The 115,343-nt window shown below is 60.4% G+C and carries 97 protein-coding genes and 4 tRNA genes (1 of these 101 running past the window's edge); 28 read left to right on the top strand and 73 right to left on the bottom strand.

The window, feature by feature from the left end; all coding sequences use genetic code 11:
- On the top strand, window positions 1–1,008 hold the 3' portion of the coding sequence (locus ACHHTY_RS00505) for a PepSY domain-containing protein (protein ID WP_395492076.1). 615 nt of this gene lie to the left of the window's left edge; 1,008 of the gene's 1,623 nt are visible here — the last part of the coding sequence; its start codon lies beyond the left edge, outside the window; its stop codon occupies window positions 1,006–1,008.
- Between the two features lie 55 nt (window positions 1,009–1,063).
- Here ACHHTY_RS00505 and selB read toward each other — a convergent pair whose 3' ends face one another.
- The 5 genes from selB to ACHHTY_RS00480 form a co-directional block, all read right to left on the bottom strand.
- Window positions 1,064–2,971, bottom strand: coding sequence for a selenocysteine-specific translation elongation factor (gene selB / locus ACHHTY_RS00500; RefSeq protein WP_395492075.1), 1,908 nt, complete (start codon window positions 2,969–2,971; stop codon window positions 1,064–1,066).
- 18 nt (window positions 2,972–2,989) lie between these two features.
- Window positions 2,990–3,631, bottom strand: a complete 642-nt coding sequence (locus tag ACHHTY_RS00495; RefSeq protein ID WP_395492074.1) for an MBL fold metallo-hydrolase — start codon at window positions 3,629–3,631, stop codon at window positions 2,990–2,992.
- 141 nt (window positions 3,632–3,772) lie between these two features.
- A complete protein-coding gene (locus ACHHTY_RS00490; protein ID WP_395492073.1) occupies window positions 3,773–4,732 on the bottom strand; it encodes a P-loop NTPase in 960 nt (319 codons plus the stop codon).
- A 106-nt stretch (window positions 4,733–4,838) separates the two neighbouring features.
- Window positions 4,839–5,039 (bottom strand): hypothetical protein, encoded by a 201-nt coding sequence (locus ACHHTY_RS00485; RefSeq protein WP_395492072.1) that lies wholly within the window; start codon window positions 5,037–5,039, stop codon window positions 4,839–4,841.
- A 37-nt stretch (window positions 5,040–5,076) separates the two neighbouring features.
- The gene (locus tag ACHHTY_RS00480) at window positions 5,077–5,589 is read right to left on the bottom strand and encodes a gamma-glutamylcyclotransferase family protein (RefSeq protein WP_395492071.1); all 513 of its coding nucleotides are present in this window, start codon (window positions 5,587–5,589) and stop codon (window positions 5,077–5,079) included.
- Between the two features lie 173 nt (window positions 5,590–5,762).
- Between ACHHTY_RS00480 and ACHHTY_RS00475 the strand changes: the two genes are divergently transcribed.
- From ACHHTY_RS00475 to ACHHTY_RS00445, 7 genes are all read left to right on the top strand, one after another.
- On the top strand, window positions 5,763–8,036 hold the full coding sequence (locus ACHHTY_RS00475) for a vitamin B12-dependent ribonucleotide reductase (RefSeq protein WP_395492070.1): 2,274 nt from the start codon (window positions 5,763–5,765) through the stop codon (window positions 8,034–8,036).
- Window positions 8,037–8,304: 268 nt separating this feature from the next.
- Complete coding sequence (locus ACHHTY_RS00470) at window positions 8,305–8,856, top strand: hypothetical protein (RefSeq protein ID WP_395492069.1); 552 nt, start codon at window positions 8,305–8,307, stop codon at window positions 8,854–8,856.
- A 201-nt stretch (window positions 8,857–9,057) separates the two neighbouring features.
- Window positions 9,058–10,407 (top strand): dicarboxylate/amino acid:cation symporter, encoded by a 1,350-nt coding sequence (locus ACHHTY_RS00465; protein ID WP_395492068.1) that lies wholly within the window; start codon window positions 9,058–9,060, stop codon window positions 10,405–10,407.
- 170 nt (window positions 10,408–10,577) lie between these two features.
- Window positions 10,578–11,723, top strand: coding sequence for a THUMP domain-containing class I SAM-dependent RNA methyltransferase (locus ACHHTY_RS00460; protein WP_395492067.1), 1,146 nt, complete (start codon window positions 10,578–10,580; stop codon window positions 11,721–11,723).
- A gap of 145 nt (window positions 11,724–11,868) precedes the next feature.
- The gene (locus tag ACHHTY_RS00455) at window positions 11,869–12,429 is read left to right on the top strand and encodes a YcbK family protein (protein ID WP_395492066.1); all 561 of its coding nucleotides are present in this window, start codon (window positions 11,869–11,871) and stop codon (window positions 12,427–12,429) included.
- Between the two features lie 75 nt (window positions 12,430–12,504).
- Entirely contained in the window at window positions 12,505–14,154 is a 1,650-nt protein-coding gene (locus tag ACHHTY_RS00450; RefSeq protein ID WP_395492065.1) for a L,D-transpeptidase family protein, read from the top strand.
- A 305-nt stretch (window positions 14,155–14,459) separates the two neighbouring features.
- Window positions 14,460–14,732 carry a hypothetical protein gene (locus tag ACHHTY_RS00445; RefSeq protein WP_395492064.1) on the top strand — a complete coding sequence of 91 codons (273 nt, stop codon included), beginning with the start codon at window positions 14,460–14,462 and terminating at the stop codon, window positions 14,730–14,732.
- Window positions 14,733–14,820: 88 nt separating this feature from the next.
- On the opposite strand, the gene ACHHTY_RS00440 is transcribed toward ACHHTY_RS00445, so the two are convergent.
- From ACHHTY_RS00440 to ACHHTY_RS00415, 6 genes are all read right to left on the bottom strand, one after another.
- Entirely contained in the window at window positions 14,821–15,027 is a 207-nt protein-coding gene (locus tag ACHHTY_RS00440) for a hypothetical protein (RefSeq protein ID WP_395492063.1), read from the bottom strand.
- Window positions 15,024–16,652 carry a hypothetical protein gene (locus ACHHTY_RS00435; protein ID WP_395492062.1) on the bottom strand — a complete coding sequence of 543 codons (1,629 nt, stop codon included), beginning with the start codon at window positions 16,650–16,652 and terminating at the stop codon, window positions 15,024–15,026. Before ACHHTY_RS00435 ends, ACHHTY_RS00440 begins: the two co-directional genes overlap by 4 nt.
- Window positions 16,653–16,655: 3 nt before the next feature.
- Entirely contained in the window at window positions 16,656–17,261 is a 606-nt protein-coding gene (locus ACHHTY_RS00430; RefSeq protein ID WP_395492251.1) for a GTP-binding protein, read from the bottom strand.
- 67 nt (window positions 17,262–17,328) lie between these two features.
- Window positions 17,329–17,748: a roadblock/LC7 domain-containing protein gene (locus tag ACHHTY_RS00425; protein WP_395492061.1), complete on the bottom strand. Its 420-nt coding sequence runs from the start codon at window positions 17,746–17,748 to the stop codon at window positions 17,329–17,331.
- A gap of 99 nt (window positions 17,749–17,847) precedes the next feature.
- Window positions 17,848–18,921: a cyclic nucleotide-binding domain-containing protein gene (locus ACHHTY_RS00420; protein ID WP_395492060.1), complete on the bottom strand. Its 1,074-nt coding sequence runs from the start codon at window positions 18,919–18,921 to the stop codon at window positions 17,848–17,850.
- A gap of 325 nt (window positions 18,922–19,246) precedes the next feature.
- On the bottom strand, window positions 19,247–20,200 hold the full coding sequence (locus ACHHTY_RS00415; RefSeq protein ID WP_395492059.1) for an amidohydrolase family protein: 954 nt from the start codon (window positions 20,198–20,200) through the stop codon (window positions 19,247–19,249).
- 126 nt (window positions 20,201–20,326) lie between these two features.
- On the opposite strand from ACHHTY_RS00415, the gene ACHHTY_RS00410 reads away from it, so the two are divergent.
- Window positions 20,327–20,731 carry a hypothetical protein gene (locus ACHHTY_RS00410; RefSeq protein ID WP_395492058.1) on the top strand — a complete coding sequence of 135 codons (405 nt, stop codon included), beginning with the start codon at window positions 20,327–20,329 and terminating at the stop codon, window positions 20,729–20,731.
- On the opposite strand, the gene ACHHTY_RS00405 is transcribed toward ACHHTY_RS00410, so the two are convergent.
- The 4 genes from ACHHTY_RS00405 to ACHHTY_RS00390 all read right to left on the bottom strand — a co-directional run bounded on the left by ACHHTY_RS00405 (window position 20,700) and on the right by ACHHTY_RS00390 (window position 23,658).
- Window positions 20,700–20,787, bottom strand: a tRNA-Leu gene (locus ACHHTY_RS00405). The genes ACHHTY_RS00410 and ACHHTY_RS00405 overlap by 32 nt on opposite strands.
- A gap of 257 nt (window positions 20,788–21,044) precedes the next feature.
- Entirely contained in the window at window positions 21,045–22,238 is a 1,194-nt protein-coding gene (locus tag ACHHTY_RS00400; protein ID WP_395492250.1) for a c-type heme family protein, read from the bottom strand.
- A 386-nt stretch (window positions 22,239–22,624) separates the two neighbouring features.
- Complete coding sequence (amrA, locus tag ACHHTY_RS00395) at window positions 22,625–23,227, bottom strand: AmmeMemoRadiSam system protein A (protein WP_395492057.1); 603 nt, start codon at window positions 23,225–23,227, stop codon at window positions 22,625–22,627.
- A 92-nt stretch (window positions 23,228–23,319) separates the two neighbouring features.
- Window positions 23,320–23,658, bottom strand: coding sequence for an IscA/HesB family protein (locus tag ACHHTY_RS00390; RefSeq protein WP_395492056.1), 339 nt, complete (start codon window positions 23,656–23,658; stop codon window positions 23,320–23,322).
- 267 nt (window positions 23,659–23,925) lie between these two features.
- Here ACHHTY_RS00390 and ACHHTY_RS00385 point away from each other — a divergent pair, with 267 nt between their 5' ends.
- A complete protein-coding gene (locus ACHHTY_RS00385) occupies window positions 23,926–25,023 on the top strand; it encodes a 6-phosphofructokinase (RefSeq protein WP_395492055.1) in 1,098 nt (365 codons plus the stop codon).
- A gap of 41 nt (window positions 25,024–25,064) precedes the next feature.
- Here the strand turns inward: ACHHTY_RS00385 and ACHHTY_RS00380 are convergent, their stop codons facing one another.
- The 3 genes from ACHHTY_RS00380 to ACHHTY_RS00370 all read right to left on the bottom strand — a co-directional run bounded on the left by ACHHTY_RS00380 (window position 25,065) and on the right by ACHHTY_RS00370 (window position 29,329).
- Entirely contained in the window at window positions 25,065–25,358 is a 294-nt protein-coding gene (locus ACHHTY_RS00380; RefSeq protein ID WP_395492054.1) for an HNH endonuclease, read from the bottom strand.
- Window positions 25,359–25,487: 129 nt separating this feature from the next.
- The gene (locus ACHHTY_RS00375; RefSeq protein ID WP_395492053.1) at window positions 25,488–26,855 is read right to left on the bottom strand and encodes a bifunctional folylpolyglutamate synthase/dihydrofolate synthase; all 1,368 of its coding nucleotides are present in this window, start codon (window positions 26,853–26,855) and stop codon (window positions 25,488–25,490) included.
- A 167-nt stretch (window positions 26,856–27,022) separates the two neighbouring features.
- The gene (locus tag ACHHTY_RS00370) at window positions 27,023–29,329 is read right to left on the bottom strand and encodes an ATP-dependent helicase (RefSeq protein WP_395492052.1); all 2,307 of its coding nucleotides are present in this window, start codon (window positions 29,327–29,329) and stop codon (window positions 27,023–27,025) included.
- 163 nt (window positions 29,330–29,492) lie between these two features.
- Here ACHHTY_RS00370 and ACHHTY_RS00365 point away from each other — a divergent pair, with 163 nt between their 5' ends.
- Window positions 29,493–29,891 carry a pancreas/duodenum homeobox protein 1 gene (locus tag ACHHTY_RS00365; RefSeq protein ID WP_395492051.1) on the top strand — a complete coding sequence of 133 codons (399 nt, stop codon included), beginning with the start codon at window positions 29,493–29,495 and terminating at the stop codon, window positions 29,889–29,891.
- A gap of 130 nt (window positions 29,892–30,021) precedes the next feature.
- On the opposite strand, the gene ACHHTY_RS00360 is transcribed toward ACHHTY_RS00365, so the two are convergent.
- The 3 genes from ACHHTY_RS00360 to ACHHTY_RS00350 all read right to left on the bottom strand — a co-directional run bounded on the left by ACHHTY_RS00360 (window position 30,022) and on the right by ACHHTY_RS00350 (window position 32,619).
- Complete coding sequence (locus ACHHTY_RS00360; RefSeq protein ID WP_395492050.1) at window positions 30,022–30,852, bottom strand: histidinol-phosphatase; 831 nt, start codon at window positions 30,850–30,852, stop codon at window positions 30,022–30,024.
- Complete coding sequence (locus tag ACHHTY_RS00355) at window positions 30,849–31,040, bottom strand: hypothetical protein (protein WP_395492048.1); 192 nt, start codon at window positions 31,038–31,040, stop codon at window positions 30,849–30,851. The genes ACHHTY_RS00360 and ACHHTY_RS00355 overlap by 4 nt, the downstream gene beginning before the upstream one ends.
- Before the next feature lie 310 nt (window positions 31,041–31,350).
- Window positions 31,351–32,619 (bottom strand): OmpP1/FadL family transporter, encoded by a 1,269-nt coding sequence (locus ACHHTY_RS00350; RefSeq protein ID WP_395492047.1) that lies wholly within the window; start codon window positions 32,617–32,619, stop codon window positions 31,351–31,353.
- A 467-nt stretch (window positions 32,620–33,086) separates the two neighbouring features.
- On the opposite strand from ACHHTY_RS00350, the gene ACHHTY_RS00345 reads away from it, so the two are divergent.
- Window positions 33,087–33,896, top strand: coding sequence for a class I SAM-dependent methyltransferase (locus ACHHTY_RS00345; RefSeq protein ID WP_395492046.1), 810 nt, complete (start codon window positions 33,087–33,089; stop codon window positions 33,894–33,896).
- A gap of 126 nt (window positions 33,897–34,022) precedes the next feature.
- Here the strand turns inward: ACHHTY_RS00345 and ACHHTY_RS00340 are convergent, their stop codons facing one another.
- The 38 genes from ACHHTY_RS00340 to ACHHTY_RS00155 form a co-directional block, all read right to left on the bottom strand.
- Window positions 34,023–36,227 carry an HD domain-containing phosphohydrolase gene (locus tag ACHHTY_RS00340; RefSeq protein WP_395492045.1) on the bottom strand — a complete coding sequence of 735 codons (2,205 nt, stop codon included), beginning with the start codon at window positions 36,225–36,227 and terminating at the stop codon, window positions 34,023–34,025.
- Window positions 36,224–38,251: a PilZ domain-containing protein gene (locus ACHHTY_RS00335; protein ID WP_395492044.1), complete on the bottom strand. Its 2,028-nt coding sequence runs from the start codon at window positions 38,249–38,251 to the stop codon at window positions 36,224–36,226. The genes ACHHTY_RS00340 and ACHHTY_RS00335 overlap by 4 nt, the downstream gene beginning before the upstream one ends.
- Window positions 38,252–38,509: 258 nt before the next feature.
- Complete coding sequence (locus ACHHTY_RS00330; RefSeq protein WP_395492043.1) at window positions 38,510–40,801, bottom strand: FtsK/SpoIIIE family DNA translocase; 2,292 nt, start codon at window positions 40,799–40,801, stop codon at window positions 38,510–38,512.
- 175 nt (window positions 40,802–40,976) lie between these two features.
- The gene (gene nusB / locus ACHHTY_RS00325; protein ID WP_395492042.1) at window positions 40,977–41,381 is read right to left on the bottom strand and encodes a transcription antitermination factor NusB; all 405 of its coding nucleotides are present in this window, start codon (window positions 41,379–41,381) and stop codon (window positions 40,977–40,979) included.
- A gap of 6 nt (window positions 41,382–41,387) precedes the next feature.
- On the bottom strand, window positions 41,388–41,855 hold the full coding sequence (gene ribH, locus ACHHTY_RS00320) for a 6,7-dimethyl-8-ribityllumazine synthase (RefSeq protein WP_395492041.1): 468 nt from the start codon (window positions 41,853–41,855) through the stop codon (window positions 41,388–41,390).
- Window positions 41,856–41,943: 88 nt separating this feature from the next.
- The gene (locus ACHHTY_RS00315; RefSeq protein WP_395492040.1) at window positions 41,944–43,185 is read right to left on the bottom strand and encodes a bifunctional 3,4-dihydroxy-2-butanone-4-phosphate synthase/GTP cyclohydrolase II; all 1,242 of its coding nucleotides are present in this window, start codon (window positions 43,183–43,185) and stop codon (window positions 41,944–41,946) included.
- 158 nt (window positions 43,186–43,343) lie between these two features.
- Entirely contained in the window at window positions 43,344–44,012 is a 669-nt protein-coding gene (locus ACHHTY_RS00310; RefSeq protein ID WP_395492039.1) for a riboflavin synthase, read from the bottom strand.
- 76 nt (window positions 44,013–44,088) lie between these two features.
- On the bottom strand, window positions 44,089–45,210 hold the full coding sequence (gene ribD / locus ACHHTY_RS00305) for a bifunctional diaminohydroxyphosphoribosylaminopyrimidine deaminase/5-amino-6-(5-phosphoribosylamino)uracil reductase RibD (RefSeq protein ID WP_395492038.1): 1,122 nt from the start codon (window positions 45,208–45,210) through the stop codon (window positions 44,089–44,091).
- A gap of 151 nt (window positions 45,211–45,361) precedes the next feature.
- Window positions 45,362–45,829 carry a transcriptional regulator NrdR gene (gene nrdR / locus ACHHTY_RS00300; protein ID WP_395492037.1) on the bottom strand — a complete coding sequence of 156 codons (468 nt, stop codon included), beginning with the start codon at window positions 45,827–45,829 and terminating at the stop codon, window positions 45,362–45,364.
- 109 nt (window positions 45,830–45,938) lie between these two features.
- Window positions 45,939–46,421 carry a deoxycytidylate deaminase gene (locus ACHHTY_RS00295; protein WP_395492036.1) on the bottom strand — a complete coding sequence of 161 codons (483 nt, stop codon included), beginning with the start codon at window positions 46,419–46,421 and terminating at the stop codon, window positions 45,939–45,941.
- 6 nt (window positions 46,422–46,427) lie between these two features.
- Window positions 46,428–47,732 (bottom strand): serine hydroxymethyltransferase, encoded by a 1,305-nt coding sequence (locus ACHHTY_RS00290; RefSeq protein WP_395492035.1) that lies wholly within the window; start codon window positions 47,730–47,732, stop codon window positions 46,428–46,430.
- 148 nt (window positions 47,733–47,880) lie between these two features.
- Window positions 47,881–48,303 carry a ribose 5-phosphate isomerase B gene (gene rpiB / locus ACHHTY_RS00285; RefSeq protein WP_395492249.1) on the bottom strand — a complete coding sequence of 141 codons (423 nt, stop codon included), beginning with the start codon at window positions 48,301–48,303 and terminating at the stop codon, window positions 47,881–47,883.
- A gap of 2 nt (window positions 48,304–48,305) precedes the next feature.
- Window positions 48,306–49,550: a beta-ketoacyl-ACP synthase II gene (gene fabF, locus ACHHTY_RS00280; protein ID WP_395492034.1), complete on the bottom strand. Its 1,245-nt coding sequence runs from the start codon at window positions 49,548–49,550 to the stop codon at window positions 48,306–48,308.
- Between the two features lie 18 nt (window positions 49,551–49,568).
- The gene (acpP, locus tag ACHHTY_RS00275; RefSeq protein ID WP_395492033.1) at window positions 49,569–49,799 is read right to left on the bottom strand and encodes an acyl carrier protein; all 231 of its coding nucleotides are present in this window, start codon (window positions 49,797–49,799) and stop codon (window positions 49,569–49,571) included.
- Window positions 49,800–49,976: 177 nt separating this feature from the next.
- Window positions 49,977–50,723 (bottom strand): 3-oxoacyl-[acyl-carrier-protein] reductase, encoded by a 747-nt coding sequence (gene fabG, locus ACHHTY_RS00270; protein WP_395492032.1) that lies wholly within the window; start codon window positions 50,721–50,723, stop codon window positions 49,977–49,979.
- 52 nt (window positions 50,724–50,775) lie between these two features.
- On the bottom strand, window positions 50,776–51,978 hold the full coding sequence (locus tag ACHHTY_RS00265; protein WP_395492031.1) for an FAD-binding protein: 1,203 nt from the start codon (window positions 51,976–51,978) through the stop codon (window positions 50,776–50,778).
- Window positions 51,979–52,078: 100 nt separating this feature from the next.
- Window positions 52,079–52,858, bottom strand: coding sequence for an electron transfer flavoprotein subunit beta/FixA family protein (locus ACHHTY_RS00260; protein WP_395492248.1), 780 nt, complete (start codon window positions 52,856–52,858; stop codon window positions 52,079–52,081).
- A complete protein-coding gene (locus tag ACHHTY_RS00255) occupies window positions 52,858–54,009 on the bottom strand; it encodes an acyl-CoA dehydrogenase family protein (protein ID WP_395492030.1) in 1,152 nt (383 codons plus the stop codon). The genes ACHHTY_RS00260 and ACHHTY_RS00255 overlap by 1 nt, the downstream gene beginning before the upstream one ends.
- 243 nt (window positions 54,010–54,252) lie before the next feature.
- Entirely contained in the window at window positions 54,253–55,245 is a 993-nt protein-coding gene (locus ACHHTY_RS00250) for a beta-ketoacyl-ACP synthase III (RefSeq protein ID WP_395492029.1), read from the bottom strand.
- Window positions 55,242–56,312, bottom strand: a complete 1,071-nt coding sequence (gene plsX, locus ACHHTY_RS00245) for a phosphate acyltransferase PlsX (protein ID WP_395492028.1) — start codon at window positions 56,310–56,312, stop codon at window positions 55,242–55,244. The genes ACHHTY_RS00250 and plsX overlap by 4 nt, the downstream gene beginning before the upstream one ends.
- 10 nt (window positions 56,313–56,322) lie before the next feature.
- On the bottom strand, window positions 56,323–56,505 hold the full coding sequence (gene rpmF / locus ACHHTY_RS00240; RefSeq protein WP_395492027.1) for a 50S ribosomal protein L32: 183 nt from the start codon (window positions 56,503–56,505) through the stop codon (window positions 56,323–56,325).
- A gap of 160 nt (window positions 56,506–56,665) precedes the next feature.
- A complete protein-coding gene (locus tag ACHHTY_RS00235; RefSeq protein ID WP_395492026.1) occupies window positions 56,666–57,190 on the bottom strand; it encodes a YceD family protein in 525 nt (174 codons plus the stop codon).
- Window positions 57,191–57,256: 66 nt separating this feature from the next.
- On the bottom strand, window positions 57,257–57,769 hold the full coding sequence (locus tag ACHHTY_RS00230; RefSeq protein ID WP_395492025.1) for a hypothetical protein: 513 nt from the start codon (window positions 57,767–57,769) through the stop codon (window positions 57,257–57,259).
- Between the two features lie 56 nt (window positions 57,770–57,825).
- A complete protein-coding gene (locus ACHHTY_RS00225) occupies window positions 57,826–58,311 on the bottom strand; it encodes a Crp/Fnr family transcriptional regulator (protein WP_395492024.1) in 486 nt (161 codons plus the stop codon).
- 2 nt (window positions 58,312–58,313) lie between these two features.
- Complete coding sequence (locus tag ACHHTY_RS00220) at window positions 58,314–58,979, bottom strand: MlaC/ttg2D family ABC transporter substrate-binding protein (RefSeq protein WP_395492023.1); 666 nt, start codon at window positions 58,977–58,979, stop codon at window positions 58,314–58,316.
- A 29-nt stretch (window positions 58,980–59,008) separates the two neighbouring features.
- A complete protein-coding gene (locus tag ACHHTY_RS00215) occupies window positions 59,009–60,340 on the bottom strand; it encodes an MlaA family lipoprotein (RefSeq protein WP_395492022.1) in 1,332 nt (443 codons plus the stop codon).
- A gap of 45 nt (window positions 60,341–60,385) precedes the next feature.
- A complete protein-coding gene (gene mlaD, locus ACHHTY_RS00210) occupies window positions 60,386–60,832 on the bottom strand; it encodes an outer membrane lipid asymmetry maintenance protein MlaD (RefSeq protein WP_395492021.1) in 447 nt (148 codons plus the stop codon).
- Window positions 60,813–61,604, bottom strand: a complete 792-nt coding sequence (locus tag ACHHTY_RS00205) for an ABC transporter ATP-binding protein (protein ID WP_395492020.1) — start codon at window positions 61,602–61,604, stop codon at window positions 60,813–60,815. The genes mlaD and ACHHTY_RS00205 overlap by 20 nt, the downstream gene beginning before the upstream one ends.
- A complete protein-coding gene (locus ACHHTY_RS00200; protein WP_395492019.1) occupies window positions 61,601–62,389 on the bottom strand; it encodes an MlaE family lipid ABC transporter permease subunit in 789 nt (262 codons plus the stop codon). The genes ACHHTY_RS00205 and ACHHTY_RS00200 overlap by 4 nt, the downstream gene beginning before the upstream one ends.
- Before the next feature lie 170 nt (window positions 62,390–62,559).
- Complete coding sequence (locus tag ACHHTY_RS00195; protein ID WP_395492018.1) at window positions 62,560–63,156, bottom strand: peptidylprolyl isomerase; 597 nt, start codon at window positions 63,154–63,156, stop codon at window positions 62,560–62,562.
- Window positions 63,157–63,571: 415 nt separating this feature from the next.
- On the bottom strand, window positions 63,572–64,135 hold the full coding sequence (locus ACHHTY_RS00190; RefSeq protein ID WP_395492017.1) for an OsmC family protein: 564 nt from the start codon (window positions 64,133–64,135) through the stop codon (window positions 63,572–63,574).
- Between the two features lie 282 nt (window positions 64,136–64,417).
- Window positions 64,418–64,494: transfer RNA gene (locus ACHHTY_RS00185), tRNA-Asp, on the bottom strand.
- A gap of 10 nt (window positions 64,495–64,504) precedes the next feature.
- Window positions 64,505–64,580, bottom strand: a tRNA-Val gene (locus ACHHTY_RS00180).
- 113 nt (window positions 64,581–64,693) lie between these two features.
- Window positions 64,694–67,126, bottom strand: coding sequence for an endopeptidase La (gene lon, locus ACHHTY_RS00175; protein ID WP_395492016.1), 2,433 nt, complete (start codon window positions 67,124–67,126; stop codon window positions 64,694–64,696).
- Between the two features lie 6 nt (window positions 67,127–67,132).
- A complete protein-coding gene (gene clpX / locus ACHHTY_RS00170; protein WP_395492015.1) occupies window positions 67,133–68,392 on the bottom strand; it encodes an ATP-dependent Clp protease ATP-binding subunit ClpX in 1,260 nt (419 codons plus the stop codon).
- 2 nt (window positions 68,393–68,394) lie between these two features.
- Entirely contained in the window at window positions 68,395–68,997 is a 603-nt protein-coding gene (gene clpP, locus ACHHTY_RS00165; RefSeq protein WP_395492014.1) for an ATP-dependent Clp endopeptidase proteolytic subunit ClpP, read from the bottom strand.
- Window positions 68,994–70,334 carry a trigger factor gene (tig, locus tag ACHHTY_RS00160; RefSeq protein WP_395492013.1) on the bottom strand — a complete coding sequence of 447 codons (1,341 nt, stop codon included), beginning with the start codon at window positions 70,332–70,334 and terminating at the stop codon, window positions 68,994–68,996. Before tig ends, clpP begins: the two co-directional genes overlap by 4 nt.
- Window positions 70,335–70,414: 80 nt before the next feature.
- Window positions 70,415–70,497, bottom strand: a tRNA-Leu gene (locus tag ACHHTY_RS00155).
- A gap of 226 nt (window positions 70,498–70,723) precedes the next feature.
- On the opposite strand from ACHHTY_RS00155, the gene ACHHTY_RS00150 reads away from it, so the two are divergent.
- The 10 genes from ACHHTY_RS00150 to recO all read left to right on the top strand — a co-directional run bounded on the left by ACHHTY_RS00150 (window position 70,724) and on the right by recO (window position 86,220).
- Window positions 70,724–71,545, top strand: a complete 822-nt coding sequence (locus tag ACHHTY_RS00150; RefSeq protein ID WP_395492012.1) for a hypothetical protein — start codon at window positions 70,724–70,726, stop codon at window positions 71,543–71,545.
- A 335-nt stretch (window positions 71,546–71,880) separates the two neighbouring features.
- Window positions 71,881–72,960: a uroporphyrinogen decarboxylase/cobalamine-independent methonine synthase family protein gene (locus ACHHTY_RS00145; RefSeq protein WP_395492011.1), complete on the top strand. Its 1,080-nt coding sequence runs from the start codon at window positions 71,881–71,883 to the stop codon at window positions 72,958–72,960.
- Window positions 72,961–73,170: 210 nt separating this feature from the next.
- A complete protein-coding gene (lysS, locus tag ACHHTY_RS00140) occupies window positions 73,171–74,649 on the top strand; it encodes a lysine--tRNA ligase (protein ID WP_395492010.1) in 1,479 nt (492 codons plus the stop codon).
- The gene (locus ACHHTY_RS00135) at window positions 74,646–75,878 is read left to right on the top strand and encodes a lipoprotein-releasing ABC transporter permease subunit (protein ID WP_395492009.1); all 1,233 of its coding nucleotides are present in this window, start codon (window positions 74,646–74,648) and stop codon (window positions 75,876–75,878) included. Before lysS ends, ACHHTY_RS00135 begins: the two co-directional genes overlap by 4 nt.
- A 96-nt stretch (window positions 75,879–75,974) precedes the next feature.
- A complete protein-coding gene (locus tag ACHHTY_RS00130; protein WP_395492008.1) occupies window positions 75,975–76,679 on the top strand; it encodes an ABC transporter ATP-binding protein in 705 nt (234 codons plus the stop codon).
- Between the two features lie 215 nt (window positions 76,680–76,894).
- Window positions 76,895–79,711 carry an outer membrane protein assembly factor BamA gene (bamA, locus tag ACHHTY_RS00125; protein WP_395492007.1) on the top strand — a complete coding sequence of 939 codons (2,817 nt, stop codon included), beginning with the start codon at window positions 76,895–76,897 and terminating at the stop codon, window positions 79,709–79,711.
- 111 nt (window positions 79,712–79,822) lie between these two features.
- A complete protein-coding gene (mfd, locus tag ACHHTY_RS00120) occupies window positions 79,823–83,380 on the top strand; it encodes a transcription-repair coupling factor (protein WP_395492006.1) in 3,558 nt (1,185 codons plus the stop codon).
- Window positions 83,377–84,393, top strand: a complete 1,017-nt coding sequence (locus ACHHTY_RS00115; protein ID WP_395492005.1) for a peptidylprolyl isomerase — start codon at window positions 83,377–83,379, stop codon at window positions 84,391–84,393. The genes mfd and ACHHTY_RS00115 overlap by 4 nt, the downstream gene beginning before the upstream one ends.
- Before the next feature lie 42 nt (window positions 84,394–84,435).
- Window positions 84,436–85,401, top strand: coding sequence for a helix-turn-helix domain-containing protein (locus ACHHTY_RS00110; protein WP_395492004.1), 966 nt, complete (start codon window positions 84,436–84,438; stop codon window positions 85,399–85,401).
- A 39-nt stretch (window positions 85,402–85,440) separates the two neighbouring features.
- Window positions 85,441–86,220: a DNA repair protein RecO gene (recO, locus tag ACHHTY_RS00105; RefSeq protein WP_395492003.1), complete on the top strand. Its 780-nt coding sequence runs from the start codon at window positions 85,441–85,443 to the stop codon at window positions 86,218–86,220.
- Here the strand turns inward: recO and ACHHTY_RS00100 are convergent.
- From ACHHTY_RS00100 to ACHHTY_RS00080, 5 genes are all read right to left on the bottom strand, one after another.
- On the bottom strand, window positions 86,217–86,789 hold the full coding sequence (locus ACHHTY_RS00100; RefSeq protein ID WP_395492002.1) for a flavodoxin family protein: 573 nt from the start codon (window positions 86,787–86,789) through the stop codon (window positions 86,217–86,219). The two genes, recO and ACHHTY_RS00100, sit on opposite strands and share 4 nt — an antisense overlap.
- Window positions 86,790–86,921: 132 nt before the next feature.
- Complete coding sequence (locus ACHHTY_RS00095) at window positions 86,922–89,426, bottom strand: glycogen/starch/alpha-glucan phosphorylase (protein ID WP_395492001.1); 2,505 nt, start codon at window positions 89,424–89,426, stop codon at window positions 86,922–86,924.
- Window positions 89,427–89,549: 123 nt separating this feature from the next.
- Window positions 89,550–91,073, bottom strand: a complete 1,524-nt coding sequence (locus ACHHTY_RS00090; protein ID WP_395492000.1) for an HDIG domain-containing metalloprotein — start codon at window positions 91,071–91,073, stop codon at window positions 89,550–89,552.
- Window positions 91,057–92,073, bottom strand: coding sequence for a GTP cyclohydrolase, FolE2/MptA family (locus ACHHTY_RS00085; RefSeq protein WP_395491999.1), 1,017 nt, complete (start codon window positions 92,071–92,073; stop codon window positions 91,057–91,059). The genes ACHHTY_RS00090 and ACHHTY_RS00085 overlap by 17 nt, the downstream gene beginning before the upstream one ends.
- Window positions 92,074–92,082: 9 nt before the next feature.
- Window positions 92,083–92,664 carry a hypothetical protein gene (locus ACHHTY_RS00080; RefSeq protein ID WP_395491998.1) on the bottom strand — a complete coding sequence of 194 codons (582 nt, stop codon included), beginning with the start codon at window positions 92,662–92,664 and terminating at the stop codon, window positions 92,083–92,085.
- Between the two features lie 331 nt (window positions 92,665–92,995).
- On the opposite strand from ACHHTY_RS00080, the gene ACHHTY_RS00075 reads away from it, so the two are divergent.
- The 4 genes from ACHHTY_RS00075 to ACHHTY_RS00060 all read left to right on the top strand — a co-directional run bounded on the left by ACHHTY_RS00075 (window position 92,996) and on the right by ACHHTY_RS00060 (window position 101,097).
- Window positions 92,996–93,829 carry a hypothetical protein gene (locus tag ACHHTY_RS00075; protein ID WP_395491997.1) on the top strand — a complete coding sequence of 278 codons (834 nt, stop codon included), beginning with the start codon at window positions 92,996–92,998 and terminating at the stop codon, window positions 93,827–93,829.
- Between the two features lie 496 nt (window positions 93,830–94,325).
- Window positions 94,326–98,216 carry a DEAD/DEAH box helicase gene (locus ACHHTY_RS00070; protein WP_395491996.1) on the top strand — a complete coding sequence of 1,297 codons (3,891 nt, stop codon included), beginning with the start codon at window positions 94,326–94,328 and terminating at the stop codon, window positions 98,214–98,216.
- Window positions 98,217–98,340: 124 nt separating this feature from the next.
- Window positions 98,341–99,981, top strand: a complete 1,641-nt coding sequence (locus tag ACHHTY_RS00065) for a sensor histidine kinase (protein ID WP_395491995.1) — start codon at window positions 98,341–98,343, stop codon at window positions 99,979–99,981.
- 411 nt (window positions 99,982–100,392) lie between these two features.
- On the top strand, window positions 100,393–101,097 hold the full coding sequence (locus ACHHTY_RS00060) for a response regulator transcription factor (RefSeq protein WP_395491994.1): 705 nt from the start codon (window positions 100,393–100,395) through the stop codon (window positions 101,095–101,097).
- Window positions 101,098–101,242: 145 nt separating this feature from the next.
- Here the strand turns inward: ACHHTY_RS00060 and lptC are convergent, their stop codons facing one another.
- The 4 genes from lptC to ACHHTY_RS00040 form a co-directional block, all read right to left on the bottom strand.
- Window positions 101,243–101,809, bottom strand: coding sequence for an LPS export ABC transporter periplasmic protein LptC (gene lptC / locus ACHHTY_RS00055; protein WP_395491993.1), 567 nt, complete (start codon window positions 101,807–101,809; stop codon window positions 101,243–101,245).
- Window positions 101,806–102,447, bottom strand: coding sequence for a KdsC family phosphatase (locus tag ACHHTY_RS00050; protein WP_395491992.1), 642 nt, complete (start codon window positions 102,445–102,447; stop codon window positions 101,806–101,808). The genes lptC and ACHHTY_RS00050 overlap by 4 nt, the downstream gene beginning before the upstream one ends.
- 41 nt (window positions 102,448–102,488) lie before the next feature.
- Window positions 102,489–103,316, bottom strand: coding sequence for a 3-deoxy-8-phosphooctulonate synthase (kdsA, locus tag ACHHTY_RS00045; protein ID WP_395491991.1), 828 nt, complete (start codon window positions 103,314–103,316; stop codon window positions 102,489–102,491).
- Window positions 103,317–103,465: 149 nt separating this feature from the next.
- Window positions 103,466–105,136, bottom strand: coding sequence for a CTP synthase (locus ACHHTY_RS00040; RefSeq protein WP_395491990.1), 1,671 nt, complete (start codon window positions 105,134–105,136; stop codon window positions 103,466–103,468).
- Between the two features lie 282 nt (window positions 105,137–105,418).
- Between ACHHTY_RS00040 and ACHHTY_RS00035 the strand changes: the two genes are divergently transcribed.
- Together ACHHTY_RS00035 and ACHHTY_RS00030 are read left to right on the top strand one after the other, a co-directional pair.
- Window positions 105,419–106,234: a septal ring lytic transglycosylase RlpA family protein gene (locus ACHHTY_RS00035; RefSeq protein WP_395491989.1), complete on the top strand. Its 816-nt coding sequence runs from the start codon at window positions 105,419–105,421 to the stop codon at window positions 106,232–106,234.
- A gap of 143 nt (window positions 106,235–106,377) precedes the next feature.
- The gene (locus ACHHTY_RS00030) at window positions 106,378–107,337 is read left to right on the top strand and encodes a DnaJ C-terminal domain-containing protein (RefSeq protein WP_395491988.1); all 960 of its coding nucleotides are present in this window, start codon (window positions 106,378–106,380) and stop codon (window positions 107,335–107,337) included.
- A 47-nt stretch (window positions 107,338–107,384) separates the two neighbouring features.
- Here ACHHTY_RS00030 and ACHHTY_RS00025 read toward each other — a convergent pair whose 3' ends face one another.
- The 5 genes from ACHHTY_RS00025 to ACHHTY_RS00005 all read right to left on the bottom strand — a co-directional run bounded on the left by ACHHTY_RS00025 (window position 107,385) and on the right by ACHHTY_RS00005 (window position 115,066).
- Window positions 107,385–108,275 (bottom strand): phosphoribosylaminoimidazolesuccinocarboxamide synthase, encoded by an 891-nt coding sequence (locus tag ACHHTY_RS00025; protein WP_395491987.1) that lies wholly within the window; start codon window positions 108,273–108,275, stop codon window positions 107,385–107,387.
- Window positions 108,276–108,522: 247 nt separating this feature from the next.
- The gene (locus tag ACHHTY_RS00020; protein ID WP_395491986.1) at window positions 108,523–109,416 is read right to left on the bottom strand and encodes a carbohydrate kinase family protein; all 894 of its coding nucleotides are present in this window, start codon (window positions 109,414–109,416) and stop codon (window positions 108,523–108,525) included.
- A gap of 120 nt (window positions 109,417–109,536) precedes the next feature.
- Window positions 109,537–111,930, bottom strand: a complete 2,394-nt coding sequence (locus ACHHTY_RS00015; protein ID WP_395491985.1) for a sucrose synthase — start codon at window positions 111,928–111,930, stop codon at window positions 109,537–109,539.
- Between the two features lie 114 nt (window positions 111,931–112,044).
- Window positions 112,045–114,228 (bottom strand): HAD-IIB family hydrolase, encoded by a 2,184-nt coding sequence (locus tag ACHHTY_RS00010; protein ID WP_395491984.1) that lies wholly within the window; start codon window positions 114,226–114,228, stop codon window positions 112,045–112,047.
- 292 nt (window positions 114,229–114,520) lie between these two features.
- Window positions 114,521–115,066: a DNA mismatch repair MutL family protein gene (locus ACHHTY_RS00005; RefSeq protein WP_395492247.1), complete on the bottom strand. Its 546-nt coding sequence runs from the start codon at window positions 115,064–115,066 to the stop codon at window positions 114,521–114,523.
- Window positions 115,067–115,343: the final 277 nt, after the last annotated feature.

Below are 115,343 nucleotides of genomic sequence, written 5' to 3'. Positions count from 1 at the left end.
ATCGAACCGGCAGTAAGCGGCGATTACCCCGACCCGGTGCCCTGGTTCCGGATTCTCCATGACATCCACAAAGGCCGGATCATCGGCAGTGCCGGTAAATGGCTGCTGGACTTGCTGGCTCTGGGCCTGATTTTTCTCGCCCTCAGTTCCCTGGTGATCTGGTACGTACCCTGGCGCAACCGCCGCATCAAGCGCTGGCGGCGCAGGCCCGGCCGGCTGTTCAATTTCTGCTGGCCCTACCATTTGAAGATCGGCATTTACACCGTGGCCTTTCTGGCCCTCCTGGCCGTCACCGGCGCCCTGCTGCGCCCGCCCCTGCTGATCGCGGTGGCCCCCTACTCCCTGGAGCGGGATCACCCCCTCCTGGCCCTTTCGCCCCGCAGCAACGACTGGGGCGGCAAACCGCAACAAGCGCTCTATTCCTCGGCCAGCGACACTATCCTGGTAGCCACCGAAGGCGGCTTCTTTCAGGGACCGGCGGACTTCAGCGCCCCGTTCCAGCCCCGGCGGATCCCGGTACCGATCCACGGCATGGGCGTGACCGTGCTGGAGGAGGTCGAACCGGGCCTGCTGCTGATCGGTTCCTTCATGGGCCTCTATCTGTGGGAGGAATTCGGAGGCCGGGTGGAGCGCCTGCCCCGTCCCGGCCTGCGGGGCGGCAATCCATACATGGGCAACGATCTGGTCACCGGCGCGGTGATGGCCGACGGCCGGCCCCGCTTCCGGGTCGACTACCACGACGGGTTGCTGCCCATAGTGCCGCAAATGGCCGGCTACGGCCCGCCGATGCCCGCCGGGATCGTCGCCAACACGCCGATGTCGCTCTGGCACTATCTCTTCGAGTTCCACAACGGCCGGATTTTTGAGCAATGGCTGGGAATGGGCTATCTGCTGATCATCCCCATCGGCGGGGCCGGCCTGCTGCTGCTGGCCATTACCGGGCTCTACGACTGGCTCTACCGGCGCCTCGGGCAAACGCGGCAGAGCCGCAGGCAGGAGCAACCGTAGCGAAATACCAAGCATAAGCGCCGCGACCGGCGGCGGGAGGCGGGGCGGTGGCCGTTCAGCGCAGGCGCCGGGTATCGCCGATGCGCAAGGTCAGCTTGACCCGATCGAAATATTCCAGCAGGGGGATGGAGAACTTGCGGGTCAGGCCGGTGAGATTCTTGAAGCGGGGGGCGTCGATTTCCCCTTCGGCCTTGATAAAGGCGACCAGTTTTTCCTTGAGTTGCTCCAGGGCCTGGGCATCATAATGGAGATCCTCGCTGACCTTGACCAGGTCCCCGTCCCGGACCATTACCTCCAGCAATTCGCGCACCAGGGTGGCGGGATATTTGCCGTGGCGCTCCAGGGTTTCCTTGCTGGTGGGGGCCTGCAGGCCGGCTTGGCGGTAGAATTCGCCCAATTCCCGGCGCAGGGTCCGGGCATCCCCGCCCAGGGAGACCTGGTGGGAGGCCAGCCGAATCAGTGATTCCTCCTGGCGGACCAGGTTGTTTTTCAGCATTTCCTGCAGCAAAATCTGAAACAGCCGGGGCGAGAGATCGCGTTGCAGGCGGCCGCGGAGCTCCTCCACCGAGAGGCCGCTTTTCAAGGGGTTTTCCCGGTGAAACCCGGTGAGCAGCTTTTCCGCCTTGGCGCTCAGGGCGGCCAGGGTTTCGCCGGTGATCATCCGCTGTTTTTCCGGCTCGATCACCAGGATCCGGCGGGCCGAAATATTTTTTTCCAGGGTCTTTTGCAGCCGTTTGCCGAAGAGCCCCAGGCGTACCGCCAACTCCTGCTGGGTCAGGCCCCGGGCCCCGCTCTCCCCGAGATGGAACAGGGCCAGGTCTTCCGGGCTGCCTTCGCGGTAAAGGGCGAAAATTTCCTGGTTGGCCTGCTTGAAGCGGCGGCGCTTGGGTGCGGCGCAATTCCAGATTACCCCGCCGCCGATGGTGTGGACCGGGGAATAACTGCGGACCACGTAATGGTCACCGGGCCAGACACTGACCGGCTCTTCCAGCAGCAACTGGACGGCGGCCTCGGCGCCCGGGGTCAGTTCCTCGTCCTCCAGCAGGGCCACCCGGCCCATGACCTCGGCGGTACCGATATGGACCCTTACCCGGCGGCGATTTTTCAGCTTTTTGGCATTGGTGGAAAGATAGAGAAAATCGGCATCGAAAACATAGGAGGGCTCCAGGCAGCCCGGGGTGGCCAGGACCTCGCCCCGGTGAATTTCATCCTTATCCACCCCCTGGACGTTGATGGCGGTGCGGTAGCCGGCTTCAACCTCGTTTCTTTCCTGGCCGTGTACCTGGATGCCGCGGATCTTGCCATTGATTCGCCGGGGATAAAAAACAACTTCATCCCCCAGGCCAATCCGCCCGGAAATCGAGGTGCCGGTAACCACCGCCCCAAAGCCCTTCATGGTAAAGACCCGATCCACCGGGAGGCGGAAAGGACCGTAGGCTTCGCTGAAGTCGCTGGCCGCCACCAGTTGATCGAGGGTGGCTTTTACTGCTTCGATCCCCGCGCCGGTGATGGAAGAAACCGGCAGCATCGGGGCATCCTCCAGGAAGCTGCCCTGCAGGAAGTCCCGGACCTCGTCCTGGACCAGTTCCAGCCAGTCCGGCTCCACCATGTCCATCTTGGTGATAATCACCAGGCCCCGCTTGACCCCCAGCAGGCGGCAAATTTCAAAGTGCTCCCGGGTCTGGGGCATGATCCCCTCATCCGCCGCCACCACCAGGGCCACCAGGTCGATCCCCGCCGCCCCCGCCACCATGTTGCGGACAAAACGCTCATGACCGGGCACATCGACGATCCCCAGGCGATGGCCGCAGGGCAGGTCGATGAAGGCAAAGCCCAGTTCAATGGTGATCCCCCGGGCCTTCTCTTCCTTGAGGCGATCGGTCTCGATGCCAGTCAGGGCTCGAACCAGGCTGGTTTTACCATGGTCAACATGGCCGGCGGTGCCAAGCACTATTTCACGCATGGGAATGGAGCCTCACAATCAATACCATTTTTCTTGCAAAAATGGATTTTGGACCGCTTCTTCTCCAATGGTGGAGCGGGAACCGCCGTAGCCGTGGCCGGGCCAGACCACGGTTTCCGGGGGGAGAACGAGCAGGCGCCGGCGGATCGAGTCGATCAGGGTGGCGGTATCGCCGCCGGGGAAGTCGGTGCGGCCCACCGCGCCGACAAAAAGGGTGTCACCGGTGAAAATATGGGGCGGCGCATAGAGGCAGATGCCTCCGGGGGTATGACCGGGGGTATGGATAACCTCGAGCCTGATGCTGGCGAGTTCGATGCTGTCGCCGTCGACCACCAGGCGGTCGGGGAGCGGTGAGGGAGGCAGGCCCAGCATGGCAAAATACTCTCCGACCTCGGGCTGGGCGAAAAAGGCGGCGTCCTCGCGGTGCATGACGATCTCGGCGCCGGTAGCCTCCTTGAGAGCGGCGTTGGCGGCGACATGGTCGGGGTGGCCGTGGGTGCAGAGCAGCAGCTCCGGCCGCCAGTCGTTCTGCCGGCAATGGTCGAGAATCAGATCTTCATCACCGCCGGGATCGATGACCAGGGCCCGGCCGGACTCCTCACAGGCCAGGATATAGCAGCAAACTCCCATGCTGCCGACGGTAAGTTGGGTAATCCGCATGTTTCCCCCGTTGGCTCGATTTAAGCAGGATGCTTTGCAACCACCATAAAAAATCAAACAAAAAACTGTTCAGCAACAGCCCGAACCTTCGCTAAACCAGCAGCAGTGCCGCAGATTGGCGCGGTGTCGCAGTACGTTCAGCTAGCAATCGCAGCGGTTGGGGTCACAGGCTCCCTGGCAGCCGCAACCGCTGGCGGGCGGGGCCATGGCCAGAGGCGGTGGAGCGGGCCCCACCGGCAGGGCCTTGGCCACCGCCGCCACCATGGTTTTGAGGGCGGCTATGGCCGGGCCCTCTTCCTGGCCGGTCAGGTAGGGACTGCCTTCGTCACCGGCCAGCATGATCCGGGGGTCCAGGGGAATCCGGCCCAGAAAAGGCAACCCGGCGCTGCGGGCCAGTTCTTCCCCGCCGCCGGTCTTGAAAAGCTCGGACGTCTTGCCGCAATGGGGGCAGACAAAGCCGCTCATGTTTTCCACCAGGCCCAGGATCTCCAGCTTGACATGCTTGCAGAAATTGATCGACTTGCGCACATCGGCCAGGGCCACCCGCTGGGGCGTGGTGACCACCAGGGCCTTGGCGTCCTTGATCATCTGGGCCACGGTCATCGGTTCATCGCCGGTGCCCGGGGGGGCGTCGATCACCAGGTAATCGAGCTCACCCCAGGCCACGTCGGCGATAAAGCGCCGAATAGCCTGATTTTTCAGGGGACCACGCCAGATAATGGGATCATCCCGGTCCGCCAGCATATTTTCCAGGGACATTACCAGCAGGTTGTCCGCGGTTCGCCAGGGGGGAATTTTTCCTTTTTCCAGGTTGCCGCTGAATGGTTCCTTGAGGTCGAGCATCCGGCAGACATCCGGGCCGTGGAGGTCGACATCCATCAGGCCGACCCGGAAGCCGGCCCGGACCAGGCCCACGGCCAGGTTGACGGCAACCGTGCTCTTGCCGACTCCTCCCTTGCCGCTCATCACCATGATCTTATGGCGAATTTTTGCCAAAGCCACGTCGATATCAAGATTGCGCCGGGCATCCACCGCCGGCTTGCTGCCGCAGGTGCTCTTGGGTTGATCGCCGCATTTGCCGGCGCTGCAGTTGGTACTCATCGGTATGGTTACTCCGTCTTAACTTCATGGGAATCGATCTGGGCTGCTTCCCGGGGCAGCTCCCCGTAGACAGGTGGAATAGCAAAAATAACCCGGCATGACAAGGCTATTCTGCAGCCCCACCCTGTTCCGCTGCTCCCGGCCGGCCCGCCGCCCGGCCCTTGATGATCCGGGCCAAAAGGCCGTGGCCGCTCATGGCCGGGATGGCGCTCGGCGGCTGGGCTTTGCCCTTGGTTCGGATCCGGCCGGCAGACTCGGCCCTTTCCCTGGCCGAGGTGAACAGGAAGCTTGACTCGATTCTTTTCATAAAGAGGGAGCATTGAGGGATTCTAGGGCTGGCTGCGTTACAGTCTTTGATAGACCCAGGCTTCGGTGCCGTCGGCCAGGGTTACCCGCCGGCGCTGGTAGCGCACCCCGATCCTTTCATAACGATCCAGGGCGGCCAACTCGGCGGGGTCGACGCGCAGCAGCAAACCCCGGACCTCGGCCCCTTCTTCCTCGGTGATATTCAGGCCGCGGCGCCGGAAGCCGGGCAGGGTCGCAGGCTCCGGATCTCCCGAGCTGCCCATGACCAGGCGGCGGACCAGGGAAAAACGCAGGGTCCCGTAGACAAAAACCCGATGTTCCCCCACTTCCGCGCTGATCCGAACTTCTGGCCCGGCCCCCGGGGTGATCCTAGTCTGGTTCTCAAAATCATCTGCCAGGACCTGGTTGCGAACCGCAACCTGATCTTCCGCCAACAGGTGCGGCGGGCCGTCAAACAGGCCGGAGGTCAAAAACCACGATAAGGCAAAGACCAACAAAGCAACGGGGGGAAAAGCAAAAAATCTGCGCTTTTTAACCTTTACTTTTGCCATATCTTGTGCTTTCCTGGCGTCAGGTATACCATATTTTGTGGTCACCAAAAGACCAAGGGCAGGGGAGATAAACCGGCCAGCAATCGGCAATCCCCTCGTTTGGCCCCCCGTTTCATTCCGGATTGTACTTCGTCCCCATGCAATTGCCAACCAGACCGCCAGGAGAACCGACCATGCTCCAGAAAGCATCCGCGCCCGAAATCAAGTTGCCGGCCAAGCTCGCCAAGCCGAAATTTTCCGCCAACGCCATGACCGTGCTCAAGCGGCGTTATCTGAAAAAGGACGAGCAGGGCAAGGTGCTGGAAACCCCGCAGCGGATGCTCTGGCGGGTGGCCTCGACGGTGGCCGCCGCCGATCACTTTTACGAGCCGATGGCCGACATCCGGGCCCTGGCCCTGAAGTTTTACAATTTAATGGCCGAACTGGATTTCATGCCCAACTCGCCCACCCTGATGAACGCCGGCCGCAAACTGGGCCAGCTTTCGGCCTGCTTCGTGCTGCCCATCGAAGACTCGATGCCCAGCATCTTCGAGGCGGTCAAACAGACCGCCCTGATCCACCAGAGCGGAGGCGGCACCGGTTTTTCCTTTTCCCGGATCCGGCCCAAGAACGACGTGGTTCATTCCACCAAGGGGATTTCCAGCGGCCCCCTCTCCTTCATGTCGGTCTTCGACTGCGCCACCGAGACCATCAAGCAGGGCGGGACCCGACGCGGGGCCAACATGGCCATTCTGCGGGTCGATCATCCCGATATCATGGATTTCATCAAGATCAAGTCGGACCTCAAGGTCCTCCACAACTTCAACCTTTCGGTGGCGATCACCGACGACTTCATGCGGGCCCTGGCCGAAAACGGCGACTATCCCCTGATCAATCCGCGCAACAACGAGGTGGTCCGCCACCAGAACGCCCCCAAGCTCTTCCGCCAGATCGTCAAGCAGGCCTGGCTTTCCGGCGAACCGGGGATTGTTTTCATCGACCGGATCAACGCGGAAAACCCCACCCCGGCGGCCGGGGAAATCGAGTCCACCAATCCCTGCGGCGAACAGCCGCTGCTGCCCTACGAGTCCTGCAATCTCGGCTCGATCAACCTGGCCAACATGGTGCTCGACGGCAAGATCGATTACCAGCGCCTGGGTGATTGCGTCGATACCGCCGTCCACTTTCTCGACAACGTGGTCGATATCAACAAGTACCCCCTGGCTGAAATCGAACGGGTTACCAAACTCAACCGCAAGATCGGCCTGGGGGTGATGGGCTTTGCCGATCTCCTGGTCCAGCTGGAAATCCCCTATTCTTCTTCCGAGGCGGTGGCCCTGGCGGAAGAGGTGATGCAGTTCATCGACGAACGGGCGCTCAACGCCAGCATCGGCCTGGGCCGGGCCCGGGGGTCCTTTCCCAACTTTCCCGAGAGCGTTTACGGCCGCCGGGATCCGGCCTCCCCGGTCCGCAACGCCACCCGCACCACCATCGCCCCCACCGGCACCATCAGCATCCTGGCCGGCTGCTCCAGCGGGGTGGAGCCGCTTTTCGCGGTGGCCTTTCTCCGCCGGGTCATGGACAATGACGAACTCTTCGAAGTCAACCCCCGTTTCGAACAGACCGCCAAGCAGGAAGGTTTTTATTCCCATGAGCTGGTCAAGCAGATCGCCCACCACGGCACCCTGGCCGGCATCGAGGAGATTCCCTTGAAATACCGGCGGATCTTTGAAACCGCCCACGATATCACCCCCGAAAATCATATCGAAATCCAGGCCGCCTTCCAGCGCCACACCAACAACGCGGTGAGCAAGACCATCAACTTCCCCCATGACGCCAATGAAGAAGACGTGCGCCGAGCCTACCTGCTGGCCTATGAACTGGGCTGCAAGGGGGTTACCATCTACCGGGACGGCTGCCGCGAAAACCAGGTGCTCAATATCGGCAAGACCGACAAAAAGGGGGCGGCCGCGGCGGTGACTCCGGTTCCGCCCCAGAAGCCGGTCAAACGCGACCGCCCGGCCATGCTTACCGGCTGCACTTACCAGATGACCACCGGCTGCGGGCCGATGTACGTCACCATCAACCAGGACGAAGAAAAGCGCCTTTTTGAACTATTCAACACCGTGGGCAAGGCCGGCGGCTGTGCCGCCAGCCAGTGCGAGGCCATCGGCCGCCTGGTATCCCTGGCCTGGCGCAGCGGCATGGCCCCGGAGCCGATGATCAAACAGATGATCGGCATAAGTTGCCACAAACCGGCGGGTTTTGGCGAAAACAAGGTGACCTCCTGCGCCGACGCCATCGCCCAGGCCATCCGCCGGCACCTGGAAATGACCAACGGTCACCGGGATCAGTCCCTGGCCGAGGCCAACAACATTTTCGGGGCCTGCCCCGAGTGCGGCGGGGTGATCGAACATGAAGGCGGCTGTTGCGTATGCCATGCCTGCGGCTACTCCGAATGCGGTTAAACGGGCGGCAGCACCGCTCCTGGCGGCGATCGACCCGGCTTGAGTAGACGGGCTACGCAGCGCCGGATCGCTTGCCGCCAGGAGCGCCACTGCCCCCCGTTTAACCCGGGGGCGAGAGCAACAACAGAAACCGGGTTGGGGCCAGGCCCTCGGTTCACTGCGGTTTGGTCAGCAGATCATGCTTGCAGGGCGGCAGCACCGCTCATGGCGGCGATCGACCCGGCTTGGGTAGACGGGCTACGCGGCGCCAACTAATGAGGTCAAAACTATGGCTGAGGTTGAGGTTTTCCAGGAAGTGGCAGGATTTTACCGACTCATTCCCCTGCAGCCCATGCGGAGAACGCCGGGAGTTTGGTTCGATAACATCCCCCTTGCTTTTCTGCCCCGGATCGACGCCATCGACCGGGTGATTCATCGCACCGGCGCCGTTTCCCCGGGACCGGTGGGAGAGGTCAGCCGCCCCTGGTATATGCATCCCCACCAGGACGACAACCTGATCGTCCTCTCCGGCCGACGGGACGTGGATATTTACCACCTGGAACACGGCCGCCGCAGCTTCACCGTCACTCCCGAACAGATCAGGGACGGTGACGGAGCCCTGGTTTACGATGGGCCGGCCATGCTGGTCTGGCCCCGCGAGGTCTTTCACCGCATCGTCAGTGGCCTGGAAGGTTCTGCTTCCCTCAATTTCGCCGTCCATTATCCGGGGATGAATCCGCGCACCAACTTCAACATCTACGAACTAGACGAAGCCGCCGGCAAATACAGGCTGATCCGGGAAGGCTTCCGCGACCAGGATCTGCCCCCGCCGGCGGCCTGAACCCAGGCCCGAGACCAGGCCCGAGACCAGGCCCCAAAAAATTACAGAAGGACGTGACGCAGCAAGGGATAGGGCGGTCAGGGCCTCGGGGTTGCAAAAAATGGCCGCCAATGTTTTAATCGCTGATATATACGACCTCCCGGGCCGCGGGAAAACGCCTCCGCCTCGGCCCCCCTTCAGGCAAATGATGCAAATCACCCCATGATCCTCCGTGCTATCCGCGGCTTGCAGCCGCATTCCCTCAAGCAACTCAACTTCCAACTCATCGTTTTCATTCGCGCCCGCCTCTGGCTGCAGGTTCTGGTGGCCATGTTCCTGGGGGTCGCCACCGGCGTGCTCCTGGGGCCCTCCGCCGAGCTGGTTTCACCCCGGGCGGCCGGGGTCATTACCAACTGGCTCGCCCTGCCCGGCCACCTGTTCCTGGCCCTGGTTCAGATGATCGTTATCCCCCTGGTGTTCGCCTCCATCGTGCTGGGGATGGCCGCCGGCGACAACCTGGAATTCCTGCGCAAGACCGGGACCCGGGTGGTGGGGTTTTTCCTGCTGACCACCATCGTGGCCGTTATTATCGGCCTGACCGTGGCCCTGGTGCTCAAGCCCGGAGACTGGGTGGATTCAACCGCCCTTACGGCCCAGGTCGAAATGGCGTCGACCGTGGAATCGCCGGGCGCACCGCGCCTGGGGGATCTGCCGGACCAGCTGGTGGAACTGATCCCGACCAATCCCTTGAAGGCCGGGGTCGAGCAGAACATGATGCAGGTGGTACTCATGGCCCTCCTGGTGGGAGTGGCCCTGGTGACCATGGCCCGCAGCCGGGCTCAGCCCTTGCTGGACCTGCTGGCCAGCGTCCAGGAAGTAACCATGGTGGTGGTCCGCTGGGCCATGTTCCTGGTCCCCTTCGCCGTTTTTGGGCTGCTGACCCAGATCACCACCCGACTGGGGCTGGACGCCCTTTTGGGGATGGGCTTCTATGTGTTCACCGTCCTGCTGGGGCTGGCCCTGATGATGATCGTTTATCTCTTCATTTACCGGGTGGTGACGGGCGGGGGGCCCCTGCAATTTTTGCGGGCCGCCCGCGATGCCCAGCTGCTGGCCTTCTCGACCTCATCATCGGCGGCGGTGATGCCGCTCACCATCAAAACCGCCGAGGACAAGCTGGGAATCGCCCCATCGCTGTCCCAATTCGTGATTCCGCTGGGCACCACCATCAACATGGCGGGAACCGCCCTTTACCAGGTGGTAGCCACCCTCTTCCTGGCCCAGGTTTTTCAGGTGGACGTCGGACTGGCCCAGTTGCTGCTGGTGGCGGTGCTGGCCATCGGCGCCTCCATCGGCTCCCCCGGCACCCCAGGCGTCGGGATTGTTATCCTGGCCATGCTGCTGGGCACCATCGGCATCCCCGCCGCCGGCATCGCCCTGATCATCGGGGTGGACCGAATTCTGGACATGTCGCGGACCATGATCAACGTAACCGGCGACCTGGTCGCCTGCGCGGTGGTGCAGCAAGGCATGGCCAAGGGGTTAACGGAAAAGGAAGCCGGGACCGTTTGAACCGGCAACCCCGGATTCCGACCGCATCCGGGATGTCACCGGGAAGGTGCCGTCCGGGGGCGAGTTGAAGTCAACCGTCTCGGCCCGGCCCACCGGCGGCGCCCTGCTTGCTCCCTTTTTAACATGGTCCCGGCCGGCGCCAGGGGCACCAACCCGGATTTAACACCGACATGAATTCATTTCTTTACCAGCAGAACAACGGCTACTTTGCCCAGGTGGCGGAGAACGTCGAGGCAGCGGCGGCCCAGGAGCTGGCCGGCCTGGGAGCCCAGCGGCCCAACCCGGTCCACCGGGGGGTTTACTTCAATGCCGAGCCGGAGGCGCTCTATCGGATCGTTTATCAAACCCGACTTTGCACCCGGGTGCTGGCCCCACTGCTCCATTTTAACTGCCATAGCACCAAATACCTCTACAAAACCGCCCTGACCCTGCCCTGGGACCAACTATTGACCCTGGGCCAGAGCTTTATGATCAACGCCAGGGTCAGCGACAGCCTGATCAGCCATTCCCGCTACGCGGCTCTCTGCCTGAAAGACGCCATCGCGGATTGGTTCCAACAGCGCCTGGGGGCCCGCCCCAACGTGGACAAGAACAGCCCCGACCTGGTCTTTGACCTCCATATCCGCCGCAACCAGGCGGTGATCAGCCTGGACTTGGCCGGCGCATCTCTCCACCGCCGGGCCTATCGCCGGGAAAGCGTCGAGGCCCCCATCCAGGAGACCCTGGCCGCGGCGATCATTGAATTTTCCGGTTGGGACGGCGAAAAACCGCTGGTCGATCCCCTCTGCGGTTCCGGCACCCTGCTGGCCGAAGCCCTGATGCGACGAACCGGGCTCCCGGCCGCTTATCTACGGGATAAGTTCGGCTTTGAGCACCTGCCGGATTTCAACCCAAGCGCTTGGGTCAAGGTCAAGGCCGCGGCGGCCGCCGCCTTGCGACCTCTCCCCCCGGGCTTGCTGGCGGGCAGTGATCAGAATCATCATGCCATCCAGGCTGCACGGCGCAATCTGGCCCTCCTGCCGGGGGGTGAGCAGGTGAGTTTGCAGGTCAGCCCTTTCCAGGAACTGGAGCCGCTCCCCAAGGCGGTGATTGTCAGCAATCCCCCCTACGGGGTCCGTCTGGGCGATCAGGCTGCCGCCGCCGCTCTGGTCCGGGAATTCGGCACCTTTCTGAAACACAAATGCACCGGCTCCACCGCCTGCCTCTATTTCGGTGACCGGCAATTGCTCAAGGAAATAGGCCTTAAGCCGAACGAGAAAATATATCTGAACAACGGCGGCCTGGCCGGTGTTCTGGCCCGTTACGAGATGTATTGAGCGACGCAAGCCGCCATTTCGACATAACAACAGTTTTGAGCGGAAAAGGGAACCAGATATCATAAAACCGGCCGACCCGGCTTGACAACCTCTTGTCATTTGGGGTAATTGCAATGTTAAACATTTTCCCGCCAGGGAGTACACTATGCCTTGCCACTTTTTGAACCGCAGATCATTTCTCAAACACTCATTTCTGGCCACCATTGCCCTGAGCGCCGGCGGCCTGGGCTGGGCCGACCAACTGCAAGCCGCCAAAAAACCGGCCAACCGGTTGAGTCTGCTGCACCTCCATACCGGCGAGCGTCTTGCGGTCAATTTCCGGGACAGCCGCGGCAGCTACGTCCAGCAAGCCCTCGAGGCCATTGACCGGCTGTTGCGCTGCCATCATACCGAGGAAATTCATCCCATCGACATCCGCACCCTTGAGTATCTCAGCCAGGTGGACCGCAAATTGGGCGGCAACCATGAGATCCATATCGTTTCGGGTTACCGTTCTCCCCACTACAATAAAATGCTGCTCGCCCAGGGCCGACAGGTGGCCAAGCGCAGCCTCCACCTTGAAGGCCGGGCTCTGGATATTCGCATTCCCGGGGTCCGGACGGCCTCTTTGCGCAAGGCCGCCCTGGATCTCCAACTCGGCGGGGTGGGTTACTATCCCCGCAGCGATTTTGTCCACCTTGATTCCGGCGCTTTCCGCTCCTGGTAACTCCCGGCCCGGCTTCCGGCCGTCCTCCGCCCCTGCTGATCGGTGAACTCCATGCGCTCTCCCCGGCTCCTGCCAATGCTCTGTTGTTGCCTGCTTTTGCTGGTGCCCTGGGCGGCGGCCGGCCAGGCTGAGTCGAGCGCGGCGGCGATCCGGGAGGAACTCCGGCAACGGCTGGAGGCGGCAAGCCTGCCCGAAGCCCTGACCATCCGCCGTATCCCGCTCAGTTCCGCCGACCTGATTCCCCCCTACTACCAGCAGCGCCTTTACCAAGCGGCCTGGATAGATCAAACCGGACGCCCCGGGGCCAGTGCAGTTGAACTGCTGGCCGCAATCGAGGCCGTGGCCGGCGAGGGCCTGGTGCCGGAAGACTACCACCTGAAAGCGCTTCGGGCCCTGGCCAGCATCCTGGCAGCCAGGCCTTCCCCAACCCTGGCCGCCGACCTCGATCTGTTGCTCAGCGATGCCTTCCTGCTCCTGGGCTCTCACCTCCTCAACGGCCGGGTCAACCCGCAAACCGGCGAACCCGTGGAGCGGGTGACCGGAAACCAGGAGGAACTGCTGGCCGCCCTAAACCAGATAGTGACCGGGACTGCGGAAGTGCAGACGGTCCTGGAGGAATTGCTGCCCCGCCAGGCCGGTTACCGTGATCTCAGGACGGCTTTGGGCGCTTACCGCCTTATGGCCGACCAGGGCGGCTGGCCGGTGCTGCCCGGCGGGCCCAATCTGCGGCGGGGCGATAGCGGTAGCCAGGTTGCCGCCCTGCGGCTGCGGCTCGGTTACACGGGTGAACTCGACGAGGCCGCAACCCAGGGAGACAAGTTTGACGACGCCCTGCTGGCGGCGGTTCTGGCCTTCCAACAGCGCCATGGCCTTGATCCCGACGGCGTGGTGGGCCCTAAGACCCTGGCCGCCCTCAATGTTCCGGCGGCAGAGAGAGTCCGGCAGATCGAACTCAATCTGGAACGCTGGCGCTGGATGCCCGAAGATCTGGGTCGCCGCCATCTGCTCGTCAACAACGCGGCCTTCCAGCTCGTTTTACTTGAGGATGACGAGGAGATCCTGACCATGCGGGTGGTGGTGGGTACGCCCTATCGCCGCACCCCCGATTTCAGCGGCCTGATCACCTATCTGGTCCTCAACCCATACTGGGAGATTCCTCCCAGCATCACGGTTCAGGACATTCTGCCGGAAATTCAGCAGGATCCGGCGCACCTGGAACAGCTCGGGATCAAGGTTATCCAGGGCTGGGGAGCCGAGGCCCGAATCGTTGACCCCGCCAGCATCAACTGGCAGCGCCTGCGGCCGGTGGCGGAATCGTTCCCCTACCGCCTGCGCCAGGATCCCGGGCCGGTCAACGCCCTGGGCCGGATCAAGTTTATGTTTCCCAATGTCCATAATGTTTACCTGCACGACACCCCGGCCCGCGCCCTATTCAACCGGGTTACCCGCACTTTCAGCTCGGGTTGCATTCGGCTGGAAAAACCCCTGGAGCTTGCCGCCCTGCTGCTGCCCGGAACCCCGCTGGAGACGGTCGAGGGCCTGGAAGAGGCTCTGCGCGAGGGCATTACCCAAACCATTTACCTGCCGGAACCGATACCCGTCCATCTGGTATACCGGACCGCCTGGGCGGAACCAAAGGGCTCGGTGCAGTTCCGCAACGATATCTACGGCCGCGACATCCTTTTGACCTCGGCGCTCGCAGGACCGCCGGCCAGCGCCCCCTGAAGCTTCTTTACTGCGCTCCCGGCTGCCTGTTATGCCAGGCGCCTAACAAGACCGGTTAAAACCGGGGGATTTCAAGGCCGCAGGCGGGAGATGGCCGAAGCCGAGAAAAAATTTCCCCCGGGATCAATGGGAAACCTTGACATGTCAGACTGTTGCAGTGGTAAATGAAGCGAGAGCTACCGCCTGGAAGGCAGCTTAAAGTGATCGCCGGCGCGGCAAAGGCAGGCGGTTTCCAGCAGGGCCGCCTGACTGGCGAAGCAGCAACTACTAAAAGGCAAACAAAGGACAACGGGAGGATTGCGACCATGGAGCCCGAATCGCCAGGGCCTTATGACCTGACAAAACCGGATGATCTTTTCCACTGCATAGATACGTTGACCAAAGCCCGGGTCAGCTTATGCGCCGTCGATCCCGATCTGGCCGCCGAGCTGGCCAGCATCACCGACGCCCTTATCGGACTCTCCGCTTCGGCCCAGCCCGAAGCCGGGGAACGGCGGCGAGATCCTGGGGAACAGCGGCATGATGTTATCGTCGATGTCCTGACCGGAGAAGTGATCGGATCCCGGGACAAGGGCTGAGGAACCCGGAAGAGCATGAACGCTCCAGCGGGCTGGAGAGAAGGCGACCCCCGGCCAGCGGACAGGGCACCTATATGCAAAGGGCTCGCTATTGCCCCTCGCTCTTGGATTTGGCTGCGCCGGGCTGGGTTTTGCCGGCACCCGGGGGGGCGGCAATTCTGTTCAGGTAGTGGCAAGCCCGGCAGCGAAACGACAACGTCTTCCCCTGCTCGGCGGCAGACTTGATTTCCAGAAAGACCTTTTCTCCACACTCCTCACAGAAAAACAACATTTCAAATCCCTTGCCGAGGTTCATTTTTTCCCGAAGATTCCTTTCAGCTTAGCCATAATCCCCTCGGGAGAGGTTGCCGCTTTTACCGACTCCTGGGGTGGCGCTTCCTCGGCTGTCTCCTCCGGTTTGGCCTGCTCCGCTTTTTCTCGACTTGAAGCGGCCAGCTTCTGCTGGGCCATTTGCTCTTGCAAGGCGGATTCTTCTTCCGGCTTGGCTCGAGCCGCTTTTTCCCGGGCGAGTTCCAGCTTAAGCAGCTTGTTGCTCTGGTGGGCGGCCTGCAGACTCTCCTGCCCCTTCATGCAGGAACGAATCAAGGACTGCAGGACCTTGTTCTGCAGGTTGACATAGTCATTGATGACATCCCCGACCTGTTCCAGACGCGGTTCCCCGGCGGCGGCGGGAGCCAGATACACGCCTTCCAGCCTGGCGTAGATTTTTTGCAGCAGCCCGCTGTATTCCGGCGGCACGTTGGCTCCCAGGAGCTTAAGCGAATTACCCGCCGAGGACATAACATGCAGCAGCAGCAAGATATTCACGTCTTCGCCACAACCGGCTTGCACGTTATTAAGCTGCTCTTTCAGTTGATCCAGGCCGGCTCTGTCAATGCCGGGGCCAAGACCCTCGATCAACTCTTTCAGGGGATAAAGAGGGGTATCCTCAATTTTGACCGGCTCCGGCGGGATCTCCGGCTCGGCTGCCGCCGGACTCGTTTCCCTGACCGCGGCAATAGGACCGGACATCCCGTCATCACCCAAATCTCCACCGGGGCCAATATGTTGCTCCTCGGCGAGCGAAGGAAGTTCTCCTCCCTGGTCGCCATCTTCGCCGAAGAAGTCCTCGAGAGTCTGGTCAATCTCGCGACCGAACGGGGTCGCGGAGGGCAACGAAGGCGCGGCCTGGGGTTCACTCTCCAATCGCGCTCCCATGGATTCAGATGGCGATTCTTGTTTCTCCGCTTCAGGTGGCGATTCTTGTTCCTCCTCTTTAGCCGGCAAAACCTCGCTACCTCCTCCAAAAAAATCATCCAAAAGGCCATCCAGCTCCTTTACGGGGCTATATTCCGCCCACCTGGAACCCTTGAGCTGCCCCTGGTCCTGTTCGCCCAGCCCCGCCAGGGCCGGCAGAAGTTCCTCCTGACCGCCTCCGGGAGCGTCACTCGCGGACGGACCCGCCTCCCTGGCCTCCCTTTCTTCCTGCTGGTCTGGCTTGCCTCTGCGGCTGATCTTGGCCTGCAAGTCTTTGTACCGGGCCACCTGCTCAACCAGCAAGGCCTTCTGGCTGGCCAGGCTCATATCCTTGGCCAGGACTATCTTTTCCAGGGCCTTATATACGGATGACAACACCTGGATGGTTTCGGGATGGGCCAGGGATTTTTTGCCCCGGATATATTTACCGAGAGCAGACAAGATCTGCAGAAAGACGACGAGAACCTTGTCATCTTTCCAGGTCGAAGCCAGCTGGGCCAATTCCTGGTCATAAGCCTGCAGGGTCTGATCGGAAATATCCCAATCCAAAGACAATACAACCGCCTTCAGTTTGCTGATAGGAGAATCGAGGTCTTCCAACCGCCCATCAGGCCGCTTTAAAAGATCAGTCAAATCTTCGTAGGGGTTGCTGTCAGATTTCTCTTTAGTATCCACAAAAGGCACTCTTTACTTAATTTTGTCCTGCACCGACGCCATGGTCATTGATATTATCTTTTTAAGAGTTGGCACGACATTGCGGCCAGTTAAAGCGCTTGCTTCAAAGGCCGGCACCTTCAACCGGCTATTGAGATCATTCTGAAGAGTTTCCACCGCAAGTATGGGGATATCCGATTCCTTCAGATCGACTTTATTGTATTGCAGCACTAGGGGGATGTCGAAGATATCAATATTATGGGTCTTCAAATTTTCATAAAGATTGTTCAGGGATTCCACATTTTTAGCCCGTTTTTCCTGCTGGGCATCGGCGACAAAAACCACCCCGTCCACTCCCTTCAGCACCAACTTGCGGGTGGCGTTATATTTAACCTGGCCCGGCACGGTGTAAAGCTGAATGCGAATATCGTATCCTTTGATGGACCCGAGGCCAATGGGCAGGAAATCAAAAAAGAGCGTTCGGTCATTTTGGGTTTTGAGGCTAACCATCTCGGTTTTGATCCGATCTCGGAATTTCTGGTTAAGATATTCCAAGTTGGTTGTTTTTCCCCCCCGGCCGGGACCGTAATAGACTATTTTAAGCTGGATTTCCTTGGTTTTCAGATTAACGAACACGATTCGCCTCCCGCAGGAAAATAAATAGGCCTCGACAACATTACACTTTTGAGATGAGTTATCACTATATTTAGCTCATATGGCCGCTTTCTCTGCCTTGCCGGCAAATCAGCCTTATTTTGTGGACCAGGTCGGCTACGTTCAGGCGAAGATATCCCAGCGACAGCTCTTTACCAAAGATTGAAACCAGCAGCAGATTGTCATCCACTTTGCAAAAATGAATGTTGGTTTTTTCGCCGGTATGGAAAAACTGGGAAAAATCATTTTCGCCGACAAGATTGGCCATTGACTCCACGGTGGCGAAATTCCCCGCGCCCAGCGCCGTAAAAGCATAGATATCATAATCGCAAGCCCCGTTATCGGCGGTGGCGATCGTATTGCCGGCTTTATCGAGCAGAATCACACACTCAACCCCTTTGCTGATCAAGCTTTCCAGCATGGCGGTCTTGATGTCTTCGAGTTGAGCTTGATTAACGATGCCGTAATTCATAAGACAACCTCATTTCCCTGGCCATGGGATCCGGCCGTTCCTCTTGGTTGGCGCCGAATTCCATTCAGGTTAATATTTCACACTTCAAGAGCAGTTGTATTATTTTTCTTCATCAATTCTGCGCAGCCCCTCCATCAGCAATTTCATAAAACCGCCGATGGGCTTGCTGCCGGCATATTCAGCCGGCATGTTGAAGCTGAACTGAAAAACGCCTTTTTGTTCCTTGAGGATAGCGAAAAAGGCTTCGCTGCCGCGCTGTTCCCGCGACGCTGCCGCGACAATTTCGCCGTCCTTGAAAACCACGGTGGCCTTGTTGTCGGCGGTGAAATCCAGGGTGCAAACACCGGATTTCTTGTTTTCATGGATCATCTGAAAAAGTTCCGCCGCGGCCAGTTCTTCCAATTGACAGACCATGCCCGAAGCCTGGCCCGACGATCTGGCCATGGCGGTCTGCATGAGACGCTGGATCAGAATGCGGTTGAAGGTGTTCCTGATATATGGATATTTTACCATGATCTGCAAAAAATCTTTTTTCCGCAGGGCGAAAGTCTTGACTGGTTCTATGGCCTTGGCCGTGGCACTGACCGGTTGATCGTTCAGCAGACTCATCTCGCCCAGGATTTCCCCCCGGCCCAGGGTGGCAAAATGCTGGTCATCGGCATTATAAAGGGCAACCCGCCCGGAGGTGATGATGTAAAAAATCTGCCCGGGAGTGCCCAGTTTGAGGATGATGTCATCAACCTCAAATTCAACCATGCTTAAATGGGAGATAATCTCCTTGAGACTTTTATCATCCACGGCTTGAAAGAAAGAAAAGCTGCTGAGCATGCTTTCAAGCGAGGTCATGGTTTTAACCTGCCGCCGCCGTTCGGCGGCCATCAGCATCCGCATCTGCAGGGTCTGATATTGCCCCTTATCCGCAACCGCTACCTTGATGAGACCGCTGCATCCCGGGCAGTTGAACTCGGCGCCGTCAATATGCGACGCGGCCGGAGGCCCGCCGCTCAAGTCTTCGATGAATTTTTCGGCGACAACCCGGACCAGAAAAACACAGGCCGGTTTACCGCCGGGGGGCATCAGCCCTATTCCTGACAGACTGAAGATGTCGTTGGCCTTGTATAGAGGACATTTTCGGGCTTCGACTACGGTTATTTCCTTATCAAGCAGGCTCATCGCAGCTCCGTTGCTGGAAGGTGACGCGCGCTTAAACCAAAAAACGCCAGTTGTATGATACAATACAAATGGCGTTTTGCTCCGGAAAATGGTTCTAGTAATAAAAAAATCGGGTAGCCGCCCCTGACCAAAAAAAGATTTTTAAGCAGTACGAGCCCTCTCCGTCTGAGGGGACCGATTGTTTTCTTGTAGCCACAGACCTGCAAGCTGTCAACTCAAAATTCCCGGACATATGGCCACGATAGCCCCAGCTTCACAACGGGGCCGCCAGGTTCGGGAGTAAGCCGGCATAGGGCTGATCCTGGTGCGGCAATGACCCCACAACCTAACCAGCCCCCGACGGGCGACCAGCCGGCTTGATCGGATTTTTATGATAGGCCCGGCTGGGCAGGCCTTCAATATAGATTCCTTCCAGGTAGGAGAGTTTACGGGGCAGCTGTTGGGGCGTACCCCTGGCAAGCAGAAAGGTCGCTGGTCGCCCGACCGCAAGCGGCCCCAGCCGCTCCATGCCGAAAAAGCCCGCTCCAATTACCGAGGCGCAGCGGATGGCTTCCGCCAAAGTATAACCGGCCTTGAGGAACAATTTCAGCTCCTCGACCATTGACTCGCCATGGAGGATGCCCACACTGCCGGCACCGGTTCCCACCGCCGTGGTCACCCCCAGTTTGCCGGCCAGACTCAGTTGCGCCAGCTGTTCGGCGATTATCTTTTGCCAAAAGGCTTCCGCGCCGGGCAGCGGCTTGCCCGGGGCCGCATAACGCTGGGAAAAACGGCAGGATACCTCCCCGCCGGCCCGGCTGCCATCCAAGGCATTCTTGGCCCGCAGCAGGCCGGGAATCCACAATACATTCCGACTCGCCATTTTGCGGAGATTGTCCTCCCCCATTGCGTATCCCTGTTCAATGGCATCACAACCGGCCGCCAGGGCCTCCGCCACCGCCTGACGGCCGTTGGCCACCACCACCGCCTTTTTACCGTCTCGTTGCCGCATAATACGGTTCAGGTCTTGCGGGCTGAAGCGAGGGGCTGAAGTCGGCTGGTCTTCGATATCGGCCGAATAAACGACCCGGAGAAAATCCCCGAACCCCGGGTTGCCGCCGCTGCCCTCGGCCCGGCAGAGAGGGCCGGAGGTGCGAATATCAATCAGCCCCCCTCCCGCCATTCCTTGGGAAGCGAGTTCCACCAAGCCGGTGAGATCACCACTGTCGGCCACCCCCAGCACCCCGTGGATATGGCAGTAGTGGCTATGCCGCTGAACCAGGGCGGCCTTCTCCGCCAAGTCGCCATCGTTCGACGATAACCGCCCCCGCCCGTCCACGGAGGGCGATCGGGCTAAGTCAACGCTGCCGTCAACCAGGGCCGGCAAAATGGTACAGTGCGAGAAGTCGTCGATGACCGTCCCATCATGGCCTGGAAGATCGGCCGCGGAGCCAATGGCCGCAATGGCGCCCTTCTTAACGGTCAGAAAGACCTGCCTGCGCACCCCGGCACCACTGCCGTCGATCAAACTGCCCGCCACGATGTACCTGATTCCAGTCACGATTCTTTTATTTCCTGCCATTACTGTGCCCAGGCGCAGCCGCGCATAATAGCGGCTTGGCGCGACTTGGCCGGGACCTTTATAGACCTGATTCAGCACGGGGAAATCCGGTCAAACCAGGTGGTTTCCAGACTTCGCTGCGGCCGGCCGCGACCTTTGTTAGAGGGAAAAAAGAGAAAAATTCGCGTCAAACAAAAAAAGGCTTCCAAGACCGAAGCCTGGAAACCCTTGCTGTTACTGGTGCCCGGAGCGAGAATCGAACTCGCATAACCCTAAGGGTTGAGGGATTTTAAGTCCCTTGCGTCTACCAGTTCCGCCATCCGGGCCAAAACCTGCAACCACAGGATTCACGGGGCTTTGTACCATTTTGGGTGACAAGATGCAACCGTCGAATATCGTCGCCGGGGGCGGTAATTTGTCAAAAATCCGGGCGCATGCACGACAACGACCAGCGGACCCTGCCGAGTTCGGCGGCGCTGGCTCTTGAGCCGGACAGAACAGTGATGACCCTGGCCGCGACCGCAGCCGGGTGGCAGAATCGAGGGGGGCTCAGGGGGTCGCAATGCTCAGGGGCAAAAACCACCTATTCCTCGTCCAAATCTAAATCCGGATAAAGTTTGCGGGCGCAGTCCCGGCAGATGCCGTGGGTGAACTCCGCTTCGGAATGCTGCTCGATATAAGCCTCGAGTTTTTGCCAGTATCCCTTGTCGTCCCGGATATTCTTGCAGTAGGCGCAGATGGGCAGTATGCCGCGCAGGGTCTTGATTTCCTTGAGGGCCGCTTCCAGCTTCAAAATCGCCTGACGCCGTTCTTCGACTTCATGCCGCAACTGGTCATTGGTCCGGGAGAGGGTTGCCGTTCTTCGCTGGATCCTTTCTTCAAGCTTATCCCGCTCTTTTCTGAGTTGCCGGGACATCTCGTTGAAAGCGCTGACCAGAGCTGACAACTCCGACCCGGCCGCCACCTCGATCTGCTCGCCCAACTGCTGGGGATCGGTGGTAATATTCAGGGCCTTATCCCGGATCAGGCGCAAAGGATCAAACATCCAGCGCTTGCCCAGGAAGGCCACCGCCCCCAGAGCCGCCAGCAGCACCAAGGCAAAAAAGAGGGACAGATGGAGGATCAGCCGGTTGACATCACCATAGGCTTCTGCGAGCGGGATCCGCAGGGAAATGGCCGAAACCACCTCGTTCAGTTCCCGGTTGAAGCTGCGCTGGGCCCCATAGTAATCCACCAGGCCGGCAGGAGCGATCTCAGGGGTACTGTGACAGCGAAGACAGCTTTGCTCCATCACCTCGCCCCGTCGAAGTACCGCCAGAAACGGCGCCCCATTGATATCACGCACCGTGGCGTATTCGTGCAAATCCGGATTTTCGTTCAGTTGCCTGATAAAGGCACTTTCAAAGGCGTCGGCCTCATTTTCCGGACTGCGGGCATTGATGGCGCATTCCTTGTAGTAATAGCCGCTGCCGGTCAAGGCCTGATAGTAATTGTCAATTTCTCTGACGGCGAAGGTTGACGACATCCAGGCCGGCTCGAAATAGTTTTCCGACTTGACATCCACGGTTTCAAAGAGAACCGGCTTGAGCTGATGGGTGAAATAGGTATGGATAGCAAGGTTGCGATCCAGGATCAGCATGGCCTTGACCCGGGCCTCATCACGGGCGCTGGCTTTCATCCGCCAGTTGACCACCAGGGTGGCGGTTGAACCGGCAACCAGAACGATCAGGGCGATGGCCGCCAGCAACCGGGTGCTTGTTTGGGCTTTTCCCACCATAGCCAAACGCAGCTCCTCTTTGATTTGAGGAAAACTCGACGGCCGGCCCTATGCCCAGCTGTCCGCCATCCGTCTGCTCAAGCGCCACCCTGTCCTCTGCCGCCTGCCGGGGAGGTCCCAGCGGCCCGAGATCCCCTTCCTGGGCTCGAAGGAAAATGTTTATCATGCTCTGCCGGATAGCGAAACAGTTTTTGCCTCCAGAGTTGGCAAACAACCATAAGAAGGCAAAAAGAATAAGCAAAGGAATTTACCGCGGTGGCATCCCCAACCAAGAGAGCCCCGGCAGCTGTGGCTCACTTTTCACACGGGTAACCGCCCCAGGGGCAGCTATCAGTCACGGAGCAAACGGGAGAACCCAGCCAGCTAATGCCGGCCCCAAAAAAAATTTACTCGGCAAAAGCCTGTACCTGGTAGGTTTCAACTCGCAGATCTCCTTCCCGCCAGGCCGAGTCGGGCAATCCGGCTTTCAGGCAGAGATGGTCGAGAAAACGCTCCGCCTCCGGCAATTGCTCCCAGACCTGGGGGAGGAAGGTGGCCGTATGCCCTCCCCGCCCAATCAGCACCCCGTCCCGGCCCGGCCGCAGACGGGCGATAAGATCAGCGCCGTCATCGTACTCCAGCGGCGCCAGCGGGGTCAAAACACTGATCTCAATCTTTACCGCGGCCAGTTCTTCGACGGTAAGAGGGGCAAAGCGGGGATCGTGAAAGGCGGCCTTGACGGCGCTGTCGCGAACCCCGTCCACAATGGTTGCGGCGGCGCTCAGGCAACCGATGCAGCCCCGCAGGCAACCGGCGCTTTTCAGGGTTACGAAGACTCCTCGCCGCTCCTGCAGGCGAGGAGCGGCGAGGATGGCCTTCATCTCCCGATCGTTATCCTCATCTCCGGCCAGACCGAGATGACGGGCGATGGTCCGGCGGGCCAGCCATAACAGGGCGCGGCCTTCGCGGTCAGCAAGTTGCCCCTGATCCCTAAATTCCGGCGTGCGCATAAATTATCTCCTGGCCGGCGACAAAAAAAGCCCCCGCTGTCTGCGACACGGGGGCTTTTCCTGGCGACAATTTAATAAGAAAGATGATCCGGTTAGCACCCGCAGGAGCCGCCGGCGGTGCTGCAGGAACTGCCGCAGCCCCCGCCGCCCAGCGGATTGGCCGGGGTAATGGAAAAACCGGAGCGGGCTCCAGCATCGATGAAATCAATCCGGACCACGCCGCACTGCTGGCTGAGTCCATTATCGATCAGATATTGAACTCCGTCCTGAGTATGGGTGGTGTCATTGTCTTTTGGCTCATCCAGAGCCAATCCCAAAGAGGGACCGGCTCAACCGCCCTGCATCATGGCCACTCGAACCGGAGAGACAATATTGTTGTCCTCCAGATAGGCCTTGAGCTTTTTGCTCGCTAAATCAGTTATTTCCAGCATGATATATCTCCTTAAACTGGGGTTTTGGTGAAAGGCTGGACGGAGTGCTCCGACAACCATAATTAACTTTAGGAAAAACTTAAGCGATTATGGCCCGGAAGTCAAGGGGGAGGCAGGAAGAATGTCTTCACCGGGTGATATTATTCCGGCGGCCAGCGGGGGGCCCGGGCTCTTTTGCTTTGACCTTGCCGGCAAACCTTACTATAACTTGGCGAGATTTTTTCTCATGATTACGCATCACGGCAGGTGACCAGGAGGTAAAACAGCATGAAAAAAATTGTAATCTCCACCGGCGGCGGCGATGCGCCCGGTCTGAATGCGGTAATTTACGCGGTTACCAAGTCCGCATACCAACGGGGGTGGGAAATTTACGGCAGCAAAAGCGGTTACCGGGGGCTGCTTGATCCCGACGAGTTGGTACGCCTGACTCCGGAGAAGGTGGAAGACATCATGCCCATGGGCGGAACCATCCTCGGCTCCACCAACAAGGGCAACCCTTTTGCCATGCCGGTGGAGAACCTGGCCGGCGAAATTCAGACCCTGGATCTCTCCGACCGGATCATGCGCAATTTCCGCCGGCTCGGCTTTTTCTGTCACATCGCGGTGGGGGGAGACGGCAGCCTGGAAATCGCCCATCGTTTCGCGGTGGAAAAAGGGATGCCGGTGATCGGAGTGCCCAAGACCATCGACAACGACCTCGAGGCCACTCAGCGCACCTTCGGTTTCGATACCGCCGTCTCCACCGCCACCGATGCCCTGGACCGGCTCCATTCCACCGCCAAGTCCCACGACCGGGTGATGGTGGTGGAAGTAATGGGCCGGGACTCGGGTTGGATCGCCTTGAATGCGGGCATTTCCGGCGGGGCCGATGTCATTCTCATCCCCGAGATTCCTTTTGATATCAACGTGGTTTGCGAGAAGATCAACGACAACGAGTTGCGCGACAAGCATTACGCCATCGTGGTGGTGGCCGAAGGCGCCAAGGCCCGGGGCATGAAAAAGGCGGTCACCAGGAAAAATTCCGAACTGGGCCGCGACTCCGAACTCCTGGGGGGAATCGGCGAATGGGTGGCGGAGCAGATCCGCAAACTCTCCGGCAAGGACACCCGCTCCCTGACCCTGGGACATCTGCAACGGGGCGGATCTCCCACCACCTTCGACCGTTTGCTGGCCCTGCGATTCGGCGGGGCGGCGGTCCGGATGGCGGAGCAGGAAATGTTTGACCACATGGTGGCCCTGAGGACCCCGGACATGGTGGCGGTCCCCCTGGCCGAGGCGGTCAAGGCCAGAAAAAAGGTGGAAGTGGGCAGCGACAAGCTGCTTACCGCCCGGGAAATCGGGATCTGCTTCGGCGACGTTGGCTGAACCCGGGCCGGGCCGGGTTGGCCTGACTTCCGGCCCGGCGCTCAATCATAACCTTGCCATTCCAAGGTCAGCCGACTTTTTTTGTCGTTGTTGCACTCCTTGCAACAAGGGACCAGGTTGTTTTTGCTGCTGAGCCCGCCCCGGGCCAGCGGGACCACATGGTCCATGGTCAGATCCGCCGGCGCGACTTCCCGGCCGCAGTAATAGCAGCGACCCTGGGCAATTTTTTCCTTCCACCAGCGACTATTGCGCAATTGGCGGGCTTTGGCCTTTTCCCGGCGGATCCGGCCCTCGTCAATTCCGTCAAAATCCTGATCAAATTGCTTTCCTGCCATCAGGCTCTGTCCATTAAAATGTGACCCCGCCGGCCCTCTTTTTGCCCCGCGCAGACCCAGGCCTGCGCTCCAGCGGCTCCCGGGCCAGGCCGGCAATTTTGCCTTTTGCCCCTCTGAACCAGCTTGGTTTCAAGACCGATCCTCCTTTTCCGGCCGCGGCACGGCGGCGACCAGCTCACCCAGCAAAATACGCCGGGCGGCTCCCACCAGATAAAGCGAGCCGGCCACCGCGACCAGATCCTCGGCTGAACTGAGCCGCCAGGCCAGGTCCAGGGCGGCCAGCGGGTCGGCGGCCTCCAGCACCCGTACCCTGCCCTCCGGGGCCAAGAGGCGGCGCATCTCGGCGGGGGTGGCGGAACGTTCACTTTCCGGCCTGGTCAGGATCAGGGTGTCGCAAAGCGGCGCGATCAGGTTCAGCCCGGCGGCCACGTCCTTGTCGGCCATGCTGGCCCAGATCATCACCAGGCGGCGATAAGTAAAGTCGGCCTCCAGGGCGGCCACCAGGGCGGCCACCCCGGCGGGATTGTGGGCCCCGTCCAGCAATACCCTCCGACGTCCTCCCTGCTCCTCCCGCGACAATTCCAGCAGTTCCAGCCGACCGGGCCAGCTTACTGCGGCCAGACCGGCCCGAATGTCCTGTTCCCCAACCGGCAGGGATGTCGCCAGCAGTTCCAGGGTCGCCAGGGCCAGGCTGAGGTTGTCCCGTTGATAACTTCCCCGCAGGGGCGAGTTCAAGCCCTCGATTGCTCCATGGAGCCCTCGGTAAGTCCACGACCTGGCGGACGGGGATTGCGCTCTATCCGCATCCGCTCCGGCGGTTTCCCCGGCCGCCTGCCAGGAAAAATCCCGGCCCAGTAAGTATAAAGGAGCGGCCAGCTCCCGGCAGCGCTCCTCCACCACCCGGCGGGAGTCATCGGCGGCCGCTCCCGAAACCATGGGCACGCCAGGCTTGATGATCCCGGCCTTCTCGGCCGCCACCGCGGCCAGGGTATCACCGAGATAAGCCTGATGGTCCAGGGAGACATTGGTTATCACCCCCGCCAGAGGGGTAATCACATTGGTGGCATCCAGGCGGCCGCCCATCCCGACTTCCATGATCGCGACATCGACCTCTGCGGCGGCGAACCAGAGCAGGGCCAGGGCGGTGGTGAACTCGAAATAGGTGATCTGCTCCCCGTCGAGCACTGCATGGATGGCCGTGGCCTGGCGGGCAAAATCAGCCTCCGGAATAAAGTCGTTGTTGATCCGGAAGCGCTCGCGCACGCAGCTCAAGTGGGGCGAGGTATAAAGTCCGACCCGGTAGCCGGCCCCGGCCAGGACGCTGAGCAGGGCCGCGGCCACTGACCCCTTGCCATTGGTCCCGGCCACATGAATGAAACGCAAGCGGCGCTGGGGATCGCCCAGCCGCCCGAGAAAGCGCTCCATGCTGTCGAGACCCAGCTTGATCTTGAAAAATAGCAGACTGTCGAGGTGTTTCCAGGCCTGTTGATAATCCATCTTGGTGCCGTAGCAAACTAAGTTTTCGGCAAACCGGCAAACGCCGCCGGCCCGCCCATTAAAGTCCCGCTGGGAAAACCCGGGCAGCCTGAATCCGGGGCCGCAAATCCATACTTAACCGCCCGGGTTTGCGGGCGGGCAGGTTTGGCGCCAACGCTCTTATCTCTTCACGCCTTCCGCAGTTTGGCGTAGTCCAGGTGCAGGACTTTGCGGCCATGGCGGTCGAAGTTGACTTCCACGGTCCGGGGGGTGGTCATTTTGCTCAGGGTACCCCGGCCGAAAAAGGGATGCTGCACCCGCATGCCGACGGCCAAGTCCTCTACCTCCTCATCCTGGCCGCTGGCGACGGGGGAACCAGATGGCTGCCAGGGCTTGCCCGGCCCGGCGATGCCGGGCCCTGCCGGAGCGGTCCGACTCGCGGGGGAAGCAACGTCGGTTCCCCCCCGGCCAGCCGTCGCCCAGCCCTCCGCGGTGAGGAAACCGGCGCCCGGGCAACTGCCGGCGATTTGCAGCAGCCGGGGCGGTACCTCCCCGAGAAAGGAGGAGGGTTCGCACAGGTTGCTGCGGCGGTCGTATCCCGCCACTTCCCGGGGAAAGATCAGGTAGAGGTTGCGTTTGGCGCGGGTGGCGGCAACATAGAAAAGGCGCCTTTCTTCTTCATACTGGTCGTCCCCTTCCGCTTGGGCGGCGGGGAATTTGCCTTCGGCCAGGTGGATGATGAAAACGCTGTCCCACTCCAGGCCTTTGGCGGAATGAATGGTGGACAGGACCAGCCGCCCCGGTTCAGCACCGGTTGCGACGGAATCCGGGGCCGGGGGATCGAGGGCCGTATCGGCCAGGAAATCCCGGATATCGTGGTAAGTGCTGAGCAGGGGCCGCAACTGGTCCAGGTCTCGCTGGCGGCGGGGATAATCGTCCGGGTAGAGGCGCTGAAAAATCGGCTGATAGTAGGCCAGCACCAGCTCCAGCAGGGCCATGGGATCCAGCTCCCGGCCCGACATAGCCCCCAACAGTTCCAGCAGTTTTTGCAAACCCGCCTGCCAGGACTTGCCGGCGGGATAATCCGCCAGAACTTCCAGGTGGCCGGCCAGGAGGCCCTCGTTGTCGTCCCCCTCGGCGGGGAAGGGAAAACGGTCGATGATATTGCGGGCGGTTTTGGGTCCGATCTTGTCGACCAGCAACAGGATCCGGTTCCAGGACAGGCGATCGGCCGGGTTGCAGAGGACCCGGAAGTGAGCCAGGACGTCCTTGATATGGGCCGACTCGGTCAGCTTGAGTCCGCCCCGTTTTTCAAAAGCGATCCCGTGGGCGGCCAATTCCAGTTCAAGCTTATAGGAATGAAAACCGGAGCGGAAGAGCACGGCGATCTCCGCCTCGGCCAGGCCCTGCTGCCGCAATTCACGGACTTTTTCCACCACGAAGCGGGCCTGGGCCCCCTCATTGCGCGCGGCGTAGAGGACCGGGCGGCCGCCGTTGGCCAGGCGACTGAAGAGTTCCTTACGGTACTGTTCGGGAGCCGGGGCGATGATGGCGTTGCTCAGATGGAGAATTTCCGGGGTGGAGCGGTAATTTTCTTCCAGCCTGATCAGCCGGGTGCCGGGAAAATGACGGGGAAACTCCATGATATTGCGAAAATCGGCGCCCCGGAAACTGTAGATCGACTGGGCGTCGTCGCCCACCGCCATCACGTTGTTGCGGGGGGCGGCCAGCAGGCGGACAATCTCGGCCTGAATGGGATTGGTGTCCTGGTACTCATCCACCAGGATCGCCTCGAAACGGTGGGCCAGTTCAGCCCGAACCGCCTGATGCTCCCGGAGCAGGAGCCGCCAGTAAACGAGCAGGTCGTCATAATCCATCAGATTATGGGCCTGCTTGAACTTGCGGTAGTGCTCGCCGATGGCCAGGATGTCGTCGAGAAATTCCAGCAGATGGCCGTATTCGGCCTCCAGCAGATCACTTACCGTCGTTCCGGTATTGACCGCCTTGCTGAGTACGCCCAGAATCAGGCGCCGGGAAGGAAAGCGCCGTCCCGCTCCACCCAGGCCCAGGGAAGATTTGAGCAGGTTGATAATTCCCTCGGCGTCGGCCTGGTCGAGGATGGTGAAGTTGGGCTGGAAGCCGACGTGGAGGGCATAACGGCGCAGGAGCAGATTGGCGGCGGCATGGAAGGTGCCCCCGGTCACCCGCCGGCAGGAGGAATCGGCCAGCAAGTAAGCCGCCCGGGCGATCATTTCCTGGGCTGCTTTGCGGGTAAAGGTCAGCAGCAGCAGATTTTCCGGCGCTATCCCCCGTTCCACCAGGTGGGCCAGGCGGTGGACCAGGGTTCGGGTCTTACCGCTGCCGGCCCCGGCGATCACCAGGATCGGGCCGTCGGGGGCGTAAACCGCTTCCCGCTGGGCCGGATTCAAGGCGGCCGTCGCGGCGGCGGGGGAGACGGGAGGCGATCCTGCAAGCTGGTGATCAAGGGTAAACAATGAAGGCTGCATAGCAGGCCAATGTACCACAGAACCGGGGCGGGCCGGAGAAAAAAGTTGAACTTCCGGGCAAGGCTGCTATCATGCCCGCTTATATTTTGCCTGCGGTTGTTGGTTTTCCCGTACCCGTGCCCATCTCAACCAGAGCCCCGGAGATACGACCATGAACAACGACACCCTCCAGCAACTGTTCACCCCCGCCAAACTGGCCGAACTCCTGCCGCCGGGCCGGGCCGACGAGTTTTTCGAGGCCCTGCTGGGTGATGCCGCCGAAGGGGCTTACGACATCAGGCTGAGCTTCAAACAGTACGACCCGAGCGATAACACCCTCGAGTTCCGCCTTGAACTGCACGAACGGCCCGGCAAATGCCTGGCCTGCAACCTGACCTATGGCCTGCCCGAGGTTTTTTCCCGCCATCCCCTGCTCAATATCAAGGGACTGGTGACGGAAATCGACAAGGTGCTGGGCCCCGCCGCCGCCTGCAAGGAGTGGCGCCTGGGCGCGACCCGGCAAGCCTCCAAAGCCCTGCATCAAATCCCCCTGATCATCAGTCTGGCTTAAGGCTCCGGCGGCCTCGCTCCGCCGAGCATCGCCGAACATCGCAGTAGTTTACCCGCTCAGGAGATAGCGCGTAAAAACCGGAGCCGTCCGGACCGGCGTGATGCGGCCCGGTCCCCAACAAGGCCGGCGCTCAAATTAATTCGGAGAAAAATCGACCGACTTCCTCGGGCCGGTGGGCATCGGAACCCGGGCAGAGCGCCAAGTTGCGGTCCAAGGCCCGGGCCAGCAGCTCGGGGGCGGGATAGGCTTGGCCACGCCGATGATCGAAGCCCGAAGTGTTGATTTCCAGGGCCATTCCCCTGGCGGCCATGACGGTAAAGATCTGGTCGAGAACCGGGTTAGCCATCTGGGAGGCCAGGGCCGGAGCCACCTCCGGGTGATGGCGCAGGGCCGCGTCCAGGTGACAAAGCACGGTCCCCGGCAGCAGTTCCACCGCTTCCGCCAGCAACTGGAAATAGGCGGCCAGCACCTGCTCCACTCCGTAGGCGTCGAAGACCGCCAGGGTGCGGGAATCCCGGCTCAGCAGGTTATAGTGGCGCCCGCCAATATCCAGGAAGTGACAGGATATTCCGACCCGGTCCCAGGGGTGGGCGGCCAGGAAAGCCTTGGTGGCCGCGACCTCCTTGGGGTTGTAGCCCACTTCCACCCCCAGGCCGATGTCAATCCGCCCGGCATAGCGCCGCCGCAGCCGCTCCCCCTCCTCCCGGTAATAAGCGAAATCCTCAGCGGTGAGCCAGGTGCGGCGGGGAGAGGTGATCCCGGCCTCGAAATGTTCGAGAAAAACCAGCCCGGTCAGGCCCCGGGCCAAGGCCGCCTCAACATACTCCTCCATGGCGCCGACCGCGTGCAGGCAAAGGGAGGTATGGACATGATTGTCCCGGGATAAGTCAAGTAGAGGAGCAACGCCGGCCGGCCATTGCCGGGAAAGCGGCCCGGTGTTTGCTAACGCGGGCCGGTTCACGCGTTGCCGCGGGGAAAAAAGTGAACGAATCCGTCTATTTCCGAAGTATCGCAGATCTTACCCAGGCCCCAGTCGAAAAAGGGATCGAAATTTTCAATGGGAACGGCGAAGCTGTCACCGTTGGGCAGATGATAAACCACGGTCCGGACCTTGGAGAGATCGATGGTTCTGCCGCTAACTTTATGCATATCTCAAACCTCGCAGGTTAAGGTCAGCAAGCACCAGATTGAGAGGTGTATTGCCACTAGGTCTTGGGTGAGTCGACACCATAATCACAATATCAACTTTGGCAAGTTCGGAGCTTAATAGAAGACAAGGGTCTGCGGGGATTTGTTCCGGGATGGTGGCGACGGGAAAGCTGGCGCAACTGCTTATCGCGCCGCGGAAAATTCCGCCGCCGCAGCGCGAGTCAGGGCCTCTGGGGTTTCCAGCCAGACCAGGTTGAAAGGCCGCCGCGGGTCGGCTTCGGCAATGGCGGCCCCGCGGCGGCCAGCGGACTCAGAAACGGTAGGTCAGGCCCAGGGCAACCATGTGCAGATCCGACTTGTAGGTACCGTTGGCCAGATCGGTACTTTCCGCCACCGGCGACGCCCCGATCAGGTTGTTTTTGGTCCGGCTTTCAAAACGCTGGTAGGCATAGCTGAAGGCAACCTTGCAACGGTTGAAGTTGAGATCGGTACCCAGGCTGAAGAGATGGGTATCGGAATCGGGAATCGAGGGGTCGAAGGTGTGGTCCGGCACCGGGGTTTCGCCGTAGAGATAACCGGCCAACAGGGTGACGGTGGGATTGAGACGGTAACGGACGCCCAGGTTGTAGACCAAGGAGTTGTTCCAGTCGCGGGGAGTGACCGTGCTCGAGCCATCGGGCAACTCGATCCGGAGTTCTTCAAACGACGACCAGCCTTCCCAAAGCAGGCCGACCTCGAAAGTCAGGGGATCGAATCCCTTGTAGTACAGCCCGGCAAAGGCCTGCTGGGGCAGGGTCAGGTCGGTTTTGCCGGGCATTCCCGGCAGGGGGACCGGAAAGCCCTCAGGGGTGGCAAAGGACACGTCACCGGTGATATCCACCTTGATTTCGCTGCGGTAGGAGACCCCCAAAGCCAGATCATCGGTCAAATCCAGCAGCATGCCGAGGTTGAAACCTATCCCGGTGCCGTCGCCGCTGAATTTCTGGCCCACTTCAAGGCCGGGGATCGGAATCCCGAGGGCGGTGGCCCGCAGCTGCCTTTCGAGGGTCGAGTCGAGGTAAATAAAGTTAAGCCCGCCGGCCAAGGCCAGCTTGGGGTTGACCTGCAACGACAGCACCGGGTTGACGTTAAAGCTCTTCAACTCCGAGTTGGTGGCGATGAAGCGCCCTTCCCACTCCTTGCCCCAATCGTTGCCGAGCCCGAATGGACTGAAGACGCCAAGCCCGGCGCTCACTTTGTCATTGAACCGGTGGGAGAAATAAAAGGTGCTGGGCAGGAAGAGATCGCTGTCCTTATCAGAACTCCGGCCGGTAAGATCACTGCGAAAATCCCCGCTGGAGAAAATCAGGGTCGTTCCCGCCTGCACCTGGGTGCCCGGGAGCTGACTCAGCAGGGCAGGATTGAAGAAGATCACCGACGGATCATCGCCGTTGGCAACCACCGCATTGCCCTGGCCCAACGCCGAGGCCCCATGGGTATAGACCGCATATCCCCCCGCCTGCGCCAAGGTGGGGGCACAAACCAGAAGGCCAAGAGCCGCTGTCAAAACTGAGCTATGAATGCCGGGCCGCCTCGTCATGACTAATCCTCCATATTGTCAGGCAACAGGAATAAAAACAATACTTTAAACCACAAAGAGGCGTTCATAAAATCATCGCCAATGACGATTGTCAAACAAAAAAGGTTTCGCGGGCGGGGCACTATCGATTATCATCTCCCCGAAACTCTGCAAATAATAAGGACCTTTTGAGTTAAAACATTGATAACAGAAACAATTTAGCAATAATTAAGTTGTTTTCCTCTCGGCAGGGAGACAAGAAGTCGACAGCAATTTGCTCGGGAAGCAATCATAAATTTGGCCCGCTCAAGTCTAAATTTTATTTTTTCAGACCTTTACAGATTATGCTTTGGGATCATGCTGGTTTGAACTAGGCAAGTTACTTAGCTAAAATATCGTTTTTTTGTTTATCCATTCTTTAGACACTTGACTAGTAAGCAAACTTTGTTAAATGGCCCACTAGTTTCAGAATATTTCAGGAGCACCGGATGCTTGACAACGAATATCTGATGGAAAACGATGAAGAATCCCTACGCCTTGATCTCAAGACCGACAATGATGTCACAGCAAGACAAGCGCTTTGGGCCGGCCTGCAACCGGGAATGAGGGTTGCCGATATCGGCTGTGGTTGTGGTAAAACCACCTCCAAACTATATGATCTCGTCCAGCCGGGTGGATCGGCGGTTGGTATTGACAGCTCAGAGCAGCGGATCAATTTTGCCATTGAGCACTATGGCCGGCCAGGCATCGAATTCCTGCGCCGGGCGGCCCTGGGGCCGCTGGATGATATTGGTACTTATGATTTCATCTGGGTACGTTTTTTGCTGGAGTACTATCTCACTCACAGTTTCGACCTGGTCAAAAACCTGGACCGCCTGATCAAGCCAGGCGGCATTCTTTGTCTCATTGACTTGGACTACAACTGCCTAAGCCATTATGGTCTCCCCCCCAGAATGGAAAGAACCATCCAGGCCCTGGCAAAACATTTGGAAGAAAATGCGGATTTCGACCCCTATGTGGGCCGCAAATTATATTCCTTCCTGTACGACCTGGGTTATGAAGAGATCAATGTTGACCTGACGGCACATCACCTTATTTATGGGCCCATCAACAAAACCGACGAGTTTAACTGGACTAAAAAAGTAGAGGTGGGGGTGAGGAATTTCGGATTTTCCCTGGACGAGTACCAGGGTGGATATGAAGAATTCTATGATGAATTCAAGCGGAGTTTTGCCGACCCGAGGAGATTTACCTATACCCCGGTCATCTGCTGTCGGGGCCGTAAGCCAGAGCGATAAAAACTGGCACTTTAGACCCCGGTTTGACTCGGCTCCCCAAAAGACTGGGGAAACATAGCATGGCGATCTCTTGCCCGGGCGGACAAGGCGGCCCTTTTGCCCTCTATTATTATGTGAATGCGCCCTTTATCTGCCAGCCTTGTAGCGATCCAGCCAGACCACCCGGCCCTCGTCATCGGGCCCTTTCTCCTGATTGTCAGCGGCTTCGGGGACGAAGTCCGGCTGAAGCTCTGCGGCAGGATCCTGGTTGGACGATCTGACAATTGCATCGACAATAAGGTCGGTTTCGCTGGTTTTGAGCTTATCTTTAACCAAAGCAGAAAGCTCGGCCGGGCGGGGCAGCCAAAAACCAGGCCGACTTCCCGCCGGGGCTCCCTCCAGATGAGATTTCAAGAAGTAGCGGCTGAAGGCCTCGACGATTTTGTGGTCGAAATGAATACCACTCTTTTCATGAAGCAACCGGAAGGCTACTTCCAGTGGCATAGGCTCGCGATAGTGCCTTTTGGCGGTAATTGCCTCGAAGAAGTCAGCCACCGCGATAATTTTGGCTCCCAGTGGAATCTCCTTCCCCTTAAGTCCTTTCGGGTAACCGCTGCCGTCAATTTTTTCATGATGGGCCCCGGCTACCTCGGGTACTTGCACAAAAATGCCCTCAAACCTGATCTGCTCAAGGATTTCACGGGTCTTTTCACTGTGGGTCTTGACAACCTCATACTCCGTTTCCGTTAAACGCCCATTCTTCTTGAGGACTGCATCGGGAACCGCGATCTTGCCATAATCGTGAAGAAGAGCGGCGACCCGGATCATTTCCCGATAATTGGCCGGCAAACCCATCTCCTGGCAGATGCCAACAGCGTATTCGGTAACCTTTTCGGAATGGCCGGCGGTCAAGGAGTCTCGAGCGTCGATGGTTGCAGCCAGCAATTGCATCAACGACTTGAACTGCCGGTTGCGAGCATCGAGGAACTCGGCGTTGCGAATGCTGATGCCGATCATCGGCGCGATCCCCATGAGCAGGCTCATGTCGCTGTTAACCAGGGGACGGTTCGAACGGGGGTTGTCCACCGCCAGCACACCAACCGACTCACCATCGCAGACAATCGGACAACAGATGAATGATTTGGCCCCCAATTTTTTTGCCAAGGCCAAGCTGCGCAGGGAAAGTTTATCTTCAATCTCTGCCAGATCGTTGATCAGAAAGGGTTTTTGTTCCCGGAAGCTGACCACGAAAACTCCCTGCGATTCGGGCCGATCCAGGTGAAAGGTGACTTTTTCCAGCAATTTAATATGATCTTCGTAACCAAAGACGGCCTTCAATTCCAACTTGGTCTTATCGCGATTGGCCAGCAGCACCAAACCCCTTCTGTAATCGAGCCTTTTCTCGAAAACCTGGACCACATTCTGCATGATTTTTTCAATATTAACCTGGCTGTCCGCATACTCCTCCATGTGCATACTATTCTGCCGGCTGATGACCTGCCCGATCTCGTTGGTCATCAAAGCATTGTTGTAATTTATGTTGGTTTGCTCAACCAGTTTGTCCGTTGACCCGCGAAAATTATCAAGAACTCCTGACAACTCCTTTTTTTCAACCTTCTCCACCATCAAGGAAATAATCAGCATCATGATGACAGCCAAGGGCAAAATACTGTTAAAGGCCAAGCTGGGGTCAACAACGGCATAACCGGAAAAGGCAAGCAAAGCGGCTCCTCCGGCAATTATTCTTGTCATCTTCAACTGATCAGATAAGCTTTTTTTCCAAGAAATAGTGTAGTGACAGACTTTCCCCTCGCGAAACATGCACTCAGGGTGTTCAATTTCAAGAACCTTGTGGTTGAAAATATTGGCTATGGCTTCAAAATAGCCCATGCGGCTTTCGCACTGATAAGGTTCTTCGCGGTAACCTGCCCGAGGAGTAACGACAATTTCCACCTTATTAGGGCCGACTTTTTTCGCCTTGTATTCAGCCGATCTGGTAAAATTGCCCGCTACCAACCCGCTAAGCAATTCATACACTCTACCTGGGTCCATCATTCCCAGAATATACTGGCGCATGATACCGATAGCTTCCGGCGAGGCGGAATAGCGGCCGGCCTCCCGGTCGATATTGGGATTACCGGTCAATTCCCGTACCTTTTCAGAAAACCGATTGACCTGTTCCTGGGTGAACCAGTGCCCTTGGTCGGCCACCTCATATGCCTCCATCCCGGCATAGCTCAATAGTTCACCGATATTGACAAAACTATATTTACGCTTAATCAGCTTAAGATAGGTGTCAATAAGCCGGCTGTTGTAAATTGCCGGACTTTCTTTATCTTGAACAGGATTCATGTTCTTCCCCTGGTTCGTTGCGTCACCATGTTGATCAACTTCTGGACATGGTCGAAATAAGCATCCGAATACTGGGTGTTAAGGACCCAGAGGTTGTAGGTTTTTTCTGCGGCCATGCCTTGGGCTTCCATGTAAGAGTGGGGAAACAGCAGGACGGTTATTTCCTCATCGGTAAATTTGACCGAAAGAATAGACAGGGTTAAATGGACAATCTGCCTGGGCAGATCAGCCGGCTCGACCACCAACACCTTTATACAGCTGGTCAGATCAGACAGGTTCAAGCCGATATCCGAAATATTAAGAACAATAACCGCCTTCAGCTGTCCGTTCTTTTTCAGAGAAAACAGGTGACGGCTCCGCGTCAGGCCGATCCGCTCATACTCCCGGGAAAGCCCGCTCAGGTCGATCATTTCGGGCTCGAGATCCAGCGCCTGCAGCATCAACCCCCCCGATTGGAAATCATAGAACCCTTTGAGGGCGAGAAGGTCGGAAGAGCTGGTCTCCTCCAGGGACCAGGGGGTGGGCAATTCCAATGTTCCGCTGGCATGTTTGTAAAAATGGAAATAGGCGAAACTGTCCAAGGAACAACCTCCGGGATCGTTAATGCCTTTGGCGGCCCCGCCGAAAACCCGCTGGGGAAAACGATTTTCCGGGCGGAAAAAGCAGAACAGGTAATCCATGTGAAAAGAATAGAGATTGAGCGAATCGTTGACGAACTGCCCGATCTGGTTCAGAGCCATAAGACCGGCCCGCGTATGATCAGCCTTGAGGGCGGCATGGTGATGAATCATCCAGGAATTATTGTAGAAGCGCAAGGTGGCAACGTGTCCCAGGATGCGGCCTTCTTCCTGGTAGGTGAAGTGGCAGGCAATGTCGGGATGTTCGGTGTATATCTTGCGATAGGTTTCGCGGAGCTGCTCCTTGCGCGTCTGGAGGTGGACATACTTCTGGGGATAGATAAATCCGGTTTCGAAGAAAAAGTTCCACAGGGAATCCAGGTCGACCTCGTTGTTGACGTAAGTATTCTCGTCATCGGTCTGGTGCAATATTCCAAGCAACTTGCCATGATCACGAATGTTCATATCCAAGATGGCAACACCGACCCGAACCATAGATTTACCATGTTTCTCGCCGTGCACCCGCCGGTAAATAACCTGGGCGCGGCAAGGAATCTTCAGGGAATTGGCAAAACTCAGTTCGGCCCGGGGAATCATCATCCCTGGCACCATAACCGAAAGGTGCTCACTCTCCTCGACCGCGAAACCCGAGCCGGACACATTGATAACCTTGAGCGTCACGGACTTGCCCGACAAGGGGTGACAAAAGCAAAGATTGGGAGAGGGAAACAGCTGGTAGCGGTGACTGCGAAATCTTTTGGGGCGGAAGCGCTGGACCTGTTCCCTGGAAACATCGAGAACATAGGTACGCTTACGCTGCTCCCCGGTGTGCCTGATGACCATGCATTCGCCGGAGTAAAGAGTTTCCCCGCCGCCGGCCAGCAACAGCGTTACCGGCAAATCCGGATTAAGCCAGTTAAAAGTCTGGGGCGGGGAAATGACCAGTTCAACCCGGAAGGCAACAGCGGAAAAATCAAGCAGAGCTCCCTGAAAAATGGTGCCGTTCTGGATCAGTTGGGCACTAATGCCCTCGCAGCGGTGGCGATATAATCGGCGCGAGTTGATCTCCCTGCAGCTTTCCGGCAGCATAAAACTGATGCCTTGGGAATTGATGGTGGTTTCCTGGGGAATAACTATCAGGGCCTTCTTACCATCAATGACCAGGAAATTCCGGACCAGGAAAGCGGAGAGATCATGTTGCGGCTCGGTCGCCTGATCCTCGAGCCAGAGGCACTCAAGACGGTCACCGAAGCAGGCTTGGGGTTTGGCGGGACGGGAACAGCTATGCTTGAAGCGGGGATGGACGAAATTGATCAGGATGAAGCCATCCTGGAAATTGATGAAATTAAGTTTATTAATGAGGTGACCCTTGTCAATCTTCTTCCCTTCCTCCTCAATATTCTCCAAAGAGCTTACCCCATTTTCTACAGGGGAGGGATACGGAGTGCCGTATGATTCCTCCATATCAGTACCTCAAGAAATTGACTGTACGGGGGTACACAAAAGCATCGTAACAGTCTGCAAATAAGAACAACCAATGGCTAATTAAGACCGATACTCACATATTTTGAGCAAGTCGGCGGATCAGGGGAAAAAGCCGCGACCGGCCTTAATTATCATCCAAATCAATAATGGACCCCCTTGTCAAGAAAAAATACGTTTTTTTCAATAGCTCTTGCGAACGAGAACCTCTCGGGGCTTGGCGCCGTCGGCCGGGCCGACGATACCTTCCTTCTCCATGGTTTCAATCATTCGGGCGGCCCGGTTGTAACCGACCCGTAAGCGGCGCTGGACCATGGAAATAGAGGCCTGGCCGGTTTCGGTGACCAGGGCCACCGCCCGGTCATAGTGTTCATCGAGGGTTCCGTCATCCTCGCTGGATTCCCCGTCTTCCGGGGCCTCGGCAATTTCCAGCACCGCCGGATCATACTCCGCGGTCCCCTGGGCCTTGAGGAAGGAAACCACCCGTTCAATCTCTTGTTCGGAAATATAGGCCCCGTGAATGCGTTGCAGTTTAGAGCTGCCTGGCGGCATGAACAGCATATCGCCGGCCCCCAGCAGATGTTCGGCCCCGCTGCCGTCCAGAATGGTCCGGGAATCGATTTTGGAGGAAACCTTGAACGACATCCGGGTCGGGAAGTTGGCCTTGATCAGGCCGGTGAGGACATCCACCGACGGGCGCTGGGTGGCAAGAATCAGGTGCATGCCGGCGGCCCGGGCCATCTGGGCCAGGCGGGCCACGGCATCTTCCACCTCGCGGGAGGAAACCATCATCAGGTCGGCCAGTTCATCGATGATGATCACGATCAGGGGCAGCTTCTCCTCGGCCTCCTGGTTATAACCGGCCAGGCTTTTAACCCGGGCCTCTTCCATCAGCTGATAACGCCGCTCCATCTCCCGCACCGCCCATTGCAGGGCGCGGCTGGCCAGCTTGGGGTCCACCACCACCGGATGGAGCAAATGGGGAATGGACTCATAGGCGGATAGCTCGATTCGCTTGGGATCGACCAGCAACAGCCGGACCTCGTCCGGGGCGGCATTATAAAGAATACTGCAGATGATGGTATTGACCGCCACGCTTTTGCCCGACCCGGTGGCCCCGGCAATCAAGAGGTGAGGCATGCGGCTCAGGTCCGCCACCACCGGGTTGCCCACCACATCCATGCCAAGTCCCATGGTGAGGCGGGAGGCGGCTTGCTGGAAGGTTTCGTGGGCGAAGATGTCGCGGATCGGCACAATCTGTCGGCGGGGGTTGGGAACTTCAATCCCGATGGCCCCTTTGCCGGGCAGCGAGCCGGCAATCCGGACGCTTTCCACTTTCAGGCCCAGGGCCAGATCCTCGGCCAGGGCCACGATCCGGTTGATTTTGACCCCCGGTGCCGGGGCAAACTCGTAAGTGGTGATCACCGGCCCGGGAGAGATTCCCACCACTTTGCCGACCACGTTGAAATCGGCCAGCTTTTCCTCGAGCTGCCGGCTGACTTCAAAGTAATATTCCTTATCAAGGTTCTGTTCCCGGCTGGGCGGCCGATCCAGCAGGGACAGCGGCGGCAACCGGTAGCCGCCGGGGGGATCGGCGGTCTGCAACCGGAAGCCTGTATCGCTTGCGGCTTTGCCGCCTTGCCCGTCCTTGCGGCTCTTGCCGGCCTTAGCGGAACCACCGGCCCCGGCCTGCCCGGTCTCTCCGTCAAGTTCCAGCAGGGCGATATCCGGATCGAAAAAATTAAGGGCGGGGGTTTCACCAATGCCCGGTTGCATTTCGATCCTGGCTTCCCCGGGTTTGCCAACCGATCCTCCCCGCACCCAACGCTGCTCGGCCCAAGACCGCAAGCCGGCGCTCAAGCTCCAGGCGCGGCGAGTCGCGCTCCAGCCGCCGGTTATGATGCGACGAAAAAAAAGATAGGGGGAAAAATCGAGGGTAAGCATCAGGGAAATCACAAAGAGGGCCAGGAAGAAGAGCAGCGATCCCGGCCCGCCCAGGGCACGATGGCCCAAGTCGGCCAACAGGCCACCCAGGTGTCCGGCTTTGGGGTAAAGATTGCCGAAAAGGGCCAGGACCTCGCCGCCATTATGACCGGCCAGGCTGCTGCCGGCCAGCAGCATCCCGCTGGCCCCCAGCAGAACGAAGGGCAAGCGCTGCAAGGTAAAGGAGGGAGAAAAGGCTTGCAGGGAAACGGCCAGCAACAAGAGGGGCAGAAGAAAAGCGCTAATGCCGAGAAAACTCATCACCATCCCGGCGACCATCTGGCCTACCGCCCCGCCCCAGTTGACCGAAGCTTGGCCGCCTGTCGCAACCGCCGCGGTTGCTCCGTCCGCCCAGAGCAACTCCCCGCCCCCGGCAGCCGGCGCCAGAGAATAACTGCCCAGGCAGATAAAGAGAAAAAGGGCCAGAAAAAGCCCGGCAACGGCAGCGATTTCCTGCCCCAAGCCGGGGGATTGTCCGTTGGAGGCTACCATATAATCAGAGAATACCCGCTATTGCCGAAGAAATCGCCCTCGCCAGGGGTCTTGGGCAAATACTACTGGTTGAACAACTGGCCGGACTGCGGGACAACCAACGCCGGTCGCGGCGCTAACCGCGACACCGTCGCCCCGGAGCCGTTGACCCTGACATATGGCAGAAGCCCGACGTTCAGGGAACTTTTTTGCGGACCGCGTCAAGAATACCGTTGATAAAGGCCGGAGAATCTTCGGCGCCAAAGCGCTTGGCCAGTTCGATGGCCTCATCGATCGCCACACTGGCCGGGACGTCGGCGCGGAAACGGAATTCGTGAACAGCTATCCGCATAATATTTCGATCGATCAATGACATGCGAGACAACCGCCAATGGGCGGCGCTCTCCTCGATCACCGCATCAATGGCCGGCAAATTGGCGACTATCCCCTCGACCAGTTCCCGGCCGTAGGGTAACGCCTTGCGGCTAACTTCGAAATTATCACACAAAATCGGCAATGTGTCAAGCGGAGAGGCGGCCGTCATATCGGCCTGATAAAGGGCCTGGAGGGCGAGTTCTCGCGATTTGCGGCGGGTGCCCATGAAAACTCAGGCCAGCTTCTTGAGCAGGTCGACCATTTCCACCGCGGCGGCGGCACATTCCGATCCTTTGTTGCCGGCCTTGGAACCGGCCCGTTCGATGGCCTGTTCGATGGTATCGGTGGTCAGAACCCCGAAGATCACCGGCAACCCGGTTTCCATGCCCACCTGGGCGATGCCTTTGGCCGCCTCGTTGGCGACAAAGTCAAAATGGGGGGTGGCCCCGCGAATAATCACCCCCAGGCAGATTACCGCGTCATAGCGGCCGGAGCGGGCCATCTTGCCTGCCACCAGGGGGATTTCATATGCCCCCGGCACCCGGGCTACTTCAATGTCCTCGGTCCTGGCCCCAGAACGGCCCAGGGTGTCCAGCGCCCCTTCCAGCAACCGCTCGGCGATAAAGGAGTTGAACCGGGAAACGATGATCCCGAACTTTTTGCCCTCGGCCTGCAAGTTGCCATCGAAATATTTAACCATCTCCAGACTCCCTGTTAAAAATCAGTATTGGCGGCGTGCCAGCAAGCCGCTGTTCCGAGCGCCGGCAACTCAAGGGCCGGCGGCCGAGCTATGGTTCATTGCGGGACATCTGATTGAGCGCCTTGCTGTAAGCCAGGCGTTCCAGCATGTGGCCCATCTTATCCTTCTTGGTTTTGAGGTACTGCACGTTTTCCGGCTCGGCTTCCATTTCGATGGGCAGGCGGTCGGTGACTTGGAGGTCGTAACCCTCCAAACCGATGATCTTCTTGGGATTGTTGGTCATCAACCGCATCTTGCGGACGCCAAGATCGCGGAGAATCTGGGCGCCGATGCCGTAATCACGCAGATCGGGCTTGAAGCCCAGTTCCAGGTTGGCCTCCACCGTATCCATCCCCTGGTCCTGCAGGGCGTAAGCCTTCAACTTATTGACCAGGCCGATGCCCCGGCCTTCCTGCATCATGTAGAGCAGAACCCCGGTTCCTTCCCGGTCGATCATCCGCAGGGCGTTAAAGAGCTGACCGCCGCAGTCGCAGCGCTTGGAACCGAAGACATCGCCGGTGAGACAGGCCGAATGAACCCGGACCATGATCTCCTTGTCCGAATCGATGGTCCCCTTGATCAGGGCGACATGCTCGAGATTGTCGACGTCGTTGGTATAGACGATGGCGTTGAACTCGCCGTGCATGGTGGGCAGGCGAACTTCGGCGGCCCGGTGCACCAGTTTGTCCTTGCGGACCCGGTAGGCCACCAGATCGGCGATGGTGGCGATTTTCATCTCGTGCTTGCGGGCAAACTCCTGCAGGTCGGGCATCCGGGCCATGGTGCCATCGTCCTTCATGATTTCGCAGATCACCCCGGAGGGGTTGAGGCCGGCCAGGCGGGCCAGATCCACCGAGCCCTCGGTCTGGCCGGTGCGGACCAGGACCCCGCCCTTTTTGGCCCGCAGCGGGAAAATATGACCGGGGCTGACCAGGTCCTCGGGCCGGGCTTCGGGGTCGGCGGCCACCAGGATGGTCCGGGCCCGGTCGGCGGCGGAAATCCCGGTGGTTACCCCGGTTCGGGCCTCGATGCTGACGGTGAAGGCGGTTTCGAAGGGCGAGCGGTTGTTCTGGACCATCATCGGCAGTTGCAGCCGTTCCAGTTGTTCCGGGGTAAGGGTCAGGCAGATCAGACCCCTGCCATGGGTAGCCATGAAATTGATCGCCTCGGGGGTGACCATTTCCGCCGCCATGCAAAGATCGCCTTCGTTTTCCCGGTCCTCATCATCCACCAGGATGATCATTTTGCCGGCCTTGATATCTTCTATTACCTCTTCAATGGGACTTATCATCTTAAACTCATGCTCCCGCAAAGCTGATTTGTCGGCCCTCGCGGCAACTTCTCCATTGACCGGGCCACCCCCCGTTAGTTGATGGCTTTGCTGGAAGCAAAGTCAAGGCGGTGACGCTTGCCGCGAGTTGGTTCTGTCCGGAAACGAAAAAACGAATATTACCTTAAAAAACCGTGTTGCGCCAGAAAAGCCTGATCGAGCCCGGCGGATCCGGCGGCTTGCGCGCCCTCTCCCCCCTTTTTGGGGCTCAACAGTTTTTCCACGTACTTGCCGATCAGGTCCACCTCGAGGTTGATCAGCCCCCCGGGCTTAAGGCCCCCCAGAGTGGTTAGCGCCAGGGTATGAGGGATGATGGAAACGCTGAAACTGCGCTCGTCCACCTCGTTGACCGTCAGACTGATCCCGTCGATGGCCACCGAGCCTTTGGCGATGATGTATTTTCCCAGGCCGGCCGGCACCGCGAAGGTAAAAAGGGTGAAATCGCCCAGGGGCTCACGGCTCAGAACCTCGGCCACGGCATCGACATGACCGCTTACCAGGTGGCCGCCCAGCCGATCACTGAGCCGCAGGGCCCGCTCCAGATTCACCCGCTCCCCGGCCCCCAGCCGGCCGAGGTTGGTCCGGGCCAGGCTCTCGGGGGAAACATCGGCCAGAAAGCGCCGGGCCCGGATATCGCGGGCGGTGAGGCAAACCCCGTTGACCGCGATGCTTTCCCCTTCCACGGGGTCATCGAAGGGAAAGTCGGTTTCCAACTCGAAGATCATACCCCCGCCGGCCGGTCGCTTGGCGGTGATTTTACCTTTGCCGAGAATGATGCCGGTAAACATGTTCAACCTCCCGCTCAAGTTGAGCAAGTTCTCAAGTAAGCATGGTTTGGACCCTGGTTATCCGTCAGCCACCCGGTCAGGAAGCGGAACCGGAGTGCTGCGCCAAGATTCCCCGCACCAGCATATCGGTGCCGCAACGACGGCGGCTGATTTCAGTCAACCGGGGAGCCTGGGCGAGATCAGCGAGAGCCAGGGGACCAACGGCGGCAATCCCGTCACCGCCGATCAAGAGGGGAGCGATGAAGAAAGCCACCTCATCGACCAGGCTTTCCCGGAGAAAAGCGCCATGCACCCGGCCGCCGCCTTCCGCCAGCAGGGTGGTGACTCCCGCCGTTCCCAACCGGTCCAGAACTTCTGCCAGGTCCAAACCGCCGCCGGCGGCCAGCCCGACCTGATAAACCTCGGCCCCGGCCTCGCGGAGCCGGCGAGTCCGCTGGGCAGAGGCGCCGGGCCCGCAGAAAATCCAGGTCGCGGCGGCGGAAGCGGGGTTGATCACTCGGGCGGTGGGTGGAGTGCGCAAATTGGTGTCCAGCACCACCCGCAAGGGGTCACGGCCGCGCCGACCCGGCAGCCGGGTGGTCAGGGACGGATCATCGGCCAACACCGTATCCACCCCCACCAGGATGGCGTCGCTCTGGCAACGCAAACGATGGACCAGCCGGCGCGACTCCGCCCCGGTAATCCATTTACTCAGCCCCCCCGCCGTGGCAAGGCGGCCGTCAAGACTGACCGCCGCCTTGAGCAAAACCCAGGGCCGGCCCGTGGTCACCCGCTTGACAAAGGGCCGATTGAGCCGGCGGCTCTCCTCTGCCAGCACCCCGCCGCAAACTTCCACACCCCGGCTGGCCAGGTAAGCGCCGCCGCCGCCGGCCTGGGAATGCGGGTCGTCCAGAGCGAACACCACCCGGCTGATCCCGGCCGCCAGGATCGCCTCGGTGCAGGGGGGCGTCCGGCCCTGGTGATTGCAGGGCTCAAGGCTGACATAAATGGTAGCCCCGGCGGCCCGAGGGCCGGCATCGCGCAGAGCGTTCACTTCGGCGTGAGGCTCTCCGGCCCGCCGATGCCAGCCCTTGCCCACCACCTCCCCGCCCCGGACCACCACCGCCCCCACGCAGGGGTTGGGGGAGGTCTTGCCCAACCCTTTGCGGGCCAGGGCCAGGGCCATTCTCATATATTCGGAATCGCTGGAAGTAACCATAAAGACAAGACCGGGAAGAGGCCGCCAACAAAAGAGAAAGGTTTGCCGCTTTAGCCAGGGGCGGCAAAATGGGGCAACATGGGACCGCGTGAGGCGCCGGCATGGCAAACGCAGGAGGTGAGTCCCCCAAGCCCCGGTCAAGCAGAAACCGTTATTTATGCTCCTCGGGGGTGGTAAGCATATTTTTCAGCTCATGCATGAACTCGTTAAGATCCTTGAACTGACGGTAAACGGAAGCAAAACGAACATAGGCCACCCCGTCAAGGCGGCGCAAGCCGTCCATCACCCGTTCGCCCACCATCCGCACCGGAATCTCCCGTTCCCCCAGGTCCTGCAGCTCCCTTTCGAGTTCATCGACGAATTCTTCAATCTGCTCGACGCTTACCGGTCGCTTCTCGCAGGCCTTCTTGATGCCTTCCACCACCTTGTGCCGATCCCAGACCTCCCGGCGGCCGTCCTTCTTGACCAGCATCGGCATGGTTACTTCCAGGCGCTCATAGGTGGTGAAGCGACGCTGGCAGGCATCGCACATCCGTCGCCGTCGCGTGATGGTGTAATCCTTGTTGAGCCGGGAATCAACCACCCGGTTTTCCAGATGGCCGCAATAGGGACATTTCATGGCTTCAGCGGACCGGGAACCGATGACAGAAGACAGAGCGTTGACTCTCCTCCTTCCTGGATCCCCCGCCCTGACTCCTCCATCTACGGTTAGCGCTTCTGCCGGCCGGTCACTGCTCGGTTCCCGGCCCTTTCTCTACTGGCAACTGAATCAACGGGACCCCGGCTTCCGCCAGCATATCCGCCGCCATGTTGTCGGGATAGCCTTTACGGTAGTAAATTTTGACGATCCCGGCGTTGATCAGCATCTTGCTGCAAATCGAACAGGGCATGTTGGTGCAGAAGAGCATGGCCCCCTTGAGACTGACCCCGTGCAGAGCGGCTTGAATGATGGCGTTCTGTTCGGCGTGCAGCCCGCGGCAAAGCTCATGGCGTTCCCCGGAGGGCACTTGCAGCTGTTCCCGCAGGCAGCCGACCTCCAGGCAATGCTTGATGCCGCTGGGGGCGCCGTTATAGCCGGTGGCCACCACCCGTCGGTCAAGGACCAGGACGGAGCCCACCTTGCGGCGCAGACAGGTGGCCCGCTGGGCCACCAGGTCGGCGATCGCCATGAAATACTCTTCCCAGGAGGGTCGTTCCAATTCAGCAGCCATCAGGCTTCAGACTGCTTCCGGTGAGACCAGCGCCGCATCCCGGTCGGGTTCCATGGCCGGGTAGATGGGAAAGCGATCACAGGTTTGGGCGACCTCTCGCCGAATCGCCGCCAATTCCTTGGCCTGCTCGGGACCGCCGGCCTTGACGCCCCCGGTGGTTAAAGCCCGGTCAATCCAGGCGGCGATCATCTCCATTTCCGGCTCCTTGAGACCCCGGGTAGTCACCGCCGGCGTCCCGATCCTGATACCGCTGGTGATAAAGCGTTTAGCGGTATCAAAGGGGATGGCATTTTTGTTGACCGTAATCCCGGCCTGTTCCAGGATTTCCTCGGCCTCCTTGCCGGTGATTTTTTTGGGGGTAAGATCGACCAGCAGGAGGTGATTGTCGGTGCCGCCGGAAACCAGGCGAAAACCTCTGGCAACCAGAGCTTTACCCAGGGTTTTAGCGTTTTTGACCACCTGCTCCGAGTCCGAGCGGAATTTAGCCGTCATCGCCTCCTTGAAGGCCACCGCCTTGGCGGCAATGACGTGGACCAGGGGACCGCCCTGGATTCCGGGGAAAATTTTGCTGTCCAGCATCTTGGCGAAGTCGCGGCGGGCCAGGATCAGGCCGCCCCGGGGACCGCGCAGGGTCTTATGGGTGGTGGTGGTGACAAAATCCGCATGGGGCACCGGCGAAGGGTGAACCCCGGCCGCCACCAGCCCGGCGATATGGGCCATATCCACCATGAACAGGGCCCCGATCTGGTCGGCGATTCGCCGGAAGGCGGCAAAGTCAATGACTCGCGGGTAAGCACTGGCTCCGGCCACGATCATTTTGGGACGGTGGGTCAGGGCCAGGCGTTCCACTTCGGCCATGTCGATCCGCTCGGTGTCGCGGGCAACCCCATAAGAGACGAAACGATAAAGCTGGCCGGAGAAACTGACCGCGCTACCGTGGGTCAGATGCCCCCCGTGGGCCAGATCCATGCCCAGCACCGTATCCCCGGGCTGGAGACAGGCGAAATAGACGGCCATGTTGGCCTGGCTGCCGGAATGAGCCTGGACATTGGCGTATTCGGCTCCAAACAGCTCCAGGGCCCGGGTAACGGCCAACTCTTCAACCTGGTCGGCATATTGGCAACCGCCGTAATAGCGGCGCCCGGGATAGCCTTCGGCGTACTTGTTGGTGAAAATCGACCCCTGGGCCTCCAGCACCTCCTCGCTGACGATATTCTCCGAGGCAATCATTTCCAGCTGGTTGTACTGGCGACGCAATTCCCCACGAATGGCGCGGTGGACTTCCGGATCACTGCTGGCTAGGTAGGACACGGCTCTTCCTGCAAATAAGGTTGAATAAGGATCGGTCAATCGGCGCTGGGGCCGAAAGCTGGTCGGAGGCTTCAGGGCCGAGCTTCGCCGCCGGGAAAGTGTTGCCGAAATTACTTGGCAATCTCGCGCCGGCATGCCCCGGCGCCTGTTAAAACATGGAGATCCGGCGCTGGTGCCGACCGCCGGCGAACTCGGTCACCAGCCAAACCTTGACGATATCTTCGGCCAGACCGGGGCCCAGGGTGCGCCCCCCCAGGCAAAGGACGTTGGCGTCATTATGCTCCCGGCTCATCCGGGCGGAAAAACTCTCGGCGCAAAGGGCGGCGCGAATGGCGGGGTTACGGTTGGCGGCCATGGAAATGCCGATACCGGTGCCACAGATCAGGATGCCGCGTTCGCATTCTCCGGCGGCCACCCGATCGCAAACAGCGGCGGCGATATCGGGATAATCGACGGATTCACCATTCATGGTGCCGCAATCGACCACCTCGTGCCCCAACTGTTTCAGCAGGGCCAGCAAAGTTTCCTTGAGGCCGAAACCGCCATGATCACAACCCAGGGCTACTTTCATCATCAATCCTCGTAGCGCTTCATCAGCATAACCGCGTTGGTGCCGCCAAAGCCGAAAGAGTTGGACATCGCCGCCCGGATACTCATGGCCCGGCCCTGGCCGGGGACGTAGTCAAGATCGCACTCCGGGTCCGGATTTTCCAGGTTGATGGTGGGCGGAGCCAGCTGGTGCTTGATCGCCAGGGCGGTGATCACTGCCTCGATCCCGCCAGCTCCCCCCAACAGATGACCGGTCATCGACTTGGTCGAACTGACCGCCATTTTACCGGCATGGGCCCCGAAGACCGCCTTGATGGCCCTGGTTTCAATCACATCGTTAAGGGGGGTGGATGTGCCGTGGGCGTTGATATAATCGACGTCCGTCGGGCTCATCCCCGCGTCGGCCAGGGCATTCTGCATGCAGAGAATGGCGCCGGCCCCGTCCTCGGGGGGGGCGGCGATGTGGTAGGCATCACCGGACATGCCGTAACCAGCCATTTCGGCGTAAATTTTCGCACCCCTTTGCTTGGCGTGCTCCAACTCTTCCAGCAGCAGAATCCCCCCGCCTTCGCCGATCACGAAGCCGTCCCGATCGCGATCAAAGGGCCGGGAGGCCTTGGCCGGTTCCTCGTTGCGGGTGGAAAGGGCTTTCATGGCATGGAAGCCGGCAAAGCCCATCGGGCAGATCACCCCTTCACTGCCCCCGGTCAGGGCCAGTTCGCAATCACCATGGCTGATGGCGCGATAGGCTTCACCCACCGCGTGGGTTCCGGCGGCGCAGGCCGTGGTCAGCGACAGGTTGGGCCCCCGGGTTCCGTAAAAGATCGAAATCTGCCCGGCACCCATGTTGGGAATAACCATGGGAATGAAGAAGGGGGTTATCCGGCGCTCCCCCTTTTCATGGAGGATCTGGATATATTTTTCAATGGTGGGAAGCCCCCCCAGTCCACAGCCGACGATACTGCCGACCCGGGCGGCGTTTTCCGGGGTGATTTGGAAGCCGGAATCAGCCAGGGCCTCGCCGGCCGCCGCCAGGGCATACTGGACGAACAGTTCCAGGTGACGGGCCACCTTGGGTTCGAAATAATCATCCGGGTAGAAATCCTTGACCTCGGCGGCAATCCGCACCCCCTGGGTCGAGGCGTCGAAGCGGCTGATCGGCGCCACCCCGCCCTTGCCGGCGCAAAGGGCATCCCAGCTTTTGGCCGCCCCGGTACCCACCGGCGTAATCAGGCCGACCCCGGTTACCACTACTCGTCTCTTCACCATTGAACTCCCGTAAAATGGTTAGGAAATCTTCTTGATGTGATCGATGGCATCCTGAACGGTGACGATCTTCTCCGCCACTTCGTCGGCGATCTCAATATCGAAGGCTTCTTCCATGGCCATGATCAGCTCAACCAGATCCAGGGAATCAGCTCCGAGATCATCGATAAAGGAAGCGCCGGGAACCACCTTGGCCTTATCCACACTCAACTGTTCCGCAATGATATCAACAAGTTTTTCCTCAACTGCCATGATCGCTTCTCCTTAAATGTTTGTTAAATAGCTTAATATAAAGTAGGGCGTAAACCCTGGCACCAATAACCAGCAACCTGCCACAACTGTTTTGTCCGGCCGGTCAAAATTTTCTTTTTCATAAACACGCTCCCAGACTGTCCCGGCTAAGAGGGGCAAACCCGGGGGCCGGCAAAATTACCCCATGTACATGCCGCCATTGACATGGATAAATTGCCCGGTAACATAGCGGGCATCCTCGGAGACCAGATAGGCTACGGCCCCGGCCACGTCCTCAGCCTCGCCGAGCACCCCCAGGGGAATCTCTCCCCGGATTTTCTCATTGATCTCTTCGGGCAGATCCCGGGTCATATCGGTGACGATATAGCCGGGCGCCACCCCGTTGACCGTAATATTACGCGGGGCCAATTCCCGGGCCACCGAACGGGTCAAACCCACCAGGCCGGCTTTAGCGGCGGCGTAATTGGCCTGGCCGGCGTTGCCGGCAAAACCGATCACCGAGGAAATATTAACGATCCTCCCCCAGCGCTGTTTCATCATGGCCCGGCTTACCGCCTTGGTACAGGTGAAGGCCCCTTTGAGGTTGGTGGCCAGCACTTCGTCCCACTGGGCGTCCTTCATTTTTACCAGCAATCCGTCCCGGGTGATGCCGGCATTGTTGACCAAAATATCAATCCTGCCGTGATCGTCCAGAATTTTTTTGAAGGCTGCCTCGGTGACCCCACTGTCCGCCACGTTGAAAGCACAGATCTCCGCCCAACCGCCGCTGGCCCGGATCTCCTCGGCCACCTCGCGGGCGGCCTCGGGACGGCTGACATAATTGACCATTACCCGGGCCCCCATGGCTCCCAGGCGCAGGGCCACCGCCCGCCCGATCCCCCGGCTGGCCCCGGTAACCACCGCGATTTTACCTTCTAAACTCATAGAAAACTCCCCAGGCCTGGATTAACTCTTAAACCACCGGCCGGCCCGGCGTTCAGCGCTTTTGCAGGCGTTCGATCAATTTAGGCACCACCTCGAAAACATCGCCGACAATCCCGTAAGTGGCCACGTTGAAGATCGGAGCCTCGGGATCGCGGTTGATGGCGATGATCGTTTCCGCCGACTGCATGCCCACCAGATGCTGGATGGCTCCGGAAATTCCGCAGGCGACATAAACTTTGGGTGCCACGGTCTTGCCGGTCTGGCCCACCTGGTGAGGATAGGGAATCCAGCCCGAATCAACCGCGGCCCGGGAAGCGGCTACCGCCCCGCCCATGACATCGGCCAGCCGGCGAATCAAGGCGAAACCCTCGGCGTTTTCCAAACCCCGGCCCCCGGCCACCACGATATCGGCCTCGGCCAGATTGATTTGATCGAGGGCGGCGGTCACACTTTCCAGGACCTCGGTCCGGGAGGCGAGCAACTCAGGAGCGGGATCGACCTTGACCACGGCGCCCTGCCGCCCTTCGTCCCGGGGCAGGGGCTTCATCACCATCGGCCGAACCGTGGCCATCTGCGGGCGGGTATGGGGACAGACGATGGTGGCCATGATATTGCCGCCGAAAGCCGGTCGGGTTTGCAACAGGGCCCCGTCCTCCTCCCGGATATCCAGCTCGGTGCAGTCGGCGGTGAGCCCGGCGGCCATTATGGTGGCCACCCGAGGAATAAAGGAACGACCGACGGCGGTTGCTCCGGCCAGGACAATCTCCGGTTTATGGCGCCGAATCAGGTCGGCCAGCACATTACCATAAACGTCATCGGAAAAATGGGCCAGGGCCGGGTTATCGACGACATAGACCCGGTCGGCGCCATGGGCGATCAGTTCAGCCGCCGCAGCGGCAAGACCGCCGGCAGCCTCGGCTCCTGACCCGAGCAGCACCGCGGCCAGTTCCACCCCGCGCTTGTCGGCCAGCCGCCGGCCGGCGCCCAGCAATTCCAGGCCCACCGGAGCAAGCCGGCCCCGGCGGAACTCCGCGTAGACCCAGACCCCCGACCAGGAAGCAAGATCGGCCGTAGCCACTCCCTCTTCCCGCTCGATGCTCAAGGCGCCGACCTCGCATACATCGACGCAGGCGCCGCAAAGAGTACAGTTGTCACCTACCACGGCGACACCATCTTCCAGGTGGATGGCCGCGAAGGTACAGGCCTCCTCGCAGAGCCCGCAACCGATGCAGGCTTCGGTGTCAATTTTCAGCATTTTCCAACTCGTTGTTTGCTTGGATCTAAATGAGGGTGGTCATTTTTCCAACTCAAAGACTGGCCAGCTTACACAGGCCCCGGATAGCCGATCTTTGTTATCAGAGAATTTTTTCCAGTTCCGCCGCCAGTTGCTCCACCTGCTCATCCACCGTGCCGCTGAACATCGTCCGCGCACCCCGGGGCTGGGGCGAAAAAACCCGCACCACCTGGGTCGGTGATCCTTTAAGGCCGATCTGGTCAGGATCGGCATCGATGTCGGTGGCGGTCAGGGTCTTGATGACCAGCTTTTTGGCCTTCATCTTGCCTTTCAGCGACGGCAACCGGGGCTCGTTGATCTCCTTGACCACCGTAAACAGGGCCGGCAAACGGGCCTCCAGGGTATCGTAACCGTCATCCATCAACCGCTGCAGGCGAATGGTCTGCCCGTCGCAGGAAAGCATCTTCTTGACGCAGGTAACATAGGGCAGACCCAGGCGCTCGGCCAGGCCGGGCCCCACCTGGGCCGTATCGCCGTCGATGGCCTGCTTGCCGCAGAGCACCAGGTCGGCCCCGCCGATGGTTTTGATCGCCTGGGCCAGGGTATGGGTGGTGGCCCAGGTATCGGCGCCGGCAAATGCCCGATCGGAAACCAGGACCGCCTCATCGGCGCCGCAGGACACGGCTTCCCGCAGGGTCTCCCCGGCTTGGGGCGGGCCCATGCTGAGCACGGTAACCTTACCTCCCAGCTCGCCGGCCAGTCGCACCCCTTCTTCCACGGCATGACGATCGTAAGGGTTCATGATCGACTGGACTCCATCCCGGGCCAGAGTGTTGGTGACCGGATCGAGCCGCACATCCTTGGCATCGGGCACCTGTTTGACGCAGACCACGATTCTCATCACTTCGTGTACTCCTTGTTCAGTTCCTGGCCGATGACATTGCGCTGGATCTGGTTGGTGCCTTCATAGATCTGGAGGATCTTGGCATCACGCATCATCTTCTCCACCGGATACTCACGCATGAAGCCGTAACCTCCCAGCACCTGGACCGCATCCACCGTTACCTTCATGGCCACATCGGTGGCAAAAACCTTGCACATCGAGGCGGCTTTGGAGGCCTGGTCGCGATGGGCATCGATGTGGCGGGAGGCGGCATAGACCAGGGCCCGGGCAGCCTCAACCTGGATGGCCATGTCGGCCAGCATGTGGCTCACCGCCTGGAAGGAAATGATAGGTTTGCCGAACTGCACCCGTTGCTTGGCGTAACGAGCCGCCTCATCCAGGGCCGCCTGACCCAGACCAACGCCGAGCACGGCAATGCCGGGCCGGGAAACATCAAGGGTTTTCATTACGGTAATGAACCCCATTCCCACCCGGCCGATGACCCGGTCGGCGGGAATGCGGCAATCCTTCAGAATAACCTCGCGGGTTGAGGAACAGCGAATGCCCATTTTCTTTTCTTTAGGCCCGACGGAAAAGCCGGGGTCGGTATCCTCGACCACGAACATGGTGGCCCCCCGGGCCCCGCGCTTGCGGTCGGTGATGGCAATTACCGTGTAGATTCCAGCCTCGCCGGCGTTGGTAATCCACTGCTTGGTGCCGTTGAGCACCCAATGATCGCCGTCCTGAACCGCGGTGGTCTGGATGCCGGAGGCGTCGCTGCCGGCTCCCGACTCGGTGAGGGCAAAAGCGGCGAAACGCTTGCCGGAGGCGATCTCCGGCAGGTACTTCTGCTTCATCTCCTCGCTGCCCGAAATGATGATGGGATAAGCGCCGAGCGCGCTGGCGGCAAAGGCGGTGGCCATCCCGGTACAGCCCCGGGCCACCTGTTCCAGGGCCAGAACAATTTCAAAGCTGCCGCCGCCGAATCCCCCGTATTCTTCCGCAATATAAAGGCCGTAAAGATCGGCCTGAGCCAGAGCGTTGAGGATCTCGCGGGGATATTCCTCGGTTTCATCAAAATGGGCCCGTTGCGGGATGATCATCTCATCGGTGATCCGCCGGGCCACATCAACGATCATTTCCTGCTCTTCACTGAGAAAATAGTCCACTACTTCCTCCTTTGTCCTGATGCAGCCGCCGGCCGCAATTCAATCCCTGATGGTCAACCGGCCCCGTTCAGCCCATCTGACCATGCTCGTCTCTAGTAAAAACACCCAAAAAGGCCAACTCCCCGCAGCGTCTAACCAATCATAACACTTTGATTTATCGGGATAGCGTGCGGTCCCAGGCGTGCCTCTCAGGCTCGATCGCCGAGGCCTGATCCCCTGGAGATCCGGGGTTCCGGATTTTTGCTACCAGCGGATCAGCGATGCTCCCCAGGTAAAGCCGCCGCCGAACGCGCAAAGCAGCAACAGATCACCCGCGGCCAAGCGGCCCTGGCGATTGGCTTCGTCCAAGGCGATCGGGATCGTGGCCGCCGATGTATTACCATATTTGTCCACATTAACATAGACTTTTTCCAGGGGCAGAGCCAGGTGCTCGGCGAGGCTGCGGATAATCCGGATATTGGCCTGGTGGGGAATAACCAGGCTCAACTGTGCGGGGGTAATGCCCTGGTCAGCCAGCACTTTGCCGACGGCGTCGGCCATGGCCCGGACAGCGTGGCGGAAAACCTCGCGCCCGTACATTCTGATGCTGGGGTGGGCAGTGAGAGCGGCCCCCGGCAGGTCAGGATTGTGCCCCGGGGCCCCTTCCAGATGGAGCAACTCCCAGAGGGAGCCATCGGCGTAAAGCTTGGCGGCCAGGTAGCCCCGCTGGTGGTTGCCGTTGCTCTCAGCTCCGGTGACCACGCAGGCTCCGGCGCCATCTCCGAAGAGCACGCAGGTATTGCGGTCATGCCAGTCAACCCGGCTGGACAGGGTTTCAGCGCCGATAACCATAATTTTGAGGTCGGGATCACTACGGATATACTTGTCGGCAACATCGAGGGCATAGAGGAAGCCGGAGCAGGCGGCATTGAGATCAAAGGCGAAGGCGCGGACCGCCCCCAGCTCCTTCTGCACCAGACAGGCGCAGGAAGGCATGGTCATATCGGCGGTGATGGTCCCGACCAGAATCAGGTCAAGCTCCTCGGGGGTTAGGCCGGCCAGGGCCAGAGCCCGCCGGGCGGCGGCGGCGGCCAGTTGCGAAGTCTTTTCCCCGGCCCCGGCAATCCGCCGGGTTTTAATGCCGGTGCGGGCGGTGATCCACTCATCGGAGGTTTCCACCATCCCCTCGAGCTCGGCGTTGGTCAGCACCCGGGCAGGGAGGGCCGACCCGGTGCCGATAATCACGGCCCGCTTCATCCGGCCGCTCCGGGCCCGTTTTCATCGTCAGCCGCCTCGGCGACGCGAACCAGAAAGCCGTCGGCTGCCAGCAGTTCAATAATATGGTCGTTAACCCGGTTGCGGACCATTTCGGCCGCCACCCGAATGGCATTCATGATCGCCACGTCGTTGGAGCGTCCATGACAGACCACTCCGACCCCCTGGAGTCCCAGCAGGGGGGCTCCGCCATATTCGGCGTAATCGACCCGGCGTTGAAAGGCGGCAAAGGCGTCGCGGGCCAGCAGATAACCGATCTTGGCGGAAAGCCGCTTTTTGATTTCATCGCCGAGCATGGCGATGACCACTTCCGCCAAGCCCTCGCTGAGCTTTAGGCAGACATTGCCGACGAAACCGTCGCAGACAATGACATCGACATCGCCCTTAAAGGTTTCCCGGCCTTCAACGTTGCCGATATAATTCAGGGAGCTTTGCTGAAAAAGCTGGTGGGACTTCTTGACCAGGACATTACCTTTGCCCCCCTCTTCGCCGATGCTGAGCAGGCCGATCCGGGGCCGTTCAATATTGAACAGCACCCGGGAAAAGGCGGCGGCCATAACCCCGAATTCAAAAAGATGACGGGGCCGACAATCGACGTTGGCGCCGACATCCATCATCACCACCGGCCCTTTCATGGTGGGAAAGGCACTGGCGATCCCCGGGCGGGAAATGTTGTTCAGACGGCCGAGATACTTAAGGGCTGCAGCCATGGTAGCCCCGGAATTACCGGCACTTACCACCGCGTCCACCTTGCCCTCCTTGTGCAGGGCAAAGGCGCGCACGATCGAGGAATCCTTCTTCCGGCGGATCGCCTCAAAAGGCGACTCATCCATGGCCACCACCTGGGTGGTGGCCACGATCTCCAGGCGGCTGGCGATCTCCGCTGGCAGACGATGGGGGACCATGGCGGCCCGAATCCGGGCCTCGTCTCCCAGCAGGGTAACGGCCACGTCTTTCTGGCTTACCGCCAGAACCGCTCCAGCGACCATCTCCTCGGGGCCCCGGTCGCCGCCCATGGCATCCAGGGCAATGCGCAGCTTGCCGGCCATGCGGACTCAGTTACTCTTCGTCAAGCTTGATCACCGAACGGCCCTTGTAGGAACCGCAACCGGGGCAGAGGCGATGGGGCAATTTGGGTTCTCCGCATTCGGCGCACTTGGAAACCCCGGGGGCGGTGAGAGCATCATGGGCCCGGCGGGTCCTGGTCCGGGAATGGGAATGTCTTCTTTTCGGCAGGGCCATTTTTCAAACCTCCAGATTATTCAAAATTACAGCTATTTAACGATAAAACCGGAAAAGAGAAAAACCTTCGCTGGCCTTTTCCCGCTTCCGTTTGGCAGAATAACGGCCGCTTCAGCCGCCGCCGGAGAGGCGGCCGGCCTTGATGGCCTTAAAATATCCCTCAAGATGACTTCCAGTTCCGCAAGACGGCGAAAGGGGAAGACCCCGCCTCTTTAGGGCAACGGCAGACACCCCGGTTGAGATCCGCCCCGCAGCCGGGGCAGAGGCCTCGGCACTCCTCGCGGCACAGATGCTTCAACGGCAGGCTCAAATAAAGCTGCTGCGCCAGCAGGTCGGTGACATCCACCAGATCCTCGGTAAGGTAAACGGTGTCCATTTCCTCAACCCGGCAGGAGTGTTCGCGCTCCCCTCCCGCCTGCTCCTCCGCGATGGCCGGGGCAACCTCGAGGTTCAAGCTGAACCGGCTGCTCAAGGGCCAGCGATAGGACTCCAGGCAGCGGTCACAGACCAGTTCGACCGTTGCCTCCAGACTGCCCGCCATAATTACCCGCTCCCCGTCACGGTCCAGGGTAACCTGGGCCCGGGGGGTTCCATGGTGCTTGAGTTCATGACCAGGAAACCACGACTGGTCCACGATCTCGAAAGCCAGCCCTTGGGGCGGAATTTTATCAAACCTGATCAACATGGCGGCAGAGACGGCAATTCGATGAAAATACCAAAACGGGCAAATATAGAATATTTGACCATTCTGTCAAGGAGTTTCCTTGTCCCGGGCCTTTTCCCGCCAGCTTCCTGAAAACTCCAAGACTTTACCCCCCAAACGGCGCTGGGCGGCCAGCCAGGACAGCAGGGCCAGCAAGAGAGCGAAGTTCATACTGAAAAGCCGGTATTCCTGGGCCAGAGCGGGGTCGGCAGCTGTCCGGGCAATTACCAGGCCCAGTGGATGGGCGACCAGGCCTGAAAAAATGAGGGTATAGCCGATGATATAGGCAAAGAAAAGCAGAAAGGGAGCCACGAAGGCGGGCCCAGCCCGCCGCAGGTAAGCCGTGGCCGGCAACAGCACTCGGTCCCCAAGGGTGACCGCCAGCCCAAAAAGACCACCCAGCCCAAACGCTCCCGCCAGCAACAGCAGCTGGGCCGGCAGGGCCAGCTCCCGACTGAGGCTGAAATAAAAGGTGGGAAGGAAAACCAGCAGGGCATAGAGCAGTGCCAGCCGGACCAGGATAGGAAGGCCGGCCGCCGTCCGGCGGTGGGACGATACCATACCGGCTGCTTTTAATTGGCGGCCCAATCGGGAAAATAAAAGCCGGCCGCGGTTCCTCAGAGGATCCATGAAAGGCGTTCACCGGCGCTGCGCAGACGCTGGCGCAGCACCTGGATAATCCTGGTCAGCAGCTTCTGCGCCAGGACCTGATCCTCGCTGAACAGTCGCAGCAGCTGCTGCCGGTCCAAAATCAGCAGCCTCGTTTTTTCCACCGCCACCACCGTGGTCCCGTGCCCGTCACCGCAAACCGCTGCTCCCTCACCAACCATGCCGCCCCGCTCGATTTCCGCCAGCAGGATGAAACGACCGGGAAAAACCGTCGATTTTTTCACCGCAAGTTTGCCGTTGATGACAAAAGCGAGAAACTCCCCGGGCTTATCGTCGGCCATAACCACCTCGCCGGCGGCCAGAACCTCTTGCCGGCAAAGGGCCGCCAGACGGTTGGCCTCTTCCGGCTCGAGAAAAGCCAGAACGGAGACGGCTTTCTTGTGGTCAGAGGCCAAAGGCGCCGGATCAGCAGCGGCGGAAAGGGGAGCGTCCATCACTATTGCTCCTCGAGATCCTTGCCGGTGGCGATGCTTTTCTCCATCCGGCGGATCAGTTCGGCAAAGGAATAAGGCTCAAACTGGGACCGGAAGTTGCGCACCAGACTGACCCCCTCGATGTCAACATCATAAACCAGCCAGTTGCCACCTCTGTACAGCAGCCGGTAATTAACCGGAACCGTCTGACTTTTCATGACAAAGTCGGTATTGACCATGGCAAAGCGGTTGCCCCGGCGATCCTCGCGAATTTCCTGGTCCTTGACCACTACTTCCTCGCCGCTATAACTGTCCACCCGGTCGATATAGTTTTTTTGCAGAAACTGTTTGAAGAGCTCGATGAACCGGCGACGCTCGCCATCGTCGAGTTCCCGCCAACGCGGCCCCAGGGTGCGCATGGAGATTTCAGCAAAATCGAAAAATTCCTCCACCGTGGCCACCACCAGCCGATAGCGTTTTTCCCGGTTTTGCGGGGTCGCCAGTTCCGGGTCGGTGAGAATCCCGATAATTTTATCCACGGCTGCGGCCACCGTCTCCTTGGGCTCGGGGACGGCGGCACGGACCGGCGCGGCCTGGCTGAGCCAGACCCAAGTCAGCAACAGGGCAAAAAACAGGGTGAAGCTGCGAAAAAAAATATCCGGCGAACAACTCTTTGCTTTCAACACCATCAACTCCTTGCCACGATTTATGATCAATCTCAGCGGGCCGCTGGGGCAAAAGTGGTTACCAGCAGGCCGGGGGCACCACGATCGGCCAGGTGCCGCTCCCTTGCTTTAGCCGACGGGAAATCATCCCCGGCCGGAATCATCAACCCGTAAAAATAGTAGTCATCCCGGGCATGAATCACCAGGCAGACCTTGATCTCATCGATGTCCAGGGTGGCCAGCCAGGCCAACGCCTGCTTATGATCGGCAAAGGCCCCGACGTGAATGAAGTAGTTGTCGGCGGGGCAATCGCCGGAGGCCAAACCCGACCAGGCCATTGCCGCTGCCCCGGTCATGGTGCCTGCTTGAGATCCGTCGCCGGCCCCTGCCAACCTGGCCCCATCCAGGCCGGCACCCCTTGCCACGGCTTGCGTTTGCTCGCCGCCGGCCCCTGGCGCGCCGGGCCCTGCTCCAGTTTCAGCGGCCAGAACGGGTCTTTCCCGGGCCGGGGTGAATTCCGGCGCCGTACTGAATATGGCCGGCGCGTCCCCATCCCGGTCGCGCCGTTGAACCTGGTTGCGGCGGTATTGCCAATAGGCATCCCGCACCGCCAGATAAGGATCAAAAGCGGCCTCGGTCATCCGCTCGTATTCACCCAGATGGAGAGAAACCGTATTAACGGTCCGGCCCCCATAAACCGCGGCGCCGGCCCGGGGATCCGAGGCCGCGATATAATAAAGAGGATTGACCAGGGCATCCCCCGCCATTCCCACCGAGTCCCGCAGGGTCGAAGGCCCCAGCAGCGGCCAGGTGATATAAAAACCGTCACCGAAGCCATAAATTCCCAGGGTTTGACCCAGATCAGCGTGACGATGTTTGATGCCAAAACTGTCGGCCGCAGGGTCGGCCAAACCGGCAACGCCGATGGTGGTATTGATCGCGAAGCGAGCCAACTCGCTGCCGCCGGCTTGCAACTGGCCCTGGAGCAGATGGTTGACCACTCGGATCGGGGCGGTCAGATTGCGGAAGAACCGGCGCACACACAAACGGATATCCTCGGGCAGGACCTTGGCATAGCCGCTGGCCACCGGTTCCAGGACCAAGATGTAAAGCCGATCATTGAACGCGAAAAAGACGCGATTCATCGGTTCCAGGGGATCCGCCAGGGTTGAATGCTCATCCGCCCAGGGATCATCTTCCCAGGGGTCGTAATCCCAGGGATCATGGAATTCTCCCTTTTCCGCCCCGGTCGCTCCCGCCGAACCGAAGGCGGTAGCCGCCGGCCCCAGCCCCCAGGCCAAGCCGCAGAACATGACCACCAGAACCGGTCCCAGCCCCAGTCGCAGGCTCCGGTTTTGTTTTTTGCCCCTACCCTTCGTGCCCATCGAGCCCAACCCTTAAGCCTCGCAATTATAACAAGCCGGCCGCGGTCATACCCCGCCGAAAATATACTTGCTGACCAACTCCTCCAGATCCAGGGCGGACTCGGTTTCCATCAACCAGTCGCCATCGGCCAGCAAGAGGTCCGAACCGCCCGGACTGATGCTGATATACTTTTCGCCGATGATGCCCTGGGTTTTGATGGAGGCGATGGAATCCTCGCTCAACTCCACGCCGGAGTCGATGTACATGGTGACCAGGGCACGCTGCCGGTCGCTTAAGTCGATCCTGGCCACCCGGCCCACGCTGACGCCGGCAATCTCCACCACCGCGCCGCGGCGCAGGCCGGAAATGCTGCCGAACTCAGCCTGGACCTGGTATTGCCTCTTCATGGAAAAAGGGGAAAACTCGCCCAACTGGACCGAGAGGTAGACAAAGGAGAAAAAGCCGGCCAGGACGAAGAGCCCCACCACCAGGTCAAGGTTTGCTCTTTTCATAATGGTTTTCCAGGTCTCTGCTCAGATAAATATTACCCATGGTGATCCGGACGAATTCCCGGATCTCCGGATCATCGCTGCGCTGGATATCCTCCGGGCTGGCGAAGTTCTTGGCCTTGCCGTTGCCCATGATGATCACCTGGTCGGCCAGGTTATAGATCTTGGGGATATCGTGACTGACAATCACCGAAGTGTAGCCGAATTTCTGCTGGGTTTCGAGAAAAAGCTGGTAAATCTCCATCGCTTTCTCAGGATCAAGGCCGGTGGTCGGCTCATCGAAAAGCATGATTTCCGGCTGCAGCATCAAAGCCCGGGCCAGGCCGACCCGCTTTTTCATGCCGCCCGAGAGCTGGGCCGGATATTTATCATCGTGACCGGCCAGCCCCAGTTGCTCCAGAGTAGTGAGGACCTTGGACCTGATCTCGTCATCGCCCAGATCGGTTCTTTCCTCCAGGGGCAAGGCCACGTTGGCAAAAACGGTCAGCGAGTCGAGCAGGGCGGAGCCCTGGAAGAGAACGCCGAAATTCATCCGGAGTTCGTTTAGTTCCCGGCCCCGCATCCGGGCGATATCTTTGCCCATCACCAGCACCCGGCCGGAGTCCGGCTTGAGCAGGCCCAGAATCAGCTTCAGAGCCACGCTCTTGCCCTGGCCGCTGGCCCCGGCGATCACCGTGGTCCGGCCGTCGAGGATGGAAAAATCTACTGCGTCCAGCACCTTCTGGCGACCAAAAGACTTGCTGACCGATTCGAATTTAATGATCGGACTGCTCATAAGAGAATCGCCGTCAGGAGATAGTCCCAGACCAGGACGGAAATGGAGGAAAGCACCACCGCCTGGGTGGTGGCCCGGCTGACGCCCTCGGCGCCGAAACCGGCCCCCCGGATCTCATGCACGTAATAGCCGCGGGCGGTACAGATCCACACCACCAGCACGGCAAAAACAAAGGACTTGATAATGCCCATGCTGATATCCTTATTGACCACGCTCAACTCCATGCCGGAGAAATAGGAGCCGGCATTGACCCCCAGGAGCAGTACCCCGGCCACATAACCGCCGAAAATTCCCACCACGCTGAAGATCAGGGTCAGAATCGGGATGGAGATAATGGTAGCCAGAAACTTGGGAGCGATCAGGTAACGAAAAGGATCCACGGCCATGCACTCGAGGGCATCGATCTGCTCGGAGTTGCGCATGATGCCGATTTCAGCGCACATCGCCGAACCGGCTCGACCGATGACCATCAGGGCGGTGAGCACCGGCCCCAGTTCCCGGAGCAAGGAAAGAGCCACCGCCGACCCCAGGGCCCCTTCGGCGCCAAACTTGCGCAGGGTATAATAACCCTGCAAACCCAGCACCATCCCGGTAAAGGCGGCGGTAAAAAAGATGACGGCGAAGGAATTGGCCCCGATCAACCTGGTCTGACGCACCACCGCCCCGAGCCGGAAGGGCCGCCTGAAAATGCCGCGGATGGCCAGGACCAGGAAAATTCCCATCCGGCCCAAATCGCGGACAAAATAGAGAGTACGCTCTCCCAGGCGCTCGATGTGTGCCAGCATAAACCAGTTACCATCAATGATTCAGGAGCAATAGGGGACGGTAGTCGGACCTGTTACAAAGCAGGGAAAATATCCCCGGTGCCTTAATAGCCGCCAAATCAGCGGGCCGGCCGGTACCCCGGCAGCCAACAAAAGGGCAAGGAAAAGCCGAAACCGGCCGCTTGGCCGGCTTACTGCTCCGCCCCCGGCTTGAGCAGTTCCGCCTTCTCGATCAGGACCGTAGTCCTTGGAACATCGGAAGGAAATGGTCCGGCGGGGCCGGTCGGAATTGCCACGATGCGATCAACCACCTCCATCCCTTCGACAACTTCGCCGAAAACCGCATAACCATAGCCCCGGGGAGTCGGGTTCTGGAAATTGAGAAATTCATTATCGGCCACGTTAATGAAGAACTGGGCCGTGGCGGATTGGGGATCCATGGTTCTGGCCATGGCGATGGTGCCCCGCCGGTTTTTCAGGCCGTTGTCGGCTTCATTGCTGACCGGCGATCGGGTCGGCTTCTGCTGAAAACCGGCGGTGAAGCCTCCTCCCTGAATCATAAAACCCGGAATCACCCGATGAAAAATAGTCCCATCGTAATGACCGGCCTCAACATAGCCCAGGAAGTTCCGGACGGTTTCGGGCGCTTTGTCCGGGTCCAGCTGCAGCATGATCCGGCCTTCCGAGGTCTGCAAAACAATTTTAACGGGCTCGGCGGCTACCGCCTTGGTTCCAACGACCGACATCATGGCGGTAAGCACCAAAAAAGCCAACAGAAGTTTGATCATACCATATCTCCTTTCTTGAGATGGCGGGGCCGGGTAGTTGTGGAACCGGCCTGCCGGGCAGGCCGGTTTCACAACTACCCGGCCCCGGTCAGCGCTTGCGATTCATCAGGAACAGCAGTTCTTAAGATCCGGCCAATCATGGCGCCCCATCCAGGCCGCTCAAGGTCAGGCCTGCGAGCGCCACAGCCCTAAAGATCGGACCGGGAAGCAACATAGCACGCCGAGGGATGATTGGCAATGCCTGGAACCGGGTAACCCTGGCGCTTGATCTTCGGCCTGGCGCTCCACCGCGGGGGGCGGCAAGGCGGGATCATCCTTGCTCACAGGAAAATTAGCCTTTTTCGGGCCGGCCCACCTGGCAGATGACGGTGCTTGACCAAGATTCTGCCGAGAATCTCGGCAACAGAGCCTGACCTTAGTGCTCGTCAAGCTGCACGACAACAGCTACGGATTTTGCAATGCTGTTAAATACCGGAGAGTACTTCTGGGCCATCCTGATCAGATCCTCCTTCCGGTCCCGGTCTACATCGGCTTCGATGGTAAAATAAACCCGGATACTTTTATAACCGACCGGGACCTGGTCTGAGATTCCCAGAAATCCCTGGAGGTCCAGTTCCCCTTCATACCTGGATTGGACTTGGGTGAGCCTGACCCCTCTGGCGGCCGCGTGGGCCACCAGACTGGTGGTCAGACATCCGGAGAGGGCAACAAGCAGGTACTCAACCGGATTTGCTCCCAAGTTCGATCCACACAGGACCGGCGGTTCATCAATTTCAAAATCCATCACAGTTCTGGAGTCATCTTCTTGCAAGGCCCCATAAAAATCTTTTACTGTCGCGTGATTATGGGTGCCGTTAAGCCATTTATTTTGGGCTCTGAACTTGAATTGAGCGATTGCCGGTTGTCCTTTGATAAGTTCAATGGTTGCCATCAACTGCTCGACGTTTATGCCGTTGACTTCATTGACATTTGTCATCATCGTCCCCTCCTTCCAATAGTTTTGCCGACTATTCCGCGCTTGTGACTGCGAATATTTTGCCGCATTAGTTTAAAAGGCGGCAAGGAAAAAGTATCGCCAACTTCAAATCGCCAGATTTTGATCGCAGAGCCATTGCGCTAGTCGAAGCCGGTTTGCTGCGATACTCACGAGAGTTTGGGGGCTGGGAAGCAGCAATGAAAGGGTTAGGGCTGGGTAATGGGCGAGGCCCCAAAAACAAAAGGGAAACCAAGCATGCTCGCTTGATTTCCCTTTGTTTTTTTCTGGCGGGGTTGACGGGGCTCGAACCCGCGACCTCTGGCGTGACAGGCCAGCACTCTAACCGGCTGAGCTACAACCCCTGAAAAAGGATGGTGGGCGAAACAGGGCTCGAACCTGTGACCCTCGGCTTGTAAGGCCGATGCTCTCCCAGCTGAGCTATTCGCCCATCCCGATAAGGCACCCTATTAACCATGGGGCCGGCTTTTCGTCAAGCAAAAAAGGTGGCGCTGCGGCAGCGCTGCTCCAGGCTGGGCCTGAGGTCCCGGCCGGGGCAAAACCTCATTGGGGCGAGGAATGCTCCAGGGGCGCCAGGCAAGCCGGCGTCAACCGGGCATCATCACCGGCCGCCGCTTCTCCTTCGTTCCGGAACAGCGTTTCTCCGGCCGGCAAAACCAGGGCCCGTTCCAGAACCTGGTCCACATTGTCCACCGGCTCGATCTGCAGATCCTTGAGAATCTTGGCCGGGATTTCGGCCAGGTTGCGTTCGTTTTCCTTGGGAATCAGGATGCGCCGAATGTTGCCCCGCTTGGCCGCCAGCAGTTTTTCCACCAGCCCGCCGATGGGCAGAATCCGGCCCCGGAGGGTAATCTCCCCGGTCATGGCCAGATCCCGGCGCACCGGCAGCTGCAGCAGGGCTGAAACCAGGGAAGTAGCCATGGTAATCCCGGCCGAGGGTCCGTCCTTGGGGATGGCTCCTTCCGGCACATGGACATGGATATCGAGCTTCTGATAAAAATCCGGGGCCAGATTCAGGCACCGGGCCCGGGTCCGGACATAACTGAGGGCCGCCTGGGCCGATTCCTGCATGACCTCGCCGAGCTTGCCGGTGACGGTCAATTTGCCCTTGCCGGGCATCAGGGCGGTTTCGATCTGCAGCAACTCGCCGCCCACCTCGGTCCAGGCCAGGCCGGTGGCCAGCCCCACCCGGTCCTCCTCTTCGGCCAGGCCGAAGCGGAACTTGGCCACCCCTAGATAACGGGCCACGGCGGCCGGGGTCAGACGATATTTTTTCTCGCTTTTTGAGTGTTTAAGGCGATCGCGGGCGACCTTGCGGCAGATCGCGGCGATGCTGCGCTCAAGATTGCGAACCCCGGCCTCGCGGGTATAACGGCGGATAATCTCCCGCAGGGCCGGAGCGGAAAAAACTATATCACCGGCGGCAAAGCCGTTGGCCTCCAACTGCTTGGGAACCAGGAAACCCTGGGCGATGCCGACCTTGTCCTCTTCGGTATAGCCGTTGATCCGAATGATCTCCATCCGGTCCTGTAAAGGGGCGGGAATCCCGGCCAGGGTATTGGCGGTGGTAATAAAAAAAACGTCGGAAAGATCGTATTCCAGATCGAGATAATGGTCGCTGAAAGCGACGTTCTGCTCGGGATCCAGCACTTCCAGCAGGGCGGCGGAGGGATCCCCCCGGAAATCCATGCTCATCTTGTCCACTTCATCCAGGCAGAGGACCGGGTTGGCCACCTTGGCCTTCTGCATCGCCCGCAGAATTTTGCCGGGCATGGCCCCGATATAGGTCCGCCGGTGGCCGCGAATTTCGGCCTCGTCCCGGATCCCGCCTAAAGAAAGTCTCTCAAAGCGCCGCCCCATGGAGCGGGCCACCGATTTGCAGATCGAAGTCTTGCCAACCCCCGGCGGCCCCACCAGGCAAAGAATGGGGCCCTTGAGCTTCTCCACCCGGGCCTTGACCGCCAGATATTCGAGAATCCGCTCCTTGGGCTTGCTCAGGCCGTAATGATCCTCGTCGAGGATCCGCTCGGCCAGTTCGAGATCGAGCCGGCTATCGCTTTTTTCCTGCCAGGGCAGACTGAGGATGCAGTCGATGTAGTTGCGGACCACGGTTGCTTCGGCCGACATCGCCGGCATCTGCTTAAGCTTCTTGTGTTCATGCTCGACCTTTTCCCGGGCCGCCTGGGGCAGCTTTTTCTCCCGGATTCGCTTATCGAGATCGGCAAGCCCGGCGGCGGTCTCATCCTTGACCCCCATCTCCTTCTGGATAATCCGCATCTGCTCGGCCAGGTAATAATCCTTCTGGGTCTTGTCCATTTTCTTTTTGACCCGGCCGCGGATGTTCTCCTCCAGTTGGGCGATCTGGATTTCCTGGTGGAGCAGTCTGAGTACCAGCTCGAAGCGCTCGGCCAAAGAGAGAGTAGCCAGCACCCGCTGCTTCTCCTCGGTTCCGACCGGCAGATGCGCCACCAGGACATCGACGAACTTGGCCGGATCATTAATCCGGGCCAGCGACTTGACCACCTCGGCGGGAACTCGCTTGTAATGCTGGGTGTAATCCTGGAAAGTCAAGCGCAGTTCGCGCATGAAGGCGAGGGATTCCGGCGAGGAATCGGCCTGGTCGGGCAACTCCTCCACCGCGACCATGAAAATTCCGGCATGGGGCAGATGGCTGATCACCCGGGCCCGGCGCTTGCCCTCCACCAGGGCCTTGATGGTGCCATCGGGCAGGCGCAGCAGTTGCATGACCACCGCCACCGTCCCCACCTCGTGGACATCATCCTCTTCGGGATCTTCCTCGGCGGCATCCTTCTGGGCGGCCAGAAATATCTCGGAGCGGGCGTTCATCGCCTCCTCCAGGGCCTTGATCGAACGCTCCCGTCCCACCACCAGAGGGGCTACCATGTATGGAAAAAGCACGATATCCCGGAGCGGCATCAGGGGATAGACGGTGCGGCCGGCCGTGGAGTCACTCATGGCAAATCAGGCGCTCTTCTTTTCTTCGTTGTCGTAAAGCACCACCGGATAATCACGGTTGGTGATGACCTGCTCGCTGATCACGCATTCGCGGGCTTTTTCCTGCGACGGCAACTCAAACATCACATCGAGCATCGCCTCTTCCATCACCGACCGCAACCCCCGGGCCCCGGCCTTGCGCTTGATGGCCTCGCGGGCGATGGCGGTCAAGGCGCCTTCGGTGAAGCGCAGGCGGATGCCGTCAAAGGCGAAGAGTTTTTCATATTGCCGGGTCAAGGCGTTTTTCGGCTCCCGAAGAATCCGCACCAGGTCGACCTCTTCCAGTTCGTCCATGGTGGCCAGCACCGGCAGGCGCCCCACCAGTTCGGGGATCAGGCCGAAACGCAGCAGATCCTCGGAGGCCACCTGGGCCAGGATCTCCCCGGTCTTCTTCTTGCTTTTGCCCACCACCCGGGCTCCGAAACCCAGGGACTTGGTGCCCACCCGCTGGCGGATCACCTGGTCGAGCCCGACAAAAGCGCCGCCGCAAATGAAGAGAATATTGGAGGTATCGAGCTTGATATACTCCTGCTGGGGATGCTTGCGGCCGCCCTTGGGGGGAATGTTGGCCACCGTACCCTCGATGATTTTGAGCAGGGCCTGCTGCACCCCTTCGCCGGAGACATCGCGGGTCAGGGAGGCGCTGTCGGACTTGCGGGCGATCTTGTCGATCTCATCGATATAGACAATTCCCCGGCTGGCCCGGCCGACATCGTTGTCGGCGGCCTGGAGCAGGCTGACCAGGATGTTTTCGACATCCTCGCCGACATAGCCGGCCTCGGTCAGGGTGGTGGCATCGGCAATGGTGAAGGGCACGTTGAGAATCCGGGCCAGGGTCTGGGCCAGCAGGGTCTTGCCGCTGCCGGTGGGACCGATCAGGAGGATATTGCTTTTCTGAAGCTCGACATCCGGATACTCGCCGTCCCTCTCGCCCTCAACCCGCTTGTAATGGTTGTGCACCGCCACCGCCAGGCTGCGCTTGGCCCGATCCTGGCCGATCACGTAGTCATCGAGCAGGGCCTTGATCTCCGCGGGTTTGAGCGAAGGGGCGCCGGGCGCGCCACTATCCTGCTGGCGCAGGTCCTCGTTGACGATTTCGTTGCAGAGATCGATGCACTCGTTGCAGATATAAACAGTGGGGCCGGCAATCAGCTTCTTGACTTCACTCTGGGGCTTACCGCAAAAGGAGCAGGCAATTCCCTTTTCGTCACTTTTTTTCTTCGCCATTATCAGGCATCCTCGCTGATATTGGTCCGCTCAAGCAGAACCTTGTCGATGATTCCGTAAGCCTTGGCCTCCTCGGCACTCATAAAATAATCACGTTCGGTGTCTTTTTGAATTTTTTTCAGTTTCTGGCCGCTGTGATTGGCCAGGATTTTATTCAAGTCCGCCCGCATCCGCAGAATTTCGCGGGCGTGGATATCAATGTCGGTGGCCTGACCCTGAAAGCCGCCCATGGGTTGGTGGATCAGAATCCGGGCGTTGGGCAGGGCGTAACGCTTGCCGGCGGTACCCGCCGCCAGCAGTACCGCCGCCATGCTGGCCGCCTGGCCCAGGCAGAGAGTGGCGATGTCGCACTTGACGTAGCGCATGGTATCGTATATGGCCAGGCCGGCGGTGACCACCCCGCCGGGGGAGTTGATATAAAAGGTGATGTCCTTGTCCGGATCGTCGGCCTCGAGAAAGAGCATCTGGGCAATGACCACGTTGGCCACTTCATCATTGACACCGGTACCGAGAAAAATGATCCGTTCCTTGAGCAGGCGGGAATAAATATCGTAGGAGCGTTCCCCCCTGGGGGTCTGTTCGATGACAAAGGGAATCAGGCTCATGACGCCTCCTCCTCGGTCTGGGCCGGTTCGGTTTCCGCCGGCGCCGCCGGGGCCGCCACCGTCTTGATCCTGGCCTCCTTGACCAGAAAATTGAGGATTTTTTCGGTCAGCAGTTCATGCATGAAGGGCATCAGTTCGTTGCGGCTGTGGAAGTATTTTTTCACTTCTTCCACCGGCATGTTGTATTGCTCGGCGATCCTTTGAAAGCCCCGGTTGATATCCTCGTCGGCCACTCTGATCTCTTCTTTGGCGGCGATTTTTTTCAGGATGAAGTCGCCCCGCACCCGCTTGGCGGCCCCCTCCTGGTATTTTTCGACCAGGGAATCACGGTTGATCCCCGCCGCTTCCAGGCTCAAGCCCCGATTCTCCAGGTTGGTCTCCAACTCCTTGATCATCGCCTCGATCTCGTAGGCCACCAGTCGGGGGGGGACTTCAAATTCGTGGTTTTTGAGAATCTCCGTCATCACTTTGTCAACCAGATCACCCCGGCGCCCATCTTCCAGGGCCTGCAGGCGCCGTTGGCGGATATCATCGCGCAGCTCGGCCAGGGTGGTGAATTCGGCGTTGACATCCTTGGCGAATTCATCGTCGAGTTCCGGGAGGACCCGTTCCTTGACATCCTTGACCTTGACCTTGAACTCAATGCTTTTGCCGGCCAGAATCATGTTGGGAAAGTTGGCGGGAAAATCCACCGTAAAGGTCGCTTCCTCGCCGGCCTTGAGCCCCACCAGGTTATCCTCGAACTCCGGGCCGATCTGACCGCTGCCGACATCCACGGAAAAATCCCGGCCGCCGACATTTTTCATTTCCTCGCCCTGATCAAAGGCGCTGAAATCAATCGCCGCGATGTCCCCGGCGGCAATGGCCCGGTCGGCAACGCTTTGCAGGGGAGCGGTCTGGCGGCGGAGGTTTTCCAACTCGGCATCGATATCCTCTTCACTAACGGTCAATTCGGCCTGCTCGACTTCAACCCCCTTGTACTCACCCAGTTCAAAAGCCGGCCGGACATCGATTTCGGCCTGATAGAAAAAAGTACCGTCTTCCTCGAAGCGGTGCTCCCGGACCTCGGGATGAACCACGGCATCGAGTTCGGCTTTCTCCAGGGCGTCGAAATAGCTTTCCTGGATCAGGCGGTCGGCGACATCGTATTGGACTTTGGGGCCGTAATTTTTTTCCAGCACCTTGCGGGGGATCTTGCCCTTGCGAAAACCTTTCAGGTTGATTTCACCCTTGAGCTTGTCATAAGCGGCATTAAGCTCTCCGGCGACCATTTCCCGGGGCAGAACCACTTCCAGTCTCCGGGTGAGTGAACTTACTTCTTCAACGCGAACCTGCATATCGGCATCCTTAAATTATATGGTTAATAAAAAATGTATTCAGCGGTTTAAGTTTATCCTATCCTTGGACCTGAGTTATCTGGTGCGAGAGGGGGGAGTCGAACCCCCACGGTTGCCCGCTGGATCCTAAGTCCAGTGCGTCTGCCAGTTCCGCCACCCTCGCTCTTTACATTTGGTCCGTTTTTTCCCTTCCCCGCCGTGGGTCCGTGGAGGGAAAAAACCACGTAAGAGTACTCAACTTTTAGGGGAGCGTCAAGCGCGATACCACATGCCGTTGGCTCCCGAATTGCCTCATAATGAATGTAACCGAAGGCCTCCCTTGAAAAGGGGAAAAACAGGTTCGTTGCCTCAAAAAGTTGGTAACCAAGGATATCAGGAGGTTACCAGCTATGGGCAGACGAGAAAAAGATGCATATCTCGCTAAAATTCGCGATCGCTACCGCAAGGCGAGCCGTGAGCAAAAGAGCAAAATACTCGACGAATTCTGTGCCGTGTGCGACTATCAGCGCAAATACGCGATTCGTCTCTTGTCGCAACAACATGCGGCAAGGCCTCCGGCCCGGCTAGTTGGCCGCAAGGCGCGATACAATCATCCCGGATTGATCCGGGTTATCCGGCGCATCTGGCTTGCCACCGACCAGATGTGCGGCAAGCGGCTCAAGGCGGCGTTGCCCCTGTGGATGCCCCATGACGAGGCGGAACATACTCCATACGACCGGGAAGTCAGCGCGTTGTTGGCCCTGATCTCGCCGGCCACCCTGGATCGGCTGTTGCGAGATCTCCGGGCGGATGCTCCTTGCAAAGAGCTGACGGGGACCAAGCCGGGGACTCTGCTGAAGAACAAAATCCCAATCCGCACATCAAACTGGGATATAACGCTACCGGGATACTTGGAGGCCGACACCGTGGCTCATTGCGGCAACAGCCTCGCCGGCGACTTCGTCTGGAGCCTCACCGTGACCGACATTCTCACGAGATGGACTGAATGTCGAGCCACCTGGAACAAGGGCACCAAGGGCGTGGTGAAGCAGATCCAATCAGTCTATGAACGGGCGCTGACCTGCGAAAGCATCGACATGGTGCAAAAACAACGGTTGCGCGGTCTCGCCTTTTCCCTCAACCCCTTTGAGCTAAAACGCCGCATTGAAGAGAAACTGAAGGCTATTTTTCAACTCGTCCCGGTAACCTCCAATGTGAGGCATCGTATCTGACACCTCCGGTTACTTTTTCTATTGAGGCAACACGTCCCAAGATCGCACTCCCGGCTCACCTCAACTGCGCCGGGATCTCATCGCTCTCTGTCCGACGAAGAACAAATCATTGAACAATTATGCTCAAAACAGGTCACTCTTAATATTATGCATAATTAACCGGTTGCGAATCCGCCACGGCAAGCAATAACTCAGCCCTTTAATTCCATTGACATTTCGCCCTATTATTGCTAGCTAGTCTGCAGCCGTCCACCGGTGAACGGAAAGCTTTGCCGAGTTGCGGCGGCCCCATGATTGCGTCCATCCCGGCAATACAGAAACCAGCGGATTTTTCCATGACCGAGCGTAGCGAGTTCCTGCCGGCCGGCGCCGCCACCCTGATCGGCAGCCTGCCGGTGCATGATTATGAAGAGGCCCTGGAGCTGATCCTGGCCCATACCCCGGAAATTCCCCTCTGGCCCCAACTGCCGGGTAATCCGGCCGAGGGCATGCTCCAGCAGTTCAGCGAAAATCTGCCCGGTTTCTGCGAAGAAACGGGCAAGGCTTTTTTCCGCACCAGCTCACTGGACTTCGCCGAGCGGCACCTGGCCTTTTTCGAGGCCTACCTGGCCGCCGCCGAGGACCCGGCCCGGCTCGATGAGTCCCTTTTCGCCAGCAGTCCGGCCCGGGTACCCGGTCTTTATCAATTGCAGGCCAGGCTGACCCAGAGCCCGCCGGCCGGTTTGCGGGCGGTCAAGGGCCAGATCACCGGCCCCTTCACCCTGCTGACCGGGCTCAAGGACGAACAGCGCCAGGACGCCTGGTACGATCCCACCATCCACGAGATCGTAGTCAAGGGCCTGGCCCTGCGGGCGGCCTGGCAGGCGCGCTTTCTGGCCGCGGCCGGCAAGCCGGTACTGATCTTCCTGGACGAACCGGCCCTGGCCGGCCTCGGCTCCTCGGCCTACATCAGCGTCTCGCTCGAGGAAATCGGCCGCGATCTGGACGAAGTTCTCACCGCGGTCCGACAGGCGGGGGGGCTGGCCGGCATCCACGTCTGCGCCAATACCGACTGGGATTTTCTCCTCGAGCGCCGGCTGGACATTCTGAGCTTTGACGCTTACGGTTTTTTTGACCGCCTGATCGGCAGTAAAAAGGCCCTTTACGCCTTTCTCGACCGGGGCGGCATCCTGGCCTGGGGCCTGGTGCCCACCGCCGAACCGGAGGCCATCGCCCAGGAAACGGCTTCCTCCCTGGCCGCCCGCTGGCAGCAACAGGCGGAGCAGTTGGTCAACGGAGAGTGGGATCTGGCCCGGATCCTCCAGCAGAGCCTGATCACGCCAAGTTGCGGCACCGGCTCGCTGAACCCGGCCGAGGCCCGACGGGTCCTGGAACTGACCCGCGATCTGACCAGCCTGCTGCGCAAAAATTTTTAGTTTCTTGAGTTTAGAGCTGGCTGATATTTTTTTTACCCTGAAGGGCCCGGAAAACCGGAGGAGACGGCAAGCGGGCCGGAATGCCCGTTGACGCTTCCGGTCATCGAGGCTTTTCATGATTTACGGCCAGCTCTCCCGGCCCGAGGGCCTCTGCGCCGGCTGGCGGCCGGCCATGCTAAAAACAAGCAAACCCTGCGGGGGAGTATCTGAATGGAAGAAAGCAATCAAGTCATCGCCCAGCGGCGCCAGAAGGCCGCGGAACTGGCCCGGCAGGGCGTCAACCTTTATGCCAATGATTTCAAGCCCAGCCACCGGATCATCGACCTGCTGCCCGGCAATGACCGCGACCTCGAGGCACCTTTGGCCGGGGGCACCAAGTCGGTGGCCGGCCGGGTCATGGCCCTGCGCAAATTCGGCAAGGCCGCCTTTCTCCATGTGCAGGACGGCACCGGCAAGGTCCAGGTCCATATCAAACGCGACGAGGTGGGCGAGGAGGCTTTCGCTGTTTTCAAAAAAATCGATATCGGCGACATCGCCGCCTTCTCCGGCCCCCTGTTCCGCACCAAGACCGGCGAGGTCACCATTCAGGCCCTGGCCCTGCGCTTGCTGACCAAGTCCCTGCGCCCCCTGCCGGAAAAATTTCACGGCCTGACCGACATCGAAACCCGTTACCGCCAGCGCTACGTCGATTTGATGGTCAATCCGGAAGTCCGCGACACCTTCCGCAAACGGGTGGAGATCATCCACCTGATCCGGGACTTCTTGAGCAACCGGGGCTTCCTCGAGGTGGAAACCCCGATGATGCAGCCCATTGCCGGCGGGGCCACCGCCAAGCCCTTCAAAACCCACCATAACGCCCTGGGCATGGATCTTTACCTGCGGATCGCCCCCGAGCTTTATCTCAAAAGGCTGCTGGTCGGGGGATTTGAGCGGGTTTTTGAAATCAACCGCAACTTTCGCAACGAAGGCCTTTCCACCCGCCACAACCCCGAATTCACCATGCTCGAGTTCTACCAGGCCTACGCCACCCATGAGGATTTGATGGAGTTGACCGAGGAGATGATCTCCTGGGTGGCCGTTGAAGTCTGCGGCTCCATGCAGATCAGCTACCAGGGCCGGGAGGTGGATCTGGCTCCGCCCTGGCGGCGCTACACCATGGACGACGCCCTGCAGCAGATCGGCGGCCTGAGCCCGGAATTGCTGCAGGATTTCGCCGCCCTGAAAAAAATGGCCCTGGAGCGAGGCATCGAGTTGCAACCCCAGGCCGGCATCGGCAAGGTCAAGACCGAGCTTTTTGAACTGTTGGTGGAGGAAAAGCTGATTGATCCCACCTTCATTACCGCCTACCCCACCGAAGTTTCTCCCCTGGCCCGCAAAAATGAAGCCAACCCGGAGATTACCGACCGTTTCGAGCTGTTCATCACCGGCCGGGAAATGGCCAACGCCTTTTCCGAACTCAATGATCCCGACGACCAGCGGCGCCGCCTGGAAAAGCAGATTGCCGAACGGGGGGAGGACGAAGAGATTTTCCCCGTTCTCGATGAGGATTTCCTCCGGGCCCTGGAATACGGCATGCCGCCGGCGGCCGGCGAGGGCATCGGCATCGACCGCCTGACCATGCTGCTCACCGATTCGCCCTCGATCCGCGACGTGATTCTTTTCCCCCATCTGCGCCCGGAAAAAAAATGAGCTTTGAGTGGTTTATCAGCCGGCGCTATCTGAAGGCCAAGCGCCACAAAGGCTTTATCTCCCTGATCTCGCTGATCTCGGTGGCCGGGGTCACGGTCGGAGTGGCCGCCCTGATCGTGGTCCTGGCCGTGATGACCGGCTTCACCGCCGAGTTCCGCGATAAAATCCTGGGGATCAATTCCCATATCGTGGTCCAGCAGCCCGGGCTCGAAATGCTCGACTACCGCGACCCGGCCGCCCGGATAGCCGCCCTGTCCGGGGTAACCGGAGTCACCCCCTACATTTACGGCCAGGCCATGATCACCGGGGGGGTCGGGGGAACCGGCGCGATTATCCGCGGCATCGACCCCGCCACGGTCAACGAGGTCCTCAGGCTCAACGATTACCTGGAAAGCGGGGATTGGGGCGATCTGCGGCCGCCGCCGGAGAGTCGCCGGGCGCCGGGCATCATCCTCGGCAAGGATCTGGCCCAGCACCTGGGGGTGATCCCCGGCGACCGGGTCAAACTGCTTTCCGCTTCCGGTCCCCTGACCCCGATGGGGGTGTTGCCCCGAATCAAGACCACTCTGGTGGTGGGGATTTTCGCCTCGGGGATGTATGAATACGACTCTTCCCTGGCCTATCTCGATTTGGACACGGCCCGGGATTTCATGGACCTGAGTCCCCGGGCGGTACACGGCCTCGAGGTCCGGGTGGCTGACATCAACCGGGCCGACCGGATTGCCCTGGCCATAAACCAGGAACTGGGACCGGGCTACAGTGCCCGGGACTGGATGAGCATGAACCGCAATATCTTTTCCGCCCTGGCCCTGGAAAAGGCGGCCCTGTCGGTGATCATGACCCTGGTGGTGATGGTGGCCGCCTTCAACATCGTCAGCACCCTGATCATGGTGGTGATGGAAAAAACCCGGGATATCGCGATCCTCAAGGCCATGGGGGCCACCAACGCCAGCATCATGCGCATTTTCATCTACGAAGGCCTGGTCATCGGCGCCCTGGGCACCGGCCTGGGAGTGACTGTGGGCCTGACCTTGTGCGAAATCCTGAGCCGTTATCGCTTTATCGATCTGCCGGAGGTTTACCCGATCGCCACCCTGCCGGTCCAGGTGCTGCCCCTGGATGTGGCTTTGATCTCCGCCGCGGCGGTATTGATCACCTTCCTCGCCACCATTTATCCGTCCTGGCGGGCCGCCCGGGTAGATCCGGCCGTGGCCCTGCGCTACGAATAAAGCGACCCCAGGGGGCGGCCGAGCCGCAACTCAGGACCCAAGCGGCAATAATCGGCTTAGGCCTGGAAATTTCTAACCACCTGAAGTGAACGGATAATGACGACCCCGTTGGTTGAATTACAGAACATCGGCAAACGTTTCCCCGAGCCCCGGCCCCTGGAGATTTTACAGGGGCTGGACCTGGTCATCCTGCCCGGGGAAACCATTGCCGTGGTCGGCAGCTCAGGCAGCGGCAAGACCACCCTGCTCCATATCCTCGGCACCCTGGACCGGCCCACTTCGGGCCTGGTTCTTTACCAGGGGGAAAAGGTCTTCAGCCAGTCCCCCGAGCGACTGGCCGCTTTCCGCAACCGCAGCATCGGCTTCGTCTTCCAGTTTCATCATCTGCTGCCGGAGTTTTCCGCCCTGGAAAACGTCATGCTGCCCGGCTTAATCGCCGGCCTGACTCCCAGCGAAATCAACCGGCGGGCCGTCAGCCTGCTGGCCGACGTCGGCCTGGAGGCCCGCAGCGAACACCGGGTGGGCGAACTCTCCGGGGGGGAACAGCAAAGGGTGGCGATTGCCCGGGCCCTGATCATGGAGCCCGCCCTGCTGCTGGCCGACGAACCCACCGGCAACCTCGACCCCAGAACCGGTGAGACGGTCTTTGAACTGATCTGTCAGCTAAACGCCTCCCGCGGCCTGGCCATGGTCATGGTCACCCACAATTATCAACTGGCCGCCCGCATGAACCGGGTCCTCCGGCTGGAGAACGGACGCCTGCGGGAAATATCCGCCGATCAGCTCACCATGCCGAGCTGATGGCCCTTTAGCTTAACGGCGACCCGCCCGCTCCTCCGGGCTTCAGGAGAGAATTTTTTCCGGCGGACCGGTTCGGCCCCGGCGGTTGCAGGCCCGGCTCCGACTTGGCTCTTGACAGTACCGGCAATGCCTGCTAAGCATCCCAGATTCCGGTTCCGCTTCCAATCTCCGGGGGCCCCCGGCCCCTTATTAATCCCGACCCTGCCAGGTAGCCCATGACGCCGCAGAAAACTTCCGGCTGTTTGAATTCCTCCTCCCGCCGCTGGGCCTGCTTTTCTCCTGCCCCCGCGCCCGTCGCCCTGCTCCCGGCGCCGGCGCAAAGGCTGAACCGCGGGCTGCTTTTGCTCCTGTTCGCCCTGCTGCTCTTGGTGTTCCCGCCCTTGGCCGGCGGAGCGGCCGCTTCTGCTTCCCCGAGCGGGACCCTGTTTCTGCCCCTGCAGGTTCTGGCCCCCGACGACCGAGACCAATTGACCGCCCTGGCCGACAACGCCCTGGCGGAACTCCAGGCCACCCACGGAATCGTCACCCTTTCCCGGAACCAGGTCGGCGACCTGCTGGCCGACCCAACCGCCTGGCCGCCGCCGCCGGCGGAACTGGCCGCTCTGCCGGTCCCGGCCGCCACCCGTTACGTGGTCGCCGCTCGTTTGACCCGACTGGGGGAACAGTTCAGTATCGATGCCACGGTTTTCGACCTGGCCGACCAGGCCGCGCCGCGCCATTTTTCCGAGCAGGCCCAAAACGCCGGCCGGTTGCCTTTGGCCCTGGCCCGGCTGGGTGACGATATTATGACTTACACCGAACCGGCCCGGTTGATCAGCGCCATCCACATCGAAGGCAATGACAAAACCGGGGCCGGCGCCATTCTCCGCCGGGTTTCCAGCCGGGCCGGAGACCGCCTGGATCCCGAGCGCCTGCGGGAAGATCTGCGGGCGATTTTCGCCATGGGTTTCTTCGATGATGTCCAGATCCGGACCGACGAGGGGCCCGAGGGCACCCGGGTTACCTTCGTGGTCAGCGAAAAGGCGGTTATCAGCCAGGTCATTATCAGCGGCAACCGGCGCCTCAACGAAAAAGAGATCCGCGAAAGCATCGGCGTGGTTCCCAACACCATCATCAACACCCGCCTGGTCCATCAGGCCGCCGATGGTATCCGCCAGCTCTACAAGGAAAAAGGCTATCACGATACCCAGGTAACCACCGAAATACTCGAAACCACCGGCAACATGGTCAACGTTCGCTTCGAGATTGAGGAGGGCCCGCGGGTTTATATCCGGGAGATCAGTTTTACCGGCAACGAAACCTTTCGGCCCCGGCCGATCCGTAAGGTCATGAATACCCGAACCAAGGGGATTTTCTCCTGGTTTACCCGTTCCGGGCGCCTGCAGCCGGATATCCTCGACCAGGACCGGGCCCGGATCGCCGCTTTTTATCATAACCAGGGCTTCATCGACGCCAGGGTCGGCGAGCCGGAAATTCACCAGGACGGCAACCGCCTGGCCATCACTTTCCATATCGAGGAAGGCGAGCGCTACCAGGTAGGTGAGATCGCCCTGGCCGGGGAACTTCTCGCCCCGGAAGAAGAACTGCTGGCCTTGATCCAGCTGCGCCAGGAGACCTGGTTCAGCCGGGATATCATGCGGCAGGACATGATGCGCCTCACCGACCGCTATGCCAGTGAGGGCTATGCCTTTACCGACGTGGATCCGATGATCAGCCGGGATGACGAAAATCGCCGGATGGATGTCGTTTTCCATCTGGAAAAGAACATGCTGGTCCATATCAACCGGATCATCATCCGGGGCAACACCAGAACCCGGGACAACGTCATTCGCCGGGAGGTCAAGGTGCGGGAAGGCGACATTTTCGATACCGGGGCGATCCGCAAGAGCATGGAAAATCTCCAGCGACTCAATTTTTTCGAGGAGGTCAACATCAATCCCGAGCCCGCCCTGCTCCGGGACGATCTGATGGATGTCCAAATCGAGGTCAAGGAACAACCCACCGGCACCTTCAGTATCGGAGCGGGTTACAGTTCCATGGACAAACTGATGTTCATGGGGCAGATCAGCCAGGACAACTTCATGGGCCGAGGCCAGCGCCTGGCCTTCCAGACCGATTTCAGCTCCAATGCCACCCATTACAACCTGAGCTTCACCGATCCCCGCCTCGACGACTCCAAGCTGCTTTTCGGCTTCGATCTCTACAACTGGAAACGGGAGTACATCGACTACACCAAGGAGTCCACCGGCGGGGCCCTGCGCTTCGGCTACCCGATCTGGGAGAAATGGCAGGCCTACTGGGGTTACGGCTACGAGACCAACACCCTGACCGACGTGTTGCCCACCGCCTCGCGCTGGATCATCGACTCCATGGATCTCAAGGCCAACAGCTACGTTCGCCTGGGCCTGATCCGGGATACCCGCAACAACCGGATGGATCCGACCCGCGGATCGATCCAGGACATCGGCATCAAGCACGCCGGCGGCTGGCTCGGCGGCGATACCGCCTTCACCCGGGTGGAGGGCGCCACTACCTGGTTCTTCCCCTGGGACCGGATTCCCGTTCTCAAGGCGAGCAACAACCCCTGGCTCAACGATACCACCTTCCGGCTCAAGGGCTCCATGGGCTATATCCGGGAAAACGAAGACGGTCGCCTGCCGATTTATGAAAAGTTTTTTCTCGGCGGCCTGCGCACCATGCGCGGCTTTGAAACCGCCACCATCAGCCCCCGCGATCCGGCTCCGGACAACAACGACCGGATCGGCGGCGAAAGAATGTGGTACATGAACAGCGAATGGATTTTCCCCATTGTCCGCGATATCAATCTCAAGGGCCTGATCTTTTTCGACGCCGGGAATGTCTATACCAGGGATGAAAGCTGGGACCCGAGCGATCTCAAATCCAGCGTCGGTTTCGGTTTCCGCTGGCTCTCGCCCATGGGCCCACTGCGCCTGGAATGGGGCTACAACCTCGACCCCGAACCGGATGAACGTCGCACGGTCTGGGATTTCAGCATCGGTGGGGTTTTTTAGGTTCAAGGGCCGGCGTTCGAGGACCAGACTTATCATGTCCGCCGCCGGTCACCAACCCTTGCCTTCTGCATCCTGCCCTTGAATCTTGTCCTTTGAAATTGAAGCTTTCCCATGAATCATATTCTTGACGCCCTTGGGCGCAGCTCCACGCCGCTTGACCTCTACGGGCTGCGGGGCGGAGCAGCCGCCTGGTTTGCCGGCTTGGCCGGCGGCCTGGGCAGACCCCTGCTCTGTCTCTGCCCCAGCCCCGAAGAGGCGCGCCTGCTGGCCGAAGATCTGGGCCTGTTCTCCACCCTGCCGGTGATTTTCTATCCCGATGCGGAGGTGCCCCCCTACGCCCCCCTGCGGACCGATCCCGGGGTGGCCGCGGCCCAGACCGCCGCCCTCTACCAGGCCCTGAGCGCCACGGGGCCCTTTGTTTTTGTGGCCTGCGCCGTTTCCCTGCTCGGCAAAACCCAGCCCGGCCAGGAACTGAACGGGCTGGCCGAGCTGCTGATCAGCGGCGAGGAGAGCGATCCCCGCCAGCTCCTCGAACGATTGGCGGCCGGAGGCTATGAACAGGCGGCCCTGGTCCAGGAAGTGGGGGAATACAGTGTCCGTGGCGGAATTATCGATATTTTCGCCCCGGGCCGGGAGTATCCCCTCCGCCTTGATTTTTTCGGCGACACCGTTGAATCCATCCGCCATTTCGATCCGGTCAGCCAGCGTTCCATCGAAGAGCTGGCGGAAGTTATCATCCTGCCGGTGGGGGACACCCTCTACCCCGCGGCCGATTCGCCCGCCCACCGGGCCATGCTCGGCCGCTTCCGGCGCTTGACCGACGAACGGGGCTGGGACCGAGCTGAAAGCGCCCGCCTCCTTGACTGCCTGCAGACCCGCCGGCCTTTTGCCGGCGATCGCTTTTTTCTGCCGCTCTTCCAACCCGCGGCGGTCTCCCCTTTAAGTTATCTGCCCGCCGCCACCCTGATCCTGGCCCTGGACTATCCCCGCCTCCGGCAAGGCTTGAGCCTGCACGACGAAAGGGTGCGGGCCAACTTCCAGGAACTGGAGGCCGCCGCCAAGCCGGCTTTGGCCCCGGCGGAGCTTTTTTTGTCCGCCGCCGAACTGCTGGAGCAACTGGCCGCGCGGCCGGGGGCCCGGCTCCTACCCTTGGGGGGAACTGACCCCGACAACCGCCGCAGTTTCACGGTCAGCGCCGGCAACCATGTCCTGCTCAAGCAGGAACTTGATCTGGCTCGCCCCAGCCAAGGGCTGCTCGCCCCCCTGGCCCGGCGGATCCAACAGTGGCAGACCCGGGGCGAACAGGTTTTTCTGGCCTGCCGCTCCCCCCGCCATGCCGCCCAGATGGAAGAAATGCTGAACGCGCACGGGGTTGCCTGCCGCCGCCAAACCGAATCCGGGCCCCCGCCAGGCATGGTTGACCGGCAAGCTCTCTCCTCGGCCGCCAGCCGGGAATTGATTCTGGCCCCTCAACCGCTGAGCAGCGGCTTCGACCTGGTCGAGGAAAAACTGCACTGGCTTTCCGAGGCCGAGCTTTTCGGCGAGCGCCGGCTGGGCGCGGCCAAAACCCGGCGGCGGGCCCCGGCGGAAAAAATTTCCCATTTCGATGAAATCAACCCCGGCGATCTGGTGGTCCATCGCCGGCACGGAATCGGGATCTACCAGGGCCTGACCCCCATCGAGCTGGGGGGAATCACCAATGACTATCTGGAAATCCGCTACCGGGGCGAGGACAAGCTCTTCATTCCGGTGGACCAGATCAACAGCGTCGGCAAGTACAAGGGGGTGGCGGAGCAGGAGCCCAACCTGGACAAGCTGGGCGACAAGACCTGGCTGGCCACCCGCAACCGGATCAAAAAAGCGGTCTGGCAAGTGGCCCGGGACCTGCTCAACCTCTACGCCAAGCGCCAGCTCGCCGCCGGCACCACCTTTTCCGCCCCCGGCGAAATGTATCACGAACTGGAGGAGTCCTTCCCCTTTGACGAAACGCCCGGGCAGCTCCAGGCCATCAACGAGGTCATGGACGATCTCTGTTCCGACCGGCCCATGGATCGGCTGGTCTGCGGCGATGTCGGCTACGGCAAGACCGAGGTCGCCGTCCGGGCGGCCTTCAAGGTGGTGGAGGATGGGGCCCAGGTGGCTCTACTGGTGCCGACCACGGTTTTGGCCGAACAGCATGCCGCCACCTTCCGCGAACGGTTGGCCGGTTTTCCTTTGCGGGTGGAGAGCCTCAACCGATTCCGGAGCCTGGCCGAACAGAAAAAAATCGTCGCTCAACTGGCCGCCGGTCAGGTGGATATTGTCATCGGCACCCATCGCCTCCTTTCCGCCGACGTCAAATTCAAGAAACTGGGCCTATTGATCATCGACGAGGAACACCGTTTCGGGGTCGGCCACAAGGAACGCCTGAAAAGGCTGCGAGCCGGAGTCGATGTCCTGACCCTGACCGCTACGCCCATTCCCCGCACCCTGCAGCTTTCCCTGCTCGGGGTCCGCGATCTGTCGGTGATCAGCTCACCGCCCAGCCTGCGGCGCACGGTGAAAACCTTCATCGCCCGCCACGACGATCTGGTAATCCGGGAAGCAATTCACCGGGAACTGGGCCGGGACGGCCAGGTGTTCGTGGTCCACAACCGGGTCCAGAACATTCACGAGGTGGCGGCCAAAGTCCAGCAGCTGGTCCCGGAAGCCCGGGTGGCGGTGGCCCACGGCCAGATGCCGGGCAAGCAGCTCGAGGAGATCATGGTCCGCTTTGTCCGCCGGGAAATCAATGTTCTGGTCTGTACCACGATCATCGAGTCCGGTCTCGATATTCCCAGCGCCAACACCATCATCATCACCCGGGCCGACCGCCTGGGCCTGGCTGAAATTTACCAGCTGCGGGGCCGGGTGGGCCGGAGCAGCGAGCAGGCCTACGCCTACCTGCTGGTCCCGGCCCTGGACGATCTGGCCGGCGAGGCCCGCCGCCGGCTTCAGGCCCTGATGGACTACAACGAACTGGGCGGGGGCTTCAAGCTGGCCCTGAGCGACCTCCAGATCCGGGGGGGCGGCAATATCCTGGGCGAATCACAGAGCGGCAACATCGCCGCGGTGGGCTATGACATGTATCTCGAACTGCTGCAAAAAACGGTGCTGGACCTCAAGCGGCGGGCCCGGCAACCGGATGCCGCCGGCGGCGATGCCCCTCCGGAGGAAACTATGGTCGAAGAGGAGATCGAGCCGGAAATCAAACTGGCCATCGCCGCCCATATTCCGGCCGATTATATCGAGGATGTCAACCAGCGTTACCTGGCCTACCGTAAAATTACGGCCGCCGCCGATGATCCCGCCCTGGCCGATATCCAGGACGAATTCGCCGACCGTTTTGGCCCCCTGCCCCCGGAAACCGCCAATCTTTTCGAGATCATCTCCCTGAAAAACCGGCTGGCCAAGCTGGGCATCAGCAAGCTCGAACAGGGTCCGGCGGCCCTGGTTTTCAGCTTCCACCCCAGCACCCCGGTCCCCCCCGAACGCATCCTGGCCCTGGTCAACCAGCGCCGCAAAGGGTTGCGCTTTACTCCCCAGGCTCGATTGATCAGCCCTCTGCCGCCCAAGCCCTCCATCGCCACCCTCTTCAACGAAATCAAAAAGTTGTTGCGCGCACTCATGGGGGATGATATTCCTCAATGATGTTCGCTATCTTGGGTAATTTGAAAAAATTGTGCCGGGCTGAAATTGCCGCCCCGGGTCTGGCGCTGCTGCTGGCGGCAATCTTCTGGGCCCCCCAGGCGCTGTCAGCCCGGGTGGTCGACCGGGTGGTGGCCGAGGTCAACGGCGAAGTGATCACTTGGTCGGAACTGGAGCAGGAGGTGGCCCCGGCCCGGGAGCAGATTCTCAAGCAGGTGCCGGCCGCGGAGCATGAAAACGTCCTGGCCGAAGCCCGGCGCCAGATTCTGGCCGGCCTGGTCGACCGGCTGCTGGTGGAACAACACGCGGCCAAACGGGGGATCGTGGTCGGTGAGCGGCAGGTGGACGAGGCTCTGGCCCAAATCCTGGCCGATAACCGAATCAGCGAAGAGGAGCTGATCCGCGACCTGCGCCGCAACCAAACCACCCTGGCCAATTATCGCCGAGACTTACGTTCCCAAATCCTGCAGTCACGCCTGCTCAATCTGGAAGTCCGGGAACGGGTGGTCATCCCCGAAAGCCGGATTCGAGAATACTACCTGGAAAACTTCGCCGGCCGGCAGGAAGAGGCCGCCTATCATATTCTGCAAATGGGCTTTGTCTGGAGAGCTGAAGATGCCGAAGCCCGCCGGGAGGCCCGGCGCCGAGCCGAGCAGGCCCGGGAGGAAGTGCTGGCCGGGGGAGATTTCCGGTCCGTGGCCCGGCGCCATTCCGACCTGCCATCCGGCGCCGACGGGGGCGATCTGGGGGTCTTTCAGCTGGATGAGTTGGCGGGAGTAATGCGGGAACATATTCCCCGCCTGGCCCCCGGCGAACTTTCCCCCCTGCTGGAAACTCCGGCGGGCTACCAGTTTTTTCAACTTCTTTCCGACCGCGGCGATCAGCGGGCGCAAATGACTTACGAGGAGGCCAGGGACGAGATCAGGGAACTGCTTTATCGCCAGGCCCTGGAAAGTCAGTTCACCAGATGGGTGGGCAACCTGCGGGAAGACGCCTACATCAGGATCATGCTGTGAGGAGGCTCGTGCGGTCATGAAAAATTTTCCGAGTGACGCCCGATGAGCCCCGGCAATCGGGAACCAAATTCAGCCGGCCCGGATCATGCGCCGGCCGCCACAACCGGGAGCGGCGAAGGAAAAAGCAGTGTTCTGGGCGAGCAACTCCGCCAGGCCCGGAACGCCAAGGGACTTTCCCTGGCCGAAGCCGCGGCGGCTACCCGCATTCACGCCGCCACCCTCGAAGCCCTCGAGAACAACAATAGTCAAGCTCTGCCCGCCCCGGTTTTTTCCCGCGGTTTCGTCAGAATCTATGCCGCCTATCTCGGGCTTGACCCCGAAGAAGCCCTGCGCCTCCATATCCAGGAACAGAAACTGCCGACGGCGGCCACCACCGAGAAAATCCACATCGACGAGGTTCTTACCGCCCAAAGCATGGCCGCCCCCCCCCGGCGCCTGACCGGCAACCATGTCTTTATCCTGCTGGTTTTGGTCGTGGCGCTTTTTTTGGCCTACTGGGCCTATAGCAACTATCTGCGTCCCCAAGCTCCGGGCCCCCTTTTACCGCTGCCAAATCCCCCTGGTGAAGCCGTCCCGGAAAGCCCTCCGCCACCTCCGGCAACGGAGCAGCCCGCCCTGGATGCAAATCCGGCAGCCGGTGAAGAGACCGGCGATACCCCGGAAACCGGCCCCGCTCCTGAACCGGCAGCCGAGCCCGCTTCATCCGCCGCCACCGGCCCGGCAGCCGCCGCGGCGAGCAGCGTTAACATTCCGGACCGGGCTGCGGCCCCAACTCCCGTCCACGTCCTGGTGGCGCATTTCGTCGAAGAGACCTGGGGCCGCGTCAATCTGGATGACGCTCCTCCCCGGGAAATCTCCTTGCTGCCCGGAGACGCCCGCACCTGGAAGGCTGGCCGGCAGATCGCCCTGCGCATCGGCAACGCCGGCGGAGCCAGCCTTTTTTACAATGGCGAGCCTCTGCCGCCCCTGGGCTTTAGCGGCGAGATCGTCGATCTCCGCTTCCCCTGAGTCCGGCAGACACCCAGAGAGCGTCGGGGTCAGCATTAGATGCATCTTAAAGAGACAAGCGCCGTGGTCCTGGCGGTAAAGAGTCACGGCGAGATCGACAAGATCGCCACTTTCTACGGCCGGGAAACAGGCAAACTGACCGGCATCGCCAAGGGGGCCCAGCGCAGCCGCATCCGTTTCGTCAACAAGCTCGAACTTTTTTCCCTGCTGGAAATCAGTTACGAAGAAAGCCGGAGCAGCGGACTGGTGCGGATCGACCAGGCTGAATTGCTGCGCCCCTTTTCCTGCATCCGCCAGGATTACGCGCGCTATGCCGCCGCCTGCCTGGTAGGAGAACTGGTCCGGCAATGGACCCGGGAGGCCGATGCCGATCCTGAAATTTTTCCCCTGCTGGTCTGGGTTCTGACCGCCATCGACGCAGCGCCCGCCGCCGCCGAAAAGCTCAACCCCCTGGTGATCTTCTTTGAAATCAAGCTGCTGGGTCTGCTGGGCTACCGGCCCAACCTCGCCGGCTGCCTGCGCTGCGGCTCCCTGGACCAGGCTGAGCGGCCCTACCATTTCAGTCTGGCCGACAGCGGCCTGCTCTGCCGGACCTGCAACCGGGCAAGCCGCCGCCACAGCCTGATCCCCATGTCTTTAGCCACCGCCAGGCTGCTGGCCAAGGCCCAGGACCTGGCCATTACCAAACTAAGCCGCCTGAAACTGCCCCCGGAGAACGCCCTGGAGGCCCTTAATTTCCTCAATCATTACAGCCGCCAGCTGCTCCAGCGAGAGGTCCACTCCCGGGAGTGCCTGCAGACCATTCTGCCTCAATCCTAGCGAATCTTCTTCAGCAGCCAGGCCATATTGCGGCCCAGATCGGCCATGGTTTTCATGCCTTCAGGATCATTCTTGACCTCGCCCGGATCCTTGCCGATCCCCATGTTCCAGTAGGAGGAACCGACCACGATCATCTGGCCGATCAGGAAGAAGGCGTTAAGGGAACTGAAAACATGGTAGGCCCCGGCCCGGCGCACCGCCACTACTCCGGCACCGGCCTTGCGTTTGAACATGTCGTTGTTGGCTCGGGACACCATGCCGCAGCGTTCGATCAGAGCCTTCATCGAGGCCGAAACATCGGCGAAATAGGTCGGGGAGCCGAGAATAATCCCGTCGGCCTCTTCCATCTTGGCGATACAGTCATTGATGATGTCCTTCTCCACCGCGCAACGCCGGTCTTTTTTCTTGAAGCACTGGTAGCAGGCGATACAGCCGCTCACCGGCTGGCCGGCCAACTCCACCAGCTCGGTTTCTAAGCCCGCCGCCTGCAGCTCGGCCAGGGCGGCGTTAAGCAGGGTGGTTGTGTTTCCTTCCTTGCGGGCGCTGCCGCTGAATGCCACGACTTTCATGCTCTTCCTCCTTGGTTATTTGCTCTGCTGGTCAGGAGCGAATCAGGGCCGGGTCTTCGCTGGGGCGGGGAGCCGCCGGCCCGATAAAAAAATTTCTCCGGCCAGCCTGCTGCCCGGGCCGGTCGGAGAGGGCTATACTTTTACCCCCCAGATCTCCTCTGCATACTCCCGGATGGTTCGGTCGGTGGAAAATTTGCCCATCCGGGCCACGTTGAGAATCGACTTGCGGGCCCAAAGCTCCTTGTTGCGAAACGCCCGGCCCACCTCATCCTGGCAGCGGACATAATCCTCCAGGTCCTGCAGGTAGAGATAAGGGTCGTCGGGGTCTAGCAGCGCCTGGACCACGGGCTGGAAAATAGCGGTATCCCCGCGGCTGAAATCACCGGCGGCAATGGCGTCCACCGCCTGCCGAACCTCAGGATTCTGCCGATAGACCGCCTCCGGCGTCCGCCGCGGGTCGCGGCGGATCTCCTCGACCTCCTCGGCGGTAAGGCCGAAGATGAACATGTTTTCCCGGCCGACCTCCTCGCAAATTTCTATATTGGCTCCATCCATGGTACCAATGGTCAAAGCCCCGTTCAAAGCCAGTTTCATGTTGCCGGTCCCCGAAGCTTCAGTGCCGGCGGTGGAAATCTGCTCGGAAAGATCGGCGGCGGGAATAATTTTTTCGGCCAGGGAAACCCCGTAGTTGGGGATGAAAACCACCTTGAGGCGCTCCCCGATGCGAGGATCGCGGTTGATGGTATCAGCCACCGAGTTGATCAGCTTGATGATCAACTTGGCCTGGGCATATGATGGGGCTGCCTTGCCGGCAAAGATTACCGTGCGGGCCGGGGCCTTGCCGGCCCCATCGCTGATGAGCCGATGATACAGCACGATGACATGGAGCAGGTTGAGCAACTGGCGCTTGTATTCATGAATCCTCTTGATCTGGACATCAAAAAGTGAATCCGGGTCCACCTTGATGCCGCATTCGGTCCGAATCAGGGCGGCCAGGCGCTTTTTATTGTTCTTCTTGCAGGCCAGCCAGCGCCGCTGAAAGGAGCGCTGCTCGGCCAGGGGCTCCAGCCCGCGCAGGGCATAAAGGTCGGTATGCCAGTCAACCCCGATATTTTCACTGATCAAAGAGGCCAAACCGGGATTGCTCTTAAGCAGCCAACGACGCTGGGTGATGCCGTTGGTCTTGTTGTTGAAGCGTTCAGGGTAAATATCGTAAAAATCCTTGAAGATCCGGGTTTTTTGCAGATGGGTATGCAGTTCGGCCACCCCGTTGATCGAGTGACTGCCGACAATGGCCAGATAGGCCATCCGGACTTTTTTGACCGACCCCTCTTCGATCAACGACATCCGGCGCAGGCGCTCCATGTCCCCGGGATAGCGCTGCTCCAACTCGGCCAGGAAACGGCGGTTGATTTCATAAACGATTTCCAGGTGGCGGGGTAATACCCGGTGAAAAAGCTCGACCGACCACGTTTCCAGGGCCTCGGGCATCAAGGTGTGATTGGTGTAGCCAAAGGTCTGGACGCAAATTTGCCAGGCTTCTTCCCAGCCCAGTCCCTCTTCGTCCAGCAAGAGCCGCATCATTTCGGGGATGGCTATGGCGGGATGGGTGTCGTTTAGCTGGACGGCGACTTCAGCGGTAAAATCGCTGAAATCCTTGTGCTTTTTTTTGTAGCGGCGGAAAATGTCCTGAAATGTGGCGGCGACGAAGAAATACTGCTGCTTGAAGCGCAACTCCTGGCCCTCGCGGATATCGTCGGAAGGATATAGAACCTTGGAGATGGTTTCCGATTCCACCACGCCCTGGACTGCCTGGATATAATCGCCGCGGTGGAAGGAGGCCAGGTCCAGGTCGCGGGAGGCCTTGGCGCTCCAGAGCCGCATGTTGATGGCCGAATCGTTGTGAAAGCCCGGCACCAGGATATCATTGGCCATGGCCATTACTTCGTCGGTGTCCACCCACTCGTGGCGGAGCCGTCCCTGCTTGTCATGGTAACGGTAAACCCGGCCGTGGAACCTCACCGAGTACAGGTTCCAGGGACGGTCAAATTCCCACGGCGTGCCGTAGCGCAGCCAGTTGTCGGGATGTTCCACCTGAAAGCCATCGAGCAGGCGCTGGTAAAAAAGGCCATATTCGTAGCGAATGCCGTATCCGTAGCCGGGAATACCCAGAGTCGCCATGGAATCAAGGAAACAGGCGGCCAAGCGGCCCAAGCCGCCGTTGCCCAGGGCGGCGTCTTCTTCCTCCTCGCGGATTTCCTCCAGGTCATAACCCATTTCCTTGAGCGCTTCGGTCACCTCGTCGTAAAAACCCAGGTTGATCAGGCTGTTGCCCAGGGAGCGGCCGATCAGAAATTCCAGGGACAGATAATAGACCCGCTTGCGATGTTTGTCGTAAAATTCCTTCTGGGTCTTGATCCAGCGCTCGATCAGGAAATCCCGCACCGTGTAGGCCAGGGCCTTGTAGATCTCACGGTTGCCGGCCCGCAGGGGATCCCGCCCCAGGAAGCTCAGCAGGTGATGATTAATGGTGTTGGTCAGATCCTCCCCGCTCCTCATTTTCCCCTCCAGGGTACAGTAGGGGCCGGCTGGAGCGGCGGCCGCCGGCGGGCAGGTCTCGCGGTCTTTGTCAGACATCTTTATCCTCATGCCAAGAGCAGGTCCAAGGGGCAAGGCTCAAGGGGCGGAGTGCCGCCTTGGCGGATCTTGAGCCAGGTACTCCTGCAAGGTAACGTGCCCGGGACAGCCGGGTCAATTTATTTATGGCCGATATTGCCGCACCCAGGCCAGGGCTTGCTCCCGGTTGGTCACGATTCCTTCGACCCGCGCCTGCTCCAAATCGGCAAGAATCCGCTTGAAGATCGGGCCGGGGGTCAAGCCGCAGCTTTTTTGCAGATCATGCCCGTTGAGCAATGGCGGCTGCTGGAGTACCGGGGTGATCCTTTCCCGGGCCACGGTCATGATCTCGACATAAAGATCCGCCAGGTTCTGTTCCATATCGGGAGGCTTGCCCGGACCCCGGCCGGCCAGACTGTCGGCCATGGCCAGCAGAAAAAGAGCGGGCAAATCATCACCCACGGCTCGAACCAGGCGCAGGCAGGCCCGGGGACTGATGCCGGTTTTCAGGCGGGAGTTGCTCAGGTGGAAGGGCCACATGTGGTGGGCCACCAGAAGCTGCAGCAGGCGCGTCCGTTCCCGGCTGAAACGCAGACGCCAGGCGATGCCCCGGCTCAGGTCGGCCCCGATCCGGTCATGGTTGTAAAAGGTGATCCGTTGTTCCTGGCGCCGATGGACGGCCGGTTTGCCCAAATCGTGGAGCAGGGCCGCCCAGCGGAGGGCCTGGCCCCGGTCGGGATGAGCGGGATCATGGAGGTAAGCGGACAGCTCGCGGTGAAAATGGGGGAAAAAGCGGGCCGGGGCGGCCAGTACTTCGGCGAGCTGAGCCAGGGCTTCAATCCCATGGCCGCTGACATCGAGATGATGACTGCTCGGCTGTTCAAGGCCCGCCCCGGCGGCCATCTCGGGCAAAACCTGGTACAAGAGGCCGGCGGCCGCCATGGCCGCCACGGCCCCGGCTCCGCCTGGCGCCGCGAGAATCGCATCCATTTCATAGCGGACCCGTTCGGCCGCCACCCTGCGAATTGCCGGCAGATCCTGCCGGAGCAGGGCTTCCGTCGCCGACTCCAGGCGCATGCCGAGAGCGGCCTGAAAGCGGTAGGCCCGCAGGAGGCGCAGCGGGTCGGCGATAAAAACCCGGGGATTTACGGCCCGGATAAGTCCCGACCGCAAGTCTTTGCCGCCGCCCCAGGGGTCAAGCAAGCGCCCCTGGGGCAGGCCCGGCTCCTGACCCGCCGTCGGCAGCCAAAGATCCGCCCCGGGCGGATTAAGCCGCAGAGCCATGGCGTTGATCGTAAAATCACGCCGGCCCAGATCCTCCTCGATGGTGTCGGACTGCTCGCGAAAAGCGGCGAAATCGAGATCCCAACCCCGCCAGACCACCCGGGCGACATCGTGCTCGGGATCAAGCAGTACGAAAGTTGCGTCAAGTTCCCGGGCCAGGTTGCGAGCCAAAGCCACGGCGCCGGCCGGCAGGGTGAAGTCGAGATCCTTAATCAGAGCGGAGAAGGCCGGTCCTCCTGCCAACGCTCCCGGCAGCCGACTCCCGCCGGCGGCAAGCCATTCCCGGATGGCGCCGCCGGCAAGATAGAGAGGAGGGTCGCCAGCCCCGGCCAGCACCTTCTGCAAGGCAGCCAGCAGGGCGGAACAATCACTCTCCTGGAGCATCCGGCAACCTTGCCGCGATGGCGGCCAGGGTGGTTTCCAGACGGCAGTGGACATCATGACGGTGGATACTTTCCAGACCGACGGTGTTGATCACTACCCGGCTGGCCGGCGGCAACAGGGGACCGAGAATGGTCGCCGCCGCCCGGGCCGTCTCCCTTACCGAGTCCTCGGCAAACTGGGGATGGGCGTGGGAGGCATAAACCAATTCCGCTTCATCGGGCCGCTTGAGCAGGTCCTGGCTTAGATGGAGAGCCGAGGCCAGACAGGCCAGCAGGTTTTCCTGGTTAAGCTCCCCCGGTCCGACCGGGTCGTCGTGTTCGACGAATATACCCAGAGTGGTATGGGAGCGCTGGGAATGGGTGGGCAAGGGAAAGCAGGGTCCCTCCCGCTGGGCCTCCGGCCTGGCAGCCACCGCGGGAGCCAGCAGCAGTTGATTGTAAGCCTGGGTGCAGGGGCAGGCGGTAATGTGATGGACTCCCACCACCAAGCCCACCCGCCAGCGCCAGGCGGCGCCGGAGTTTTCCGCCTCCACTTCGACCCGCAGATCAAGGGCATCAAGGGAATTACGCCCGCTGATCAAGGTGCGACTCGGCCGGGGCAGCTGGCCGGCCAGGGCAATCCGGCCACGCCGGGATTCCTGGCCCGGGACCGCCAACCGGGCCAACGCCAGAGCGTAACTGCGCAAATCAATAAAATCCCGGTCATCCAAGGCACTGATCGCCTCTTCCAAACGCGACATATGAATGCCCCGCCGGTCGGCGGCCAGTTCAACCTCCAGCCGCAAATCAAAGGGCAGCCTTCCCTGGGGCAACCTGACCCAAGCGGTCTTGGCACTGATCCCCACGGCATCGAGGGGAAAGGGAAAGGCCGGGCACTGGCCGGGGACATCCAGGCAGTTTTGCAGCACTTCCCGGTGCCGCTTGTGAGAAAAAAAACCGCCCGCCTCCTCCTCGGTCACGGGATCAGCCGGCCGGGCAAAATCTCCTTGGTTTAAGCTCATTTCCTATCCTTACAATAAAGAGCGTAGCGCTTCGAGATCCTTGAGATCGATTTCATCCTTGGCCTTGGCCTTGGGATAAAGGGCGCTGAGCAGTTTTTCATCTTCCAGCAGTTCGAGGAAACGGGCATGGGCCCCGGCAAAACCGGGAGGGGCCAGACCCTGGGTCTGCAAACCGGCCACTGCCCGGGCAAACAACTCCGGGGCCCGGGAATAAACGGCGTAAAAGAGCCGGTCCCGCACCAACCGGGGCTTCTGTTCATAGGGGGGGGCCTCCTTGCGCAGCGCCGCCATCAGCTGCCCCAACGTGCACTGGGGCAACAGGGCCAGCAGCTTGGGTGTGTCATAAATGTCGGCCGCCTCCAGTAACTGCTCGATCATGGCCGGGGTAAGCTCCCGCAAGGCTTCGCTGACCCGGCTCTTGATCTCCGGCTCCTCGCTTTCCAGTAGCAGGCGGACATAGGGAGTGATTTCAGCGGAGGTCAAGACCCCTTTGCGCAGGGCCTGGGTTAGCCATTCCACTTGCATTTCCGGGCTGCGGGCCACAAAGGGCATGTAGCGCTCCAGCCATTTTTTCCCGCCTTTTCCTGACATTGCCTGACCATCCGCTCCGGCCACGCCGGGCCGGGATTTGTTGGGGCTGATAAACGGGCGGGGCCGCATCGGCCGGCCCTCTGGACCAGCTTGAACCTTACCCTTTTTCCGGGGATTAACAACTGGTTTTTTGCCCGCCTTAGCGGCTAATAACCGGTAATTACAAGGTAAAAAAGGATTTTCCATTGACCATAACACATTTCTTGGCTATCCTCTTTTACAGTAACTGATTTACCATCAGCCCCTTGCCCAGAGAGGACGCGCCTCCATGCCTGCCCAGGACAAAAGAGTCATTTCCCCGCGCAAGACGTTGCGGCCGGTTTTGCTTATTATGTTGATCCTGGCGGTTCTACTGGGTTTTGCCATCTGGAAGCTCGCCCTGGCCCCACAAGAACCGGCGGTCTCCTACCCTCCCCCGCCGCTGACCCAACCCGCCCCCCCGGCTGCCCCCGACCCCGCTCTGCCGTCCGAGCCCTTTTTGCCGCCGGGGGACCCCGCCCTCTCGGCCGGCCCGGAGCCGGAGCCGGAGGATCAATGCACCCTGGTCAGCGGGCAAATCGGCGATTTTTTCGCCCACCTTGAGCAACAGGACTATATCCGCGCCAGGGAAATTGACGCCGCCCAGGCTTATTTCGGCGCCCTGGGCGACCGGCTCCTGGCCGATCCGCCGGTGGTGAGCGGAGAGACCGACAGCCTTTTCGCCATCCTCAACAATACCGCCCATTTTTATCGGGTCTTGCAGAAGGACGACCTTTTGCTGCTTAAGGATGTGCTGATCAACGAGCGGGAAGAACTGGAAGTCACCCTGGATCTTTTTTACCGCTGGTCTCTGATTTCAGCCGACTGTCCGGCCGGCGACGTCGCCATCAACCTGCCGTTGCCGGCGCTCTACGAATATGCCGGCTTCTTCCTCAACACCTTGGGCGGCCGATCCTATCTATTCCGGCGCGAAGCCCGGGTACGGCTGCTGGCCCAGTATTACTCAGTTCTGATACTCGACCGGGCCAACGCCGCCCAGCTCAACCGGCACGGTCTTGACATCCGCCCCACCATTGCCAGCCTGCTGGCCGAAATGCCGGCTGTTGAATCGTTGCAGTGGCGGGAAGAATACCTGGCCACCCTCCTTGTCCTCCAGGACAGATACCAGCGGGAGTACGGCAACTGAGCCTTAGGACCGCGCTCCCGGCTCCTTGAGGCAAAGACCGAACCTGGGCGGCTTGAAAGCTGGTTGCCGGGCCGCCGGGCTCGGATATCCCCAATCCTCGCTGGCCGGCAGACCTGCCGCAAACATTGCCGGTGGAATCATGGCGCTCCACCGGGGAACGATCCTGCCGCTTCGACCCCTTTAGCGATTTCTCCGCCGATCTCATCACCCCCACCCTGCCAGGTTTCGCACTCTGCAAGCCCGACAACGGGCGGCCCCGGCCCCGGTCCCGCCCGACTCAATCCACTATGGTGATGGCAGGGTTTTTCCGGATCCGGTTTAATCTTCCGTCCCCGGCCCAGCGGCTTGGGCGCCCGAACAGGAACAACCATTCGTAAACGGAGACAATTTATCATCGTACTGTAAAGATATTTGTAATATAATAGCCAGTTCTCTCGAGCATAACCGCCGGAATCAAGCTCGCCGGCTATTGGGGCAAGACCAGCAGGAGGTAACAGTGGCGGAAAAATCGCGGGCCACTGCTGAATATCAAGGTATTATCGAGGCTTTAAGAGAAGCGCTGACTTCCGGGAACCTGGACTGTTTTCAGCAAGCCTTGCTGGGCTGGTTTCAGTTCGCACAACGGGCCAGCTTTGCCGATCCGCTCCTCGAGCTCTGCGCCAACCCTTTCGAGCCGGAACATTTCGGCCGCTTGCCCCCCCAAGCCAGGCTTTATGCCCTGCAGGAGATTTTTCGGACCAATATCCCCCGGCTGATCAGCCTGGAACCACAAGTCGATTTTTTAAGCCGGGAAGCTGCCGCGACCGGCTCCAGCCCGGAAATCGACCAATCCTTTCTCTACTTGCTGATCGTGGCCCTGCTGCTTCAGGGCAAAACGGAACAGGCCGCGGCCCTTTATACCAGGCATCCTCAGAAACTGACCGCTTGCGGCCTGGAGGGCTGGTTGCTCTTTCTGGCCCGGAACTACGCCGCGGCGGCGGACTCCTTCACCGCCGACCTGGCCCGCTTGCGCCAGCGAGAGGAAAATCCGGCCGCCTATTTCACCGGCTATGAAGGCTTGATTTTTCTTCTGACCCTGCTGGCCGAGGATAACCACCGCCACCTGCAACAGCTCAAAACCATCCTCGATCAACTGGAAAAGATCCAGCCCCACAATAATTTACTGCCGACCTATCGGATTTTCAGCGCCATAACCGCCATGCTGGAGAACCGGCCCATTGCCTGCCGCCAAACTCTGCTCTCCGCGCCCGCCCCGGCCGATGACGCCCTGACCACCCTGTTTGCCGGGCTGGCCCATCGCTGGTTGACCGGCAAAATTCCCGTCACCATGCTCCCGGTATTGCAGGAACTTGGCAGCCGGGCCCGCCGGAACTCCTATGTCTGGCTGGCGGAAGGCTACGACAGTCTGCTGACGGGCCAGGGGCAGCTCCCCGGCATCATTCGAGCCAGTGAACCCTGGCAAAACGCCCTGCTGGCCATGGGCAAGAGCTGCATGGCGCCGCCAAAGGAGGAAGACGTTCCCGCCCGCCGCCTGGCCTGGCGGCTGACTTATCATGACCGCGACGGCAGCTGGAACTTCAGGCCCGTGGTCCAGCATCGCCGTAAAAACGGGGCCTGGAGCAAGGGAAGACCCATTTCCCTGCGCCGGCTTGCCCGCGGCGTGAAGCAGAACAAACCCGACCCTGCAACGGCGCCCCGCAGCACAATCAGCCTGCTTCCGGCCTCCGCGCCCACTGCCGGCAACTCCTCTCAACCCCGCCGCCGCCAAATAGGGTCAACTCCCGAGGAATTGAGCTTCCTGGGCCCGCGGGATCGGCTGATCTGCGCTCAAATAAGGCGTTCCAGCCTCCGGGGCAACGAACATTTCTACCTGCCCCCCGACCTGGATCTTGCACTCCTGGTCGGTCACCCTTACCTTTTTGGCGCCACCGACCCCACGGTACGAATGCAACTGGAATATGGCCGACCCGCCCTGATCATCGAGCCGGTCGCCCCCGGCCAACTGCTGGTCCGGCTGACCCCTTTTCCCGCTGTTTCCGGCCAGGTACTGGTCCGCCAGGGGGAGGGATTTTTCCAGGTTATCTCCTTCAGTCCGGAACTGCGCCGGCTGGCGGCTCGGCTGGGCCCTGAAGGCCTGCAATGGCCGGCCAGAGCCCAGACCGGTTTGCTTGACTTTCTCGGCGACCTGCCCCCGGAATTATTCGTCTTTGCCCCCCCGGGGATTATCCCCGCAGACGGGGCTTCGGCAACCCCCGATAGCCAAGTGGTCGTCCAGTTTCTGCCCGTTGCCCAAGGTCTGCGGCTCCGTCTGCGGGTCCGCCCTCTTGGTCACAGCGGGCCCGATTTTTCTCCCGGTCTGGGTCCGGCCGTTCTCTGGCATGCCATCAACGGCCGCCGGTGCCTGGTTTACCGGGATCTGCAGGCGGAAGTGGGTCGGGCCCAAGAACTTGCGGCCCTCGGCGGCTTAGCCCGGCGAGAGGGAAAAGGCGATATTCCGGCCGACTCCTGGTTGCTCCCCGATCCGCAGGATTGCCTGGAGATCCTGACCCGCCTGCAGGAGCAGTCACCCGCGGTTCCCCTTGAATGGCCGGAAGGCGAGGCTCTTTCGATCAGCCCCACGGCCGAGCTGCACAAGCTCCATCTCAAGATCGGCAAAAAAAACAACTGGTTCGGTCTCACTGGCAATCTCCGTTTGGACGACGGCCTGGTCATGGAACTGGAGACCTTGCTGCGCGCTACCCGTCGCAGCAGCGGCCGCTTTATCCCTTTGGGTAATGGCCGTTTTATAGCCTTGAGCAATTCGCTGCGCCGCAAAATCGATGAAATCGAAGCCTACGCCGAAGTCCGGCGGGGAGAAATCAGGCTTCATCCCCTGGCTGCCCGCCTCTTGACCGAAAGCCAGCCCGAGACCCCAAGCAGGGAACGGTACCAGCTGGAAACCGACCATTCCTGGCAGGAATTCCAGGCCCGGTTGAACAAGATCGAAGAGCAGCCGGCTGAACTGCCCGCCGGGTTGCAGGCCAGCCTGCGGCAATACCAACTGGTCGGCTATCGCTGGCTGCGACAAATGGCCGACCTGGGCCTGGGGGCCTGCCTGGCCGACGACATGGGGTTGGGCAAAACCATTCAGGCCCTGGCCCTGATCCTGGCCCGGGCCGCGGCGGGCCCGACCCTGGTGGTGGCCCCCACCTCGGTGTGCCTGAACTGGCAGGAAGAGGCGAGCCGCTTTGCCCCCGACCTCAGGATCATCAACTACAGCGGCCGAGGGCGGAGGCAACTGCTCCGGGATCCCGGCCCTTTCGACCTGGTGGTGTGCAGTTACGGCATGCTCCAGCGCGATATCGAGATTCTCGCCGGCCACCGTTGGCGCACCATCGTGCTGGATGAGGCCCAGGCCATCAAGAACTTCCTCGCCAAGCGCTCCCGGGCGGCGATGAAGCTGGACGCCGACTTCAAGCTGATCACCACCGGGACCCCCCTGGAAAATCACCTGGCCGAACTGTGGACTCTTTTTCGCTTCATCAACCCCGGCCTGCTGGGCTCGCTGGAGCATTTCAGCAAAAATTTCATTATCCCCATCGAGCAGCATGGCGAAATCCGGGCCCGGCAACGGCTGAAAAAACTGCTGACCCCTTTTATTCTCCGCCGTCTCAAGGGTGAAGTTTTGCGGGAATTGCCGTCGCGGACCGATGTAACCCTGCAGGTGGAGATGGGCCGGGAAGAGGCCGCCCTTTACGAGGCCTTGCGCCGCCGGGCCAAGGCCAACCTGGAGAACATGCCGGGCTCGGGCGGCGCCCCGCTGCAAATTCTGGCCGAGATCATGAAGCTGCGCCGGGCCTGTTGCCATTCCCGGCTGGTGCTGCCGGGAAGCGGGTTGCCCTCCGCCAAGCTTGACCTCTTTGCCAAGGTGGTGGCGGAACTCCTGGAAAACCGGCACCGGATCCTGGTCTTCAGCCAATTTGTCGACCATCTGGCGATCATTCGGGAGCACCTCGACCGGGAGGGCATCAGCTACCAGTATTTCGACGGCACCACCCCCGCCAAAGCCCGGCAGCAAAGGGTCAGGGCCTTCCAGCAGGGCCGGGGCGACCTTTTTTTGATCAGCCTGCGGGCCGGCGGACTGGGCCTCAACCTCACCGCCGCCGATTACGTGATTCATCTGGATCCCTGGTGGAACCCGGCCGTGGAAGAACAGGCCTCGGACCGGGCCCATCGCATCGGCCAGCAAAAGCCGGTTACCATTTATCGTCTGATCGCCCGGGGCACCATAGAGGAAAAAATTCAGGCCCTGCACCGGCGCAAGCGCAAGCTGGCCCAGAGCCTGCTCAACGGCAACCGGCAGGGTCCGCCCCGGAGCAAAGAGGAACTTCTGGCCCTGCTCAGTTGATGTTGCCGATCGGGCCATAAACCGTGGCCGATCCCGGTCGGAATAACGCCCCCAACAGTCCGGCAAGAGCGCCCCGCCGCCGACGCGGCTTGGTCTCCGCTGCCGCCAAGATTGAGGAAAAACCATGAAACTCAGCCTCACCTGGAAACTGATCCTGGGTTGCAGCCTCACCCTGCTGGCGACGATGAGTATCATTTTCTACATCATCAATCTCCGCCAGGAGCAACTTATCCTGCGCCAGGCGGAGAATGAGGCCCGGACCATCTTCCGCCAGATCATCATCACCCGTAAATGGGTGGCCGACCATGGCGGCATTTTCGTGGAAAGAACGCCCCTGCCCTGGGTCAAACCAACCCCCTTTATTCCCGATGCTGAGATCATCGATCAGCAGGGCCGGCGCTTTACCCGGGAAACTCCGGCCATGGTGACCAAGGCCCTGGCCGATTACGCCAAGGAGGAGGAAAGCTACTGGTTCCATATCACCAGCCTCAACCCGGTCAACCCGGCCAACTCGCCCGACGAGATGGAATATCAGGCCCTGGTGGCCTTTGAGGAGGAAGGGCTGACCGAGCTGATCAGCCTGGAAACGATCAATCGCGATCTCTACATGCGCTATATATCACCTCTTTATACCGAAGCGGTTTGCATCCCCTGTCATCAGAACTACCAGGAAAACCAGGTCCGGGGAGCCATCAGCGTCACTCTGCCCATGAGCGCCACCTTTGCCGAAGCCGCCTGGAACCGGCGGATTCTTTTTGGCGCCATGACCATGGTGGTCCTGGTATTAAGCGGGGCCATGATGCTGATGATCCGGTTTCTGGTGCTGACCCCGATGCAGACCCTGGCCAACTCCATGCAGCGTTTTTCCAACAGCGGTCAACGGGAAGATGCCGTCATTCTGCAGACCGGCGACGAGTTCGAGGAACTATCCCGTTCATTTGCCCGGATGGCCGCCCGACTCAGCGATTATCACTATGACCTGGAGGTAAAAATTCAGGCCGCCACCAAGGATCTGGAGCGCAGCAACCGGCAACTGGTGCAGGCCAACCGCCTGCTGGCCGCCACCAACGAACGCAAGTCGGACTTTATCGCCCGGGCCTCTCATGAACTGCGGACGCCGCTGACCTCGATCAAGGGAGGGATGGAGTATCTCAATGCCCGCCTGGGCGCCATAGAACCCGGGCCTGAGAGCGACTGCAAGCGGGAAGAACTGCTGGATTTTCTCGGCTTGATCCGCAAAAACACCGACCGGCTGATTCGGATGGTCAATACGATGCTGGATATCGAGAGAATCGAGATGGGCACGGTTTCCTCCCTTAATTGGCGCAACTGCAACCTGCCCCAGGTCATCCAGGACAGTCGCCAGGAAATGAACCTGACCGCCGCGGCCAAAAAAGTGGCGATCAGAACCACCGGACCGTCGGCCCTGATGGTGCGGGCCGACGAGGACCGTATTCGCCAGGTCATGACCAACCTCCTGGCCAACGCGATCAAATTCTCCCCGCCGGATTCCGCCATCACAATACGGTTTGCTCAGCAACCGGATCGGACCATGGTGGAGGTGGAGGACCGGGGTCCCGGCATTGCCGCCGGCGAAGAGGAGAAAATCTTCGAAAAATTCTACAAACTGGGTAACAAGGAAGGCAGCGGCCTGGGCCTGGCCATCTGCCGGAGCATCATCGAAGCCCATGGCGGCAGGATTAACGTCAAGAACAACGCCGATGGTCCGGGAGCCTGTTTTTACTTCCACCTTCCCAACCAATGAGCGGGCCGGAATGGAACCAGGGCAACCCACGCCGCTTTCCAACCGGCCCCGGTCGAGCCCAGCCAACCTGGTGCCGATGGGGGGCCGTCTCAGCTAAGCTTTGGGAGCCGAGCGGGTCATTTACATTATTTTAGCATTTTCCGTAAATATATGTATAATTGACCAATTGGATTGGCATACGCGCCTTCGAGACGGACGCCTTTATGCAAATTTAGCGTTAATATCGCTCTTTTGTGATAAGCTCCGGAACTCTGGCCCCGCTGACCAGAAAACAGCAGGCCGGCAAAAGGGGGGCCCGGATTATCAGCCCGGGTCCCGCCGGAACGGTAGGACCGAAGCCAGCGGCCCCCAGGCCCCGCACCCCGAATACCGGAGCGTGGACGCCAGCACTTTGCAAGCGAGACCCGAACCATGGCTGACCGCCAAAGCCCGCCCACCCTGCTGGCCATTGACGATGACCAGGATATTCTCAAGGTACTTAAGGCCAACCTGGAGTTGCACGGCTTCAAAACAGAGACCGCCTCCTCCCTGGCCGAAGCCCGCAAGGTGCTGGAAACTATGCGTCCGGACCTGGTTATTCTGGACCTGATGCTGCCCGACGGCGACGGCCTGGAATTCTGCTGTTCACTGAAGTCCATCCACCCCCAATTGCCGGTTATCATGCTCACCGCCCGGGACAAGGTGGCCGACAAGGTGGTGGGCCTGGAACTGGGGGCCGACGACTACATGGTCAAGCCCTTCGAAACCAGCGAACTGCTGGCCCGGATCAAGGCGCGGCTCCGCGCGGCTTCAGCCAGCCAAGTCCCCCCGGTGCTTCGGGCCGGCAACCTGGAAATCGATATCCGCAATCAGACCGTAACCATTGACGGCCAGGAGGTTTACCTCACCGCCAAGGAGTTTCAGCTCCTGACCTGCCTGGTGGAAAACCGCAACAACCTGGTGACCCGGGATGAAATCCGCAAAAGCCTCTGGCGGGATTCCAAAATTTACTCCTGGAGCCGGGTAATCGATGTTCACATCCAGCATCTGCGCCAGAAAATCGAAAAAAAACCCTCCAAGCCCCGCTATATCGTCACGGTGCCGGGACGGGGCTACCGCTTCGCCGAGGACCAGTAAGGGTTGAGGGGGTTTTGCCGGCCCGCCGGAGGGGATCTGAGCAGGAGGTTGGGGGCAGCCAGCGACCAACTCCGGCAGCGGCCTGGCAGACACGGTGGGATGGGCCGGGCCGAGGAGGATGGAGGCCCGGACAAACGGCAGGGCTTCAATTCATGACAAAATTGACATTACCCGTCAGGATATAGCGGCCTGCAACCAAGTCATAATCAAGGTTCTGACCCCTGACCCGAATATCATCGGTGCGGATCTCAACCCCGGCCCGGCTGCTCACCCGCCCTTCTTTTTCATGGTAACTGAGCGCCGGCGTAGCCAGGGAAAAGCCGGCTTGATCGAGCAGGCGGACATTGTCTTCCAGATCCAGGATCTCGCCGACGGCGTCATAACGGCCCCGGTCCGCGACGATATGGATCTGTTCCCGGCCGTTGCGAAAAAAGAACGCCTCAACCCCGGCCAGCAGCAGCTCATCCTCGCTCTCCCCGGTCCGCATTTGATCGCTGTCGATCCGCCACTGTCGAACCCCGGCAATTTCCTGAAAAAAACGAACCTCCTCCAGGGCAAAAAGCTGCTCCGGAGCCGCCTCCCGCTCGCCGATGGCGCTCTCCCGGATCTGCGGAGGGGCCAGAAAGGAGCGGACCAGGCCGCCGTAAAGGGGCCAGGTCAGCAGCAGCAGCAAAGGCAGCAGCCAGAGCAGATTACGGATACCGTGCATCATTGGGCATATTCGGCCAGCAGTTTTTCCCGCATCCCCTTGGCCTCGATGATCAGTTCGCAGAGTTCCCGCACCGCCCCCCGGCCGCCGGGACTCCTGGCAACATAATGCGCGGCGGCCCTGACTTCCGCCACCGCATCGGCCACCGCCGCCGCCAGTCCCACCCGCAGCATGACCGGCAGATCAAGCCAGTCATCTCCCATGTAGGCGACCTGATCAGGCCGCAGGTTCTGGGCGGTGATAATTTGCTGGAAGGCCTCGATTTTTTTCCCCCGGCCCTGGTAAACATGACGCAGCCCCAGATCTTCAGCCCGGCGCCGCACCGCGTCGGAGGTGCGGGCGGTGATCAGCCCGGTTTCCACCCCGGCTTCCCGCAACAGACGGATGCCGAGGCCGTCGCGGGTGGAAAAGGCTTTCATTTCGTAACCCTCGGGTCCATAAACGATGGTGGAGTCGGTCATTACTCCGTCGACATCCAGCAGCAGCAATTCCACCTTGGCGGCCCGCGGCAGGCAGTTCTTCCAGGCATAGCCCCGCCCCTCAGCCCCGGCGCGTTCTAAAGCCCTTTGCCGCAAGCCCTGGGTAATTTCACAATCGGAAGGATACCCTTCCTTGCTGCCGCCACCATTAGCCGTCATCATCAACCTTTATTATCAAAAGGACTGGAGAACCGCCCCTGCTTTCAGGTTATTGCTCTGGGCAGTTGGTGAATGGCCAGCAAATCCCGCAGCAAGACCTCCACCTGATCCAGGGGCCAGGAATTGGGGCCGTCGCACAAGGCCCGATCCGGATCGGGATGAACTTCCATAAAGAGCCCGTCAACCCCGGCGGCCACCGCCGCCCGGGCCAGGGTCGGGACAAAGCGGCGCTGGCCCCCGGAACTGCTCCCCGCCCCGCCGGGCAACTGAACGCTGTGGGTGGCGTCGAAAATCACCGGGCAGCCCAGTTCACTCAACAGCGGCAGAGAACGCATGTCCACCACCAGATTGTTGTAGCCGAAACTGCTGCCCCGCTCGGTAAGCAGCAGGCCGCCGGTGCCGGCACTCCGGACCTTGGCCACCGCATGGGCCATATCCCAAGGGGCGGCAAACTGGCCCTTTTTCAAATTGACCGGCTTGCCGGTCCCGGCCGCGGCCACCAACAGATCAGTCTGGCGGCAGAGAAAGGCGGGGATCTGGATAATATCCAGAACTTCCGCCGCCGCCGCCACTTGCCCGCTTTCATGCACGTCGGAAACCAGGGGAAGTTCGAACTCCCGGCCGATGGCGGCCAGCAGGCCCAGGCCCTCCTCGGGTCCCGGTCCCCGGTAGGATCCCAGCGAAGTCCGATTGGCCTTGTCGAAAGAGGCCTTGAAAACCAGGGAAATCCCCAGCCGGGAGGTGACCTCCTTGAGGGTGGCGGCGATCTCCCGCATCACCGCCTCGGACTCGATTACGCAAGGTCCGGCCAGCAGGCAAAGGGGCTGCCCCGGTCCGATCTGAAAACGCCCGGCAATATCGACCGGTTTCATAAGTTGCTCATCAGGTTAACTTTTTTATGGTCAAGGCTCAGGGTGCGGCAGGGCCAAGCTGCAAGGGAGACAGAGCGCAGCGACAAGGGGGAGAGATCCGCAAACCCCGGCCATTCTCCTTGCTCCTTGAGCCTTGGCCCTGATGCCGCTTACCCCTCGGTTTTTTGATGTTCCAAGGCCGCCTTGATAAAAGCGGTGAAGAGGGGATGGGGCCGCATCGGCCGCGACTTGAACTCGGGGTGAAACTGGCAGCCGAGAAACCAGGGGTGGTCAGCCAGTTCCACGATCTCCACCAGCTTGTCATCCGGCGAGGTGCCGCTGATCACCAGCCCCTTGTCGGCAAGCTGCCGGCGGTACTCGTTGTTGAACTCATAGCGGTGCCGGTGGCGCTCGTCGATCAGCTCTGCTCCGTAAGCGGCCCGGGCGAAGGTGTCGGGGAGCAGCCGGCAGGGATAGCTCCCCAGGCGCAGGGTTCCACCCAGGTCGGTGGATTCGTCCCGGACCTGGACCCGACTGGTGCGGTAATCGTACCATTCCTTGATGAAGTAGATCACCGGATGGGGAGTACCGGGATTGAACTCGGTACTGTTGGCGTCGGTCAGTCCTGCGATATTGCGGGCAAACTCAATGGTGGCCAGTTGCATTCCCAGGCAGATGCCGAAGAAGGGCACCTTCTCTTGCCGGGCATGGGTTATGGCCATGATCTTGCCCGCCACCCCGCGGCCGCCAAACCCCCCCGGCACCAGGATCCCGTGGCAACCGGCCAGCAACTCCGCCGCGCCCTCGAATCCCTGGGCTTCGATATCCTCGGCGCTGACATAGCGCAGCACCACCCGGGCGTCATTGGCCACCCCGCCATGGACCAGGGCCTCGTGCAGGCTCTTGTAGGATTCCTTCAACTCGACATATTTGCCGATAATGGCGATGGGGACCTCGCGGGAGGGGTTCTTGATCCGGGCCACCAATTCCTGCCAGGGCTCCAGGCGAGGTGAGCCGGTCCAGACATTGAGGAGCTTGAGGATTTTATTATCCAGACCCTCTTCGTGGAACCAGAGGGGCACCTCGTAAATATTTTCTACGTCGCGGGCGGTAATAACCGCGTCGCGATCAACATTACAGAACAGCGAGATTTTGGCCTTCAACTCGTCGCTCAGGGTGGTCTCGGTCCGGCAGAGCAGAATATCGGGCTGGATCCCGATGGCCCGCAGTTCCTTGACACTGTGCTGGGTGGGCTTGGTCTTGACCTCCCCGGCGGTCTTGATGTAGGGAACCAGGGTAACGTGGATGTAAAGGGTGTTTTCCCGGCCGAGATCGCCGCGCAACTGGCGGATGGCCTCGAGAAAAGGCAGGGACTCGATATCACCGATGGTGCCGCCGATCTCGATGATTGCCACGTCCACCTCGCCTTCCAGCTGGCGGACCGCGGCCTTGATTTCATCGGTGACATGGGGAATTACCTGCACAGTGCCGCCCAAGTACTCGCCCCGGCGCTCCTTGTTGATCACCGAATAATAGATGCGGCCCGAAGTGTAGTTGTTTTTCTGACTCAGGCTCACCGAGGTATAGCGTTCATAGTGGCCCAGGTCCAGGTCGGTTTCGGCTCCATCGTCGGTAACGTACACCTCGCCGTGCTGAAAGGGGTTCATGGTGCCGGGATCGACATTGATATATGGATCAAGCTTCTGGAAGGTGATGGTCAGTCCCCGGCTTTCCAGCAGGGCGCCGATGGCGGCGGCGGCCAGTCCCTTGCCCAGCGAGGAGAGAACCCCACCGGTAATAAAGATAAACTTGGTCTGCGGTGTTGGGTTGGCAGGTTTCATGGGTCCTGGTCAGGGATAGGGTTGGTAAGGCGAAAAAGTGAGGTGGTCGACGATGAGCAAGCAACGGCCTCGCAAGCGGCAAAAAAGTATATCCGGGCCGGAATATAGCACCAAGTCACGGGAAGGCAAAGCAAAAAGCCGGGACTTTTTGCGCCGAGATGACTAAAGTAGGCCGCGATCAGCAAAGCTGCCGCCGGCCGGCGACTGCAGTTCCGACCAAGCTGTTGCGGCCCGCCGGAACAACATCTGGTCCGGCCATTTTCCGCCCAGAGAGGAATCGTGATGTTGAGTTCAAGCTCATTGCAGCGCCTGACTGTCCTGCTTCTGGTTCTGGTACTGCCAGGTGGCTGCGCCCAGCCGACCCTGATCGCCACCCCCGACGGCAAAACCAGGGTGGGGGCCCCGGCGCCGGCGGCCAAGCAGGTGCCCGAAGCCGCCCGGATTCCCCCGACCCAGCGCCCATACCAGATCAAGGGTAAAACCTACTATCCCATTCCCTCGGCCCACGGTTTCGTGGAAAACGGCATCGCCTCATGGTACGGGAGCAAGTTCCACGGCCGGCGGACCTCCAACGGCGAAATCTACGACATGCACGCCATGACCGCCGCTCACAAGACGCTGCCGATGAACACCCACCTGCTGGTGACCTGCCTGGCAAGCGGCCGGGAAATCACGGTGCGGATCAATGACCGGGGTCCCTTTGTCCGGGGGCGGATAATCGATCTTTCCTACCGGGCCGCCCGGGAACTGGGGATGGCCGACCAGGGCCTGGCCCAGGTACGAATAACCGCCCTCGGCCAGGCGATGCGTTATGTGGAAAACGGCCAGACCCGTGAACGTTTCGCCGCTACTCCGGATTTCGAACATGGCGATTTTTTTGTCCAGGTCGGGGCCTTTACCGTGCGGGAAAACGCCACTCGCCTGCAGCGGCAACTGGCGGCCGAAGGCCGCCCGGCCGTGGTCCAGGAACACGACCACGGCGGGCGGCGTTTCCACCGAGTCCAGGTGCAGGCCGGTCGAACCCTCAGCGGCGCCCTGCGCCTGGAAAAAACCATGATCGAGGCCGGGTTTCCTGACGCCTTCGTCGTAGCCCGCTAGCCGCTAGGCCGGCCCGGACCCGGTGCCGGTGCCGGCGCGATGGTTGCCAAAAACGGCCGCCGGACTTATACTCTTGAGTCTAACAATAAAGATCCACCACAATCAATCGAATATCAGCGGGCATGAAAGGAAAAGCAACCCAAATGGACTATTATGAAACCCTGGGCTTGGGCAAAAGCGCCAGTCCGGATGAAATCAAAAAAGCTTATCGCAAGCTGGCCCTCAAGTATCACCCCGATCGCAATCAGGGCAACAAGGAGGCCGAAGAACGCTTTAAGCAGATCAGCGAGGCCTACGCGGTCCTCTCCGACCCGGAAAAGCGCAAGCAGTACGACACCTTCGGCTCCAGCGGTTTCCAGCAGCGCTATTCCCAGGAGGACATTTTTCGCAACAGCGACATCAACGATATCCTGCGGGAATTCGGCATCAATCTAGGCGGCGGTCGCGCCACCTTTCGAGCCGGGCCGGGCGGCGCCAGTTTCTTTGACGACCTTTTCGGAGTCGGCGGCATGGGCAGAGGCGGGGGCCAGGGCCAAGAGTTCCAGTATTTTCGCCAGGATCCCCGCCAACAGCAGATGGTGCGGGGCAACGACCTGAGCCTGGAGTTGCCGGTGAGCCTGGAGGAGGTCCTGCACGGCAGCGAAAAGACCATTTCCCTGGGCCGGGGAGCTCAGGCCGACAAGGTCGCGGTCAAAATTCCACCCGGCATTGAAAGCGGTAAGAAACTGCGCATCGCCGGCAAAGGAGCCCCCTCACCCCTGGCTGGCCCCCCGGGCGATCTCCTCCTGCTGATCCGGGTCCAGCCCCATCCGGTTTTCAGCCGCGAAGGTCAAAATCTGGTGGTGGAAAGAGAAATACCCCTCAGCGGGGCCCTGCTGGGAACCGAAGTCGCGGTACCCACTCTGGAAGGCCGCCAGCTGAAGGTCAAGGTTCCGGCCGGCAGCAAGCCCCAGGCCAAGCTGCGGCTCAAGGGCCAAGGTCTGCCGGGTACACCCGGCGGCGGCCGCGGTGACCTGCTGGTCAAAATCAACCTGAAACTGCCCGGCAAGCTCAACGCCGAACAGAAGAAGCTGGTCCAGCAGCTGGCCGAAACCGGACTTTAAGTCCCCCAACCAGCCAACCACCCATCTTCGACTCGGAGAGGTTATTTTCAGTTATCGCCCTTGAGCCGTTGCAGGGCCTCCCGGTAACGGGCGGCGGTCTTGGCGATTATTTCCGGGGGCAGGGGCGGCGGCGGCGGGGACTTGGGCCAGTCCAGGGAGGCCAGATAGTCGCGCAAAAACTGCTTGTCGAAGCTGGGCTGCCCCCCCCCGGGATGATATTGCTCCGCCGGCCAGAAGCGGGAGGAGTCCGGGGTCAGGACTTCATCTATCAGGATCAATTCGTTGTCAGCTCCCAGGCCCAGTTCAAACTTGGTGTCGGCAATAATGATTCCCCGGCTCAGGGCGTAGTCCGCCGCTTTCCGGTAGAGTTCCAAACAGGCCTTCCGCACCTGGGCGGTGAGTTCCGCCCCCACCAGTTCCTCCATCCGGTCCAGGGAAATATTCTCATCGTGGGTACCCAGGGCCGCCTTGGTCGAAGGGGTGAAAAGGGGCTCGGGGAATTTTTCCGCCTCCCGCATTCCGGCCGGCAGCTTGACTCCGCACACCGTGGGGTTTTCCCGGTAGGCCTGCCAGAAGGAACCGGCCAGATAACCCCGCACGATACATTCCACCGGCAAGGGCCGGGCCTTCTTCACCAGCATGCTGCGGCCCCGCAACTGCTCCCGATAAGGGGCACAGACCGCGGGATAATCGGCCGGATCGGCGCTGACCAGGTGATTGGGAATGACATCCCCCAGATAATCGAACCAGAACAGGGAAAGCTGGGTCAGGATCTCGCCCTTCAGGGGAATGGGCTCGTTCATCACCACGTCGAAGGCGGAGATCCGGTCGCTGGCCACCATCAGCAACCACCCGTCAAGATCGTAAAGATCGCGGACCTTGCCCCGATGAAGCAATTTGAGGCCGGGGAAATCGGTTTCATAGACAGGCTGGTTCATGGCGGACTCCCAAGTTAGCTGACGGAGCAACGGGCACCGGGTAATTGGCTGCAGGGTCAGGAGCAAACGGCCCCACGGCAACGGCAGTCAGGCTCCCGGCTGGCCCGGATCTTACCGCCTGGCCGGCCCCCGAAATCGGGCGGCGGATGGCGGTTTGCGGTGGCTGGGCCATTCTCGTCAAAATAAGAAAAAAGGGCAAGGATTTTCCCGGTTCCAAAAGTCCGGAGGACGGGATCGGACCGGTCGTTTAAGGCGGGGTGGCTCCGGGCCGGGAAGCCACGTAAGCCCCGCGGCGATTGGCCCGCCGCAGGATCTCCGGCCAGGGCAGTTTTTCCTGGTAAGCGGCGATCAGGGCGGCGAAAAAGGCATCACCGGCCCCCACCGTGTCGGCCACCGCCACCGGCTCCCCCGGCACGGCCTGGGTTGCGGAGGCCGTCCGCACCCAGGCTCCCGCCGCCCCCTCGGTGATCACCAGAGCGGCCAAACCATAACGCTCCCGGACGGCGGCCGCCAGCTGCTCCTGGTCCCGGCTGATAACCAGCTCCCCGGGCGGCGAACCCGGCTCTCCCGCATCTTCAGGCAGGCCGGGCAGATCCAGCCAGGCGGCGAGTTGCCTGAGTTCTTCACCGTTAACCTTCACCAGGTCGGCCAGGGCCAACGACTCCAGGACCAACTCCCGGGGGGTGAACGGCGGCCGGAGGTTGACATCGTAAAAACAGGTTAGGGCCTGGGCGGCCAGGGCGCGGATGGCCAGCCGGGAACGGGAATCCCGCTGGGCCAGGGTTCCGAAAACCAGGTCGTAGGGCTGGTCGCCGACCGTCGCCAGGGCGGCGGCCGGATCGATATTGTCCCAGGCCGCCGGAGCGACGATCTCATAACGGGGCTCGCGATCCGGCCCGAAGGTAACCCGGACCCGGCCGGTGGCAAGCTCTTCGTCGCGCTGGACCCCCGCCAGGGGCAGGCCCAGTTGGGCCAAACGGGCCAGGGTGGCGTCCCCCAGCCCGTCCCGGCCCACCCGGGTAATCACCCGGACGGCCAGGCCCTGCGCCGCCAGGTGGTAGGCCACGTTCACCGGCGCGCCTCCCAAAACCTCCCGGTCCGGAAAAATGTCCCAGACCACCTCCCCGATTGCCACAATCATCGCTTGTCCTCTGATGCTCTTAACTCTTGGGCCCCAAAGACCCGCAAACCGCCGGGCAACAGGGGCCAAACCCACGGCCAGCGGCCTGATCCGCCAGGCAAGCGGCGGCCGGGTTTTCAGCTAGCGTATTTTTTCGGCCCGCTCCTTGTAGAAGAGGTGATAGAGCGCCTCGCTGTACTGATTGAGCCGCATCTTGGCCTGTTGCGAGATGGAATAGCGCCAGAAGCCGTAAACCTTGGTGAGGCGGGTCAGTTTGCGGCAGTGGCGCTGCCAGGTAAAATGGCTGCGGGCCCGTTCCAGCCCCCGGCGGGAAAAACCCTGCCAGTAGCGGGAATCTTCCTCGCAGCGCTGGAAAAAATCGGTGAGCCGGGCGGTCATCACCGCCGGGTCGGTGGGATTGACCAGAAAACCGGACTGCTCGTGTTCGATAATTTCCAGGGGCCCGCCGAATTGGGTGGCGAAAACCGGCAGACCAGAATGCATGGCCTCAAGAATGGTCAGGCCGAAAGCCTCGAAAAGAGCCGGCTGGACGAACACCCCGCCCCGATCGGCCATCAGGCGATAAGCCTCGCCGGTTTCGGCCTTGCCCAGGAATTTGCCGATCCAGCGGACCCGGCCGTGCAGGTTGTATTGCTTGAGGATCGCGTGCATCTTGCGGATTTCCGCCGCCTCCTCGGCATCCTTGGAGCGCTCGGGATCCACCACGCTGGCCACCATGACCAGGTTGACCCGCTGGCGCAGTTTTTCATCCTGGCCGAAGGCCTCCACCAGGCCGGTGAGGTTTTTAATCCGATCCAGGCGGGCGATGGTGAAAAGCGGCGGCAGGCCAGGGTTCTCCAGGCGCCCCAGGCAATCCTGGTCCTCCTGCTCGAAGAGCAGCCGGGTCACCGCCTTGCGCATTCGGGCCGACCGGCGCCTTTTCTGGGTATGGGGAAAGTAAATCTCCTGATTGACCCCGGGGGGGATCACATTGAAGCGGGGATGAAAGAGGTTGATCCCGCTGATCACGTTGAGCAGACCCGGCATGGTGAAGAACTGGTAGGATTCGTACTGGCCGATGCTGTTGTCGGTACCGGTGATCTCCTGGGCGGTGCTGGTGATGATGAAATTGGCCTGATTCATGGCGATCAGGTCGGCCATGAACTGGATGGAAAAATGATATTCGGGCTCGAACTGATCCCAGTAGAGGTCGCTGAAGAGATATTTTGATTTTTCCAGGGCATGGGCGATGTTGCACTGGATAACCCCCATGCTCCGGGAAAGCCGGGTGGCCACCAGGTTGCCGTCGGAATAATTGCCCACCAGCAGATCGGGTCGCCCTCCCAGTTCGCGGCGAATTTCCTCCTCGGCGTCCACCGCGAACTGGTCTAGGTAAGGCCAGATCCGGAAGCGGGAAATCCAGTGGGTAACCACGCTGTTGTCGGGATGACGAAACGGTACCCTGAGGATCCAGACATTCCTGGTATCCCACACTTTTTCCAGGCGCTGATCGGAGGTGGTGCCTTCATTTTCGGGGATCAGCCGGGTGATGATCAGGATCTTGGGTTCGATTTCCAGTCCCGCGTCCCGCAGATCCTCGCTCAGGAAATCTTCCAGGGCCTTGGCCTGGTCGAGGATGTAGACCACCTGGCCGCCGGTGTCCGGCCGGCCCAGGACATTGTCCTGGCCGAACCAGCCGTGGGGGCTGAGCAGGGCTACCTTGGAAACCATGGGAATCCGGGAGAGAAATTCCTCCAGATTGGCCTCGTCGGGCTGCTCGATGATATCCTGGAGCATGTGGATGGTTTCCAGGATCCGGGGCAGGGAGTTGCCCCAGCCGTCGAGAAAGCCCAGTTTGCGTAAGCGCTGTTTGATTTTCTCGACATCATCGGGATAGCGGCAGCGCTCGAGAAAATCCATCGCCCCGGCCAAGGCCTCCTCCAACTCCTCGGGGCCCCGGACCAGAGCGGCGTCGAGCAGCAGTTGGGTGCCATGCAACTGGTGGAGCTTGAGAAACTCATAGAGTAACCGGTTCCACTTATCCGGGTTGTTGGCCAGGCTGCCGGACATGTGGCGGTTGAGGAACTTGATTCCCTGGCCTATGGTATGGGGATCCTTGAGCCCGGGGCCGTAATCATAGAAAGGCGCCAGATTGATGGTCAGGGTGCGCTGCTGGGGCGGCAGCCCCGGCCGGACCAGGCGTTCCTTGAAGGTAAGGAAATCCATCACCGAAATATTGATCAAGTGATCGTTGTCGGCGTTCAGGGCGAAAATCCGGCAATTGGCCCGGCGGTGCCGGTAGATGATGATCAGCAGATCGTCGGCCAGCATGATCTCCTGCACCTTGCGCAGGAAGCGCCACGAACCGGCCAGATCGCCCTCCTTCGGGTCCCGCTGCTGGCTGAAGTGATGAAAGGCCAGCAGAATGTCGTTGCGCAGCAACAAGGGCGGGACGGGCCAGGAGAGGTTGAAGAGAAATTCCCGCAGGAGGGGAATCTCCTGTTCATCGACAAAACTGCTCAGGTCTTCGTACATGATGCTCTCTTCCTTTCCCGCGTGAGTTCCCGGCTCAACCCCGCCGGGCAACTTCCACGGGCAGACTGTTCAAGCAATAATGGGCGGCCCCGGTCAATCCCCCGGGCCGCGACCTTAACCGGAGCCCAGAAACTTGTAATGACGAATGCCGTCGATAATCCCGGCGGCATAGGCCTTTTGGCTGAAGTAAAGCTTGCGCAGACCGCGCAGGGACTCCAGTTCCTTGGAATAGTTGCCCACCACCACCCCGCAGGTATCGCCCCGCAGCATCTGGGCATCGGTGCCCGAATCACCGCAGATCATGATCCGGTTCAGGGGAATATTCCACTTGTAGCTCAGGTAACGCAGGGCCTTGCCCTTGGAGGCCCGGTAGGGCAGGATGTCGAGAAAGCTGCCGTGGGAAAATTCCAGGGTGTAATGGAGCTTTTTCTCCTGCAGGACATAGTGGACCCGGGCCAGATGGTCCTTTTCATCGGACATGTAGTAACTGATCTTGAACGGATGCTGGCTGGCGCCTTCCTGGGACTCCAGGAACTCAAGACCGGCAAGGGCCTTGCGGATGGCCGCCGGCTTCCACTGGTAACTGAGGTGCTGCTGCCAGCCGTTGTCCCGGCTGAAATCGGGCCCGTAATAGATTTCGGTCCCCACGGCGGCGATGATTATATCAGGGGAGGAAATTTCGTGTTCCGCCAGCACCTGGCGCGTTTCCGCAAGGCTGTGGCCGGTGGCTACCCCCCAGCCGACCCGGTCGCGGTGGGCATCCAGCAGGGTCAGCAACTCCCGCATCGCCGCCTCATCGCCGACCAGGGTGTTGTCGATATCGGTAATCAGCAAGCGATCTACGCCGGCCAGACGCTTGCCGATGGCCCGGGGCTTTTGCCTGGCCACCTCGGGGCCGGGCTTGGGCATGGCCGCCCGGGCCTTGTCGTAAACCTCGACGGTGCTGGCGCAATGGGACTCCCAGGAATAGTGATTGCGCACCCCGATAATCCCGTTGCGGGAGAACCGGTCCCAGGTCTCCCGGTCCACCAGGATGCTCTTGCAGGCGGCGGCGATCGCGCCGCTGTCGGTGGGATCAATCAGCAGGCCATTGTCGCAGTTGGCGATGATATCCGCCGGGCCCCCGTCCTGGGTGGCCACGATGGGCAAGCCGCAGGAGGCCGCTTCCACCAGGGTCAAGCCGAAGGGCTCGACCAGCGCGGGATTGACGAAGACCCCGCGGCTGTCGGCGCACAAACGGTAAAGCTCGGGAACCTCGATGGTAAAATCATGTTTCTTGGGAATAGCCAGTTTGCCGTAGAGATCGTAAGAGTCCATGAGCAGCAGCATTTCGGTCAGCACATTGCGCTCGTTTTCCTCCATTTTGGCGATATCCTTTCGGATCCCGGCAAAAATCGCCAGGTTGGCAATGGCCTGGAGGTCCTGGTCCTCCCCATAGGCCTTGATCAGGCCGGCGATATTCTTGCGCTGATCGGGACGGCAGAGGGCCAGAATGAAGGGCTTGTGCACCGAGCTCCAGAAACGCTGCAGCTCGCTCAGCAGCACCACCCGGGTCTGGCGGGCCAGCTCCTCGGCCGAGTTGTGCTCGAACTGGCCCTGGTAGTAAGGGTAAAAGGTTTCGATATCGATCCCCGGCGGAATCACGTTGAAATGGCCGGCGGCGAAGTTCTCATAAAGACTGTACTGGCGGTCGATTTCGTGGCGGGTACTGACCACGACCTGCTCGGCATCCCGGATAATCCTTTCCTCCACCGCGATCCGGTGATCGATATGATAGCGCCGGTTGATTTCCTCGCCGCTGAAACCTTCGTTGAGCAATTTGCCCTTCTTGTGGGCTCCCATGGAGTGGCCGGTGAACACGAAGGGCACCCCGAAGAAAGCGGCCAGTTCCCGGGCCACGTAGCCGCCATCGGCGTAATGGCCGTGAAAAATATCGGGAATCCGACCCCTTTTCTTCAGGTGCTTGACGGTCTTATCCACCATCTCGTCAAGATGGGGCCAGAGCATTTCCTTGCGGATGTACTTGCGTCCCCCGCACTGGATGCGGACAATCCGGGCCTCCGGACTCAGCGGTTCAATGGCTTGGGCATAGGCTGAGGAAACCGCCCGATCATCGATCAAGCGGGTAATCAGTTCCACCTTGGCCACCTCGGGCCGCCTGCCTAAGGCCCGGGCCAGCTCAATGACATACTTGACCTGGCCGCCGGTGTCGGCGTCCCGCCCAAGTTCCAGGGATTCCCCCCGGACCAGGCCGTGAACACTGAACATCTGGATGTACAAATCCTGGCTTTCACTCATCGGCCGGACTCCCCTTGCTCTGCCACCCGCAGCAGCTCCGCCGGGCCCCCCGGGCAAGGCGGTGAATCCCCGGAACTGGCCCGTGGCCAAGCTGCTCTTTAACTAGCTGTAATTGGTATGTCTTATTAATCTCGCCAACTACGCCCCTCCCTGCTGCGCCGGCCGGTGGGCAACCAGCCCGCCGGCTTGCCGCCGGGCCCGAACTCTCAATCCCCGCCAAGGCGGGCCGGATTACCAGCTGTTCAGCCCCTGGCGCGGCCTGGGCCAAGCAACTTGGCCGGGCCGCCCTTTTTCAACGGTTGAACCACTTCTTCATCTCTGCGGCGCTGAAGCGCCGCACCACCGGGCGGCCGTGGGGGCAACGGGAAAAAATGCCGGCTGCCTGCATTTCTTTGAGCAGGCGCTCCATTTCCGCCTCCTCCAGGGCCTGGCCGGCCTTGATCGCCGCCTGGCAGGCCAAGCCGGCCAGAACCTCTTCCAGTCGCGCCCCGGAGCGCTGGTCCGGCCCTTCTTCCTGGAAACGGGAAATCACCCCGGCAACGATGGCGGCGGGGCTGTGACCGGCCAGCAGGGCCGGCACCGCCTTGACCAGATAGCTCATGCCGCCGAAGGCTTCGATCTCCAGACCCAGGCGACTGATTTCCGCCGCCCGGCTCTCCAGCACCGCCGCCTCGGCCGGCACCAGTTCCAGCACCGCCGGGAAAAGCAGGGCCTGGCGGCTGAGCCCATTTTCTTCGTACTGCCGGCGCAGGCGTTCATAAAGCAAACGCTCATGGGCGGCATGTTGATCGATGGCCAACAGACCGTCCCCGCCGGCACACAGGATATAAGAGCGCAAAACCTGGCCGAGCAACCGGGGCGGGGCCAATTCCCCGACGCCGGGATCCGGGCCCGGGAGTTCCTCCCCCGGGGCTGTTGCTCCGGCGGGACCGGGGGGAAAACCGGGAGCCGCGCCGATCCTGGGCTCGGGCTCCCCAACCCCGCCGGGGGCCGCGCCCGGCTCTCCCGAAGAAAATTGGTAGACGACATCCTGCCGAGTTCCCTGCGGAAAAAGCCGGGCCGGCGCGGGATCATGGCTCTCGTTAACTCGATTTTGCCTTCCAAGCAAAGGAAAT

This window comes from Desulfurivibrio nitratireducens (assembly GCF_044068515.1).
In the GTDB taxonomy this organism is placed as follows: Bacteria; Desulfobacterota; Desulfobulbia; order Desulfobulbales; family Desulfurivibrionaceae; genus Desulfurivibrio.
The sequence above is the reverse complement of the archived record's forward strand: the minus strand, read 5'-3'. Positions and strand labels throughout refer to the sequence as shown.

Excerpts from the sequence above, each read along its gene's own strand:
- ACHHTY_RS00130 (WP_395492008.1), top strand. The coding sequence starts at position 75,975 with ATGACGACCCCGTTGGTTGAATTACAGAACATCGGCAAACGTTTCCCC.
- kdsA (WP_395491991.1), bottom strand. The coding sequence starts at position 103,316 with ATGAAACCGGTCGATATTGCCGGGCGTTTTCAGATCGGACCGGGGCAG.
- ACHHTY_RS00495 (WP_395492074.1), bottom strand. The coding sequence starts at position 3,631 with ATGCGGATTACCCAACTTACCGTCGGCAGCATGGGAGTTTGCTGCTAT.
- nrdR (WP_395492037.1), bottom strand. The coding sequence starts at position 45,829 with ATGAAATGTCCCTATTGCGGCCATCTGGAAAACCGGGTGGTTGATTCC.
- fabG (WP_395492032.1), bottom strand. The coding sequence starts at position 50,723 with ATGAGTTTAGAAGGTAAAATCGCGGTGGTTACCGGGGCCAGCCGGGGG.
- lysS (WP_395492010.1), top strand. The coding sequence starts at position 73,171 with ATGGAAGAAAGCAATCAAGTCATCGCCCAGCGGCGCCAGAAGGCCGCG.
- acpP (WP_395492033.1), bottom strand. The coding sequence starts at position 49,799 with ATGGCAGTTGAGGAAAAACTTGTTGATATCATTGCGGAACAGTTGAGT.
- ACHHTY_RS00190 (WP_395492017.1), bottom strand. The coding sequence starts at position 64,135 with ATGATGACAAATGTCAATGAAGTCAACGGCATAAACGTCGAGCAGTTG.
- tig (WP_395492013.1), bottom strand. The coding sequence starts at position 70,334 with ATGCAGGTTCGCGTTGAAGAAGTAAGTTCACTCACCCGGAGACTGGAA.
- ACHHTY_RS00265 (WP_395492031.1), bottom strand. The coding sequence starts at position 51,978 with ATGCTGAAAATTGACACCGAAGCCTGCATCGGTTGCGGGCTCTGCGAG.
- ACHHTY_RS00485 (WP_395492072.1), bottom strand. The coding sequence starts at position 5,039 with ATGAAAAGAATCGAGTCAAGCTTCCTGTTCACCTCGGCCAGGGAAAGG.
- ACHHTY_RS00025 (WP_395491987.1), bottom strand. The coding sequence starts at position 108,275 with ATGAACCAGCCTGTCTATGAAACCGATTTCCCCGGCCTCAAATTGCTT.
- recO (WP_395492003.1), top strand. The coding sequence starts at position 85,441 with ATGCATCTTAAAGAGACAAGCGCCGTGGTCCTGGCGGTAAAGAGTCAC.
- ACHHTY_RS00050 (WP_395491992.1), bottom strand. The coding sequence starts at position 102,447 with ATGATGACGGCTAATGGTGGCGGCAGCAAGGAAGGGTATCCTTCCGAT.
- ACHHTY_RS00225 (WP_395492024.1), bottom strand. The coding sequence starts at position 58,311 with ATGGACGCTCCCCTTTCCGCCGCTGCTGATCCGGCGCCTTTGGCCTCT.
- ACHHTY_RS00365 (WP_395492051.1), top strand. The coding sequence starts at position 29,493 with ATGAACAACGACACCCTCCAGCAACTGTTCACCCCCGCCAAACTGGCC.
- ACHHTY_RS00420 (WP_395492060.1), bottom strand. The coding sequence starts at position 18,921 with ATGAGCCTGCTTGATAAGGAAATAACCGTAGTCGAAGCCCGAAAATGT.
- ACHHTY_RS00030 (WP_395491988.1), top strand. The coding sequence starts at position 106,378 with ATGGACTATTATGAAACCCTGGGCTTGGGCAAAAGCGCCAGTCCGGAT.
- ACHHTY_RS00195 (WP_395492018.1), bottom strand. The coding sequence starts at position 63,156 with ATGATCAAACTTCTGTTGGCTTTTTTGGTGCTTACCGCCATGATGTCG.
- ACHHTY_RS00455 (WP_395492066.1), top strand. The coding sequence starts at position 11,869 with ATGCCTTGCCACTTTTTGAACCGCAGATCATTTCTCAAACACTCATTT.
- ACHHTY_RS00200 (WP_395492019.1), bottom strand. The coding sequence starts at position 62,389 with ATGCTGGCACACATCGAGCGCCTGGGAGAGCGTACTCTCTATTTTGTC.
- ACHHTY_RS00110 (WP_395492004.1), top strand. The coding sequence starts at position 84,436 with ATGAGCCCCGGCAATCGGGAACCAAATTCAGCCGGCCCGGATCATGCG.
- ACHHTY_RS00445 (WP_395492064.1), top strand. The coding sequence starts at position 14,460 with ATGGAGCCCGAATCGCCAGGGCCTTATGACCTGACAAAACCGGATGAT.
- ACHHTY_RS00250 (WP_395492029.1), bottom strand. The coding sequence starts at position 55,245 with ATGAAGCGGGCCGTGATTATCGGCACCGGGTCGGCCCTCCCTGCCCGG.
- lptC (WP_395491993.1), bottom strand. The coding sequence starts at position 101,809 with ATGATGCACGGTATCCGTAATCTGCTCTGGCTGCTGCCTTTGCTGCTG.
- ACHHTY_RS00260 (WP_395492248.1), bottom strand. The coding sequence starts at position 52,858 with ATGAGAATCGTGGTCTGCGTCAAACAGGTGCCCGATGCCAAGGATGTG.
- nusB (WP_395492042.1), bottom strand. The coding sequence starts at position 41,381 with ATGGGCACCCGCCGCAAATCGCGAGAACTCGCCCTCCAGGCCCTTTAT.
- ACHHTY_RS00095 (WP_395492001.1), bottom strand. The coding sequence starts at position 89,426 with ATGTCTGACAAAGACCGCGAGACCTGCCCGCCGGCGGCCGCCGCTCCA.
- ACHHTY_RS00150 (WP_395492012.1), top strand. The coding sequence starts at position 70,724 with ATGGGCAGACGAGAAAAAGATGCATATCTCGCTAAAATTCGCGATCGC.
- clpP (WP_395492014.1), bottom strand. The coding sequence starts at position 68,997 with ATGAGCCTGATTCCCTTTGTCATCGAACAGACCCCCAGGGGGGAACGC.
- ACHHTY_RS00215 (WP_395492022.1), bottom strand. The coding sequence starts at position 60,340 with ATGGGCACGAAGGGTAGGGGCAAAAAACAAAACCGGAGCCTGCGACTG.
- mlaD (WP_395492021.1), bottom strand. The coding sequence starts at position 60,832 with ATGAAAAGAGCAAACCTTGACCTGGTGGTGGGGCTCTTCGTCCTGGCC.
- ACHHTY_RS00380 (WP_395492054.1), bottom strand. The coding sequence starts at position 25,358 with ATGGCAGGAAAGCAATTTGATCAGGATTTTGACGGAATTGACGAGGGC.
- amrA (WP_395492057.1), bottom strand. The coding sequence starts at position 23,227 with ATGCGCACGCCGGAATTTAGGGATCAGGGGCAACTTGCTGACCGCGAA.
- ACHHTY_RS00235 (WP_395492026.1), bottom strand. The coding sequence starts at position 57,190 with ATGTTGATCAGGTTTGATAAAATTCCGCCCCAAGGGCTGGCTTTCGAG.
- ACHHTY_RS00115 (WP_395492005.1), top strand. The coding sequence starts at position 83,377 with ATGATGTTCGCTATCTTGGGTAATTTGAAAAAATTGTGCCGGGCTGAA.
- ACHHTY_RS00230 (WP_395492025.1), bottom strand. The coding sequence starts at position 57,769 with ATGGTATCGTCCCACCGCCGGACGGCGGCCGGCCTTCCTATCCTGGTC.
- ACHHTY_RS00425 (WP_395492061.1), bottom strand. The coding sequence starts at position 17,748 with ATGAATTACGGCATCGTTAATCAAGCTCAACTCGAAGACATCAAGACC.
- ACHHTY_RS00015 (WP_395491985.1), bottom strand. The coding sequence starts at position 111,930 with ATGTACGAAGACCTGAGCAGTTTTGTCGATGAACAGGAGATTCCCCTC.
- ACHHTY_RS00060 (WP_395491994.1), top strand. The coding sequence starts at position 100,393 with ATGGCTGACCGCCAAAGCCCGCCCACCCTGCTGGCCATTGACGATGAC.
- ACHHTY_RS00440 (WP_395492063.1), bottom strand. The coding sequence starts at position 15,027 with ATGAACCTCGGCAAGGGATTTGAAATGTTGTTTTTCTGTGAGGAGTGT.
- ACHHTY_RS00350 (WP_395492047.1), bottom strand. The coding sequence starts at position 32,619 with ATGACGAGGCGGCCCGGCATTCATAGCTCAGTTTTGACAGCGGCTCTT.
- lon (WP_395492016.1), bottom strand. The coding sequence starts at position 67,126 with ATGAGTGACTCCACGGCCGGCCGCACCGTCTATCCCCTGATGCCGCTC.
- ACHHTY_RS00400 (WP_395492250.1), bottom strand. The coding sequence starts at position 22,238 with ATGGTGGGAAAAGCCCAAACAAGCACCCGGTTGCTGGCGGCCATCGCC.
- rpmF (WP_395492027.1), bottom strand. The coding sequence starts at position 56,505 with ATGGCCCTGCCGAAAAGAAGACATTCCCATTCCCGGACCAGGACCCGC.
- fabF (WP_395492034.1), bottom strand. The coding sequence starts at position 49,550 with ATGGTGAAGAGACGAGTAGTGGTAACCGGGGTCGGCCTGATTACGCCG.
- ACHHTY_RS00085 (WP_395491999.1), bottom strand. The coding sequence starts at position 92,073 with ATGAGCTTAAACCAAGGAGATTTTGCCCGGCCGGCTGATCCCGTGACC.
- ACHHTY_RS00490 (WP_395492073.1), bottom strand. The coding sequence starts at position 4,732 with ATGAGTACCAACTGCAGCGCCGGCAAATGCGGCGATCAACCCAAGAGC.
- ACHHTY_RS00385 (WP_395492055.1), top strand. The coding sequence starts at position 23,926 with ATGAAAAAAATTGTAATCTCCACCGGCGGCGGCGATGCGCCCGGTCTG.
- ACHHTY_RS00340 (WP_395492045.1), bottom strand. The coding sequence starts at position 36,227 with ATGAATCCTGTTCAAGATAAAGAAAGTCCGGCAATTTACAACAGCCGG.
- ACHHTY_RS00355 (WP_395492048.1), bottom strand. The coding sequence starts at position 31,040 with ATGCATAAAGTTAGCGGCAGAACCATCGATCTCTCCAAGGTCCGGACC.
- ACHHTY_RS00295 (WP_395492036.1), bottom strand. The coding sequence starts at position 46,421 with ATGGCTGCTGAATTGGAACGACCCTCCTGGGAAGAGTATTTCATGGCG.
- ACHHTY_RS00375 (WP_395492053.1), bottom strand. The coding sequence starts at position 26,855 with ATGGATTATCAACAGGCCTGGAAACACCTCGACAGTCTGCTATTTTTC.
- ACHHTY_RS00040 (WP_395491990.1), bottom strand. The coding sequence starts at position 105,136 with ATGAAACCTGCCAACCCAACACCGCAGACCAAGTTTATCTTTATTACC.
- ACHHTY_RS00205 (WP_395492020.1), bottom strand. The coding sequence starts at position 61,604 with ATGAGCAGTCCGATCATTAAATTCGAATCGGTCAGCAAGTCTTTTGGT.
- ACHHTY_RS00100 (WP_395492002.1), bottom strand. The coding sequence starts at position 86,789 with ATGAAAGTCGTGGCATTCAGCGGCAGCGCCCGCAAGGAAGGAAACACA.
- ACHHTY_RS00470 (WP_395492069.1), top strand. The coding sequence starts at position 8,305 with ATGGCTGAGGTTGAGGTTTTCCAGGAAGTGGCAGGATTTTACCGACTC.
- ACHHTY_RS00220 (WP_395492023.1), bottom strand. The coding sequence starts at position 58,979 with ATGGTGTTGAAAGCAAAGAGTTGTTCGCCGGATATTTTTTTTCGCAGC.
- ACHHTY_RS00145 (WP_395492011.1), top strand. The coding sequence starts at position 71,881 with ATGACCGAGCGTAGCGAGTTCCTGCCGGCCGGCGCCGCCACCCTGATC.
- ACHHTY_RS00075 (WP_395491997.1), top strand. The coding sequence starts at position 92,996 with ATGTTGATCCTGGCGGTTCTACTGGGTTTTGCCATCTGGAAGCTCGCC.
- ACHHTY_RS00410 (WP_395492058.1), top strand. The coding sequence starts at position 20,327 with ATGGCCTGGAAGATCGGCCGCGGAGCCAATGGCCGCAATGGCGCCCTT.
- ACHHTY_RS00080 (WP_395491998.1), bottom strand. The coding sequence starts at position 92,664 with ATGTCAGGAAAAGGCGGGAAAAAATGGCTGGAGCGCTACATGCCCTTT.
- ACHHTY_RS00345 (WP_395492046.1), top strand. The coding sequence starts at position 33,087 with ATGCTTGACAACGAATATCTGATGGAAAACGATGAAGAATCCCTACGC.
- selB (WP_395492075.1), bottom strand. The coding sequence starts at position 2,971 with ATGCGTGAAATAGTGCTTGGCACCGCCGGCCATGTTGACCATGGTAAA.
- ACHHTY_RS00035 (WP_395491989.1), top strand. The coding sequence starts at position 105,419 with ATGTTGAGTTCAAGCTCATTGCAGCGCCTGACTGTCCTGCTTCTGGTT.
- ACHHTY_RS00090 (WP_395492000.1), bottom strand. The coding sequence starts at position 91,073 with ATGCTCCAGGAGAGTGATTGTTCCGCCCTGCTGGCTGCCTTGCAGAAG.
- ACHHTY_RS00480 (WP_395492071.1), bottom strand. The coding sequence starts at position 5,589 with ATGGCAAAAGTAAAGGTTAAAAAGCGCAGATTTTTTGCTTTTCCCCCC.
- clpX (WP_395492015.1), bottom strand. The coding sequence starts at position 68,392 with ATGGCGAAGAAAAAAAGTGACGAAAAGGGAATTGCCTGCTCCTTTTGC.
- ACHHTY_RS00315 (WP_395492040.1), bottom strand. The coding sequence starts at position 43,185 with ATGATAAGTCCCATTGAAGAGGTAATAGAAGATATCAAGGCCGGCAAA.
- mfd (WP_395492006.1), top strand. The coding sequence starts at position 79,823 with ATGAATCATATTCTTGACGCCCTTGGGCGCAGCTCCACGCCGCTTGAC.
- ACHHTY_RS00460 (WP_395492067.1), top strand. The coding sequence starts at position 10,578 with ATGAATTCATTTCTTTACCAGCAGAACAACGGCTACTTTGCCCAGGTG.
- ACHHTY_RS00475 (WP_395492070.1), top strand. The coding sequence starts at position 5,763 with ATGCTCCAGAAAGCATCCGCGCCCGAAATCAAGTTGCCGGCCAAGCTC.
- plsX (WP_395492028.1), bottom strand. The coding sequence starts at position 56,312 with ATGGCCGGCAAGCTGCGCATTGCCCTGGATGCCATGGGCGGCGACCGG.
- bamA (WP_395492007.1), top strand. The coding sequence starts at position 76,895 with ATGACGCCGCAGAAAACTTCCGGCTGTTTGAATTCCTCCTCCCGCCGC.
- ACHHTY_RS00010 (WP_395491984.1), bottom strand. The coding sequence starts at position 114,228 with ATGAGTGAAAGCCAGGATTTGTACATCCAGATGTTCAGTGTTCACGGC.
- ACHHTY_RS00135 (WP_395492009.1), top strand. The coding sequence starts at position 74,646 with ATGAGCTTTGAGTGGTTTATCAGCCGGCGCTATCTGAAGGCCAAGCGC.
- ACHHTY_RS00450 (WP_395492065.1), top strand. The coding sequence starts at position 12,505 with ATGCTCTGTTGTTGCCTGCTTTTGCTGGTGCCCTGGGCGGCGGCCGGC.
- ribD (WP_395492038.1), bottom strand. The coding sequence starts at position 45,210 with ATGGTTACTTCCAGCGATTCCGAATATATGAGAATGGCCCTGGCCCTG.
- rpiB (WP_395492249.1), bottom strand. The coding sequence starts at position 48,303 with ATGAAAGTAGCCCTGGGTTGTGATCATGGCGGTTTCGGCCTCAAGGAA.
- ACHHTY_RS00310 (WP_395492039.1), bottom strand. The coding sequence starts at position 44,012 with ATGTTTACCGGCATCATTCTCGGCAAAGGTAAAATCACCGCCAAGCGA.
- ACHHTY_RS00465 (WP_395492068.1), top strand. The coding sequence starts at position 9,058 with ATGATCCTCCGTGCTATCCGCGGCTTGCAGCCGCATTCCCTCAAGCAA.
- ribH (WP_395492041.1), bottom strand. The coding sequence starts at position 41,855 with ATGGTTAAATATTTCGATGGCAACTTGCAGGCCGAGGGCAAAAAGTTC.
- ACHHTY_RS00020 (WP_395491986.1), bottom strand. The coding sequence starts at position 109,416 with ATGATTGTGGCAATCGGGGAGGTGGTCTGGGACATTTTTCCGGACCGG.
- ACHHTY_RS00065 (WP_395491995.1), top strand. The coding sequence starts at position 98,341 with ATGAAACTCAGCCTCACCTGGAAACTGATCCTGGGTTGCAGCCTCACC.
- ACHHTY_RS00330 (WP_395492043.1), bottom strand. The coding sequence starts at position 40,801 with ATGGTAGCCTCCAACGGACAATCCCCCGGCTTGGGGCAGGAAATCGCT.